The organism is Streptomyces violaceorubidus (genome assembly GCF_000717995.1).
Taxonomy (GTDB): domain Bacteria; phylum Actinomycetota; class Actinomycetes; order Streptomycetales; family Streptomycetaceae; genus Streptomyces; species Streptomyces violaceorubidus.
On the sequence record NZ_JODM01000002.1, the window covers coordinates 57672 to 170936 of the forward strand.

Consider the following 113265-nt stretch of genomic DNA (forward strand, 5'->3'; position numbering starts at 1 on the left):
TTGATCTTGGCGACCGCTCCGTCCTCGGTCTGCTCGATCCGCTTGATCCACCGGCGGCCGAACTCACCGGCGAAGAAGTCCCCGTCGTACTCCTCGGGGAACTTGACGCTGGAGTCGAGCTCGGGGTCGTAGCGGTAGACCGGGCCGCCCATCGGGGACTCGGAGCCGCTGCCGAACTCGGGCACGGAGTCGTCGTCGTACGGGATCCAGGCGGCCTGCGCGGGCGGCAGGTCGGTGAGACCGGTGTTGTGCGGCGAGGTGTTCTTCGGGGCCGCGCAGTCGAAGGTCTCGCCGGAGGTCCTGGTGGCGAAGTCGTAGTCGACGTACGGGTCGTTGTCCCCGGTGCAGAAGGGCCAGCCGAAGTTGGCGGCCTTGGTGACCTTGGCGAACTCGACCTGTCCGGCCGGACCGCGCTTCGGGTCGGCGGCGCCGGCGTCGGGACCGTAGTCGCCGACGTAGACCGTGCCGGTCTTCTTGTCGACGCTGATCCGGAACGGGTTGCGGAAGCCCATCGCGTAGATCTCGGGCCGGGTCTTGTCCGTGCCCGGCTCGAAGAGGTTGCCCTCCGGGATGGTGTAGGAGCCGTCCTCGGCGACCTTGATGCGCAGCAGCTTGCCGCGCAGGTCGTTGGTGTTGCCGGCGCTGCGCCGGGCGTCGAAGGCCGGGTTGCGGTCGGCGCGCTCGTCGATCGGCGTGTAGCCGTCGGAGGCGAAGGGGTTGGTGTCGTCGCCGGTGGAGAGGTAGAGGTTCCCCTCGGCGTCGAAGGCGATGTCGCCGCCGACGTGGCAGCAGGTGCCGCGCGAGGCCGCGACGTCCAGGACCTTCTTCTCGCTGGCCATGTCCAGCGTGCCGTTGGGGTTGAGGACGAAGCGGGAGAGGCGGTTGACGCCGTCGAACTTCTTGAAGTCCTCGGCGGTGCCGTTCTCCGGGGCGTCGCCCGCGGGGGTGTCGAGCGGCGGGGCGTAGTAGAGGTAGATCGCCCGGTTGTTCGCGAAGTCCGGGTCGATGCCTACGCCCTGCAGGCCCTCCTCGTCGTGGTTGTAGACGGGGATCTTGCCGGCGACCTTGGTGACGCCGCCCTGGTCGGTCAGGCGCAGTGTGCCGTCGCGGGCGGTGTGCAGGACGCTGCGGTCCGGGAGCACCGCGAGCGACATCGGCTCGCCCATCTCGGGCTCGCCCTTGGCGAGCGGTACCTGCTGGAACTGTCCCTCGGCCGCCGCCGTCCCGTCGTGCTCCGGGTGGCCCGGATGGGCGCCGGCGACGGTGGCCGGGGTGCCCACGGCCAGCAGCAGGCCGGTGAACAGGGCGAGGGTGGTGCGAAGCCTGGGGCGCCTCGCGGTCGTGGTGCCTTTGAGTCTGGTTCTGTGCACGAAGTCCCTCCGGGAACGGGTGGGCCGTACGGGATGGGTGCGAAGACGTGCGATGCGGGCGCCGGGGTGCGCCGTCACCCCGGAGGCGTGAGTGTCCTGGACACTTCAGGGACGGTAACCGCGTTCTTCCGGGGCGAACACCCCTTGGACCGGGGCTGGTTGAACTTTTTCCCAACTCAGGACAAAGCGGGATTCGGGCAGGCCGGACTGGGGACCGGCGGGTGGTCCGGTCCCCGTCCCGACCTGCTGCTCGGGCTCACCGATCGGCTGGGGACCGGCTGCGGTCCCCGCGGATCAGCTGTTGAACGCTGCGTCGAAGGACGCGCTGGGCGGCTCGAAGTCGAAGGCCTTGAGGCGGTTCAGGGCCTCGGGTGCGCCCTGCAGCCGGTCCATGCCGGCGTCCTCCCACTCGACGGAGACGGGTCCCCGGTAGTCGATGGAGCGCAGCATGCGGAACACGTCCTCCCAGGGGACGTCGCCGTGCCCGGCCGACACGAAGTCCCAGCCGCGCCGGGGGTCGCCCCACGGCAGGTGGGAGCCGAGCCGTCCGTTGCGGCCGTCGAGGCGCTTGCGGGCCTCCTTGCAGTCGACGTGGTAGACGCGGTCGCGGAAGTCCCACAGGAAGCCGACGGGGTCGAGGTCCTGCCACACGAAGTGCGAGGGGTCGAAGTTGAGGCCGAAGGCCGGCCGGTGGTCGACCGCTTCCAGCGCGCGCTGCGTGGTCCAGTAGTCGTAGGCGATCTCGCTGGGGTGCACCTCGTGGGCGAAGCGCACGCCCTCGGCGTCGAAGACGTCCAGGATCGGGTTCCAGCGGTCGGCGAAGTCCTGGTAGCCGCGTTCGATCATCGACTCGGGCGCGGGCGGGAACATGGCGACCAGGTGCCAGATGGCCGAGCCGGTGAAGCCGATGACGGTGTCGACGCCCAGACGTGCGGCGGCCCGTGCGGTGTCCTTGATCTCGGCGGCGGCGCGCTGCCGTACGCCCTCCGCGTCGCCGTCGCCCCAGATCCGCGCGGGCAGGATGGCCTCGTGGCGCTCGTCGATGATGGCGTCGCACACCGCCTGGCCGACCAGGTGGTTGGAGACGGCCCAGCACTTGAGGCCGTACTTGTCGAGCAGTTGGTGCCGGGAGTCCACGTAGGAGGGATCGGCGAGGGCCTTGTCCACTTCGAAGTGGTCGCCCCAGCAGGCGAGTTCCAGGCCGTCGTAGCCGAAGTCGCGGGCGAGGCGGCAGACCTCCTCCAGGGGAAGGTCCGCCCACTGACCGGTGAAGAGCGTGAAGTTGCGCGGCATGTCGCTGCCAGCCTCCTCAGGGGGTGATCGGGGTGTAGACGGAGTTCTTCTCGGCGCTCTCCTCCACGGCCGCGAGCACGCGCTGCACCTGCAGCCCTTCGGCGAAGGAGGGTTCGGGCGCGCGGCCCTCGGCGACGGCGTGCACGAGGTCGCGCACCTGGTGCACGAAGGTGTGCTCGTAGCCGAGTCCGTGGCCCGGCGGCCACCAGGCGTCCAGGTAGGGATGCTGGGGCTCGGTGACCAGGATCCGGCGGAAGCCCGCGTGCTCCGCGGATTCGGTGGCGTCGTGGTACTCCAGCTCGTTGAGCCGTTCCAGGTCGAAGGCGAGCGAGCCGCGCTCGCCGTTGAGTTCGATGCGCAGGGCGTTCTTGCGGCCGGTGGCGTACCGGGTGGCCTCGAAGGAGACCAGTGCGCCGGAGGTGAGGCGGCCGGTGAACACGGCGGCGTCGTCCACGGTGACCTGCCCCGTCACCCCGTCCGCCGAGCCCGCGGACAGGCCCCGGGAGGCGCCGGCGGGCAGCGGGCGCTCCCGTACGAAGGTCTCGGTGAGGGCGGAGACGCCCGCGATCCGCTCCCCCGACAGGTACTGGGCGAGGTCGACGATGTGGGCGCCGAGGTCGCCGAGCGCCCCCGACCCGGCCAGTTCCTTGCGCAGCCGCCAGGTGAGCGGGGCCCTCGGGTCCACCAGCCAGTCCTGGAGGTAGGTCACCCGCAGGTGCCGCAGGCGGCCGACGCGGCCCTCGGCGACCATCCGCCGGGCCAGCGCGGTGGCCGGCACCCGGCGGTAGTTGAAGCCGACCATCGCCAGCTGCCCGCGCATCCTGGCCTCGTCGGCGGCGCGGGTCATCGCCTGCGCCTCCTCGACGGTGTTGGCGAGCGGCTTCTCGCACAGGACGTGTTTCCCGGCGGCGAGCGCGGCCAGCGCGATCTCGGCGTGGCTGTCGCCGGGGGTGCAGATGTCGACGAGGTCGATGTCGTCCCGTTCGACCAGGGTCCGCCAGTCGGTCTCGGTGCTCGCCCAGCCGTGCCGGTCGGCCGCCAGGCGGACGGCGTCGGCGTCCCGTCCGCAGATCGCGGCCTGCACCGGGTTCAGCGGCAGGTCGAAGACCCGGCCGGCGGTGCGCCAGCCCTGGGAGTGGGCGGCACCCATGAAGGCGTAGCCGACCATGCCGACGCGCAGGGGCGGTCTGGTCGCGGACGCCCCCGTCGCCGCCCCGGCCCCGGCGTCGGTCCCGGTATCGGTCCCGCTGTCGGTCCCGGCGGCTGCCTCTTCGGCGCCGGCCCCCTCGGGCTGCTGCGGCTGTCCCATGCGGATGTCCTCCTCGTCGTGGTGGCGCGGTGGGGGTGGGCCCCGCCCCGGCGGACCGGCTGGTCGGGCCGCCGCCGGGGCGGCGCCCGTCACTTGAAGCCGGTGGACATGTACTGGTCGACGTTGTCCTTGTCGACGACGGCCGAGTAGCAGGTGACGGTGGAGGGGATCTCGAACTCGGCGAGGCCGCTGACGCCCTTGCCCTGGCCCAGCGCGCGGGCCAGGTCGATCGCGGAGGCCGCCATGGTGGGCGGGTAGAGCACCGTCGCCTTCAGCACGCCGCGGTCGGCCTTGATGGCCTCGAAGGCGGAGAGCGCGCCCGCGCCGCCGACCATCAGGAAGTCGTCGCGTCCGGCCTGCTCGATGGCGCGCAGGGCGCCCACGCCCTGGTCGTCGTCGTGGTTCCACAGGGCGTCGAAGTCCGACTGGGCCTGGAGCAGCTGGGCCATCTTGGCCTGGCCGGACTCGACGGTGAACTCGGCGGCCTGGCGGGCCACCTTCTTGATGTTCGGGTAGTTCTTCAGTCCGTCGTCGAAGCCCTGGGTGCGCTGCTGGGTCAGTTCCAGGTTGTCGATGCCGGCCAGTTCTATGACCCGGGCGTTCGGCTTGTCCTTGAGCTTCTCGCCGATGTAGTGGGCGGCGTTGAGGCCCATGCCGTAGTTGTCGCCGCCGACCCAGCAGCGGTAGGCCTGGGGGCTGTTGAAGATGCGGTCCAGGTTGATGACCGGGATGCCGGCCCGCATCGCCTTGAGGCCGACCTGGGTGAGCGCCTTGCCGTCGGCGGGCAGCACCACCAGGACGTCGACCTTCTTGTTGATGAGGGTCTCGATCTGCCCGATCTGCTGCGCGGTGTCGTTGGAGCCCTCGGTGACCTCCAGGGTGACTTCCGAGTACTTCTCCGCGCGCTTCTTGGCGTTGTCGTTGATGGCGTTGAGCCAGCCGTGGTCGGCCTGCGGTCCCGCGTAGCCGATGGTGATCGGCTTGCCGGGCTTGTCGTCGGCGGCCGGCTGGGTGTCCGCGGCGGCCTTGTCCTCGCCGTCGTCGGGGTCGTTGCTGGTGCACCCCGTGAGGACGGCACCGGCGGACACGGCGGCGGCTCCGAAGAGCAGCCCTCTGCGACTCGTGAGCTTCGTCATGACGGTGAACCCTTTCCTCAGTGCGTGCTTGCGGTACGGCGCTGGACCAGCACGGCGGCGACGATGATCGCGCCCTTGGCGATCTGCTGCACGTCGGTCTGCAGGTTGTTCAGGGCGAAGATGTTGGTGATCGTGGTGAAGATCAGGACGCCCAGCACGGAGCCGAGGATGTGGCCCCGGCCGCCGGTCAGCAGGGTGCCGCCGATGATCGCGGCGGCGATGGCGTCGAGTTCGTAGAGGTTGCCGTTGGTGTTCTGGCCGGAGCCGGCCAGGACGATCAGCAGGAAGGCCGCGATGCCGCAGCACAGCCCGGACAGCAGGTAGAGGTAGAGCCGCTGGCGGCGGACGTCGATGCCGGCGAGACGGGCGGCCTCCGCGTTGCCGCCGACGGCGACGGTGCGCCGTCCGAAGGTGGTCCGGTTGAGCACCAGCCAGCCGATGACGGTGACGGCCGCGAAGACCAGGACCAGCGGCGGGATGCCGAGGATGTAGGCGTCGCGCTCGCCGAGGTCCAGAACGCTGGAGACCGTGACGACCTGGGTGCGGCCGTCGGTGATCTGGAGCGCGAGGCCGCGGGCCGAGGCCAGCATGGCGAGGGTGGCGATGAAGGGGACCATCTGGCCGAAGGCGATGAGCACCCCGTTGACCAGTCCGCAGCCGACTCCCACCACGACGGCGGTGAAGAGGATGCCGAAGAACCCGTACTCCTGGGTGGCGACCGTGGTGGCCCACACCGAGGCCAGGGCGACGATGGCGCCGACCGACAGGTCGATGCCGCCGGAGACGATGACGAAGGTCATGCCTACGGTGACGACGCCGATCACGGACGCCTGGGTGAGCACCAGCTGGAGGTTGCGGGTGTCGAGGAACGAGTCGGGCTGGGTGATGCCGCCGATCAGGACCAGTACGGCGAGCACGCCGAGCAGGGTGAGGGTGCGGACGTCGGCGCGGCCCAACCGGACCCGCCAGGCGGGCGGACCGTCCACGGGTGCCGCCTTGCCGGTGCCGTCCCGCGGCGGGGACACGTGCTGCGTCATGACGCCGGACTTCCTTCCATCACGAGGTCGAGTACGCGGTGTTCGTCGAGTTCGCGGGCGGGGGCCTCGTGCACGACGCGGCCCTCGCGCAGTACCAGTACGCGGTCGGCGAGACCCAGTACCTCGGGCACCTCGCTGGAGACCAGCAGGACGGCGAGGCCCTCGTCGGCCAGGCGCCGGATGACCGCGTAGAGCTCGGCGCGGGCGCCGACGTCGACGCCGCGGGTGGGTTCGTCGAGCAGCAGGACCCGGCAGCCGCGCAGCAGCCAGCGGGCGAGTACCGCCTTCTGCTGGTTGCCGCCGGACAGGGTGCGCACGGGCACGGACGGGTTGTCGGGCCGCAGCGACAGCTCGCGGGTGGCCTTGCGGGCCGCGCCGAGTTCGGCGCCGCGGTCGATCCAGCCGCCGCGCGAGAAGCGGGACATGGCGGAGACCGACACGTTGCGGGTGACGGACTCCAGCATCAGCAGGGCCTGGGCCTTGCGTTCCTCGGGGGCGAGCCCGAGCCCGGCGCGCACCGCGGCGCGCACGCTGCCCGGCCTGAGCGGGCGCCCGTCGACGAGGACCTGGCCGGCGTTCGCCTTCCGGGCGCCGTAGACGGTCTCCAGGATCTCGGAGCGGCCGGAGCCGACCAGTCCGGCGAGGCCGACGATCTCGCCGGGGCGCACCTCCAGGTCGAGCGGGGCGAACTCGCCCTGGCGGGCCAGTCCCCGCACGCTCAGCACGGGTTCGCCCGCGGGCGGGGCGCTGGGCCGCTCGGGGAAGACGTACTCGACGTTGCGTCCGGTCATCAGCGCCACCACCTCGCGGGTGGGCGTCGACTCGGCGGGCAGGCCGCGGGCCACCGCCCGGCCGTCCTTGAGGACGGTGACCCGGTCGCCGATGCGGCGGATCTCCTCCAGGCGGTGCGAGATGTAGACGACGGCGACTCCGTCGGCGGTGAGGTCGGCGACGATGCGGAAGAGGTTGTCGACCTCGTCCGGGTCGAGCGCGGCGGACGGTTCGTCCATCACGATCAGCCGTACGTCGTGCGAGAGCGCCCGGGCCATGGACACGATCTGCTGCTGCGCCGCCGACAGGTCGCCGACCAGCCGCCCCGGGTCGACCTCGGGGTGCCCGAGCCGCTTGAGGAGCGCGGCCGTCGACGCCTTGGCCGCCCTGCCCCGGACGACGAAGCCGGCGGCGGTCGGCTCGTGTCCGAGGTGGACGTTCTCGGCGACCGACAGGTGCTCCACCAGGTCGAGTTCCTGGTAGATGGTGGCGATGCCCAGGCGCATGGCCGCGATGGGCGAGCGCAGGGTGACCTCCTCGCCGCGCCAGCGGATGGTGCCGGTTTCGGGCTGGTGGGCGCCGGCCAGCACCTTGATGAGGGTGGATTTCCCGGCGCCGTTCTGGCCGAGGAGGCAGTGCACCTCGCCGGCCTGGACGTCGAGGTCGACGCCGTCGAGGGCCCGGACTCCGGGGAACGACTTGGTGATGCCGGACATGCTGAGCAGCGGTGGTTCTGGTGCCATGTGAGGTCCCCTCGGCGGGCGTGCGGGCCGGTGTCAGGGCAGAGCAGAGCAGGGCGTGGCGGAACGGGGCGTGGCGGTACGGAGCAGAGCAGGGCGTGGCGGTACGGGGCGTGACGGTACGGAGCAGAGCAGGGCGTGACGGTACGGAGCAGGGCAGGGCCGGGTGGAGCGCTGTGCTGGATGGAGCTCGGGAACCGAACGGTGCTACGCGGGTGAGAACAGGTGGTCGCTGATCAGCCGGGCCGCGCCGATGACTCCGGCGGTGGGTCCCAGCTCCCCGAGGACGATGGGCAGGTTGCCGGTCGCCAGCGGCAGCGACTGGCGGTAGACCTGGGTGCGGATGGCGGCGAGCAGGTTGTGGCCGAGGCCGGTCACCCCGCCGCCGATCACCACCAGGCCCGGGTTGAAGAAGCTGACCAGGCCGGCGATGACCTGGCCGGTGCTGCGGCCGCCCTCCCTGATCAGGTCCAGTGCGGTGGCGTCGCCCGCGGCGGCCGCGGCGGCGACGTCGGCGGCGCTGAGGCCGCCGTTCGCCGCCAGCCGGTTCGCGAGTTCGGCCGACTGACCCTGCTGGGCGGCCTCCGTGGCGTCGCGGGCCAGGGCCGCGCCGCTGAAGTGGGCCTCCAGACAGCCGCGGTTGCCGCAGGCGCACGGGCGTCCCTCGGGCACGGCCTGGATGTGCCCGATGTCGCCCGCGCTGCCCGTGGTCCCGCGGTAGACCTCTCCGCCGACGACGATGCCGCAGCCGATGCCGGTGCCGATCTTGACGACGAGGAAGTCGTGCTGGGTGCGGGCGACGCCCGCGTGCTGCTCGCCCAGCGCCATCAGGTTCACGTCGTTGTCGACCATGACCGGGCAGCCGAGCTCCTGGCTGAGTGCCTCCCGTACGGGGAAGCCGTCCCAGCCCGGCATGATCGGCGGAGCCACCGGCACGCCCTCGGGGAAGCGGACCGGCCCCGGGACACCGATGCCGGCGCCGTCGAAGCCCTCCGCGAGCCCGGAGGCGCGCAGCTTGGCGGCCATGGACAGCACCTGCTCGAAGACCGCGACCGGGCCCTCGCGCACGTCCATGGGCTGGTTGATGTGCCCGAGGATCTCCAGTTCGGCGTTGGTGACGGCGACGTCGACCGAGGTCGCGCCGATGTCGACGCCGAGGAAGCGCAGTTCGGGGTTGAGGCGGACGTTGTGGCTGCGGCGTCCGCCGCGTGAGGCGGCGAGTCCGTCGGCCACGACGAGACCGGTCTCCAGCAGCCGGTCCACCTCGACGGCCAGCTTGGACCTGGAGAGGTCGACCTGGTCGCCCAGCTGGGCACGGGAGTTGGGCCCGCCGTCGCGCAACAGCCGGAGCAGTCGCGCCTGGTGGGCGTTAGCGGGTCGTGCGGTCATGCGTCTCACGAGCCCCTCCCCGCCTCGATCGGCCTTGGGTCCGCCGGTTTCCGGCCACGTTCCTGACGTGCTCCCGTGGCGTGCTTTCGGAGGGAACGTAGCAGCGGGCGCCGGGTGTGGGAAGAAGTCACGCATGAATTGCTGCGAACTTTCTCCTCTGAGTGGACAAAGAGGGGGGCGGCGGCCGACGGCACCGGACACGACGAGGCCGCCCGGCCAGGGTGCCGGACGGCCTGTGAACGCCTCCTGAACGTGCGCTGACCTCAGGATTCTCCGCGCGCGTGGTAGGAACGGCGGGTGTGTTCCGTGTGCTCGCGCATCAGCCGGGTCGCCGTCTGCTCGTCCCGCTCGGTGATGGCGGCGATCAGCCTGCGGTGCTCGATCCAGGACTGGCGTCCGCGCTGTCGGGCGATCGGGGTGTAGTACCAGCGGACCCGCCGGTCGACCTGCGCCGCGAGCTCGGCGAGAACGGCGTTGCCCGCCAGCTCCATCACCTTGCGGTGGAAGCCGGCGTTGAAGGCGACGGCGGCGTCCACGTCCTCGGCGGCGACGGCCCGCTCCCCCTCCTCGCACAGCTCCTCCAGCGCGGCGATGCCGGCGGTGGAGGCGTTGGCCGCGGCGAGCCGCGCCGCCTCGGCCTCCAGGAGCGTACGCACCGTCAGGAGCTGGTCCGCCTCCTCCTCGGTCGGCTCGTGCACGAAGGCGCCCTGCGCGGGGCGCAGATCGACCCAGCCCTCGGTGTTGAGCCGCTGCAGCGCCTCGCGCACCGGCTGCCTCGACACCCCGAGGTGACCGGCGAGTTCGCTCTCCACGAGGTGCTGGCCGGGCCGCAGGGCCCGGGTGGTGATGAGTTCGAGCAGCGCCTCGTAGACACGGTCCCGCAGCGGGCCCGGCCTCTCGAGCCTGGGCACCGCGCCCTGCGGCAGTCCTGCGGACAACATCAGTCCCCCCTCGACGGCCCGAACGCAATCAATAGGCAAAGTATTGATTGTCTTTCGTCTACAGTCTACGGCGCACTCGTTGGTGCGAGCGGGGTGTAGGCCACGTCACATCGAGGGGGCCGGGGTCGTCAGGGGCAGCGGACGACCTGTCCGGCGTAGGAGAGGTTGCCGCCGAAGCCGAAGAGCAGCACCGGGTCGCCGGTGGTGATCTCGCCCCGCTCCACCAGCTTGGACAGCGCGAGCGGGATGCTGGCCGCCGAGGTGTTGCCGGACTCGACGACGTCGCGGGCGACCACGGCGTTGACGGCACCGATCTTCGCGGCGAGGGGTTCGATGATGCGCAGGTTGGCCTGGTGCAGGACGACCGCGGCGAGGTCGGGCGGGGTGAGGCCGGAGCGCTCGCAGGCCTGGCGGGCGAGGGCGGGCAGCCGGGTGGTCGCCCAGCGGTAGACGCTCTGCCCCTCCTGGGCGAACCGCGGCGGCGTCCCCTCGATGCGGACGGCGTTGCCCATCTCGGGCACCGACCCCCACAGCACCGGGCCGATCCCCGCCTCCTCGCCCGGCGCGCAGCCCTCGACCACGGCGGCCCCCGCCCCGTCGCCGACCAGCACGCAGGTGGTGCGGTCGGTCCAGTCGGCCACCTCGGACATCTTGTCCGCGCCGACGACCAGCGCCCGGCTCGCGGAACCGGCGCGGACGGCGTGGTCGGCGGTGGCCAGGGCGTGGGTGAAGCCGGCGCACACCACGTTGAGGTCCAGCGCGGCGGGGCCGGGGATGCCGAGGCGGGCCGCGACGCGGGCGGCCATGTTCGGGGAGCGGTCGATGGCGGTGGAGGTGGCGACCACCACCAGGTCCACGTCGGCGGGGGTCAGCCCGGCCGCCGCGAGCGCCTTCGCGGCGGCGTGGCCGGCCAGCTCGTCGACCGGCTCGTCGGGTCCGGCGATCCGGCGCGAACGGATGCCCACGCGGCTCGTGATCCACTCGTCGCTGGTGTCGACCATGCCCGCCAGGTCCTCGTTGGTGAGGATCCGGGCGGGCTGGTAGTGGCCGACGGCGGTGATCCGGGAGCCGTGGTGCATGGGTGGAGTCCTCGCTGCCTCGGGGTACGGGATCCACCAGTGTGATCAGTGACCGACGGGTACGACGGCAGGTGATACGACAGGAAACCGGCGCACGGCTTGTCGGCTTCGGTCAGCACCTTCCGCCGCCCCCTGCGGTCCGCCCGCCGGCCCGCCCTCACCCGGTGAAGAGCTGGGTCGCCTTCCGCACGAGCTCGTACAGCCCGTAGGCGAGCGGCGCGCCCACCCAGAGCCAGGTGAAGGCGACCAGCGGCCGCCGGCCGGGCCCTTGGGCCGGCTCAGGCGGACTCTGGCTGCTGTCGGATGACATCGTTGCCCTCCTTCGGCGCGGGGACGGTGGTCGCGGGCTCGTGGTGCCGGGCGTGGACGGGACGGACGAGTTCGTTGGCGGCGAAGCCGACGACCAGCAGCCCGATCATGATGTGGAAGGAGGTGTCGTACAGGGCCGAGCCGTGCCGCCCGGCCTCCTCCTGGTGGTCGGCGATCCAGTTCACGATCAGCGGCCCGAGGACGCCGGCCAGCGACCAGGCGGTGAGCAGCCGCCCGTGGATCGCGCCGACCTGGTAGGTGCCGAAGAGGTCCTTGAGGTAGGCGGGAGCCGTGGCGAAGCCGCCGCCGTAGAAGGAGAGCACGACCAGGGCGCACAGGACGAACAGCGGCTTGGAGGAGTCGCCGAACAGGGCGATCAGGGTGTACATGAGCGCACCGACGCCGAGGTAGACGCGGTAGATGTTCTTGCGTCCGATCAGGTCGGAGGTCGAGGACCAGCCGATCCGGCCGGCCATGTTGGCCGCCGACAGCAGGGCCACGAACCCGGCCGCCGCGGTCGCCGACACCGGGGTGGAGGTGTCGGCGAAGAAGTCCGTGATCATCGGCGCGGCCTTCTCCAGGATGCCGATGCCGGCCGTGACGTTCATGCAGAGCACGATCCACAGCAGCCAGAACTGCGGGGTGCGCAGGGCGGAACGGGCCGAGACCTGGACCCCTTCGAGCGGTGCGGACCGGCCGTCCGCCCGCTGCCGGGGCCGGGGCACCCGCACCAGCAGCACGCCGAGCAGCATGAAGACGGCGTACGTCAGTCCGTGCACGAGGAAGGCGAGAGCGATCCCGGAGTTGTCGCTGCCGAAGGACTTCAGCATCTGCGCCGACCAGGGCGAGGCGATGAGGGCGCCGCCGCCGAAGCCCATGATGGCGATGCCGGTCGCCATGCCCGGCCGGTCCGGGAACCACTTGATCAGCGTGGACACGGGCGAGATGTACCCGATGCCGAGGCCGATCCCGCCGACGAAGCCGTAGCCGAGGACGATCAGCCAGTACTGCTCCACCGCGGCGCCGAGCGCGGAGAGCAGGAAACCGGAGGAGAAGCAGACCAGGGCGACGGTCATCGCCCAGCGCGGCCCGTGCCGTTCCACGAGCGTGCCGCCGAAGGCGGCCGACAGGCCGAGCATGACGATGCCGAGCTGGAAGGGCAGCGCGCTCTGCGTGCCGCTGAGGCCGAGCGCGGACTCCAGGGGCGGTTTGAACACGGACCAGGCGTAGGCCTGCCCGATGGAGAGGTGGACCGAGAGTGCGGCCGGGGGGACGAGCCAGCGGCTCCAGCCCGGGGGTGCGACGGGGGGACTCATGGGTCCCCAACCGTAGGCATCCGGAAAGCGCTTGAGAAGACCGTTGAGCACACCACTGCGGAAGCCGATCGCGCGACTACGGACCACCACCGCTGCTGCGCAAAGCCTTGCCGCCCCAACTTCCATACTGTAGACAATATTTCGTCGACATCATTGAGTCCTCTCGACCGATTTCCTCCCGGTTCCTCGGTATCCCTCGACCGAACGGAGCTCCCCCGCCATGAAAGTCGCAGTCCTCGGCGCCGGGGCGATCGGCGCCTACGTCGGCGCCGCGCTCCACCGTGCGGGCGCCGACGTGCATCTCATCGCCCGTGGACCGCATCTGGCGGCCATGAGGCAGTACGGAGTACGGGTGCGCAGCCCGCGCGGGGACTTCACCGCGCATCCGCGCGCCACCGACGACCCGGCCGAAGTCGGCCCGGTCGACTACGTGTTCCTGGGGCTCAAGGCCAACTCGTACGCGGCGTGCGGGCCGCTGATCGAGCCGCTGCTGCACGACACCACAGCGGTGGTGGCCGCCCAGAACGGCATTCCCTGGTGGTACTTCCACCGGCACGGCGGCCCCTGGGACGGCCGCCGTCTGGAGAGCGTGGACCCGGCCGGCGCGGTCAGTGCGGTGCTCGCGCCCGAACGGGCCGTCGGCTGCGTCGTGTACGCGGCCACCGAACTGGAACAGCCGGGCGTCGTACGGCACGTGGAAGGCACCCGGTTCTCGATCGGCGAGCCCGGCCGGGAGGTCTCGCCGCGGTGCCTGGCGCTCAGCGAGGCGATGCGGGCGGGCGGACTGAAGTGCCCGGTCGAGCCGGACCTGCGCAACGACATCTGGCTCAAGCTGCTGGGCAACATCTCCTTCAACCCGATCAGCGCCCTGGTCCGGGCCACCATGCGGCAGATGTGCCGGCACGGCGGCACCCGGGAGGTCATCGAGACCATGATGACCGAGACGCTGGCGGTCGCCCGGGCTTTGGGCTGCGAGGTCGGCGTCTCCATCGAGCGCCGGCTCGCGGGCGCCGAGAAGGTCGGCGACCACCGCACCTCCACGCTCCAGGACCTGGAGCGCGGCAAACCGCTCGAACTCGACGTCCTGCTCGCGGCCGTCGTCGAACTGGCGGAGATCACCGGGGTCCCGGTGCCCACCCTGCGCACCGTGCACGCCCTGTCGGACCTGCTCGCGCTGAGGAGCGCCGCATGACGAAACGCGACCGAACCCCCAAGACCTACACCCGCCTCACCCACCCCCTGGTCCGGGACTCGCGCGAGGAGCCCCTGCGCCGGGCCACCTGGGAGGAGGCCCTGGACCGCACGGCCCGGGGCCTGGGGGCGGCGCGCGGCGCGTTCGGGATGTTCTCCTGCGCACGGGCGACCAACGAGATGAACTACGTGGCGCAGAAGTTCGCCCGCGTGGTCATGGGCACCCACAACGTCGACTCCTGCAACCGCACCTGCCACGCGCCGAGCGTGGCGGGCCTGTCGGCCGCCTTCGGCTCGGGCGGCGGCACCTCCTCCTACGAGGAGGTCGAGCACACCGACGTCATCGTGATGTGGGGCTCCAACGCCCGCTTCGCGCACCCGATCTTCTTCCAGCACGTGCTGAAGGGCATCCGGGGCGGCGCCCGCATGTACGCGGTCGACCCGCGCCGCACCTCCACCGCCGAGTGGGCGGAGGGCTGGCTCGGGCCGAACGTCGGCACGGACATCCCGCTGGCGCACGCGGTCGGCCGCGAGATCATCCACGCGGGCCTGGCCAACGAGGCCTTCATCGAACGCGCGACGACGGGCTACGAGGACTACAAGGCCCTGGTCGAACCCTGGACCCTCTCGCTGGCCGAGAAGGTGACGGGCGTACCGGCCGCCGCCATCCGCGAACTGGCGCACGCCTACGCCCGCGCCGAACGCGCCCAGCTGTGCTGGACCCTCGGCATCACCGAGCACCACAACGGGACGGACAACGTCCGCGCCCTGATCAACCTCTCCCTGCTCACCGGCCACGTCGGCCGCTACGGCTCCGGTCTCCAGCCCCTGCGCGGCCAGAACAACGTGCAGGGCGGCGGCGACATGGGCGCCATCCCCAACCGGCTCCCCGGCTTCCAGGACGTGCTCGACCCGGAGGTCCGCCGGAAGTTCGAGACGGCGTGGGACACGGTGGTCGAGCCGCGCCACGGCCTCACCCTGACCGAGATGTTCGAGGCCATGGACGAGGGCACGCTCCGCGCCGTCTACTGCATCGGCGAGAACCCGGCCCAGTCGGAGGCGGACGCCGAACAGGCGATACGCCGCCTGCGCGCCCTGGACTTCCTGGTGGTCCAGGACATCTTCCTCACGAAGACCGCGGAACTGGCCGACGTGGTCCTCCCGGCGACGGCCGGCTGGGCGGAGACCGAGGGCACCACCACCAACAGCGAGCGACGCGTCCAACGCGTCCGCAGGGCGGTCAGCCCGCCGGGGCAGGCCCGTGAGGACATCGACATCCTCTGCGACCTCGCCGCCCGCCTCGGACACGACTGGAAGTACGCCGACGCGGAGGCGGTCTGGAACGAGCTGCGCTCCCTGTCCCCGGACCACCACGGGATGACGTACGCCCGCCTGGAGGAGCTCCAGGGCATCCAGTGGCCGTGCCCGAGCACCGAGGAGCTGGAACCGACCTATCTGCACGGCAGGCTGTGGGCGCCGGACCCGGCCGACCGCGGCCGCCGCGCCCCCTTCGGCATCGTCCGGCACGACCCGCCCGTGGACCTCACCGACGAGCAGTATCCGATCCGCCTGACCACGGGACGCCGTCTCGACTCCTACAACACCGGGGTGCAGAGCGGCGGTTACGCCTCTCCCCTGCGCCGCGGCGAGTCCGTCGAGCTCTGCCCGGAGGACGCCGAACGCTACGGGGTCGTGGTCGGCGAGGAGGTCCGGGTCACCTCCCGGCGCGGTTCGCTCCTCGCGCCCGTCTGGGTCGACACGGCCCTGCGCCCCGGGCTGGCCTTCATGAGCTTCCACTTTCCCGACGAGGTGGACACCAACCAGCTGACCATCGAGGCCAACTGCCCGATCGCCGGGACGGCGGAGTTCAAGGCCTCGGCGATCCGGATCGAGAAGGTGAGCGCCAGTGGACCTGCGCTTCGGTGACAGCAAACCCACGGACGAGGAACGCGCGGCCGTCGACGCCCTGCTCGGCCCGCCCGAGTCCTCCTGGGAGGGCGCGGACCGCTCCGACGCGGACCTCAGATGGGCTCGCGGCGGCCGGGAGGCCCGGGACCGCCGCGACCAGCTCCTGCCCGCCCTGCACGCCCTCAACGACCGCGTCGGCTGGATCAGCGAGGGCGCCCTGGACTACGTGTGCCGCCGCCTGACCGTCCCCCCGGCGGAGGCGTACGGGGTGGCCACCTTCTACGCCATGTTCTCGGTCCGTCCCCGCCCGGCGACCGTCCTGCACGTCTGCGCGGACCTGGCGTGCACGGCGGCGGGGGCCCCCGCCCTGTGCGCGGACATCGAGTCCCGCCTGGGCCCGGAGAGTGGCGTCCACGTCGAACGCAGCCCCTGTTTGGGCCTGTGCGAACGAGCCCCGGCGACACTGACCGTACGCGCCGGGGTTGCTTCAGCCCGTCTGGGGGCACCCCCTCTGGGGGAGTTCGAGGACGAGGCCGTCCAGGCCGACAGGGGGTCCGGGGGCGCGGCCCCCGGGGTCGGGAACGGAGAGGGGCGGCGGGGGCGAAACACCCTCCACACGACGGCCGTCTGCGCCCCCGCGACCCCGGCCACCGCCGTCGCCGCGGCTACCACCCCCGAATCGGCCCCCGCCGAACCCACCCCGGAGGCCGCCGTCCCCCAGGCCGGCACCCCCACGCTCACCCTCCTCCACCGCATCGGCACGGTCGACCCCGCCTCCCTCGACGACTACCGCGCCCACGGCGGCTACACCGCCCTGCGCCGCGCCTTCGCCCTCGGCCCCGCCGGTGTCATCCGCGAGGTCACCGACTCCGGCCTGCTCGGCCGCGGCGGCGCCGCCTTCCCCACCGGACGCAAGTGGCAGGCCACGGCCGCCCAGCCCGACCACCCCCACTACCTCGTCTGCAACGCCGACGAATCGGAGCCGGGCACCTTCAAGGACCGCGTCCTCATGGAGGGCGACCCGTACGCACTGGTCGAGGCGATGACGATCGCCGGGTACGCCACCGGCGCGCACAAGGGCTATCTCTACCTCCGCGGCGAGTACCCGCGCGCCCTCGCCCGTCTCACCCACGCGATCACGCAGGCCCGCACCCGCGGCCTGCTCGGCGACGACGTCCTCGGGCAGGGCTACGCCTTCGACATCGAGATCCGGCGGGGCGCGGGCGCGTACATCTGCGGCGAGGAGACGGCCCTGTTCAACTCCATCGAGGGCTACCGGGGCGAGCCGCGCTCCAAGCCGCCGTTCCCGGTGGAGAAGGGCCTGTTCGGCAAGCCCACCGTGGAGAACAACGTCGAGACCCTGGTCAACGTGCTGCCGATCCTCACCCTGGGTGCTCCGGCGTACGCGGCGATCGGCACGGGCACGTCCACCGGCCCGAAGCTGTTCTGCGTCTCGGGCAGCGTGGCCCGCCCCGGCGTCTACGAACTCCCCTTCGGCGCCACGCTCGGCGAGCTGCTCACCCTCGCCGGGGTCCGCGAGGGCCTCCGCGCGGTCCTGCTCGGCGGTGCCGCCGGCGGCTTCGTCCGCCCCGACGAACTGGACATCCCGCTCACCTTCGAAGGCACCCGCGAGGCGGGCACGACCCTGGGCTCCGGCGTCGTCATGGCCTTCGACGACACCGTCCCGCTCCCCCGCCTCCTGCTGCGGATCGCCGAGTTCTTCCGCGACGAGTCGTGCGGTCAGTGCGTGCCGTGCCGGGTCGGCACCGTGCGCCAGGAGGAGGCGCTGCACCGGATCGTCGACCGAACGGGTGCCGACGCCGCCGTGGACATCACCCTCCTGCGCGAGGTCGGCCGCGCGATGCGGGACGCCTCGATCTGCGGTCTGGGGCAGACCGCGTGGAACGCCGTGGAATCCGCCATCGACCGTCTGGGGGCGTACGAATGACCGCGATACCGCTCGGAGTGCCGCGCCGCCTGGTGGAGTTCACCCTCGACGGGCAGGAGGCCAGGGTCCCGGAGGGGTCGACGATCCTCGACGCCTGCCGGGCCGCCGGGAAGGACGTGCCGACGCTGTGCGAGGGCGACACGCTCACCCCGAAGAACGCCTGCCGGGTCTGCGTGGTGGACGTGGAGGGCGCCAGGACCCTCGCGCCGGCCTGCTCGCGCAAGGCGGAGCCCGGCATGGTGGTGCGCACGGACACCGAGCGCGCCCGGCACAGCCGCAAGGTGGTGCTCGAACTGCTCGCCTCCTCGGTCGACCTCTCCACGACCCCCTCGGTCGCGCAGTGGATCAAGGAGTACGAGGCGAAGCCCGACCGCTTCGGCCCGAACGCGGCCCGCGTCGACGAGGAACCGCGCGTCGACAACGACCTCTACGTCCGCGACTACGGCAAATGCATCCTCTGCTACAAGTGCGTGGACGCCTGCGGCGACCAGTGGCAGAACAGCTTCGCCATCTCCGTCTCCGGCCGCGGCTTCGACGCCCGGATCTCGGTCGAGCACGACGGCCCGCTGACCGACTCGGCGTGCGTGTACTGCGGCAACTGCATCGAGGTGTGCCCCACCGGAGCCCTGTCCTTCAAGTCCGAGTTCGACATGCGGGCGGCGGGCACCTGGGACGAGGAGCGGCAGACCGAGACGACGACCGTGTGCGCGTACTGCGGTGTGGGCTGCAATCTCACGCTGCACGTGCAGGACAATGAGATCGTGAAGGTCACCTCTCCGCACGACAACCCGGTGACCCACGGCAACCTGTGCATCAAGGGCCGCTTCGGCTACCAGCACGTACAGAACCGGGACTGACCGGCACACCGACCGGCGCAAGGGGCACGAACATGGGACGCGTCACGGAACGACGCAAGGTCATCCGCATCAGGGACGGGGCGGTCTCCACCCGCCCGGACACGCTCGTCGCCGAGGAACCCCTGGAGATCCGGCTCAACGGCAAGCCCCTCGCCATCACCATGCGCACCCCGGGCGACGACTTCGCGCTGGCGGCGGGTTTCCTGGTCAGCGAGGGGGTGCTCGCCGAACGGTCCGACCTCCAGAACATCGTGTACTGCGCGGGCGCCACCGGTGGGGGAGGCTCCAACACCTACAACGTCGTCGACGTACGGACGGCCCCCGGCGTGCGCGTCCCGGACATCACCCTGGAGCGGAACGTCTACACCACCTCGTCCTGCGGGCTGTGCGGCAAGGCGAGCCTGGACGCGGTGCGTACGACGGCCCGCTGGCCCATCGCCGACACTCCCCCGGTCCGCGTCACCCCGGAACTGCTGGCGGACCTGCCCGACCGGCTGCGCGCGTCCCAGCGGGTCTTCGACCGGACCGGCGGGCTGCACGCGGCGGCGCTGTTCACCGAGGACGGCGAACTGGTGGACGTACGGGAGGACGTGGGCCGGCACAACGCGGTCGACAAGCTGGTCGGGCGTGCCGTGCAGAACGGGGACCTGCCGCTGTCGCGGTCCGTGCTGCTGGTGTCGGGCCGGGCCTCGTTCGAGCTGGCGCAGAAGGCCGTGATGGCGGGCATCCCGGTGCTGGCCGCGGTGTCGGCGCCGTCCTCGCTGGCCGTGGACCTGGCCGCCGAGACCGGACTGACCCTGGTGGGCTTCCTGCGCGGCAGCTCCATGAACGTGTACGCGGGAGAGGACCGGGTCGCCCTGCGGGCCGCGGCCGCCCAGGGCTGACCTCCCTTCCCCGCGTCACGGCGGCGGGGCCCCTGCCGGCGAGGAGCGCCCCCTGCGCCCCGGGGGCCCCGCCTCAACCGCGCCGGCCGTCCGCGCCGGCGTCCGGGGCTCACGTCCGGGGCGCACGTCCGCGTCAGACCTCGGCCTCCGTACCGGCGATCCGCCGGACCAGGTCCGTCAGCCGCGCCCGCTCGTCCTCGGTGAGCGGGGCGAGCAGTTCGTCGTCGGCCGCGCACGCCGCCGCCTCGCAGCGCGCCGGGACCCGGCCGCCCTCCTCCCGCTCGCGGCGGCCGCGACCCCTGACAGAGCCCGACCCGCTCCCGCCCCGACACGCGGGAACCGGCGCGGTCCCCGCGGACACGGGACGCCTCTTGTACTCATGTCCGGACGAAGGACCCCCTCCCACCAGCCGCCCGAAGGGCAGACCGCGCCATGCCGCCACGACCTCCCCGCCCCCTCCGGCTCGCCCTGGCCGCCTCGTGCGCGCTGGCCCTGTCCCCTCCCCCGGCGCACGCGCGACCCGTCGACCGCGCACCCGCGTTCGAGGAGCAGGTGCTCTTCGACGCGGCCCGCGACCCCGGCGGATACGCCTGCTTCCGCATCCCGGCGATCGTGCGCACCACGAACGGCACCCTGCTCGCCTTCGCCGAGGGCCGCGTCCTCGACTGCGGGGACGCCGGCGACATCGACGTCGTCCTCAAGCGCTCCACCGACGGCGGACGGACCTGGGGCCCGCTCCAGGTCGTCAACGACGGCGGCGGCGACACCCACGGCAACCCGGCCCCGGTCGTCGACCGTGCCACCGGCCGCGTCCTCCTGCTGGAGACGTACAACGCGGGGCGCACCGACGCCGCCAACTGCGCGGTGCCCTGTGCCCGCACCCCGCACCTCCAGCACAGCGACGACGACGGCCGCACCTGGTCGGTGCCCCGCGACCTGAGTGCCGAGATCCTGCCGCCCGACTGGAACTCCTGGTACGCCACCGGCCCCGTGCACGGCGTCCAGCTCACCGGCGGCGCCCACCCCGGCCGGCTCGTCGTCGGCGTCAACGCCGAGACCTGGGACGGCGAACAAGTCACCGCCCACCACGCCGCCCTCGTGGTCAGCGACGACGGCGGCGAGCACTGGCGGACCGGCGCCACCGACACCTGGCCCGTCGCCGCCGACGGCACCTTCCGCCAGAAGCCCTCCGAACTGACCCTCACGGAGCGCGCCGACGGCGCGCTCCTGGTCAGTGGCCGTGAGGAGAACGGCACCGACCTCGGCCACCGCACCCAGGCCCTCAGCCGCGACGGCGGCGACACCTTCGCCGCGCCCTTCCAGGCCCTGCCCGACCTCTACGCCCCGCAGGTGCAGGGCGCGGTACTGCGCCTGGGCGAGCGCACCCTGCTGTCCGTACCGGCCGACCCCGACCGCCGCCGGAGCATGACGGTCCGCTCGTCCTGGGACGGCGGCGCGACCTGGGACGGCGTGGACCGCGGCACGCTCGTCACCCGGGACTGGTCGGGCTACTCGGACCTGGTGGCCGCCGACGACGACACCGTCGGCCTGCTGTACGAGGGCGGGACGTCCGACGCCCGCGACGAGATCCGCTTCGCCCGCTTCACCGAGGACTGGCTCGGGCCGCGCCGGCCCGCCGGCCCGACCACTTCCGACCTGGCGTCCGGTGCGCTGCCCGGGGTCGTGCTCGGCGGCGCCGGGACGACGGACGGCGCGGTGGGCGGCGCGCTCGCGTTCGACGGCGCCGACGACGCCGTACGACTGCCCTTCGACGGGCGGCAGGCGCTCGGGGAGGGGGACTTCACGGCGTCGCTGAGGTTCCGGTACTCGGCGGCCGACGGGGAGCAGCCGCTGCTGTGGATGGGCGGCATCGGCACGACGCAGCCCCAGGTGTGGCTGCGCGCCGAGCCGGGCAACGGGCGGGTGCAGGGCCTGATCACCGCGCGGGACGGCGCGGCGGCCCCGCGAGCGGCGTGGGTGCGCACCGACGGGGCCCTCAACGACGGGCGGTGGCACCGTCTGTCGCTGCGCCGCGGCGGGGGCCGGCTCACGCTGTTCGTGGACGGCACGGCGAGGGCGGACGCGGCGGACGTGCCGGGTTCGGTCAGCCGGAACTCGCCCTTCGGGGTGCACGTCGGCGAGCGGATGGACGGCCGGGCCCGCTTCACCGGCGCCGTCGACGACGTACACGTGTGGAACCGGGCCCTGACGGACGCGGAGATCGCCGCGGACGATCCGCCCGCCGCCACCGGCGACACCGTCCTGCACCTGCCCCTGGACCGGGTGGACTCGGCGGGCACGGGCGGCTGACCGTCGCCGCGCGGGTGCCCCGGGGCCTCAGCCCAAGCGGCCGCCGGCGCCGATCGCGGTGCGTGCCGGGGCGGCCTCCTCCTCGTGCGCGAGCGCCTCCGGGTCGCGCGAGCGCCGCTTGGCGATCACCGCGCACACCATCAGCTGCATCTGGTGGAAGAGCATCAGCGGCAGGACCGCCAGGGACGCCTGGGCGCCGAACAGGACGCTCGCCATGGGCAGTCCGGCGGCGAGCGACTTCTTGGACCCGGCGAACTGGATCGCGATCCGGTCCGCCCGCCCGAAGCCGAGGCCCTTCGCCCCGTACCAGGTCAGGAACAGCATCACGGCCAGCAGTACCGCCTGGACGGCCAGCAGCCCGGCCAGCCGCACCGGGCTCACCTGGTGCCAGATGCCCCGGACCATGCCCTCGCTGAACGCCGTGTAGACGACCAGGAGGATCGAGCCGCGGTCGACGAGCCCGAGCACCTTCTTGTGCCGGGCGACGAAGCCCCCGATCCACCGGCGCAGCAGTTGCCCGGCCACGAAGGGCACCAGCAGTTGCAGCACGATCTCCACCACCGAGTCGGCGGAGAACCCGCCGCCGCTGCCGCCCAGCAGGGCGGCGGCCAGCAGCGGTGTGACGACGATGCCGACCAGAGAGGAGAAGGACCCGGCGCAGATGGCGGCGGGCACGTTGCCGCGGGCGATGGAGGTGAAGGCGATCGAGGACTGGACGGTCGACGGGACCAGGGTGAGGAAGAGCAGGCCCTGGTAGAGGGGGTCGGTCAGGAAGACCGGGACCAGTCCGCGCGACGCGAGTCCGAGCAGCGGGAAGACCACGAAGGTGCAGGCCAGCACGGTGACGTGGAGGCGCCAGTGCCGTACGCCGTCCATCGCCTCACGGGTGGACAGGCGGGCGCCGTAGAGGAAGAAGAGGAACGCGATCGCGCCGGTCGAGGCGCCGGAGGCGACGTCCGCGCCGGTGCCGCGGGCCGGCAGCAGCGCCGCGAGGCCCACCGTGCCGAGCAGCAGCAGGATGTACGGGTCGATCGGCATCCAACGCGGCCAACGCAGGCGTTTCACGGTGCTCCACTTGCTCGCTGCTCACTCGTTCTGCTCGTTCGGCGGGGTCACGGGTCCCCGCTCCATCCTGCTCCCCCACCCGGCGATCGGGAATCCGGTATACCGCTCTGACTGTCATCACGATCACCGATGACCGCGCTAGTCTGGCGGACATGTACGACCCCTCCCACCTGCGTACCTTCCTGTCGGTGGCCCAGACGCTGAGCTTCACGCAGGCCGCCCGGCGGCTCGGGCTGCGTCAGTCGACGGTGAGCCAGCACGTGCGGCGCCTGGAGGACGCCACCGGACGGCAGCTGTTCAGCCGGGACACGCACTCCGTGGAGCTGACGGAGGACGGGGAGGCGATGCTCGGGTTCGCGCGCCGGATCCTGGAGGTGCACGAGCAGGCGACGGCCTTCTTCACGGGCACCCGGCTGCGCGGACGCCTGCGGTTCGGCGCGTCCGAGGACTTCGTGCTCACCCGGCTGCCGGAGATCTTGGAGGGCTTCCGGCACGACCACCCCGAGGTGGACCTGGAGCTGACCGTGGAGCTGTCGGGGACGCTGCACGAGCAGCTGGCGGCCGGGAAGCTGGATCTGGTGCTGGCCAAGCGGCGGCCCGAGGACCCGCGGGGCGAGCCGGTGTGGAGCGACCGGCTGGTGTGGATCGGCGCGCCGCGGCTGCGCCTGGAACCGGACCGGCCGGTGCCGCTCATCGTCTACCCGCCGCCGGGCATCACCCGCGCACTGGCTCTGGACGCCCTGCAACGCCAGGGCCGGGCCTGGCACGTCGCGTGCACCAGCGGGAGCCTGAACGGCCTGATCGCCGCCGCCCGGGCGGGCCTGGGGGTGATGGCGCACTCCCGCGGCCTCGTCCCGCCCGGGCTGGTGCGGGTGCCGGACCGGGCCGGACTGCCCGAGCTGGGCCGAGTCGACTTCGTGCTGGTGCACGGTCGTCGCCGCCCCTCGGCCCAGGGCGCCGCGGACGCGCTGGCGGCGGCGGTCCTGGCGGGCGGCGACCGGCTGCACCGCCTCAGCGCACGGGACTCGGATAGGTGAGCTGCTTGACCCGGCGCAGGAAGGGCGAGGCCTCCACGTGCTGGACGCCCTCCAGGCGGCCGAGCGGGCCGCTGAGGTAGGCGTAGAGCTCGGCGGTGTCGCGCACGACCGCGGTGGCGACGATGTTGGACGGGCCCGCGGTGGCGGCGGCGTGGGCGATCTCCTCGTGAGCGGCGAGGGCCTCGCCGACCCGGTGCAGCGCGGCCGGGCTGGTGGTGAGCCACAGCACGGCGGCGGTCGGATAGCCGAGGATCTCCGAGTGGTACTCCACGTCGATGTACACGGCGCCGGAGCCGAGCAGCGCGGCCAGCCGGCGCTTGACCGCGGACTCGGAGCGGCCGGTGGCGCGCTGGAGTTCGGGGTGTCCGGCGCGCCCGTCGCGCTCCAGGACGTCGAGCAGCGGCTCGTCCTCGGGTTCGATGCGGGCCGGACCCGCGGGGCGCGGCGAGGTCTCCGGCCGCAGCGCCGCGACCTGGTCGTCGTCGAGGACGCGGAACTTGCGGAGCCAGCCCCTGGGTCCGCCGTAGAAGCGGTGCAGGATCTGGTGGGCGTGGATCTCCAGGACGCGCGGGGTGCGCGGCAGCTTGCCGAGGAGCAGGTCGTCCCGGTCGCCGGGACTGCGCGGCCGGGTGCCGAAGATGATCTCCGTGCCGCCCGCGGCCAGCCCGATCCAGCTGGTGTCGGGCCGCTTGGCGAGGGCGTCGGCGATGGCCGGTGCGCTGTCGGGGACGCAGCGCAGCCGCAGCGTCCAGTGGTCCTGGCCGAGCCGCTCGGCGTCCCGGACGGCGACCACCCGCAGCCCGCCCTCGGCGCACAGCCTGCGGTAGCGGCGGGCGACGGTCTGGTCGGAGACGCCGAGTACCGCCCCGATGCGGCTGAAGGAGGCGCGGCCGTTCACCTCCAGCGCGTCCAGCACGCGCAGGTCGAGTTCGTCGAAGCTGTCGGATTCCATCCGCAACGCAGGCTCTCCCATCGGATTCCGTCACGCGAGCGCCGTTGACGGGGCCAATCTGCCGGTGTCGAGTCATCGTACGGAGACACACGCACTCGTAGCACACAGGAAGAAGAGGGAACATGCGTACATGGGGGCCGCTCACGGCGGTGTGCCTGGGGACGTTCATGCTGCTGCTGGACGTGACCATCGCGGTCGTCGCGCTGCCGGACATGGCCAGGGGACTGCACGCGTCGCTGAGCGATCTGCAATGGGTGATGGACGGCTACGCGCTGGCGCTGGCCGCGCTGCTGCTGGGGCTGGGTGCCGCGGCCGACGTCCTGGGACGGCGCCGGGTGCACGTGGCGGGCGTGGTGCTGTTCGCGGTGGCGTCGCTGCTGTGCGGGCTGGCCACCGGGCCGGGGATGCTGGTCGCCGCGCGCGGGTTGCAGGGGCTGGGCGCGGCGGCGATGTTCGCCACCACGCTGCCGCTGCTCGGCTCGGTCTACCAGGGGCGCCGGCGCTCGATGGCGCTCGGGGTGTGGGGCGCGGTCAGCGGGGCGGCGGCGGCCGTGGGACCCGTGCTGGGCGGACTGCTCACCGACGGTCCGGGCTGGCGCTGGATCTTCTGGGTGAACCTGCCGGTGAGCGTGGCGGCGGTCTGGCTGACGCTGCGCGTGGTGCCGGAGTCCCGCGGGGCGGCCGGACGCCGCGTGGACTGGGCGGGTACGGCCCTGTTCGCGGCCTTCGCCGGGGCGCTGACGTACGGGGCGGTGCGGGCCGGGTCGCACGGCTGGACGGAGGGCGGCACGCTCGTCTCCTTCGTGCTCGCGGCGGCGGCACTCGGCGCGTTCGTCGCCGTGGAGCGCCGGGTCGCCGATCCGCTGCTCGACCCGCGGCTGTTCCTGCGGCCCGCGTTCTCGGGCGTGATGCTGGGCGGGCTGGCCTTCAACGCGGCGGCGTTCGGTGTGATGGCCTACACCTCCATCTGGCTGCAGACGCTGCTGGGGATGAGCCCGGTGCGGGGCGGGCTGGTGTTCGTCTGGCTGTCGCTGGCCTCGTTCCTGGTGGCCGCGGCGGGCGGGCGGCTGCTGCACGGCGTGCCGGCGCGGCTGACCATCGGGGGCGGGCTGCTGCTGATCGCGGCGGGCCAGTTCTGCATGGCCTTCCTGGACGCGGGCTCCACCGCGTCCGCCCTGGTGCCGGGGCTCCTGCTGGTGGGGGTCGGGACGGGTCTGGTGTCGCCCGGCATCGCGGGCGCGGCACTCGCCGCGGTCCCGGCGGAGCGGTCCGGCATGGCCGGGGGCGCGGTCAACACCTTCCGGCAGCTCGGGTACGCGCTCGGCATCGCCGTGTTCGGCACGGTGCTGACCTCGCGGATGCAGGAGACGCTGCCCCACGACGCGGCGCACGGTCTGGCGGGCGGTGCGGCATCGGCCCTGCGCGGAGTGTTCGGCGAGCACGCGCTGCGGACCGCGTTCGCCTCCGGACTGAACGCGGCGGCGGTGGCCGCGGGCGCGGTCGCGGCGGTCGCCGGGGTGCTGGTGCTCATCCTGGTGCGGGCCGATCGGGGCGGCCGGGACGCCGGTGTGACGCGATCCGCGCCGCCCGCGCTGGAAGAGGAGGAGACCGCTCCGGCCACCCCGTACCGGCGGTAAGCGGGTCGTACAGATTCGGTGGAGATAAGGGCACCGAACCTTGCTCATCCCTCGCTCATCCCTCGGGAAACTGTCCGACCCTTCCCCATGTGAGCGCATTTCCTCTCGCTGACCAGCGCGAATCTGAGCCCTGTTCGATTTTGGCGCCCCTCCCGTCCCCGCGCCGGGTGGGGTAGCTTTCACCGCGCTGTGCGGGGGCGTCATCGGAAAGCGGGGATCGGGGTTTGCGCGAGTTCAGCAGTCCTCCGTTGACGTCGGCACCACCGGTGGGCGGTCTGGCCGACGTCGTCTTCGACCATGCCCAGAAGGATCCGCGGCACATCGCACTCGGCCGCAAGGACGAGGCCGGGCAGTGGCGGGACGTCACCGCCGGCGCCTTCCGCGACGAGGTGCTGGCCCTGGCCAAGGGGCTGCTGGCCCAGGGCATCCGCTTCGGCGACCGGGTCGCCATCATGTCCCGCACCCGCTACGAGTGGACCCTCTTCGACTTCGCCCTGTGGACGATCGGCGCCCAGGTGGTGCCCGTCTACCCGACCTCCTCGGCCGAGCAGTGCATGTGGATGCTCCACGACGCCGAGGTGACGGCCGCGGTCGTGGAGCACGAGGACCACGCGATGACGATCGCCACCGTCATCGACCGGCTGCCGCGCCTGCGCGGCCTGTGGCAGCTGGACTCCGGCGCCGTGCAGGAGCTGTACGACGCGGGCGCGCACCTCGACGACGAGGTGGTCCACCGGCACCGCAAGGCGGTCACCCCGGAGTCGGTGGCCACCGTGATCTACACCTCCGGCACCACCGGGCGCCCCAAGGGCTGCGTCCTGACCCACGGCAACTTCATGTACGAGGCGGACACCGTCATCGCCCGCTGGGAGCCGGTGTTCCACTCCAAGCGGGGCGACGAGGCGGCGACCCTGCTGTTCCTGCCGCTGGCGCACGTCTTCGGACGGATGGTGGAGGTCGCGGCGATCCGCGGCCGGGTCCGCTTCGGCCACCAGCCGCAGCTCAACGCCGCGGCCCTCCTGCCCGACCTGGCCGCCTTCCGGCCGACCTTCGTCCTGGCGGTGCCGTACATCTTCGAGAAGGTGTTCAACGCGGCCCGGCGCAAGGCCGAGAAGGAGGGGAAGGCAGGTCCTTTCGAGAAGGCCGTCGAGGTGGCCGTGAGGTACGCGGAGGCGGTGGAGGCGAAGGCCTGGGGCACCGGGCCCGGCCCGTCGGCGGGGCTGCGGATGCAGCACCAGCTCTTCGACAAGCTCGTCTACACCAAGGTGCGCGCCGCGATGGGCGGACGCATCCGCAACGCCATGTCCGGCGGCTCGGCGATGGACCGGCGCCTCGGGCTGTTCTTCGCGGGCGCGGGGGTGCAGATCTACGAGGGCTACGGCCTGACCGAGTCCACCGCGGCCGCCACCGCCAACCCGCCCGAGCGCACCCGCTACGGCACCGTCGGGCAGCCCGTGCCGGGCGTCACCGTGCACCTCGCGGACGACGGCGAGATCTGGCTCAAGGGGGACAACGTCTTCGGCGGCTACCTGAACAACCCCAAGGCCACCGACGAGACCCTGCACGACGGCTGGCTGGCCACCGGCGACCTGGGCGCCCTGGACGAGGACGGCTACCTCACCATCACCGGGCGCAAGAAGGAGATCCTGGTGACCTCCGGCGGCAAGAGCGTCTCCCCGGGCCTCCTGGAGGAGCGGGTGCGCGACCATCCGCTGGTCAACCAGTGCATCGTCGTCGGCAACGACCGCCCCTACGTGGCCGCCCTCATCACCCTCGACCAGGAGGCGGTCGAGCACTGGCTGACGATGCGCAACAAACCGCGGATGTCCCCGGCCGACCTGGTGCACGACGCCGACCTGGAGACGGAGGTGCGGCGCGCGGTCGTCGCCGCCAACACGCTGGTGTCGCAGGCGGAGTCGATCCGCACCTTCCGCATCCTCGCCCAGCCGTTCACCGAGGAGCACGGGCTGCTGACCCCCTCGCTGAAGCTGAAGCGCAAGGCCATCGAGAACGCCTACGGCACCGAGGTCGAGGCGCTTTACACGGTGTGAGTTCCACGGTCAGGAATGCGTCGGGGCTCGTGATCGTTGATCATATGAGTACCACGTGACCACAACCGAAGGATCAAGAGCTCGTGAGCAGCAAGGTCCCCCCGATCATCCTGAACAACGGCGTCGAGATGCCCCAGCTGGGTTTCGGCGTCTGGCAGGTGCCGGACGACGAGGCGCAGACCGCCGTCGCCCAGGCTCTGGAGGCCGGGTACCGCAGCATCGACACAGCGGCGGCCTACGGCAACGAAGAGGGCACCGGCAGGGCGATCGCCGCCTCCGGCCTGGCCCGCGAGGATCTCTTCGTCACCACCAAGCTTCGGAACAGCGAGCACGGATACGACTCCACCCTCCGCGCCTTCGACGCCTCGATGGCGAAGCTCGGCCTGGAGTACCTCGACCTCTACCTGATCCACTGGCCGCTGCCGGCCAAGAAGACGTACGTCGACACCTACAAGGCGTTCGAGAAGCTGTACGCCGACGGCCGGGTGCGCGCCATCGGCGTCTCCAACTTCCTGCCGGAGCACCTGGAGCGGCTGATCGCCGAGACGTCGGTGGTCCCGGCCGTCAACCAGATCGAGCTGCACCCCCACCTCCAGCAGCACGCCGCCCGCGAGGCGCACGCCGAGCAGGGCATCGCCACCGAGGCCTGGTCCCCCCTCGGCTCCGGCAAGGGCATCCTGGACATCCCGGCGATCGTCGCGATCGCCCAGAAGCACGGGCGCACCCCGGCCCAGGTGGTGCTGCGCTGGCACCTCCAGCTGGGCAACGTGGTGATCCCCAAGTCCGTGACGCCGTCCCGGATCAAGGAGAACATCGACGTGTTCGGCTTCACCCTGGACACCGAGGACCTCGCGGCGATCAGCGCGCTGAACGAGGACCGGCGTATCGGCCCGGACCCGGCGGCCGTCAACTCCTGAGCAGTGACACCCGGGAGGGCCCGCACCGCGCCCGCGGTGCGGGCCCTCCTCTGTCCCGCCGACTCCGGCCCCGCCCTCAGGCCGGCCGGACCGCCGTGTACACGGTGTGCGCCACCAGCACGAACACGTCCCGGCGCCGGTGCACGCCCGCCTCGTCGGCGGGGTCGAGCAGCCGGTCCAGGGTGGCGAGGTCGTCGGCGTCGAGGCCGTCCCCGATCCGCTCGCGCAGCCGGGACAGCGACGTGACGACGTAGGCGCGGGCGGCGTCGGACAGGGGCGCGGGCAGGTCGAGGAGGAAGCTGCGGGTGCCGGTGTGCTTCAGTCCGGCGGCGGTCAGCATCGCGGGCCAGTCCTCGGTCTCGGCCACGGAGTCCGGCAGGTCCGCGCGCATCTCGGCGAACGCGTCCTCCTCCGCGGCGCGGATCCTGGCCTGGAGCCCGGGGCGACCGATCCCGATGTCGCGGGGCAGGAACCGGGCGGGCAGTCCGCCCTCCAGGATCGCCAGGGTGCCCCCGGGTGCGAGGTGCCCGCCGAGTGCGGCGAGGGCCCCGCGCTGGTCGGGCAGGTGGTGCAGGCTCTGGCTGGCCCACATCAGGTCGGCGGGGTAGTCCAGCTCGGACAGTGCGCCGGGCAGGTCCCCGGCGAGGGTGCCGAAGCGGTCGGCGAACCCCAGGCGCCCGGCACGCGCGCGGGCCCGCTCCAGCAGCGGTCCGGCCCCGTCGGCGGCGACGACGCGGGCGCCGGGGAAGGTCTCGGCGAACAGGCAGGAGACGACGCCGGGTCCGCTGCCCACGTCGACGACCAGTCCGGGCTCGGTCACCTCCCGGGCCAGCCAGGCCAGGGCCTGCCGGTACAGCGGCGTGTACAGCTCGGCCTGCGCCTCCAGGTGGGGGGCCATCTCGGCCCAGTCGATGTCGGCGTGGTCGTGCGTGTGCCCGTGGCCGTGCTCGTGGGCGGGGCCGTGCTCGTGGGCGGGGCCGTGGGTGTCGTGGTGATGGTGGTCGTGCGCCATGCTGGTCAGCCTCCCGTTCGCGGTGCCGCCAGAGTGCGACGACTCACCGGACGGGCGCAACAGGAGTTGCCGCTCCCGCAAAAAAGAGGAGGCCACCGGGGCCCGGCCCGCAAGGACCGGGCCCCGACGGCTCACCCGCGCGGTGTGCGCGGCCACCCGCTCACGACAGGGGCGGGTAGGCGTTCTTCATGAGCTCCTGGAACTGCGCGGAGAACCACTTCCCGGAGATGGGGGCGTCCGGGAGGGCACCGGACATGTTGTTGCCGTTGCGCGCGTTGCCGGTGTACGTCGGGTCGCACATCCGGTCGAATCCCTTGCCCTCGTCGTTCGGGATCTCCTTGCTCGCGCCGTCCGACTCGCCCGGCGGCTTCATCCACACGTAGGCGTCGATGCCGGGCTCGGGGTTGGCCTTCGGCCGTTCGCCGAGGCCCGCCCCGGACTGGTTGCACCAGTTGCCGAGGTGGATGCGGCGGTCGTACTTGCCGCCGTTGACGTACGTGTCGACGTTCGTCGTGGCGCCGGGACCGGTGGGCCGCTGGGTGCCGCCCCAGCCGTTGCGGGAGGTGTCGATCAGCATGCCGATCTTCGAGTCGAAGCCGATCGAGACCAGCTTGTCGCGCATGGCCTGGGCGTAGGACAGCTCGTCGGTGTAGCGGTTCCAGTCGACCCACTTGGACTGGCGCACGGACGTGCCGTTCACACTGTCCGTGATCTTGAAGTTGTCCTCCTTCAGCGCGCTGTAGTTGGCGGTGTTGACGATGAAGCCGTGGACGTCGCCCACGGTCGCGCCCTCGGTGGTGGCCGCCGCCTTGAACATGTCGGCCGAGGGGCCGAAGTTGTCGTCCCAGCCCAGCCAGCCGTGGTGGCCGGCGTCGATGTAGTTGTAGACGTTGCCGATGTCACCGAACTTGTTCAGGGCGTAGCCGACGCCCTTCTGGTAGTTGCCGTTGGCCTTCATCACGTCGCAGTTGGGCACGGCGGTCGGCCGGCCCGAGACGTTGGTGACGAGGTTGGGCAGCGAGTCGATCTCGACCGTGGTGACGATCCGGAGGTCCGCGTACTTCGGGTCCGAGAGGATCTCGGCGATCGGGTCGATGTACTCGGTCTTGTACCGGTCGATCTCGGTCGGGCCCAGTTCGCCGTTGGAGGCGAGGGCGGAGCAGTCGCGTCCGGGCAGGTTGTAGATGACGAGCTGGATGTACAGCTCGTCGGAGCCCTTCTGCTTCAGCGCCTCGTCGAGGTGGTCGCGCAGGCCCATGCCGCCGTTGGCCCCCTCGATCGCGGCGATCCGGTCCAGCCAGACGCCGGTGGGCTGGTTGGCGATCCGGCTGCCGCCGGCCTCGGCCGCCGCCTTCTCGGACCACTCCGGGTTCACGTATCCCTTGGCGCCGGCGTAGGGGTTGTCCACCCGGTCGGACGGACCGGTGGGATCGGTCGGGTCCGTGGGATCGGTCGGGTCCGTGGGATCGGTCGGGTCCGTGGGATCGGTCGGGTCCGTGGGGTCGGTGCCGCCGTCGACGTTGCAGGTCACACCGTTGAGGGTGAAGGTGGCCGGGACGGCGTTGCTGCCGCTGTAGGTGGCCTGGAAGCCGAAGCTCGCCGAACCGCCGGTGGACAGGGTGCCGTTGTACGACTCGTTCGCCGCGGTGACGGCGGCACCGCTCTGACTGACCTTCGCGTTCCAGCTGTTGGTGACCTTCTGACTGCCGGCGTAGGTCCATCCCAGCGACCAGTTGGACGTGGCGGCACCGTTGTTGGTGACGGTCACGGCAGCGGTGAATCCGCTTCCCCAGTCGTTCTGCACCTTGTAGTCGACGGTGCAGGCGGCGGCCGCGGCTCCGGCGCTCGCGGAGTGGGCGGCCAGTGCCGTGCCGGAGGCGCCGGCGACCAGCGTCAGGGCGGCGAGCATCGCGGTTCTGGTACGGGTCATGAGTGCGGGTTCCTTCTTTCGTGGGGGTGCTGCTGTCGTCCGGGGCCGCGCTCGCGTCGGCGCGGCCCGCTGCCGATCGGCATGGGTGTTGTCGTGATCGGAGGTCAGGAACGACCCGCGGGCGCGGTGGAACCGCCCGAGGGCTGAGCGATCCGGCACATGGGCCGGCGAGGCGTCGGACACGTAGCGGCCACGGCTGCGGCAACGGCTAAAAGTCCTGAACGCGGGGGGTGGAGCGGGGGGTGGCGCATGAGCGACTCCTTGCAGTTCGGGCGCGCCGTGACCGACGCGTCGACTGGTGGAACCGCTCCCACTGGTGCAGCGAAGGTAGCGCCAAGTGACGGTAAAGAACAGAGGAGTTACCGACTTTCTCCGCGTCGGCGCTGTCGAATCTTTTCGACTCGCCACACATCTTGACCGCACTAGGCACCCTCCCCACTATGGGAGCGCTCCCACTGGTTCAAGGCTTGTTGCTCCTCCCCCACTCCCTCCCCGAGCCGCAAGGAGGAACCAGCACCATGCACCCCGGACACAGACACAGACGCCGCACCGCGCGGCGCTGGTGGACCGCCGCGCTCGCGGCGCTCGCACTGCCCCTCACGATGCTGGGCACGGGTTCGACCCCGGCCCAGGCGGCCGCACTCCAGTGCAGCGTGGACTACAGGACCAACGACTGGGGCGCCGGCTTCACCGCGGAGCTGACGCTGACCAACCACGGCTCCGCCGCGATCGACGGCTGGACGCTGACCTACTCCTACGCGGGCAACCAGAAGCTCACGAACGGCTGGAACGGCACCTGGTCCCAGTCCGGCCGCAACGTCACCGTGAAGAACGCGTCGTACAACGCGCGGATCGCCGCCGGGGCCGCGGGACGCCGCACTGCGCGCCGCGTACCGGCGGGGCGTGCCGGTGGAGGTGCTCGCCTCCCGGACACGGCTGACGCAGCGGTGGGTCAGGACGGTGGTCACCGGCGGGAAGCCCCCGCCGGTGGACGAGGCCGCGTGAGAATCAGGGCGTGTAGACCGACGACCTCGGGGCCGTGGGCCTGCCCCACCGCCCCGGCCTGGCAGAACACCGCCTACAACCAGCCCCCGCAAGCGGGTGTGGGGGTGCCTCACGGGACGAACCTCCTGGAGGACGGACGGATTCCGCCTCTCAGTCGCCGCCCGGGTCAGGCGCGTTGCCGCCCTTCGCCCACGATTTCCTGAACGCCGCGAGGGTGAAGACCGGGTCGGGGCGGGGGGTGTCCTGGTCGGGCAGGGCGGCCAGCCGCAGCGCGAACTCCTCGGCGAGCGGCTCGCCCGGCGGCAGGGTGACGAACCAGCCGCGCCGCAGGTCGGCGACCGTCCGGCGGGGGCTGCGGCCCTGGCCGTGGCCGGTGAAGCGGGCCCGGCCGACGGGAACCAGGCCGTGCTCGCGGGCGTACGCCTCGACCAGGTGGGCGGCGTCGTGCGCGGTGCTCGGCGGGCGGGCGGCGAGCACCGCGTCGATGTCGCTGCCCACGTTGTGCGAGGCGCCCTTGTCGACCGTGGTCACGTACGTCCCGCCGGGCCGCAGGACGCGGGCGCACTCGGCGACGATCGCCCGCACGTTCTCGGCACCGCCGGCGAGGTGCAGCAGCCACACGCTGGTGACGGCGTCGAACTCCGCCCCGGCGAAGGGCAGTCGGCGGCTGTCGGCGAGCACGACGGCGCCGGGCAGGCGGGCGGCGGCGCGGTGGGCCATGGCGGGGGCGAGGTCGACGCCGGTCACCCGCAGGCCGTCGCGCGCGGCCACGATCCGCCGGGTGACGATGCCGGTGCCGCAGGCCACGTCGAGCAGCCGGCGGGCCTGCCCGGGCACCAGGCTCAGTACGGCCTGTGCCGCCGCCGCGGCCCGGGGTTCGCCGCCGCGGGAGTCGTCGTACCGTTCCGCTTCCTTGTCGTAGTCGAGCACACCGTCAGTGTGCCCCGTGACCGGCGGCCAGGTCCTCCACCCTGCGGGCGAGCTCGACGTCCTTCGCGGTGACGGCGCCGCCCGCGCTGTGGGTGTGCACGGCGAGGGCGACCGTGTCGTAGCCGAGGGTCAGGTCGGAGTGGTGGTCGAGCTCCTCCTGCACCTGGGCGATGTGGACGACCATCGCGGTCGCCGCGAAGTGGGAGCCGAGCCGGTAGGAGCGGGTGAGCCGCCCGGCGTCGAGGGACCAGCCGGGCAGGGCGGCCAGGTGCTCCTCGATCTCCTGCGGCGACAGCGGTTCGACGGGCATGGGCTGCGCTCCTTCCCCGGGCGGTTTCGCCCCAGCCTGCCACAGCACGGCCGCTCCGGCGCGCCCCGGCGTCGACTACCGTTTTCCGTATGACCGCACTCGTGTCCGGCACCTCCCCCACCACCGACCCGGGCGTGGGGCCGATGCTGCGTGCCTGGCGGGAGCGGCGGCGGGTCAGCCAGCTGGAGCTGGCACTGCGCGCCGATTCCTCCGCCCGGCACATCAGCTTCGTCGAGACGGGCCGCTCCCGGCCGAGCGAGGAGATGGTGCTGCGCCTCGCCGAGCACCTGGACGTCCCGGTGCGTGAGCGCAACGCGCTGCTGCTCGCGGCCGGTTACGCCCCGCGCTACCCGGAGACCCCCCTGGACGACCCCGCCCTCGGCGCCCTGCGCGAGGGCATGGAGCGGCTGATCCGGGGCTACGAGCCGTATCCGGCGCTGGTCGTCGACGCGACGTACCGGGTGCTGGCGGCCAACCGGGGGATCACGATACTGACGGCCGGCGTCGCGGAGCACCTGCTCGCGCCGCCGCTGAACGCGATCCGGCTGACGCTGCACCCGCAGGGCCTGGCGCCGCGCATCCGCAATCTGCGCGAGTGGCGCGGGCACCTGCTGGAGCAGATGGAGCGGCAGATCGCCCTGCACCGCTCGCAGCCGCTGCGGGAGCTGTACGACGAGGTGGCGGCCTATCCGGTGCCGGACACCGGGCCGGTCGGCGAGCCGGAGGAACCGGTGCCGTACTTCGCCCTGCCGATGCAGATCGAGCACGAGGGCCACGTCCTGTCGTTCATCTCGTCCATCTCCACCTTCAACACCCCGATGGACGTGACGGTCGCCGAGCTGGCCATCGAGACGCTGCTCCCGGCCGACCCGGCGACGGTCAAGTACCTTCACTCGCTGCTGCCCTGACCCTGCCTGAGCGCCCCGTACTGGAGCAGCGCGAAGCCGGTCACGACGACGGCCTGGAGCACCGTCCACAACGCTCCGGCCGTGGTGGGCGTGAGCCAGAGGGCGAGCGCGACGAAGCTGACGGCCGCCCAGGCCAGGTTGGCCTCGACGACGGCCCGGACGGCCGGCGCCGGGGGCCGGGTGCGGGTGGCCAGCAGGCCCACGCACCCGGCGTAGACCGCGAGGAAGGCGCCGAGGGCGAGGAGCAGGCCGGAGCCGGTGCCGAGGTAGCGGCCGAGGGGGCCGGAGAGTGCGAGGTAGGCGAGCGCGTTGGTGCCGGTCACCGCCGCGTCGAGGGCGAGGAAGCGGCGGAGCATCAGCCGCGGCTCGGCCGTACGGGCGAGTGCGGCAAGCTGGTGCGTGGACATGACGAGTCACCCTCCGTCGGGTCGGACATGCTGTGGTGTGGCCGGGTCCCGGGCCGGAGTGCGCCGGACCGGAACCCGGTGGCACCACGATCCCGCCCGGCACGGGCGCGGTCGATTACCCGCCGGGTAATGCGTCCGGCCCGGGAATGATCCACGAACACCCCTGTGAGACTGACAGAGGAACATGACAGACTGCGGTGAGACTTGGGCGCGTTGGGGAGGCGTGGCGTGAGCGAGCGGCGGGCCGCACCCACCGTGGGCCAGGTGGTCCTCGGCAGACGGCTGCAGGAACTGCGGGAGGCGGCGGGCCTCAAGCGCGAGGAGGCCGCCAAGGTGCTCCGCGTGGCCCCGGCGACCGTGCGGCGCATGGAGATGGCCGAGGTCGCGCTGAAAATACCGTATGTCCAGATACTGCTGACGGCGTACGGGGTCGCCGCCGAGGAGGTCGCGGCGTTCGTCGCGCTCGCCGAGGAGGCGAACCAGCCGGGCTGGTGGCAGCGGTACCACGACGTGCTGCCGGACTGGTTCAGCCTCTACGTGAGCCTGGAGGGCGCCGCACGGATCGTCCGTTCCTACGAGCCGCACTTCGTCCCGGGGCTGTTGCAGACCGAGGACTACGCGCGCTCGGTCATGGAGGCCGGGACGATCGGCAACGCGGGCGCCGACGCGGTGGAGCGGCACGTGTCCCTGCGCATGGAGCGGCAGCGGCTGCTGGACCGCCCCGACCCGCCCCACCTGTGGGTGGTGATGGACGAGACGGTGCTGAGGCGGCCGGTGAGCATCCACGGCCGGGTGATGCGCGAGCAGCTGGACAAGCTGCTGGACTTCGCCGCCCGGGACCGGGTGACACTCCAGGTCGCCGAGTTCGAGGACGGGCCGCACCCGGGGACGTACGCGCCGTTCACCCTGTTCCGGTTCGCCGAGCCGGAGCTGCCCGACATGGTCTTCACCGAGTACCTGACGGGCGCCCTGTACCTGGACTCCCGCACCGAGGTCTCGGCGCACCTGGAGGTTCTGGACCACATGACCGCGCGCGCCGCCTCGACCCAGCGCACCGAGAAGATCCTGCGCGCCTACCGTGAGACCTTCTGACCGCGACGGGACGCCACGCAGCCCCGAGGAGACGCCACCGCAGGACCGGACCCGAAGCCGCGCCCCTCGACACGAGCAGGCCGCACCCGGCCCGGGACTTGGACTGGTGTGCTGGGCGGCAGGGACAACTACCCGGCGGACGAGGAGCCGGCCCGCAGGATCCTCGCGGCGGACAGCACGGCGGACCGCCCGGTGCGCGAACCGGCGGTTCACGCACCGGGCGGTCCGCACCCTCGCCGAGGCCGGGATCCGCCAGTTCCTGGACGTGGGACCGGCATCCCCATCGAGCCGAACCCGCGCCAGGTGGCCCAGGCGGTGGCCCCGGCTCGCGGATCGTCCACGCCGACAACGACCCGATCGTCCTCCGGCACGCCCAGGCGCTGCCGCACGGCTCGGCGCAGGACGCCACCGACCACGTCCACGCGGACGTCCGGGACCCGGACCTGATCGTGTCCTGACCCGTACGGGCGCCGCGAACGGGTGCACTCCCGCGCCCGGCCCTAGGTTCGGGAACCAGGGCGAGCAAGGGAGCGCACGTGAGCGACACGCGGACACCGCCCACCGAGCCGGGCGCGGCGCTGCTGCGCGCGGGGCGGTTCTTCCGGCCGGGCACCGCCGCACCCGACCTGCACAGCATCGGGCTGGTCGGCGGGCGGGAGTCGGACGCCTTCTACCGGGACCGCTGGAGCCACGACAAGGTCGTCACGTCGACGCACGGCGTGAACTGCACCGGGTCGTGCCGGTGGAACGTGTTCGTCAAGGACGGCATCATCACCTGGGAGACCCAGGCCACGGACTATCCGTCGGTCGGCCCGGACCGCCCCGAGTACGAGCCGCGCGGCTGCCCCCGGGGCGCGGCGTTCTCCTGGTACACCTACTCGCCGACCCGGGTGCGCTACCCGTACGTGCGCGGGGTGCTCCTGGAGATGTACCGGGAGGCGAAGGCCCGGCTGACGGACCCGGTACTGGCCTGGGCCGACATCCAGGGCGACGCCGAGCGCCGCCGGCGCTACCAGCGGGCGCGCGGCAAGGGCGGTCTGGTCCGGGCGGGCTGGGACGAGGCGGTCGAGATGATCGCCGCCGCGCACGTGCACACGATCCGCACCCACGGCCCCGACCGCATCGCGGGATTCTCGCCCATCCCCGCGATGTCGATGGTGTCGCACGCGGCGGGCGCCCGCTTCCACTCGCTGATCGGCGCCCCGATGCTGTCGTTCTACGACTGGTACGCCGACCTGCCGGTGGCCTCCCCGCAGGTCTTCGGCGACCAGACGGACGTGCCGGAGTCGGGCGACTGGTGGGACGCCGCGTACCTGATCATGTGGGGCACCAACGTGCCGGTGACCCGCACGCCCGACGCGCACTGGATGGCGGAGGCCCGCTACCGGGGCCAGAAGGTCGTGGTGGTCTCGCCCGACTACGCCGACAACACCAAGTTCGCCGACCAGTGGCTGCACCCGCACCCCGGCACGGACGCCGCGCTGGCGATGGCGATGGGGCACGTGGTGCTCAAGGAGTTCTTCGTCGAGGGGACCACCCCGTTCTTCGACGACTACGTGCGGCGCTTCACCGACCTGCCGTTCCTGGTGACGCTGACCGAGCGGGACGGGGCGTACGTGCCGGGCAAGTTCCTGCGCGCCGCCGACCTCGGGCAGGGCGGTGCGGACGCCCACTGGAAGACGGTCGTCCTGGACGAGGCGACGGGCCGCGCGGTGGTCCCGAACGGCTCGCTGGGCTTCCGCTGGAACGAGACCGACCGGGGGAAGTGGAACCTGGACCTGGGGGAGGTACGGCCCGGGCTGAGCCTGCACGGCCACGAGATGGCGTCCGGCGTTCAGGTGCTGCTCCCCCGCTTCGACACCGAGGGCGGCCCGCACGGGCAGGGACGCGGCGACGTGCTGCGCCGGGGGGTGCCGGCGACGCGCCTCGGCGGGGCGACCGGTCCGCTGGTGACGACGGTCTTCGACCTGCTCCTCGCCCAGTACGGCGTGGGGCGCGAGGGCCTGCCGGGCGACTGGCCGGCGTCGTACGAGGACGCCGACGCGCCCGCCACCCCCGCCTGGCAGGAGACGCACACCTCGGTCCCGGCGGCGGCCTGTGTGCGCATCGCCCGCGAGTTCGCGCGGACGGCGCAGCGGTCCAAGGGCCGCTGCATGATCCTGATGGGGGCCGGCACCAACCACTGGTTCCACTCCGAGACGATCTACCGGGCCTTCCTCGCCCTGCTCCAGCTCACCGGCTGCCAGGGCCGCAACGGCGGCGGCTGGGCGCACTACGTCGGCCAGGAGAAGTGCCGTCCGGTGACCGGCTGGGCGTCCCTGGCCGCCGCGTCGGACTGGTCCCGGCCGCCGCGCCAGGCGATCGGCACCGGGTACTGGTACCTGCACACCGACCAGTGGCGCTACGACCGGTTCCACGCCGACGTCCTCGCCTCACCGCTGGGCGAGGGGCGGCTCGCGGGGATGGCGGGCGCGGACTGCCTCGCCCTGTCGGCACGCACCGGCTGGATGCCCTCGTACCCGACCTTCGACCGCAACCCCCTCGAGCTGGGCGAGACCTCCGGCGACCCGGTGGCGAACGCGGTGGCCGAACTGCGGTCGGGCACCCTCAAGTTCGCGGGCGAGGACCCGGACGCGCCGGAGAACTGGCCGCGGATCGTCACCCTGTGGCGGGCCAACCTGCTCGGTTCCTCCGGAAAGGGCGCCGAGTACTTCACCAAGCACCTGCTGGGCACCCAGTCCTCGCTGCGGGCCCAGGAGGCGGCGCCCGGCGAACGGCCCCGGGACGTCGTCTGGCACGAGGAGGCACCGGAGGGAAAGCTCGACCTGCTGCTGTCGCTGGACTTCCGGCACACCTCGTCCACCCTCCTCTCCGACGTGGTGCTGCCCGCCGCGACCTGGTACGAGAAGCACGACCTGTCCAGCACGGACATGCACCCCTACGTGCACGCCTTCTCCCCGGCGGTGGACCCGCCGTGGCAGGCGCGCACCGACTTCGACACCTTCAAGCTCCTCGCGGAGAAACTGAGCGAACTGGCCGAGGACCACCTCGGGGTCCGCAAGGACCTGGTGGCGGCCCCGCTCCAGCACGACACCCCCGGCGAGATCGCCCAGCCGGGCGGTGTCGTACGGGACTGGCGGCGCGGGGAGTGCGAGCCGGAGCCCGGCAGGACCCTGCCGAACCTCGTCGTCGTGGAGCGCGACTACACGGCGGTCGGGGCGAAGTTCGCGGCGCTCGGCCCGCTGGTGGAGGCCAAGGGGCTGCCCGCCAAGGGCATCACCCTGAAGCCGGACGAGGAGGTGGCGCGGCTGCGGGACCTGAACGGCACGGTGCGCGGCGGCCCGGCCGACGGGCGTCCGGCGCTGGACACGGCGGTGAAGGCGGCCAACACCGTCCTGGCCCTGTCCGGCACCACCAACGGGCGCCTGGCCACCCAGGGTTTCCGCACCCTGGAGGCGAAGACCGGGCAGCAGATGGCCCACCTGGCCGCCGAGCACGAGGGCAGGCGGATCACCTACGCCGACACCCAGGCGGCGCCCGTGCCCGTGATCACCTCGCCGGAGTGGTCCGGCAGCGAGGCGGGCGGGCGGCGCTACACGGCGTTCACGCTCAACACCGAGCACCTCAAGCCCTGGCACACCCTCACCGGGCGCCAGCACTTCTTCGTGGACCACGACTGGATGCACGAGCTGGGCGAGGCGCTGCCGGTGTACCGGCCGCCGCTCGACATGCACCGGCTGTTCGGCGAACCGCGACTCGGCCCCGACGGGCACCGCGAGGTGACGGTGCGGTACCTCACCCCGCACAACAAGTGGTCCATCCACTCCGAGTACCAGGACAACCTGTTCATGCTGGCGCTGTCCCGGGGCGGGCAGAGCATCTGGATGTCCGCCGAGGACGCGGCGGCGATCGGGGTCGCGGACGACGACTGGATCGAGGCGGTCAACCGCAACGGCGTGGTCGTGGCCCGCGCGATCGTCTCGCACCGCATGCCGCCGGGCACGGTCTACATGCACCACGCCCAGGAACGCACGGTCAACGTCCCGCTCGCCGAGACGACCGGCAGGCGCGGCGGCGTCCACAACTCGCTCACCCGCCTGCTCCTCAAGCCGACCCATCTCATCGGCGGCTACGCCCAGTTGTCCTGGGCGTTCAACTACCTGGGCCCGACGGGCAACCAGCGTGACGAGGTGACGGTGATCCGGCGCCGCTCCCAGGAGGTCGAGTACTGATGCGCCCGATGGCCCAGGTCGCGATGGTCATGAACCTCGACAAGTGCATCGGCTGCCACACCTGTTCGGTCACCTGCAAGCAGGCGTGGACCAACCGGCGGGGCATGGAGTACGTCTGGTTCAACAACGTCGAGACCCGCCCCGGACAGGGCTACCCGCGCCGCTACGAGGACCAGGAGAAGTGGCGGGGCGGCTGGGAGCTGAACCGGCGCGGCGCGCTGAAGCTGAAGGCGGGCGGCCGGTTCAGGAAGCTCGCCGGGATCTTCTCCAACCCCCGGCTCCCGGAGATCAAGGACTACTACGAGCCCTGGACGTACGACTACAAGAACCTCACCGACGCGCCGCTCGGCACCGACTACCCGGTCGCGCGCCCGGTCTCGCAGCTCGACGGCAAGCCGATGAAGATCGGCTGGTCCTCCAACTGGGACGACAGCCTGGGCGGAGCGCCCGCCTACGGCGACCTGGACCCGATGGTGGAGCGCACCCGGCAGCAGGCTTCGGAGAAGGTGCGGTTCGCCTACGAAGAGACGTTCATGTTCTACCTGCCGCGCATCTGCGAGCACTGCCTGAACCCGTCGTGCGTGGCCTCGTGCCCGTCCGGGGCGATGTACAAGCGCGCGGAGGACGGCATCGTCCTGGTCGACCAGGACCGCTGCCGGGGCTGGCGGATGTGCGTGACCGGCTGCCCGTACAAGAAGGTGTACTTCAACCACCGCACCGGCAAGGCCGAGAAGTGCACCTTCTGCTACCCGCGCATCGAGGTGGGCCAGCCCACCGTCTGCTCGGAGACCTGCGTGGGACGGCTCAGGTACCTCGGGGTCGTCCTGTACGACGCCGACAAGGTGACCGGGGCCGCCGAGACGCCGGACGAACGCGGCCTGTACGAGGCGCAGTTGGGCGTCTTCCTCGATCCGGAGGACCCCGGGGTGCGGCGGGCCGCGGAGGAGGCGGGGATCCCGTTCGACTGGATCGAGGCGGCCCGGCGCTCCCCCGTGCACGCGCTGGTCAGCAAGTACAAGGTCGCGCTGCCCCTGCATCCGGAGTACCGCACGATGCCGATGGTCTGGTACATCCCGCCGCTGTCGCCGGTCGTGGACGCGCTGACGGAGACCGGGCACGACGGCGAGGACGCGGACAACCTGTTCGGCGCGATCGACACGCTGCGCATCCCGCTGGAGTACCTGGCCGAGCTGTTCACGGCCGGGGACACCGGTCCGGTGCGGGCGTCGCTGGAGAAGCTGGCGGCGATGCGCGCCCACATGCGGTCGGTGAACCTCGGCGAGGAGCCGGACCCGGCCGTGTGCGCGGGCGTCGGCATGCGCCCCGAGGAGGTCGAGGAGATGTACCGGCTGCTGGCGATCGCCAAGTACGAGGAGCGGTACGTGATCCCGACGGCGGCCGTCGGGGACGCGCACCGGCTGGAGGCGTCGGCCCTGCCGGACACGTGCAGCCTGGACACCGACGGCGGGCCGGGCATGGGCGGCGACGGGCCGTTCGGCCAGGACTCGGGACGCCGGCGGCTGCCGCTGGTGCCGGTGGAGAACTTCCACATCCTGCGCAGGCGGCAGACCGCGGACGACGAGAGGGAGGTCTGATCCGATGCCCGGCTTCGAGGTGCTCCACCAGGCGGCGGCGCTCTGTCTGACGTATCCGGACGACGACTTCCGCGCCCGGCTGCCCCTGCTGCGCGAGGCGGCGCCCCAGCTGCGCGGCTTCACCGACCACGCGGCGGTGACCGGGCAGGGCGAACTCCAGGCGCACTACGTGGAGGTCTTCGACTTCAGGAACCGGCACAGCCTGTACCTGAGCTGGTGGACCGACGGCGACACCCGCAACCGCGGGATGTCCCTGGTCCGCTTCAAGGAGCTGTACCGCGCGCACGGCCTGGAGTTCACCGGCGAGGAGCTGCCGGACTTCCTGCCGGCGGTCCTGGAGTTCGTCTCCCGCACCGGGGACATGACCATGCTCACCGAGCACCGCGACGCCCTCGGCCAGTTGCGCTCCCGGCTCACCGCCTTCGGCACGCCCTACGCGTGCGTCCTGGACGCCGTGTGCGCCACCCTGCCGCCCGCCCCCGCCGGAGAGCGCCGATGAACGTCTTCCTGTGGGGCGTGCTGCCCTACGCCGCCTTCGCCCTGCTGATCGCGGGCCTCGTCTGGCGGCACCGCTACGACCGCTTCGGCTGGACGACCCGCTCCTCGCAGGTCTACGAGTCCAGGCTGCTCAACATCGCCTCACCGGTCTTCCACTACGGCATCCTCTTCGTGCTCGCCGGCCATCTGATCGGCCTGTTCGTTCCGGCGTCGTGGACACGGTCGATCGGCGTCAGCGAACACGCGTACCACCTGTTCTCCCTGTACGGCGGCACCTTCGCCGGGGTCCTCGCGGTCGCCGGGATCGGCGTCCTGATCTACCGGCGCCGCACCAACGCTCCGGTCTTCCGGGCCACCACGGCCAACGACAAGCTCATGTACGTCTTCCTGCTCGGCGCCCTGCTCCTGGGCATGATCGCCAAGCTGTCCGACACCTCGGGCAACGGGTACGACTACCGGAGCACCATCGCCCCGTGGGCGCGCAGCCTGTTCACGCTGAACCCGAAGACGGAGCTGATGGAGGGCGTCCCGGTGCTGTACCACGTGCACGCGGTGGTCGGCATGGTGCTGATCGCCCTGGTGCCCTACACGCGTCTGGTGCACATGTTCAGCGCGCCCCTGCAGTACCTGACCCGGCCGTACGTGGTCTACCGGTCGCGCGACCCCCGGCAGCTGGGGCCGCGCCCGGACCGGCGGGGCTGGGAGCGCACGGGCTCCTGAGCCGTGCCGCCTACCCCTCCGCCACCGGTTCCGGTCGCAGCATCAGGGCGCGGAGCTGCTCACGGGTCAGCGGCGGGGTCCGCAGCAGGGGGCCGAGCTGTCCGTGGCCGCGGTAACCGGCGCTGTCGCGGACGAACAGGGTCCGGCCGTCGGGGAGCGCGAGCCGACCGGTGAGTTCCTCGCCCCACCGCGGACCGTCCTCGTTCCGCTCCCGCGGCTGCCGCCAGATGGTCAGCACCCGGCCGCCGGCCAGTTCCTCGCGCACGCAGTCGGCACGGGGCGGCTCGGTCCCGGTCCGCGCGCAGAGGTCCGCGGCGGGGCCCTGCCGGTCGGGGAACTTCGCGTCCAGGTACTTCTGGTCGTGCAGGGCGATCCCGAGGTAGCCGACGCCGTCCGGCCGGCGGACGGCGTACCAGCCGTCCAGGGCGCCCTCGGTCGTGCCGCCGGTGGCGGTCTCCAGGTCCGCGTCCTTCAGCAGCACGGCCAGCGAGACCTCCTCGACCTCCCCGGCGTCGGCGGGCAGCAGCCCCGCGAGCCGCTGCTCCCGCCCGGAGCCCCCGGTCAACTCGGTGTGCGCCCCGGGGGTGTCGGTGGGGGCGGCCGCGGCCGATGTCCGGTCCGCCCCGCCCGAGGGCACGGCGGACACGGTGAACAGCGCGCCGGCCACGACGGCCAGGGCCCCACCGGCCACCACGGCGCGGCGTCTGCGGCGCACTGCGGACGCCCGGGCGAACACCGCCGCCGGGTCGAACGAGGGACCGCCGGCCCCCTCGGCGGCCCGGGCGAGCAGGCCGCGCACCTCGTCGTCCATGGTGTCGCTCATACGAACTCCTTCCCCACCTCGGCGCGGAGCGCCGCCAGCCCGCGGGCCGTGTGGCTCTTCACCGTGTTCTCCCGCATGCCGAGCACCGCGGCGGTCGCCTCGACGCTCTGGTCCTCCCAGTAGCGCAGCACCAGCACGGCCCGCTGCCGCGGGGTGAGGCGGGCCAGCGCGGACCGCACCACCATCCCGGTCTCCGAGTCGGTCTCGGGGGCGGCCCGTTCCGGCAGCTCCCCGTACGCGTGCTCACGGCGCCAGAACCGGCGCCTGCCCTCGATGAATGTGTTGAACAGCGTCTTGCGGGCGTACGCCTCGACGTTGTCCAGCTGCTGCAGGCGCCGCCAGCCGAGCACCACCTTGACCAGGGTCGTCTGCACCAGGTCCTCCGCCTCCTCGCGGTTGCCGCACATCAGGAAGGCGCTCCTGAAGAGCGCCAGGCGTCTGTCGCGCACGAAGTCGTGCAGCGCGTCCTCACCGCGATCCACCCCGCCCCCCTTTCTCCGCCCGCCCGCGCGGACCGGTCTCACCGTGCAAGTGCGGTGGCCCGCCCCTTTGGTTGCGGTCCGGGCCGTCGGATCAAAGGCGGCGAGAAAGGCGGCGGACACCGCAACGTCCTGATGGCGCCACCGCATTGAGAAGGAGTGCACGACGGGGTCAACGGCGAACTCGTGGACCTGGAGGCCCGCGGGCCGAACGACGTCTGGGCGGCGGGCCGGAAGCTGAACGACGACGAGGACCCGGGGCACGCGCTGCTCGCGCACTGGGACGGCCGCTCCTGGAAGCAGGTGCCGACGCCCGCCGGCACCGGTCGCGTGAACGACCTGACCCTCGCACCGGCCGGAGTGGCGGTCGCCGGGGAACAGCCGGACGGCACACCGTACGTGACGCGGCTGCGCCGTGGCCGGTGGTCGCAGCCGACCGTCCCGCCCGGCGGAGCGGACAGCACCCGGTACCTGACCGGAGTGGCCTGGACCCCGCGGGGCGTCACCACCGTCGGGTACGACGAGGAGCGGGCGACGGGCCTTCCGAGCCCGCTGCTGCTGACCGGCGGGCGCTGACCTCGCGGGGACGGCGCGCGCCCTCCGGCACGGGACGTGAGGGTGCCGGAGGGCGCGCGCCCGGGTCAGGCCAGCTTGGCCGACAGGGTGATCGTCGTGCCGGTCAGGGCCTGGCTGACCGGGCAGTTCTTCTTGGCGTCCTCGGCGGCGGCGACGAAGGCGTCGTCGTCGAGGCCGGGGACGGTGCCCTCCACGGTGAGGTGGATGCCCGTGATGCCCTCGCCCGGCTGGAAGGTGACGTCGGCGGAGGTGACGAGCTTGGTGGGCGGGGTGCCGGCGCCGGCCAGGCCGTGCGACAGCGCCATGGAGAAGCAGCTGGAGTGGGCGGCGGCGATCAGCTCTTCGGGGCTGGTCTTGCCGTTCGCCTGCTCGGCGCGCGACGGCCACGACACCGGCTGCTCGCCGATGCCGGACGAGTCGAAGGTGACGACACCGTTGCCCTGGAGCAGGTTGCCTTCCCAGACGGTGTGTGCGGAGCGCGTGGTTGCCACGGCGGGTCCTCTCGAATTCGCTTGCTGTACCGGGGTGGTGGTAGCCCGTGCCCGGGTTCCCGCCCCCATCCGATCACACTCCGGCCGGGCTCACCCGCAAGACCGGCTCTCGCGGGCGACGCACTCCGGCAGGCAGCCGGGTCACGGTGCGGTGGGCTCCTGCGCGCGCCGCCTGCGGGCCGCCATCACCGCGTACACGAGGACGCCCGCGAACAGGAACAGCACGCCCTGGTAGACCGCGGCGTAGCCGGCGCCCGCGACCAGCCACAGGGAGAAGGCCGCCGCGACCGCCGCGACCACGCCGTCCCGCACCAGGCGCGCCCGGTCGACCTTCCCGCCCTGCCCGGAGACCAGGTGGAAGAGCTGGGCGGCCGTGGCCAGCAGGTACGGCACGGTGGCGGTGAAGGTGGTGACGAGGACCAGGACCTCGAAGACCTTCGCCGAGCCGGAGGTGTAGTTGTAGACGGTGAGCAGCGAGGCGAGGACGACGGTGACGCCGACGCCCACGGTGGGCACTCCGCGCCGCTTGCGGGCGAAGGCGGCCGGGAAGAGGCCGTCCCTGGCCGCCGCGTAGGGGGTCTGGGCGCTGAGCAGGGTCCAGCCGTTGAGGCAGCCGGTCATCGAGACGAGGGCGGCCAGTGCGACGGCCCAGCCGCCCCAGGCGCCGCCGAACATGGCGTTCACGGCGTCCGAGAAGGGGGCGTCGGAGGTGACCAGGCGGTCGTGGGCGACGGTGCCGAAGACCGAGAGGGTGCCCAGGAGGTAGACGAGGGCGGCGCCCGCGGCGCCGATGACGGTGGCCCGGCCGACCGTGCGGCGGGGGTCCTTGACCTCGCCGGCGCTGACGGCCGCGGACTCCACGCCGAGGTAGGAGAAGAGCAGGATCGCGGCGGCGGCGGAGACCGCGCCGATGCCGCTGGAGCCGCTCGCGTTGAACGGGCCTAGGTTGTCCAGGTCGAAGAAGAACAGCCCGCCGACCGCGACGAGCAGCAGCGGAGCGAACTTCAGCACGGTGGAGACCATTTGGACGGCGCCCACCCAGCGGGTGCCGGCGAAGTTGGCGAGCGCGGGCAGCCACTGGATGACGAGGGCGGCCAGGCACGCCGTCCAGCGGTGGTCGTTCACCGGGATCAGGACGTCGAGGTAGCCGACCGCGGCGACGGCGAGGGCCGCGTTGGACACCCAGGTGGTGATCCAGTACGCCCAGGCGGCGAGGAAACCGGCGAAGTCGCCGAAGGCCTCGCGGGCGTAGACGTAGGGGCCGCCGGTGCGTGGGTCGCGGGCGGCGAGGCGGCCGAAGACCAGGGCGAGGGCGACGGCGCCGACGGTCAGGACGCCGAAGGCGAGCAGGCTGATGGTGCCGAAGGGGGCGACGGAGGCCGGGAGCAGGAAGATGCCGCCGCCGATGATGTTGCCCATGACCAGGGCGGTGGCGACGGGGAGCCCGAAGCGGCGGGCGTGCCGGCCGTTGCCGGGGGCGGCTGCGGCGCGGGCGGTGTGGTCGGGGGCCGCGGGGGTCGCCTGCGGTTCCGGAGCCGATGGGGGGACGGTCCCGGTGACGTGCATGGGGTGGTGCGCCTCTCATGGAACGGGTGCCCGGGATCGCCGGACGCGCCCATGGTCCGGCACCGTCCCACGCCGTTCCACATCAGGCGCTTTTGTCCTGTACGAACCCCTCTGTGGCGGGAAAAGGTGCGCTGTCCACGACGTCCGGCCGCGAATCCTCCGCGGGGCCCACGGGCACCTGCGGGCCGTTCGACTCGCGCAGCCAGCGGCGCAGCACCCGGTGGACGTGTTCGGCGCCGACGATCTCCGCGTCCTCGGCGACCGGCGCGGACAGGACGACGGGCGACAGCAGGAAGGCGTGCGACTGGGCGCCGCCGAGTCCGCCGTGCGAGCCGATCTGCTCCTCGAAGGCGAGGACCTCTCCGTCCGCCGGGTCGTGGAAGGAGTTGACCATGATGTCGGCGGTGTGCGGGAAGGAGTGCGTGCGGCGCACGGCGTCGGCGGCGCCGGGGCCGAAGGGGGCGAGCGGCCCCGGCTCCTCGTCGAGGCGGTCCAGGGGCACCTCGGCGCCGCGCGCGCCGAGCACGATTCCGCCGTGTTCCTCGCTGCGCACCAGCAGGAAGCCGATGCCGGGGTGGTTGGCCAGGGTCGGCAGCAGGGCGGGGTGGCGGGCGTCGATCTCCTCGCGGGACATCCGGTGCGGCACGTCCGGGAAGGAGACCAGGCCCAGATTGCCGGAGGCCAGGACGATCGGCTCGGAGCGGCGCCCGGTGGGGGTGTCGGCGGGCCGCTGCTGCTCGGCGCCCTCCTCGACGGGACGGTGCAGTGCGGCCCGTACGGTGTTGCGCGCCTCGGCGCCGCTGCGGGTGCGCCGGGCGCTGCGCGGCACGAGCAGTCCGCAGCCGGCCCGCACCAGGTCGGCGAGGGTCAGGCCGTAGCGGGCGCGGAAGGTCTCGCCGGGGCTCTGACCGTGGTCGGAGAGGACCACGATCCGGTACGTGCGGGGGGCGTGCTCGGCGACCTTCTCGATCAGGGCGAGGGACCGGTCCAGCCGCTTGAGGACCTGGGCGGCGTCCCGGCCGCCCGGACCGGAGTGGTGGGCGACCTCGTCGTAGGCCACCAGGTCGGCGTAGACGGCGGTGCGGCCGGCCAGCATGTCGCCCATGACCGCGGCGACGACGACGTCGCGTTCGACGACGGTCGCGAAGGCGCGCACGAACGGGTAGAGACCGCCGCGGGAGACGCGCGGGCGGACCTTGTGCACGCGGGCGCAGGTGGACTGGCCGATCTCCCGGCACACCTCGGCGAGGAACGACATCGCGGTGCGCACGGCGTTGGCGGGGTCGGAGAAGTAGGCGAAGTAGCCGGATCTGGAGCGGGTCTCGCGGCTGCGGCGGCGGGTGGCTATGGACAGCACGAGGGCCTGCTCGTCGGCGCCACCGCCGAACAGGTTGCCGCGGCTGGCGCCGTCGAGGCTGAGCAGTCCGCCGTCGCCGGTGCGCCGCACGGCCCGGTACTGGAGTTCGGCGGCGCTGGTCGGGTGGTTGCAGACCATGACCTCGCCGCTGTCCTTCTCGTACCAGCGGAAGGCGGGGACGTCGTGGTTGCTGCCGTGCAGGATGCCGAGCTGGCTGGCGCCGGTCTGGCTGGACCAGTCGGTGCGCCAGGAGGCGAGCCGGTGGGTCGCCGAGGCGCCGTCGCGTCCGAGCCAGCGGGCGACGGTGGGCATCGCGCCGCGGTCGACCGCGTCGAGCAGGACATCGTGACCGAGGCCGTCCAGTTGCAGGAAGACCGTGCCGGGATCGGTCGGGCAGGGCGGTCCCGATCTGCGGCGGCGGTCGGCCAGGCGGTACAGGCGCCGCCGGTAGGCGTCGTCGTCGCGCACGGCCAGCGCACCGCCGGTGGCGGAGGCGACGGCGGACATGACGGCGGCCACCACGACCGCCGTCTCGGGGGCGACGCCGCCCCGGCCGGCCGGGTTGACGTCGAGCGCGAGGAGCAGCAGCCCGCCGTTGAGGAAGAAGACCAGCAGACCGAGGACGAGGGCCGGCACCAGGAGCAGCAGACGGACCAGGAGCGGCCAGACCAGGGCCGAGAGCAGACCGAAGGCTCCGGCGCCGACCGCGGCGGTCACGGCGATGTCGGTCGCGCTGTCCCCGTCGGGCGACTGGAGCCGGAAATCGGGCAGGATTCCGGCGAGTGCGAGCATGGTGACGGTGGAGACGGCCCACACCGCGACACTCCGCCCGATCTGACTGGCGACCCGGCGCCAACGGCCTCCACCCACGCTCCGCACACCTCACGTCCCGGCCCGACGTCCGTGCGGGCCTTCCCCACCTTGCCACAACGCCCCGGAGTGCCCGTTTGTCCCCCCCTGGTCCGGTTCACACCCCGCGGTGGCGGTCAGCGGCCGTCGTACCCGGCCGTCGGCATCGACAGCCTGCGGTGCACGCACGCCTTCATCCGGGCGTCGTAGGACGGTTCCGCGTGGCCGACGGTCTCGACGCGGACGCCGCGCCGCGCGCACTCGGCGGCGAAGTCGTCGACGGAGGACAGCGCGCTCTCCAGCACCCGGCGGCTGGGCGCGACGAACAGGTCCTGTCCGGGGCGCACTCCGTCCCACAGGGCGTCGTGGTCGTGCCGCAGACCGCTCACCAGCAGCTGTCTGGCGACGACGTAGCCGTGCTCCGCGGCCCAGCGGGCGCACATGGCGTGCTGGCTGCGGGAGTCGACCAGGAAGGGGTCGTCGTCCAGCTGCTCCAGTGGCGTCAGACTCGCGATCGCCGTCACCCGCACCGGCCCCATGGTGTCCCCCCTCACCTCCCGTCACCTCCCGTTTTCGCCGCCGACCCTACTCCTGGACGTAGGCTTCGGGGAGTCGCGCGAAGGAGGCATAGGGGTGCCGGTGGAGCTCACGTGGTGGGGTCACGCCACCTGTACGGTCGAGGATTCGGGCATGCGGGTGCTCACCGACCCTCTGTTCGTCCGCAGGCTCGCCCATCTGCGCCGCAGGCGGGGCGCGGTGCCGCCGCCCGAGGCCTGGCGCGCGGACGTGGCGCTGGTCTCCCATCTGCACGCCGACCATCTGCACGTGCCGTCGCTCGCGCGGCTCGCGCCGGGCACGCGCCTCCTTGTGCCCCGGGGCGCACGACGGGCGGTGCCGGGGCTGCGCCGGCTCGGACACCTGGAGCTGACCGAGGTGGCGCCGGGCGACGAGACGATCGTCGGTGACCTGCGTGTACGGGCGGTCTCCGCGCGGCACGACGGGCGGCGGCTGCCGGTCGGACGGCACCGCGCCCCCGCGCTCGGCTATGTCGTCGAGGGCGAGGCGCGGACGTACTTCGCCGGGGACACGGGTCTGTTCGACGGCATGGAGAAGGAAGTCGGGCCGGTCGACGTGGCGTTGCTGCCGGTGGGCGGCTGGGGCCCCTACCTCGGTGCGGAGCACCTGGACGCGGGGCGGGCGGCCGAGGCTCTGGCCCGGCTGGCGCCGCGCACGGCGGTGCCGGTGCACTACGGCACGTACTGGCCGATCGGGATGGACGCCGTGCGCCCCCATGAGTTCCACACGCCCGGTGAGGAGTTCGTGCGCCTGTCGGCGCTGCGCGCGCCGGGCGTGGCGGTGCACCGGCTGGGGCACGGCGAGAGTGTGCGGGTGGAGGTCGCGCGGTGAGCTGGCTGGCGGCCGTGACGCTGGACATACCGACGGAACCGACGCAGCAGGCGCTCGGCTACCCGTCGCTGTTCCTGCTGGTGCTGATCGGGGCGCTGGTGCCGGTGGTGCCGACGGGGGCGCTGGTGAGTTCGGCGGCGGTGGTGGCGCTGCATCAGACGCTGCCGTTCGCCATGCTGATGGTGTTCGCGACGGCGTCGCTGGCCGCGTTCTGCGGGGACATGGCTCTGTACTGGCTGGGCCGGCGCGGGGTCGGCTCGAAGAACGGCTCGCGCTGGCTGGAGGCGATCCGGTCCCGGGCGCCCGAGGACCGGCTGGAGCAGGCGCAGCAGAAGCTCGCCGAGCACGACGTCGCGGTGCTGGTGCTCTCCCGGCTGGTGCCGGCCGGCCGGATACCGGTGATGCTGGCCTGCCTGCTGGCGAAGTGGCCGCTGCGCCGCTTCGCCCGGGGCAACCTGCCGGCCTGTCTGGCCTGGACGGTGACGTACCAGCTGATCGGGGTCCTCAGCGGCGCCCTGTTCAGCGAGCCGTGGGAGGGCGTGGCCGCGGCGATCGCCCTGACCGTGCTGGTCAGCCTGGCACCGGGGGTGTGGCGCCGGTTCCGACGCCCGGCGAAGGCGTAGGCCTCCGGCGGTCGTGCGGGGGACACGCGGGGGCGGGGCCACGACGCCCCGGCGGGCAGGTGGGCCCGACGCGGGCCCCCGACGCGGGCCGCCCGAGGCGGGCTACCCACGGCGCGAGGACGACCGGCACGAGGACGACCGGCGCGGGGACGACCGGCGCGGTGTTGGGTTCCCCGGTGGGAGGGGTGGCTCGGGCGAGCCGGTCGGGTGGGAAGGTGCGACCGGGGGGCGGCACACGACCCGTGTGCTAAGCGCTACCCCTCTACCTGCTTCTTCGCAGGTCAGCGCGTGATTTGTGTTCCGCTGGTGTCCGTGGATGTGCGGGGAAATCCGTGGGTGTTGCCGTCGCTACTGCCGTCAGGAGTCGGGCGGCGGTGCTGGTGCCATTCTCGCTCCGCCGGTCACCGCGAATTTTGTCGGGCCACCGTGTATGCGGTGGGGCCAGTAAGCCCTGTCCCTGTGCCGTCGAGCATGTCCAGGACCTCGAAGCCGGCGGCCTCCGCGTAGCGTTCGAGCTCCTGGGGGAACAGGACACGTCTGCGGATCTCGTCTCGGGCCTCGTCGCCCGAGGGGAGCATCCAGTGCCGGTGCATGGTGTTGATCTGGGTCCGCAAGTCCCACGTGTGGCGGATGGTGACGGTCGCGGATCCCGTCGGGGTGTCGACCATAGCGGTGGTCGGCTCGGCCTGGGTGATCGGGGCGACGGGGGAACACAGCACGAGCAGCGCTCCTGGCCGGGCGTGGGCGGCGAAGGTGGCGAAGACCTGGCTGATCGCCTCGTTGTCGTGCACGTAGGCCAGGCTGTTGCCCATGCACGTCACCACGTCCATGCGGCTGCCGAGTCGTGCGGTGCGCATGTCGCCGGTGCGGATGTCCAGCCCGGGCCGGGCCTGGTGGGCGTACTCGACCATGCCGGGCTGGAGGTCCACGCCGATGCACTCGAAGCGCTTGGCGAGGATCTCCAGGTCGCGGCCGGTACCGCATCCGAAGTCGATCAGGGTCCGGGCGTCCGGGCGGTGCAGTTCGATCAGGGTCTGGCACATTCCGGCGCTCGTGCTGTCGGACTGGACCACGTCGTAGAGTGCAGGATCGCGGTACAGGAGGTTGGTGGCTTCCACGTCCTCGGCTTCCGTGTCGGGGCTGGTCACATGAGGCTTCGCAGTCCGATCTCCAGGGCGAGCACGTCGCACAGCAGGTTGGGGACGACCGGCGCAGCGTCGGCGTCCTTCCGCGCCTTGGCGAGAGCCTTCCCATCAACGTAGCCGAGGTCCACCAGGATGGACTCTTTCAGCATGTCATCCAGTACGGGCAAACCGTAGGAACGCAGGCCCCTTTCCAGAACGGCCAGGAAGTTCTCCGGTTCGGCCGGCGCGGCCACCCACTCGGGTACCCCGGCCCGTCTGATCCGGTCGCGGAACAGCGCCTTGCCGCGCTTGTGCTCGCGCGGCAGCTGCTCCATGAACCGCACGATCCGCGGGTGCACGAGCGGGCTCACTGGCCAGATTCCGGCCCGGAGGAATCCGGGGTTGTGCATCCCGAACGCCATCAGGGTCGGTACGGGCAGTACCGGGATGGGCGCCAGATGCTCGTTCACCTCGGCGAGTGCTCGGACTGCCTTGACTCCGAGCCACGGTACGGGTTCGGGTGTCGGCAGTTCGGCCTGTGTCCTGGAGTGGTGGGCGTTGATCTCGTCGCCGCCGCTGCCCGTGAACATCACCTCGCACCGCCGGGCGGCTGCCTGCTCGCGCACGACATCGAACGCCTCCTGATAGAAGGCTCCCGCCGGATCGTGCGGCTTGCACAGATCGCGCACGCCTCCAGCGCAGAAGGGTGGGTGCTGCATGGCGGGGGTGGCCGTGTCCCGGAAGCCGCAGTGCTCCACAAGGGCCCGACGCCGCTCGCTCTGTTGCCTGCCGGTGCTTCCTCCCACCAGCAAGCCGAAGCTGTACACCTCGGGGAAGCGGGCCGCCTTGATGGCCAGGGCGACGTTCCCGGAGTCCGCGCCGCCCGACAGTTCGACGCCCACGCATCCGGTTGCCGTCGGCGCCTGGCGGATCACGTCGGTCAGCAACTCCTCCAGAGCGGCGAGTGGATCAACGCCGGGACGCAGCGTACGTGGCTCAAGTACGTGTTCGGCGGGGTCGGGGTAGTGGATGCTGAGTCCCGAAGGGGTGAACGTGACCGCTGCCCGTTCGGTGAGGCGGTAGACGCCTTGGAAGAGCGTCTCGGACGTGTAGCGGTGCTGCCTCGTCAGCGTGCGGGCGACGACACGCGCCACCAGACGGTCGGCCCGCAGATGCGGTCGCAGCAGTGTCAGGTCCCACGAAGCGTGCAGTTCGCCGGCCTTCTCTGTCAGATAGAGCGGGGCTGTGCCGAAGACGCCCGCCGCCAGGCGGGCTTGTCCGGGCTCCATGGTGAGTTCGACGAAGTCGGCCTCGTCCCGCTTGCACTCCTTCACCCGGACCCGTACGCGCGGCGCTTGGTCGTCGTTGACCTCCATGACGAGGGTGGACACGTTCGCGGGCTCGATCCAGCTCTCGCCGTTGATCCAACGGCCGCCCTGCGATCTCCACTTGGGCTCCTGGAGATCGGCCAGGCGCAGACGCATCGACAGCATGTCGTCCCTTTCCGATGTCGTGCGGCGGGGCGGGGCCGCGTACGGCCCCGCCCCGCCTGGCGTCAGCCCTGGATCACTTGCTGCAGTGGTCGCCGTTGTTGTCGCCGCCGCCCGGCATCTTGTCGAGCAGCGCGGCTTCGACGGCCGGGACGCCGGTGATCAGGTCGCCGGTGAACAGCTCGTCCACGTTCATCGTTATCTCCCTTACGGTTTTCAGTGGACTCCGCGGCGGATGCTGCGGAGTTGGACCCGTCCGGCTGCCGGACCCTTGCGAAGAAGGCAGCCGGACGGGGTGCCCACCGCTTCCGACGGCGGGCCCTCCCTCATCACAGGTGGGGAGCCTGGATGCATGACGGGGAGGAGTCAGGTGGGGGTGGATGCGGCGGCGACGCCCAGGACGAAGCCGGCCGATCCCGAGATAGTGATGATCAGGAGTGGTCCGGCGTAGCGGCCGACGGCTGCGGCTAACCGGTTCACAGCCGCTCTCCGCGGCTGCGCTGGTTGGCCTCGCGTACTGCGACGCTCAGCTTCTCCGCGCCGTACTCGGGCGTGGCCCTGCCGTGCTGCGGGCAGAGACACGGCGAGAACCGGTTCGAACCCGGCGGCAGGTCCGCGCCCTCGTAGGAGTCGATCCTCAACACCCCGTCCATGCCCCGCTCCTCGGTCATCCGAGCCAGACGGGCCCGTGCTTCGCTTCTCATCCCTCAGCCCTTCAGACGACGGCTGCGGCGAGGACTCGCCGTTGCCTGCTGTCTCTACGCAACCGCACGACCACGCTCAGCGGTACCGTTGCCGCAGCACCAGGACTTGAAAGCCTTGAAAGTTCGCAAGGTCACGGGGAGTTGAGGGCATGGCCAAGCGCGAACCGAACGCGGCGCTCGGGCGCCTGCTCACCGAGAGCCGCTGGACTCACCGCCAGTTCGCACGGGCGGTGAACCGCGTCGGTACGGAGACCGGGATCCTCCTGCGTTACGACGAGTCGGCGGTGAGCCACTGGCTGGGCGGCACCGTCCCTCGGGGTGCGGTGCGCGGATGCATCCTCGAAGCTCTCTCCCGCCGCCTCGGCCGCCCCGTCACCCATGCCGAGGCCGGGCTGCCCGTTCCACGCAATCGCTCCTCCACGGCTGCGGATACCGTGGAAGGGGTGATCGACCTGGGGAGGCTGGATATGGACCCGTCCCGCCGGAGTGTCCTGGGTGCTGGCCTGTTCTCCGTGGCCGTCACCATTCCCGGCTGGCCTGATGTAGTCGGGCGTGCCGATGCCATTCAGTCTGGCCGCACGAGTCGCATCGGTATGAACGAAGTGGACATGGTCATCGCCATGACCGAGCGTGTTTCGGAACTGGACGACGAGTTCGGCGGTCGTCACGCACGCCCCATGGCGGCCTCGTTCATGGTCAACACCGTGGCCTCCTACCTGCGCGCCGACGCACCCGAGGACGTACGCAAGGCGATGCTGTCCGCCGCCTCGGACCTGCTCTACCTGACCGGCTACATGGCCGTGGACGAAGGTCTGCACGGTCTCGCGCAGCGCTACTACGTCAAGGCCCTGGAGCTGGCGGGCGCGGCGGAGGACCACCTGACGTACTGCACCACCCTGCGGGGCATGAGCGTCCAGGCGGTCGACCTCCGCCACGGAGCGAAGGCCATGGAGCTGGCCGACGCCGCTGCCGCCGCCTCCCCGAAGGCCGGCCCTCGGATGCTGGCCTTCCTCGTCGGCCAGCAGGCACACGCCGCCGCGCAGACCGGCGACCGTACGGGTGCGCTGCGCTGCATCCGGGAGGCCGAGGCGGCCATGGACCGTGCCGAGTCACGCGGCAAGGCGTTCGGCTCGTATGACCCCTCTTCGCTCAACTACCACGTCAGCCAGGTCCGTTACGAACTCGGTGACAAGGCCGGAGCCGTCGACGCCATGCAGCAGGCGGACCGGCTCCGCCCAAGCGTGTACCAGCGCACACGAGTACACCGTCGTGGCCTGTTGGCAGAGCGGCAGTTGGAACTCGGCCACCTTGAAGCGGCCTGCGCCACCTGGCACCAGGCCCTCGACGACTACCCCAAGGTGCAGTCCGGCCGCGCCGACGACCGCGTGAAGGTGATGTTCGGTCTCCTGCGCCCTCATCTGAAGAACGCGACGGCGCTCGACCTGTACGACCGAGCACGGACGCTCGCACCACCGTCGCTGGTCACCTGATCCCCGTCGCTCCTTCACGCTCAGCCACAGAAAGTCAGCCACGACGGCGGGTGCGCCAACAGATCACCCGCCACGTGTGCTTCCAGCAACCCCGCACCGGCCTCAACCACGCCTCTTCCTTCCGTCACAGCATCCGCCCCGCTCCGGCCTGGCCGCTCGGCAGCGGGACGGGCTGCTCGATCTGTGGCTTCGTCTGTGCCCCACGCCGACGACGATCGATCGTGGTCGGCCTTCGGTTGTCGCAGCCTGACGTGGTGCTGTGCGGCGTTCGGCGGAGTCGGCCTGGCGGCGCCGCTGCGGTTGCTTCCGAGATCGGAGTCGGCTCGCTTGCCTACCCCTCCCACCTGACCGCCGACCCCGCCCTGTGCCTGGACGCCCTCCTCGACACCGCCGACCACACGGGCCCCGGCGACGACGGGCCGGGCGGCCCGGCCGTCTCCCTGGGCAAGCCCTGAACGCCCCGATCCCCACGCCCCGAGAGGAGGCCCCGCGCATGGCGGAGGAACGGTTCACCCGGTACACCGTGACCGTGGTCATGGCGATCATCGCGGCCCTGGCCTTCGTCTTCTCCTTCGGCAACGTCTGGGCGCTCGCCCTGCGGCTGGGCGTCCCCCGCCCAATCGCGCCGCTGCTCGCGCCCATGGTGGACCTGTCCGTCGTCGGACTCCTGGTCGCCCTGCGGTTCCTGGCCCTGCGTGGCGTCCCCGAGCACGACCTGAAGGCCGGCACCCGACTGCTGCACCTGTGCGGGCTGCTCACCCTCGCGCTGAACACGGCCGAACCCCTGCTGACCGGACGCTACGGACGGGCCTGCTTGGATACCGTCGCCCCGCTCCTGCTCCTCGGCTGGGGCCACGTCGGCCCTACCTTCCTCGCCCACTTCCACACGGCCGCACACGTGGAGGACGCCACCACCTCTGCCCCAGCCCCCGCACCCATCGCTGAGCCGGTGCCCACCTCGGCGCCCGCTCCCGAGACTGCGGCCCCGGCCCCTGAGCCGGTCCCCGCCGCGACACCTGCGCCGCCTCCGGCCGAAGTGCCTACCGTGATCGAGGTGCCCGACTCCGCCCCCGCCCCGGCCGTCGCCAAGGCGCCTGCCACCGGCTCGCGCCCAGCCCTGCCCGCCGCACTGCTGAGTGCGGCCCGGCGCATCGCGGACACCCACCACGCCGAGCACGGAACACCGGTCACCGCCGCCCAGCTCGCAACCCGCATGGGCGTCGCCCTGCCGGTGGCAACCGCCGCCCTCGCTCAACTCTGAGCCACCCCGGCAACCGGCCGGATCGCCTCTCCCTGAAATCCACGCCCACTCAATGGGCCTGGTTCGTCATGCCCCGAGCAGCACCAACACGCCCACAGATCCGGCTGGTTGCTGCTCGGGACCACCCACCCGACAGAAGGGACACGCCCCGAATGGTCACCCTGGACCTGCGCCACGTGGCAAGCCCCGCCGTGCGGGACCTCCTCCACCTCGTCAACCACCCCGACTTCGACCGCGCACAGCAGCAGATCGAGCACCTCGGCGGCTGCACCGAACCCGTCCGCCTGACCGGCCGCACCGCCACCGTCGACACGACGACCGGCGAGGTCCTACGTTCCTACTCCACGACGGAAGAACCGACGGGGAGCCTGCTCACCGCGTGCGGCAACCGTCGCTCCTCGCGCTGCCCGGCCTGCTCTCGCCTCTACGCCGCCGACACCTACCACCTCATCCGCGCCGGCCTCTCCGGCGGCAAGACTGTCCCCGACACAGTCCGCACCCACCCTCGCGTCTTCGTCACTCTCACCCCGCCGCCCTTCAGCCCCGTCCACAACCGCCCCACCACACCAGGCGGCGATGTCCGGCCCTGCCGCTGCCGTAAGCTCCACGAACCGACGGACGCCCTGCTGGGCACGCCGCTGAACCCGGCGACGTACGACTACGCGGGCGCGGTCCTGTTCAACGCCCACGCCTCCGCCTTGTGGGCACGCTTCACCACCTACCTGCGCCGCGAGCTCGCCGCCCGGCTCGGCATGACCCAGAAAGCCGCCCGCGCGGTCCTGCGCCTCTCCTTCGCCAAGGTCGCCGAGTACCAGCAGCGCGGCCTGGTCCACTTCCACGCCGTCATCCGCCTCGACGGCTCGGACGGCACCAGCCAGCCCCCGCCGCCGTACGCCACCATCGCCGTGCTCACCGACGCCGTCCGCGCCGCCGCCGCGCGGGTCCGCGTCAGGGCCGAGTCGGACGCGGTCGGGGAACGCGAACTTGGCTGGGGCGAACAGCTCGACGTACGTGAGATCTCCGCCTTCGGCACCAACGCCGAATTCACCGATCAGGCCGTGGCCGCCTACGTGGCGAAGTACGCCACCAAGTCCGCCGACGCCTCCGGCACCCTCGACCGCGCACTGTTCTGCCGCCCCTGCCAGGGACGCGGCGCCACCCTCCTACCCCACGGAACCCCGCTCCCCTGCACCGCCTGCGACGGCACCGGACAGGCACGGCCGCTGCCTCGGCTCGCCGTCGCCCGGCACATGCGGCAGATGATCCGCACGTGCTGGGAGCTGGGCCGCCTGCCGGAGTTCAACCACCTGAAGCTCTGGAAGTGGGCGCACATGCTCGGCTTCCGGGGCCACTTCTCCACCAAGTCCCGCAGCTACTCGACCACCCTGGGCGCGCTGCGCGACGCTCGCCGCGCCTGGCGCACCGAACAGGTCCGCGCCCACGCCGGCCTGCCCGAACCGGGTCCGACGACCACGCTCGTCGTCGGCCACTGGGACTACCTCGGCTCGGGCTACAGCCCCGGCGCGAGCCTCCTCGCCGCCGACGTCTGGCACCGCAAGGAACAGGAACGGCAGTTCATCGCGGAAGGCGGCTGCTCGTGACCTCGCCCCCGCCCGCCGCCCTCCACCCAGAAGCGGTCCCGGTGCTGGATCTGCTCACAGTGCCCCAGGTAATGGCCCGTCTCCAGCTCGGCCGCTCCGCTGTCTACGACCTGCTGCGCTCCGGGCAACTCGCCTCGATCACTCTCGGGCGCGCCCGCCGCATCCCCACCCACGCCCTCACCGACTTCATCCACACCCGACTCGAACAGGACGCCGCTTGATGACCACCCCCCGCGACACCCCCGCCTCCCGCCGCGTCCGCGCCAACGGCGACGGGACCGTCTACCAGCGCAAGGACAGCCGCTGGGAAGCCGCTGGATACGTCCTCGCGCCCGGCAACACCCGCAAGCGCATCCGCGTCTACGGCACCACCAGGAAGGAGGCCCTGGCGAAGCTCACGGAGAAGATCGCCGCCAGCAACCGCGGCCTCCCCGTCCCGTCCGCTCAGGGCAGCCTGGCCGCGTACCTGGCGTACTGGCTTGACGCTGTCGCCGTCCACCAGCTCCGCGAAAACACCCACACCCGCTACACCGCCGTCACCCGCCTCTACCTCATCCCCGGCCTCGGACGGAAGAAGCTCGCCAAGCTCACCGCCAAGGACGTCCGCACCTGGCTCAACCAGCTCCGCACCACCTGTCAGTGCTGCACCCGCGGCCTCGACGCGGCCCGTGAACAGCCCCTTTGCTGCGCTGCCGGGAAGTGCTGCGCAAGGCGGCTCTCGCCCCTGACCCTGGCCTACGTGCACTCCGTGCTCAAGTCGGCCCTGGAGCACGCGGTACGCGAGGAGGAGATCCCGCGCAACGTCGCCCGGAACGTCCGCATCGGCACGCCTCGGCCCCGCCGCTTCGAACCCCTCACCGCCGACGAAGCGCGCCAGTTCCTTGCCGCCGCGCGCGGACACCGGCTGCACGCCCTGTTCGAACTCGCTCTCCACACCGGCCTCCGCAAGGGCGAACTCCTCGGCCTGCGCTGGGAAGACCTCGACCTGGCCGGCGGAACCGCCAGCATCCGACGCACCCTCCAGCGCACCAACTCCAGCGGCCTGACCGCCCTCCCGACGAAGACCCAGAACTCGGAGCGACGGATCGCACTGCCCACCGCGTGCCTGCGCTCCCTCGAACAGCACCGCGACCGGCAGCGTCACGAACGCGAAGCGGCGGGGACGGGCTGGAAGGCAAGCGGCTACGTCTTCACCCGGCCCGACGGCTCCCCAATCGAAGGAGCCACCCTCACCCGCCACTTCAACAACCTGCTCCACCGGGCCAGGCTCCGCCGCATTCGTTTCCATGATCTGCGGCACTCGGCCGCGACCCTCCTCCTGGAACAGGGCGTCGAACTCGTCGTGATCAAGGAGCTGCTGGGGCACGCCCACATCGGCGTCACCGCCGCCGTGTACGCCCACGTCCGGCTCCGCCTCCAGCGCGACGCCATCGACCTCCTCGGCCACGCCCTCCGCAGCCCCACAGAGAACACCAGCAAGCCCGACGACGGCGACGAACCACCCCTCGCCAGGTCCACCGTCCGCTGACGTTGCCGTCAACTACTGCCGTCAAGCCCACCAGAGTGCCCCACCAGGAACAGTCGCTGGTGGGGCACTCTGGCAATTCCTGGTCACCCATAGGCAACCGTACTTGTTTTCTAGAGCGACGCAGAAAATCGGTCTAGCTCTCTCCGGATGGGACCAGAGCGCGGAATACGAACCCACCACCATCCACGCGCTTTAGGCTCATCACTAGCCAGCCGAAGGAGGGCGCCCAGTTCGTCGACTTCCGTATACGAGAGAAATCTCGAATCTACCTCACCGAGAGCGGCAATAAAATTGCTCGACTCTTTCTCGGAAACCAACTCCAAACCCCTGGCGATGAAATCTCGAAGGGAGTCGGCTGCGATCAAGTCATGCGCACCCCAGACAGACCTGTCAGAATCGGGAAGCTCAAGCTCTCTCTCCATCCGCGCCACGTGCTCATACCAACCAAGCAGCAACGTGACCAGGCCCAACGAGCGTGTAGGGGCCACGCTGACCACAGTCCGCTCAAGTTGGTCCGCCTCGACGACTCCCAGGTGGCGACCAAGCCACTCTCGGGCTTGAATTTCTGACATGACATCACCGTCCCGGATAGTAGGCTGTCGATTTCCACGGCATATCCCAGTTAACGATGACGCGAACCCCGTCATAGTCAAATCGGGATGAATTCTGCCCTTCAAGCTGACGCGGCCCAGCTTGCCTCAACGTTGTCTCAACCTCCGCCGCCGAAGGCCTACCCATTGCCGGATTTCCATCACCCGTATGCCCATTCACGAACTCGGTGATCTCATCCAAGGAATACTCGCTACCGTGGAAGTCTTCTCCGCCAAGGTGGTCGCCATTCTTACCTCCAAGCGGAACCCCGCAGTTCGGTCCTGAATTGTGAACGAGGACCGGCGTCTGACCAGCAAGTACATAGTACGTGTCGTGCGGGGTGCGGCCGAGTGGCCTTTCCCCAAGCGTGCGGCTCGCGCGGGTGTGCGCCCCGCGGGTCGGCGGCGGGGCGGAGTCCCGGGCGGGGCGGGCGACCGACGCGTGGCGCTGGTCGGGGCAGCCGCTGGGCCCGGTCGGGGCGTGCTCGGCGGGCGCCGCGTCACTCCAGTACCCGGGAGCCGCCGACCGGCAGGTCCCACAGGCGTTCGCGGGGCAGGCCCGCCCGCTGCCAGGCGGCGCGTACGCGGGTGAGGGGTTCCAGTACGGGTTCCGCGGACAGGACGAACGTGCCCCAGTGCATCGGCGCCATGTGGCGCGCGCCGACGTCCTGGGCGGCCCGTACCGCCTCCTCCGGGTCGCAGTGCACGTCGCTGAGCCACCAGCGGGGGTCGTAGGCGCCGATGGGGAGCAGGGCGAGGTCGATGCCGGGGTAGCGGCGGCCGATGCGGGTGAACCAGTGGCCGTATCCCGTGTCGCCGGCGAAGTAGACGCGCCGGCCGTCGGGGTCGGTGAGGACCCAGCCGCCCCACAGGGTGCGGCAGGTGTCGGTGAGGGTGCGCTTGGACCAGTGGTGGGCCGGGACGAAGTCGAACCGGACCCCGCCCAGCTCGGTCGCCTCCCACCAGTCCAGCTCGGTGACCCGGGTGAAGCGGCGGCGGTGGAACCAGCGGCCGAGACCGGCGGGCACGAGGACGGGGGTGTCGCGCGGGAGCCTGCGCAGGGTGGGCGCGTCCAGGTGGTCGTAGTGGTTGTGGCTGATGACGACGGCGTCGACGCGGGGCAGGGCGCTCCAGGCGACGCCGACGGGGGTGACCCGGGGCGGGGTGCCGAGGATCCGGCGGGACCAGACCGGGTCGGTGAGCACGGTCAGGCCACCGATCCGCACCACCCAGCTGGCGTGTCCGGCCCAGGTGACGGCGACGGTGCGCGCGTCCACGCGGGGCAGCGGACCAGGGGCGCAGGGCAGCCGGGGGATGTCGACGAGTCCGGCTGGGCCGGGTCTGACCGCGCCCTCGCGGGCGAAGCGGGCGAAGGCCTTCAGACCGGGCAGCGGCGCGGTCAGCCGGTCGTGGAAGGTACGCGGCCACACCCTGCGTTCGGCCGGCGGCCGGGGTGCGGCGAGCGGCGGGTGCGCGGCGGCGGTGTCCTCGGCGGCGGCGGAGCTGCTCGTGGTCGACCGGGGCTGCTGCGTCATCGAGGTGACTCCCATCGCTGAGCGTCGCGGAGACCGCCGAAGACCGACTTCAGATGGGTCAACGCGCGTTGCACGTGTGGCAGTTCCAACGGGTCCGAGGAGGTGAGGCAGTGCGCCCGCCGCTCGTCGGTGCCCGCGTCGAGCAGGGGCCCGGTGGCGAGCCGGACGCGCAGGGCGGGCAGTTCGTCCCCGAAGCGGTGGCCGCCGGGGGCCGGCATGCCGAGCCGGGCGCTGAGGAAGTCCTCCAGCTCCTGGGCGTCGCCGACGCCCTCGGCACCGAGCGCGTCGCGCAGCGGGCCGAGGTCGGCGTACAGGTGGCGGCCGGCCTGCGGGGGCCGGGCGGTGGCCCCGGCGGCGACGACGGTGGCGTGCACGGCGGCGGCCACGCGCGCGTGCAGACGCACAGCGGCGGCCCGGCGGGCGGTGACCGGCTCGGGTTCGCCGAGCGCGTACCCGGCCGCGGCGGCGACGGGGGCCGCGACGCGGGCGCCGAGCGCGGTGAGGACGTCGAGCACGCGCGCGTGCAGGCCGTTCCCGGCGGCGGAGGCGGGGAAGCGGGCGACGGCGGCCGGCCAGGCGGGCGGCAGCAGCGCGCCCGCCAGGTCGGTGACGACGGTGACCCGCTCGGGCAGCATCTCGGCGGGACTGAGGAGCACGGTGGCGTGCGGATCGTGCAGGGTGTCGCGCCAGGTCTCGTCGCTGACCAGGTGCAGCCCCTCGGACGCGGCGGCCTCCACGGTCTCGTGCAGCAGCTCGGGCGGCGCGACGGTGCCGGTCGGGTCGTCGGCGACGGACAGCACGAGCAGGCGGGGGTAGCCGCCCTCGGCACGGACCCGGCGGACGGTCTCCAGCAGGGCGTACGGGTCGGGTACGCCGCCGGACTCGGCCGGCGTCGGGACGTGGAAGACGGGTCTGCCCAGCAGCCGTGCGTACGGTGCCCACCAGGCGGCGCAGGGACGGGGCACCAGCACGTCGCCGTCCAGCGCGGCGGTCAGCGCGAGCAGGAGGGCGCCCGCGCCGGGGGCGGCGGCCAGGTGGGCGGGTGCGGTGGTCAGGCCGCGCCGGTCCCAGTAACGGCTCGCGGCCTCCAGCAGGGCGGGGGCTCCGCCGGCCGGTTCCCCGAGTGAGCGGCCCGCGGCGGCGGCGAGTACGGCGGACAGCTCGGGCAGCACCGGCAGCCCGTCGTCGGGGAAGTGTGGGCCGTAGCGGACGGGACCGTGCCCCACGGGTCCGCCCCCGGCACCGGTACGGCCGCCGGGGCCGGGGCCTGCGATGCCCGTGGCCGGGCCCTCGGGGTCCGTGCGCCGCATGCGTACCTCCGCGCGGTCCGTGCCGCGTGTCCGTGCCCTGTCCGTGCCGTTCGTGTCCGCTCGCCGCTCGTTGATCCCAGTACCCACCGTGCCGCCCCGCCATGGCTCCGGGCTCCGGTTGCGCACGTCACAGCCGGACCCGGAGCCCGCGCGGGGTCAGCGCTCGCGGTCCTCCCCGCGCAGCCGCAGCCGCAGCCGGTGCGCGGCCGCACCGCACGCGCCCGCGATCAGGACGCCACCGGCGACCAGGGCGGGCACCGAGTCGCCGAAGGTCCCGCCGGTACCGGCCCGTACCCCGTGCTCCGCCGTCGCACCACCGCAGGAAGTGCCCTGCGCGGCGGATTCACCGCGCGGGGCGCCGGCGTCGGGGCAGGCGGGCTTGGTGGGCTTGGTGGTGGGGGCGCAGGGCGTGCCGTGCGCGGAGGTCCCCGCGTGCGGGGCGGCGGTTTCCCGGCACGCCGGCTGGGTGGCGCCCGGGACGGCACCGGCACCGCTCTCCTCCGGCACGCTCATGGTCGCGCTCCAGGGGTCGCCGCCCTCGCCGCCCGAGGCGTCCGGGCAGGCGCCGTCGACGGTCCAGTCCTCGCCGGTCCCGGCGGCGCCCTCCGTCTCCGCCCAGTCCTCCGTCCCCGCCGAGCCGGTGTCCCCCGAGCCGGTCTCCGCCGAGCCCTCGGTCCCCGCCGAGCCCTCGGTGTCCGCCGCACCCTCCGTGCCCGTCGGGTCCTCCGTGCTCCCCGTGCTCCCCGTGCTCCGTTCGGCCGCGAAGTCCTCGGCGGTCGCTATACGCGCGGTGCCCCGGTAGGCGGGCCCGGACGCCGTACCCCCGTCGTCCGTCACCTTGCGCAACTCGACGGTGCCCTCCTCGAAGGCCGCGGAGGTGGCGTCGAGGCTCGCGGGCGCGGTCCCGCCGGTCGGGCCGCACGAGACCGAGACGGTGACGGTGTCGCCGGGGGCGGCGTCCGCCGGGCTGACCCGTGCGGCGGGCTGCCCGGCGGACGGCGGGGACACGGCCGCCGGGTCGTCGGCGGACGGCGGGGCGGGGGGCTCCCCCGCCTCGGCGGGTGGCGGCGGGACAGCCGGGTCGGCCGCGCCGATTCCCGCGGAGAGACCGAGGGCGGCACTGGCCAGCACGGCGACGGACAGGGCGCGGGCGGTGCTGCGCATGGGACGGGCTCCTTCGAGCGACGGCTTGCGGGGCACTGCACTCGCGCCCCTCGGCCATCACAGCCCGCCCGGCCCGGGGACGCCCGTCACCGTGCTCCGTTCGCGCGATCGGAGCGTCCGGGCGGGTGAGCCCGGGGTTTCACGCTCCCGGATCCCGCAGCACCTGCTCCCGCACCCGGTCGCAGCAGCGGGTGATCAGGCGGGAGACGTGCATCTGGGAGATGCCGAGCTGTTCGGCGATGCGGCTCTGGGTCATGTCGTCGAAGAAGCGCATGTAGAGGATGGCGCGCTCGCGCGGGGGCAGGGCGGCCAGCCGGTCCCTGACGGCCTCGCGGTCGACGACCGTGTCGAGGGCCGGATCGGGGGCGCCGAGCGCGTCGCCCAGCGAGTAGCCGTCCTCGCTGCCGGGGAGTTCGGCGTCCAGGGACAGGGCCGTGAAGCTCTCCAGGGCCTCCAGGCCGGTCCGGACGTCCTCCTCGCTCAGTTCGGCACGCTCGGCGATCTCGGCGACGGTGGGCCTGCGGCCCGGGGTGGTCTGGGACAGGTCCTGGCCCGCGAAGCGCACGCGGTTGCGCAGTTCCTGGACCCGGCGCGGCACGTGCAGGGTCCACATGTGGTCGCGGAAGTGGCGCTTGATCTCGCCGGTGATGGTCGGCACGGCGTAGCTCTCGAAGGCGTTGCCGCGCTCGGGGTCGTAGCGGTCCACGGCCTTGACGAGACCGAGGGCCGCCACCTGACGCAGGTCCTCGTAGCTCTCGCCGCGGCTGCGGAACCGTCCCGCCAGGCGTTCGGCCATGGGCAGCCAGGCCTCGACGATCCGGTCGCGGAGCGCGTCGTGTTCGGGACCGTCGGGAAGGGTGGCGAGCCGGCGGAAGGCGTCGGCGGTGTCGGGGGCGTCGTCGTGCGGGTGCTTCGCACTGGCGTGGATCGGCATGGTGCGTCGCAACTCCCTCGGAGTGCGGGGTCCGTCGTCGCACCGGACGGGCGTCCGGTCGGCGCGGCCCGCTCCGGGCGGCCGGGGGCGGGGGACCTCCGGCTCGCGGGGCGGGCGGAGCCGTACGACGACACGGCCCTTGGTCGGGCGGTCACCGCGGGAGGGCGTCCGGGCCGGCACGGACGCATCCGTGGCGGCGTGGCGCCGCTCCCACGGACGTGCCTCCTGTCCGAAGCACTGACCTTGCGCCTGCCCCCGCTCCCCCGGGGCAAACACCGGGATTCTCAGCGTTCGCGCGGCTGCTTGAAGCGCACCATGTTGCCGGCCGGGTCGCGGAAGGCGCAGTCGCGGACACCGTAGGGCTGGTCGACCGGTTCCTGGAGGACCTCGGCGCCCGCGGCGCGGACGTGCTCGAAGGCTGCGTCGACGTCGTCGGTGGCGAGGACGACCCCGCGCAGGTGCCCCTTGGCCAGGAGTTCGGCCATCGCCTCCCGGTCGGCGGCCGACGCGTTGGGGTCGGCGAGCGGGGGTTCGAGCACGATGTCCACGCCGGGCTGGGCCGGGGAGCCGACGGTCACCCAGCGCATTCCCTCGAACCCGACGTCGCCGCGGACCTCCATGCCGAGCACGTCCCGGTAGAAGGCGAGCGCCGTGTCGTGGTCGTCGACGGCTATGAAGCACTGCGAGAGGCTGATGTCCATGCGCGTCACGCTACGGGCGGCGGCGCGGGCGGCGCTTCTCCGTTCCTGACCGGCTCTCCCTTCCTGACCGGCTCTCCGTTCCTGACCGGCTCTCCGTTCCTGACCGGCCGGGTGTAGACCTTGGCGACGCAGGCCGGGACGGCGGCGCCGTCGGTGTGCTCGCGGTCCCGGTAGGCGCTCGGGCTCTCGCCGACCAGTTCGGTGAACCGCGAGCTGAACGAACCCAGCGAGGTACAGCCGACCGCGAAGCACACCTCGGTGACGCTCAGGTCGCCGCGCCGCAGCAGCGCCATGGCGCGCTCGATGCGGCGGGTCATCAGGTAGCTGTACGGCGTCTCCCCGTAGGCGGCGCGGAAGCTGCGGGAGAAGTGGCCCGCCGACATGAGGGCGACGCGGGCCAGCGCCGGCACGTCGAGCGGCTCGGCGTACTCGCGGTCCATCAGGTCACGGGCCCGGCGCAGCCGGGCCAGGTCCTCCAGCGTGGTCACCCGACCACGATCCCACAGCGCCGGACACCGCCGGTAGCGTCTCCGGCGCCGGGGGCCGCGCCGGCGTCAGGCGCCGACGTAGGCGGCGAGGTGCTCACCGGTGAGGGTGGAGCGGTCGGCGACGAGCTCGGCGGGGGTGCCCTCGAAGACGATCCGGCCGCCGTCGTGACCGGCGCCGGGGCCGAGGTCGATGATCCAGTCGGCGTGCGCCATGACGGCCTGGTGGTGCTCGACCACGATGACCGACTTGCCGGCGTCGACGAGGCGGTCGAGCAGTCCGAGCAGTTGTTCGACGTCGGCGAGGTGCAGTCCCGTGGTGGGCTCGTCGAGGACGTACACGCCGCCCTTCTCGCCCAGGTGGGTGGCCAGCTTGAGCCGCTGCCGCTCGCCGCCGGACAGGGTGGTGAGCGGCTGGCCGAGGGTGAGGTAGCCGAGCCCGACGTCGGAGAGCCGCTGGAGGATCCTGTGCGCGGCGGGGGTGCGCGCCTCACCGGCGCCGAAGAACTCCTCGGCCCGGTCCACCGACATCGCGAGCACCTCGCTGATGTCCCGGCCGCCGAAGCGGTACTCCAGCACGGCGGGCTGGAACCGCTTGCCCTCGCAGTCCTCGCAGGGGGTGGCGACGCCGGCCATCATCGCCAGGTCGGTGTAGATGACACCGGCGCCGTTGCAGGTGGGGCAGGCGCCCTCGGAGTTGGCGCTGAACAGGGCCGGCTTCACCCCGTTGGCCTTGGCGAAGGCCTTGCGGATCGGGTCGAGCAGTCCGGTGTACGTGGCCGGGTTGCTGCGCCGCGAGCCCTTGATGGGGCTCTGGTCGACGGAGACGACGTCCGCCCCGGCCGGGACCGAGCCGTGGATCAGGGAGCTCTTGCCGGAGCCGGCCACGCCGGTGACCACGCAGAGCACGCCGAGCGGGACGTCGACGTCGACGCCCTGGAGGTTGTGCGTCCGCGCGTCGCGGATCTCCAGGGCTCCGGTGGGCTTGCGGACCGACTCCTTGAGGGCGGCCCGGTCGTCGAGGTGGCGGCCGGTGACGGTGTCGGCGCCCCGCAGCTGCGCCACGGTGCCCTCGAAGCAGACGGTGCCGCCCTCCGCGCCGGCGCCGGGGCCGAGGTCGACCACGTGGTCGGCGATCGCGATCGTCTCCGGCTTGTGCTCGACGACCAGGACCGTGTTGCCCTTGTCCCGCAGCCGCAGCAGCAGGTCGTTCATGCGCTGGATGTCGTGGGGGTGCAGGCCGACGGTGGGCTCGTCGAAGACGTACGTGGTGTCGGTGAGCGAGGAACCGAGGTGGCGGATCATCTTGACGCGCTGGGCCTCGCCGCCGGACAGGGTGCCCGCCGGCCGGTCGAGGGAGAGGTAGCCGAGGCCGATCTCCACGAAGGAGTCGAGGGTGTCCCGCAGCGCCGTGAGCAGCGGTGCCACCGACGGTTCGTCGAGTTCGCGGACCCATGCGGCCAGGTCCCGGATCTCCATCGCGCAGGCGTCGGCGATGCTGATCTTGCCGATCACCGACGAGCGGGCGCCCTCGCTGAGCCGGGTGCCCTCGCACTCGGGGCAGGTGGCGAAGGTGACCGCCCGCTCGACGAAGGCCCTGATGTGCGGCTGCATCGCCTCCTTGTCCTTGGACAGGAAGGACTTCTGGACCTTGGGGATGAGGCCCTCGTAGGTGAGGTTGACGCCGTTGACCTTCACCTTGACCGGCTCCCCGTACAGGAAGTCCCGCAGCTCCCGGTCGGTGTAGTCGCGGATCGGCTTGTCCGGGTCGACGAAGCCGGACTGGGCGTAGACCTGCACGGTCCACTGGCTGTCCGACTTCCAGCCGGGGATGGTGAAGGCGCCCTCGGTGAGCGACTTGGAGTCGTCGTAGAGCTGGGTGAGGTCGATGTCGGAGACGGTGCCGCGGCCCTCGCAGTGGGGGCACATGCCGCCGGTGCGCTGGAAGGTCGCCTTCACCGCCTTCTTGTTGCCGCGCTCGACGGTGATCGCGCCGCTGGCCCGGACCGAGGCGGTGTTGAAGGAGTACGCGCTGGGCGGGCCGATGTGCGGCTCGCCGAGGCGGCTGAAGAGGATGCGCAGCATCGCGTTGACGTCGGTGGCGGTGCCGACGGTGGAGCGGGGGTCGGAGCCCATCCGCTGCTGGTCCACGATGATCGCGGTCGTGAGGCCCTCCAGGACGTCCACCTCGGGGCGGGCGAGGGTGGGCATGAAGCCCTGGACGAACGCGCTGTAGGTCTCGTTGATCAGCCGCTGCGACTCGGCGGCGATCGTGTCGAACACCAGCGAGCTCTTGCCCGAGCCGGAGACGCCGGTGAACACGGTCAGCCGGCGCTTGGGGAGGTCGACGCTGACGTCCTTGAGGTTGTTCTCGCGGGCGCCGTGCACACGGATCAGGTCGTGGCTGTCGGCGACGTGCGACCCGGGTCCCCGCGTGCCCGGCCTCTTGGCACTGCTCATCGTGTCTCCATCCGTCGGGGGCTCGGTGAAGGTGACGCCCTCACTGCCTCGGTGGTCACACGCTAGAGCGGGCCCGGCGGCCCGCGCTTCTCGATTACTGATCCGCTCCCCGGGCCGCGGAAATCGGAGCGGACCCGTCCGGATGAATCCGTGTCGGCCCGCGGTGTCCGGGTACGCGGTCGGCACCCCCTTAAGGATCTGGAGGGAGACATGCAGCGAGGCAGCGACCGGATGAGCGTCCACCGCGACGACGAGATGAAGCACGAACTGCAGGGTCTGCTCAGGTCCGGGCACCCCACCCGCAGCGAGGAGTGGAACGACCCGGAACCGGCCGCCGAGGACGATCCGGACGTCATGTACGGACCGGTGACACCGGGCCGCGGACCGACGTACCTGGAGGCCCTGCGGCTGGAGCTGGCCCGGAACCTGACCCGGGGCAGCTTCCCCGCGGGACCGCGGGAACTGACCCGTGCACTGCGCCGCGGCAACGCGCCGGACGCCCTCGTCGAGGGGCTGGACCGACTGCCGCACAAGGCGCGCTACGACAACGTCCAGGAGCTGGCGGTGGCCCTCACCGAGAGCGGCCGGCCCGGCTCGCGGGGCGCGTAGGCGCCGGAAGGGAAACCGAACTTCATGCGCATCGCATTTCTGACCGCGCCCGAGGGCGTGGAGCAGGTGGAACTGACCGAGCCGTGGCGGGCGGCGAAGGAGGCGGGGCACGATCCGGTGCTCGTCTCCACGCAGTCCGGCGAGATCCAGGGCTTCAACCACCTCGACAAGGCGGACACGTTCCCCGTGGACGAGGTGGTGGGCGACACCTCCGCCGACGCGTTCGGCGGTCTGGTCCTGCCCGGCGGGGTGGCCAACCCGGACTTCCTGCGGACCGACGACAAGGCCGTGGCGTTCGTCAAGGGCTTCTTCGAGCAGGGCCGGCCGGTGGCCGCCATCTGCCACGCGCCGTGGACGCTCGTCGAGGCGGACGTCGTCCGCGGCCGCACCCTGACCTCGTGGCCCAGTCTGCGAACCGACCTGCGCAACGCGGGCGCCACCTGGGTCGACGAACAGGTCAAGGTCTGCGACGCGGGCGACAACGTCCTGATCACCAGCCGCAAGCCGGACGACCTGAAGGCGTTCTGCGCGACCTATCTGGCGGAGTTCGCGAAGGCGGCCGGCTGAGGCGGGCCACCGGCAGCGGACGGAGGGTGACGGCGGGCCACCGGCGAGGTGTCGCGGGTGGCCCGCCGTCACGCTCAGCCACCGGGGGCGGGTCGCGCTCAGCCACCGGGAGCTGCACTCTGGCCGCAGCCGCGTTCCCGGGCGCCCTCACGGGTGCGGCCCGCGGCCACCGGGCGGCGGGGATTGCGGCGCAGCCACTCGCCCTCCAGCCGGGCCATGCGGTCGTTGTGGGCCCGCAGCGCGTCGTTCGACCCGTACAGCAGGGTGTCGTGGCGCGTGCGGTGGATGGTCTCCAGTTCTTTCATCAGCTGCTGGTCGTCCAGGCGGCCCGGGTCCACTCCGGTCACGGTGTCGTCCCGCGTGTCGTGTTCGTTCATGCGTCCCGGGTACCCGCCCCCGAGCACTACCACCCCCGAGCGGCACCCGGGAGGGCAGCCACATGGATCTCGCGTTTCTGCACCCCCTCTACGAACACCAGGGACCCTGGGCCTCCGTCTACGTCGACCTCTCCCGCAACACGGAGGACACCGCGCACGAGCGGGAGCTGACGGCCGCCGCGGTGGCCCGGGAGCTGGCGGAGCAGGGCGCGGACGACGCCACCTGCCGGGCGGTGCGGGAGGCGGTGGACGAGCTGCGGCACGCCACCGATCCGCACGGGCGGGCCCTGTTCGCGCGCGCCGGGCAGGTGGTCCTCGATCCGCCGCTGGCCCGGCCCCCGTACGGCGGCACCACCGCCGACTGGGCCCCGCTGCCGCACGTCACGCCGCTGCTCGACCTGGCCGGGGAAGACCCGGTGTGCGTGGTGGCGTACGTCGACCGCAAGGGCGCCGACTTCGAGCTGCGCTCCGCGCTGGGCAGCTCGGACGCGGGCGGTGTGACCGGTCGGCAGTGGCCGGTGCACCGCACGAGCAGCGCGGACTGGTCGGAGCGCCACTTCCAGCTCCGGGTGGAGAACACCTGGGAGCACAACGCGGCGGAGATCGCGGACGCGCTCGCCGTGTGCCAGGAGGAGACGGGCGCCGACCTGCTGATCCTGGTGGGCGACGACCGGGAGCGGCGCTCGGTCCACGAGCGGCTGCCCGCGCGTCTGCAGGAGCGCGTCGCCGAGGCCTCGCGCGGCGCCGGCAGCAGGCTGCTGGACGACGAGGTGGAGGGGCTGCGCGAGGACCACGTCCGGGCGCGGGCCCGGGAGGACCTGGACCGCTTCCTGGCCGCCAGGTCGCCCGACGACAAGGGCCGCTCCGGCGCGGCGGAGGGCGTGCCCGCGCTGGTGGAGGCCGCCCGGGAGCACCGCATCGACGAGCTGCTGGTCATCCCGGACGCCCCCGACACGCACCGTGAGGTGTGGATCGGCGAGGACGCCGACCAGGTGGCGGTGCGCCGTACGGAGCTGAAGACGCTGGGCGAGCAGAACTCCTGGTCGGCCCGGGCGGACGACGCCCTGCTGCGCTCGGCGGTGATGACCGGCGCCCCGGCGATCTCGGTGACGCCGGTACTGCCCCCGGAGACCACGGAGAAGGCGCCGGTGGGCGGCCTGGGGGCGCTGCTGCGCTGGAGGTGACCCGCGGCGCCCCGGCGACCTGAACCGCCGGATGGGCCCTACCGGGCCCGCTCCACCCGGCGCTCGTCCCAGACCGGCTCCGTCGTCTCGCGCACCCGCCCGTCGCTGCCGAAGACCAGGTACCGGTCGAAGGCGCGGGCGAACCAGCGGTCGTGGGTGACCGCGAGGACCGTGCCCTCGAAGCCCTCCAGGCCTTCCTGGAGGGCTTCGGCCGATTCCAGGTCCAGGTTGTCGGTGGGCTCGTCGAGGAGCAGGGCGGTGACGCCCTGGAGTTCCAGCAGCAGGATCTGGAAGCGGGCCTGCTGGCCGCCGGAGAGCCGGTCGAAGGCCTGCTCGGCCTGCTGGGTCAGCTCGTAGCGGCGCAGCCGGGACATGGCGGCGCCCCGGTCCTGGGCGTGCTCGGTCCACAGGATGTCCAGGAGGGTGCGGCCCAGCAGCTCGGGGTGGGCGTGGGTCTGCGCGAAGTGCCCGGGCACCACGCGCGCCCCGAGCTTCCAGATCCCGGTGTGCGCGACGTCCTCGCCGGCCAGCAGCCGCAGGAAGTGCGACTTCCCGGAGCCGTTGGAGCCGAGGACGGCGACCCGCTCGCCGTAGAAGACCTCCAGGTCGAAGGGCTTCATGAGGCCGGTGAGTTCCAGCTGCTCGCAGGTGACGGCGCGGACGCCGGTACGGCCGCCCTTCAGGCGCATCCTGATGTCCTGCTCGCGCGGCGGCTCGGGCGGCGGCCCGGCCTCCTCGAACTTGCGCAGCCGGGTCTGGGCCGCGGCGTAGCGGGACGCCATCTCGTGGCTGACCGCGGCCGCCTGGCGCAGCGACAGGACCAGCTTCTTGAGCTGCGCGTGCTTCTCGTCCCAGCGGCGGCGCAGTTCCTCGAAGCGGGCGAAGCGTTCCCTGCGGGCCTCGTGGAAGCTGTCGAAGCCGTCGCCGTGCACCCAGGCGTCGGCGCCCGCGGGTCCGGGCTCGACGGAGACGATCTTCTGTGCGGCGCGGGCGAGCAGCTCCCGGTCGTGGGAGACGAACAGCACGGTCTTGCGGGTCTCGGCGAGCCGCTCCTCCAGCCAGCGCTTGCCGGGCACGTCGAGGTAGTTGTCCGGCTCGTCGAGCAGCAGCACCTCGTCGGTGCCGCGAAGGAGCGCCTCCAGCACGAGGCGTTTCTGCTCACCGCCGGAGAGCGTGCGCACCTGCCGCCACTGGGCCTGCTCGTAGGGCACCCCGAGGGCGGCGGTGGTGCAGATGTCCCACAGGGTCTCCGCCTCGTACCCGCGCGCCTCGGCCCAGTCGGCGAGGGCCTGCGCGTACGTCAGCTGGGCGGCCTCGTCGTCCACCGTCATGATCGCGTGCTCGGCGGTGTCGACGGCGCGGGCGGCCTCGTGGATCCTGGGCTGCGCCACGGACACCAGCAGGTCGCGCACGGTCGTCTCGTCCCGTACGGAGCCGACGAACTGGCGCATGACGCCGAGTCCCCCGGTGACGGTGACGGAGCCGCCGTGCGGTTTCAGCTCGCCGGCGAGGAGACGCAGCAGGGTGGTCTTGCCCGCGCCGTTGGGTCCGACGAGGGCCACGACGGCCCCCTCCCCCACGCGGAAGGAGACGTCACCGAGGAGCGCCCTCCCGTCGGGGAGGTAGTACTCCAGGTGCGCGGCTTCGAGGTGACCCATGGGACCGGATTCTGCGGCTCCGGCCGCCTTCGGGGCAAACCCTTTTCGTCCGCCGCGCCCGCGCCCCGGGCACGTGACCGGCGCCACCGGCGGGGCACCGGCAGGAAACGCCGTCCGCAGGGTAGGCGGGACCCATGAGTCCCGACGTAGACCTCACCGCCGCCACGCCCGGCCCGCACCCCTTCCGCACTTCTCTTCTGCGGCTGGATCAGCGGGCGTTCGAGGCCGTCGCCGCCCGTACCTGGCCGGGTGCCGACCCCTTGCTGCCCCGGTTGAGCCGCGGCGCCAACCACGGGGTGCTGTGGTTCGCCGCGGCCGCCGCCCTGGCCGCGTCGCGCACCCCGAGGGCACGTCGCGCGGCGGCCCGGGGGATCGCCTCGCTGGGTCTGGCCTCGCTGACGATCAACACCCTCGGCAAGCGCTCGGTGCGCCGGCCCCGCCCGGTGCTGGACCCGGTGCCGCTGGTGCGGCAGCTGAAGCGGCAGCCGATCACGACGTCCTTCCCGTCGGGACACGCGGCCTCGGCCGCCGCCTTCGCGACCGGTGTGGCGCTGGAGTCCCCGGCGTGGGGTGCGGCGGTGGCTCCGGTGGCCGCCGCGGTCGCCCTGTCCCGGGTCTACACCGGTGTCCACTTCCCGAGCGACGTGCTGGCCGGTGCCGCCCTCGGGGCGGGTGCCGCGTTCGCCGTACGGGGCCTGGTGCCGACCCGCGCCCAGCACATCCCGCCCGCCCGGCCGCGTGCCGAGGTGCCCGCGCTGCCCGGCGGCGAGGGGCTGGTCATGGTCGCCAACATCGGCTCGGGCACCTCGGACCGGGTGCGGGCGCTGTGCGACGCGCTGCCCGACGCGGAGGTGGTGGAGTGCGAACCGGCGGACGTGCGGGCGGAGCTGGAGAAGGCGGCCGGTCACGCCCGGGTGCTCGGCGTGTGCGGCGGCGACGGCACCGTGAACGCCGCGGCCGAGGTCGCGCTCCGCCACGGGCTGCCGCTCGCGGTGCTGCCGGGCGGCACCCTCAACCACTTCGCCTACGACCTGGGCGTGGAGGACGTCCGGGATCTGTGCGGGGCGCTGGAGCGGGGCGAGGGGGTGCGGGTGGACGTCGGCCGGTTCGCCTCGGGCGGGCGGCGCGGGGTCTTCCTGAACACCTTCAGCCTCGGCGTCTACCCGGAGCTGGTCAACGAGCGGGAGCGCTGGTCGCCCCGGATCGGCGGCTGGCCGGCCGGGGTGCTCGCGGCGGTGCGGGTGCTGCGCGCCGACCGGCACCCGCTGGAGGCCGAGGTGCGCGGTCGCAGGCGTCCGCTGTGGATGCTGTTCGCGGGCAACGGCACCTACCACCGCCGGGGGCTCGCCTCGGGGCGCCGGCTCGACCTGGCGGACGGGCAGTTGGACGTACGGGTGGTGCACGGGGGGCGTCGGCCTGCCCTGCGGCTGCTGTCCGCGGCCCTCGCGGGACCGCTGACCCGCTCGCCCGCCCACGCGGCGATGCAGGTGCCCCGGCTGCGCCTGTCGGGCGTCGCGCCCGGCACGCTGATGGCGTACGACGGTGAGCTCACCGAGACGGAGGGCGACCTGACGCTGGAGAAGCTGCCCGAGGCGCTCACGGTGTACCGACCGCTGCCCGGGGGCGGTCTACTGTCCTGACGGGGCAGCGGCGAGCCGCACAGCGGCAGTCCACATCATGAAACGCGGGTCTCATCATTCGGCCAGTGGGCGTACCGTGAGCGCACTGCCGGAGAGGGGATCCACCATGCCGAAGCCGCATGAGACCGCCGTCTACACGCACGGGCACCACGAGTCCGTGCTGCGCTCGCACACCTGGCGCACCGCCGAGAACTCCGCCGCCTACCTGCTCGGATCCCTGCGGCCCCACATGCGGGTCCTGGACATCGGCTGCGGACCGGGCACCATCACCGCCGACCTCGCGGAGCTGGTACCGGACGGCCACGTCACCGGCGTGGACCGGTCGCCGGAGATCGTGGAGCGGGCCCGGGCCACGGCCGCCGCGCGGGGGCTCGGCAACACCGACTTCGCGGTCGCGGACGTGCACGCGCTGGACTATCCGGACGACACCTTCTGCGTGGTCCACGCCCACCAGGTGCTCCAGCACGTGGGCGACCCGGTGCGGGCGCTGCGCGAGATGAAGCGGGTCGCCCGGCCGAACGGGTTCATCGCCGTCCGCGACTCCGACTACGGCGCCATGACCTGGTACCCCGCGTCCCCGGGCATGGACGACTGGCTGGACCTGTACCGCCGGGTGGCCCGCGCCAACGGGGGCGAGCCGGACGCCGGGCGCCGGCTGAGGGCCTGGGCGCTGGAGGCGGGGTTCACCGACATCACGTCGACCTCGGCCACATGGACCTTCGCCGCACCGGACGAGCGGGAGTGGTGGAGCGGGCTGTGGGCGGACCGGACCCTGGAGTCGGCATACGCCGACCGGGCCACCGAGGGCGGCCACGCGACTTCCGAGCAGTTGCGCGCCGTCTCGGCGGCCTGGCGGGAGTGGGGAAAGCGCCCGGAAAGCTGGTTCAGCGTCCTGCACGGAGAAATCCTGTGCCGAAAAGAAGCAGGACCGACGCCTGTCCGGTGAATTTCGGGACACCAGTACGACAGGAGGTTCAACATTATGGTTCCGCTTCTGCTCGTACTGCTTCTCGCGATCGTCCTTTTCGGTGTCGGATTCGCGGTGAAGGTGCTCTGGTGGATCGCTCTGGCGGTTCTGGTCCTGTGGCTGATCGGTTTCCTGGCCCGCGGGACGACGGCCGGCGGCGGCAGGGGCCGCTGGTACCGGTGGTGAACGACAGCAGGTGGTGAGGCTGCTGCCCCGGGAGGCTCACTCCCGGGGCAGCAGCGGTCCCAGCGGCCCGAGGTCCAGGTTCAGGTCCTCGGGCCGCAGTCCGTAGCGGTCGCGCAGTTCGGTCATGCGGTCGTCGAGGAGCATCAGGGTGAGCCCGATCCGCTCCTCCTGGTCCTCGCTCAGGTCGCCCTCGTCGACGCGGCGCAGGGCCTGCCGCTCCATGAGCTGGCGCAGCAGTTCGACGACCGTCAGCACCAGCTTGATCAGGTCGCGCTCGACGGTGTCGGGTTCGAGGTCGAGGCGGCGCCTGGGGGACTCGGCGGGCTCGGGGTGTTCACTCACGTCATCAGTCCCCGAACGGTGAGGGTACGTTGCGGTTGACCGAGCTGATCAGCGCGTTCAGGTCGATGCGGACCAGGTCGACGTCCGCGATGCGCAGCGTGACGTCGCCGGTGATGACCACTCCGCCGGCCAGCAGCCGGTCGAGCAGGTCCACCAGGGCGATCTCCCGGCGCTCCACGACGGTCACGATCCCTCCCCCTCTGTCTCTCCGGCGAAGGAATAGGCCGCCCAGGGACCGGTGAGTTCCACGCGAATTCCGGGGGCGTCGTCCTTCGTACGGTCCACCGTCTCGACGAATTCCTCGGACGCGTCGCGGGGCACCAGATAGGCGGCGTTGAGAACGTTCCGTCCGGCGGCACCGGAAAGGCGGGGATTCTGCGGCGCGTGCAGCCGCGCGTCGTCGGCCCGCTCGGACAGCCTCGTGTGCAGTCCCGTGGCGAACCCCTCGGCCCTGCTCCACAGGTCGTCGTCGGCCCGGGTCTGTTGGCGCCGCTGCCGCAGGTAGTCCCGGCCCGAGACGGGCTTGGCCGCGGGCCGTTGCGACGCCTCGGGCCGCTCGGACTTCGCCCGCTGCGCGGACTCCGCCTCGACGTAGACCTTCACGCCCCACTCCACCCGGCCCTCCAGCCGCTCCAGCGTGCGCCGGAAGGCCGCCTCGCGCTCCTCCAGCATCACGCGGACGCCGCTGTCGTCGCGGAACACGGTGGCCAGCCGGAGCGGCAGCGGGGTGGTGACGGCGGTGAGCGCGTCGACCACCTGCTGGTGGGCGCGGGCGGTGGCGGTCAGCCAGTCCAGGTCCTCCAGGTGGGCGCGCAGCGCCTCCTCGCTGAAGTCGGCCTCGGGCACATGACTGACGACGGCGACCAGGTCGCCGTGCGGCAGCAGCCGGGGCGGATCGCCCGCCACCCCCGTGAGCTGGGCCTGGAGGGCCGCGTCGAAAGGGCGGCAGACGGCGTAGACGTAGCGCAGTCCGCTCACGGGGCCTCCCTCGGTACGCGGCCCGGGTCCAGCTCACGCAGGCGTTCGCGGAGCGCCGCGTTCTCCCGGGTGAGTTCGTCGTGCCGGGCGCGCGAGGACAGCGCGGGATCGCTCTCCCACCAGTCGATGCCCATCTCCTTGGCCTTGTCGACGGAGGCGACGACGAGCCGCAGCTTGATGGTCAGCAGCTCGATGTCGAGCAGGTTGATCTTGATGTCGCCCGCGATCACGACGCCCTTGTCGAGCACCCGTTCCAGGATGTCGGCGAGGTTGGCGCCCTGTCCCTGGCCGTAGGGGTCGGGCAGCCGGCTGGGGGTGGTCATCGACGGCTCCCGCCCTCGGCGTCCTCGTACTCACCCTCCGGCTCGTCCTCGTACTCTTCTTCGGACTCGCCCTCGGGCTCTTCCTCGTACTCGCCCTCGGGTTCTTCTTCGTACTCGCCCTCGGGCTCTTCTTCGTACTCGCCTTCCGGCTCCTCCTCGGACTCCCCCTCGGGCGCCTGCTCCTGCTCCTCTTCCTGCTCCTGCCCTTCCTCGTGATCCTGCTCCTGCTCCCGCTGCTGCTCCTCTTCCTCCTCCGCGACCGCGTCCTCGTGGCTGCGGACGACCTCGCCGTCGCGGATCTCGCCGCGCCAGCCGTCGTCCGCCTCGCCCTTGAAGGTGATGTGCCGGACGTAGTTCTTGAGGTCGAGGCGGGCCCGGCGGCCCTGGGCGCGCCAGATGTTGCCGGTCTTCTCGAACAGGCCCGACGGGTAGTACTCGATGACCAGGACCACGCGGGTCAGGCTGTCGGCGAGCCGGTGGAAGCTGACGACACCCTTGGTCGAGCCCTTGGCGCCCTCCGACGTCCACGAGATCCGGTCGTCGGGCACCTGCTCGGTGGTCGTCGCCTTCCAGCTGCGGTTGGACCACAGGACCTTCAGCTGCCAGTCCGAGGTCGTGTCGTCGGCGCGGTTCGCACTCTTGACGCCCTTGGCGAAGGTGCTGAAGTCCTGGTACTGCGTCCACTGGTCGTAGGCGGTGCGCAGCGGCACGCCGACGTCGACGTACTCGATGATGACCGTCGGCTTCTGGCCCCCGCCGCCCTTCTTCTTGCCGCCCTTGCCGCCGGTGAGGTTCTTGAAGGCGCCGACCACGTTGTCCTTCACCTTGCCCGCGCCGACCTCGAAGGCGGCCCGCATCGGGCTCTTGCCCTCGGCCAGCTTGCGTCCGCCGTCGAGGGCGAGCTTGGCGAATCCCGGGCTGTTGCCCTCGGCGATGTCGTTGAGCTTGCCGGTGGTCTCGCCGAGCTTGGTGCCGACGCCGGTCAGCAGGCGGGTGGCCTGGGCGGCGAGGTAGTCCTGCACCTCGGCCTTGAGCCGGTCGGCCGCCTCGCTCCGCGCCACGTCGGCCAGCGGGTTGTTCTTGGCGGCCTTGCCCGCCGAGGAGGCCGCGGACCCCAGGGTGTCGCTCATCGTTCACCACCGCCCTTCGACTGCCGGGCACCGGCCCCGCGGGCGGCGCTCCTGGTCGCGGCCGTCTTCTTGCCGACCGCCTTCTTGGCGGGCTGGGCACGCTTCGCCGCCGCCTTCTTCGCGGGGGCCTTGGCGGCGGCCTTCTTCGCCGGCGTCCTCCCGGCCGTCTTCCGCGCCTCGGCCGGTGCCTTCTTCGCGGGCCGCTCACGCCGGGCGGCGGGCCGCTCCTCCGGCTCCTCGGCCTCCTCGGCCGCCTCGGGCTCGTCGGCCCCCTCGGGCTCCTCGGCCCCTTCGGGCTCCTCGGGCTCCTCGCTTTCCTCGGGCTCCTCGCTTTCCTCGGGCTCACCGCGCTCGTCGGGTGCCCGGGACGCCACGCCGGAGAGCTGGTCGCGCACCTCGGCGGTGCGCCCGTGCAGCCGGTCGGCGAGCGCGTCGATCTGCCGCTCGACCATGGCGCCCGAGGCCGCCTTGCCCACGCCCCTGAGGTCGGTACGCAGTTGGTCGCCGATCTCCTTGAACTGCGGGTTGTTCTGCAGTTGGCCGGAGACCAGTTCGGCGATGCCCTTGGGGGTCAGGTTCATCTTCTTGCCTGCCACCATGGTGCCCACGGCGACCGCGAGTTTCAGCTTCTTCGTGCGCCCCAGCAGGTATCCGGCCCCTATCGCGAGGCCCAGTCCCACTCGATTCATGGTGCCGTCCCGTTGCCCAATCCCGCGCTCGTGCGCGTAGCGATCTCCAGCCGGTCCAGAAGCTCGTCCTCCTGTCGGTCGAACTCCTCCTCGGTGATCTCACCGGCCTCCAACTGCTCCTCCAGGCGGGCAAGTTCGGCCCTCACCGTGGCGGGGTCGTAGTAGATCCGCTCGGCCTCCTGCAGTACCTGTCTGATGGCCCACGCGCCGCCGCGTGCTGGTGCGAGCGGCAGCAGCAGGACCTCCGATATCAGTCCCATGACGTCACCCCGCTTCGGCGTCCGCTCCGCCGGCCGCCGTGCCCGCGGGCTCGGCCGGGCCGGGCTCGACGAAGCTGTACGGCGGCAGCGGGCCGTTCACGCGGACCTCCAGGTGCGGCATGTGGCCGCGGGCCCGCTCGACGGCGGCCAGGAACTCGTCGGCCACCTCCCGCTTCACCAGGAACGAGACGTTCGCCAGCCAGCCGGTGGACTCGGGTCCCACGCTCACGGCGTCGGCGGCGGGCTCCAGGGCCCGCTCCAGCGCGGTGGCGTCCTCCGCCTCCTTGTCCTTGACCGCGGCCGCGACCATCTCGCCGAGCTGGATCTTCGTCTCGTACGTCCCGCCGCCCGCCTGCCTGTTGGACTCGGCGAGGGCGCGGATCTCGGGATTCGAGGCCATCACGTGGTGCAGCACGGCCTCTTCGACGTGGTTGGCCTTGATGTTGTACTCGACCCGGCCGTCCAGTGCCTTCAGGCGTTCCGCGTAGTGTTCGGCGCGCTCGGCGAGGACCCCGGTGACCGCCTGGTCGTCGGGGGCGACGCTGCCGAAGCGCATGGGCAGCACACACCCGTCCGCGCCGATCTCGCTCAGCACGTTCTGGTGGGCGAGCAGCTCCCTGCGCTTGGGCCGCAGCCCCTCGGGGGCGTCACTGACGACGGCCGCCAGCGCGCCCTCCTTGAGGATCCGCACCTGGCGCGGCGGGTCACCGACTCCGCTCGTGTTCTCGGGGAGCGAGGGATGTGTGGCGGCGGTGATGCCGTAGACGTAGGTGCTCACTCCTGCTCCTCCTTCCGGCGCGAGGGCGCGGCCTTGCGGGCGCGCGGACGCGATGACGTCTCCCGCTCGGAGCCGCCCTCGTCACGGGCCTGCTTGAACGCGTCGGAGATGGTCTCGGCGGCGCCGGACAGCGCCCCCTTGGACTTGCCGCGGGCGCCGGACTCGGTCATCTCGCCGACCAGGTCGGGCAGCCCCGGGTCCTTGCGCGGCCCGGCCTCCAGGTCGAGCCGGTTGCACGCCTCGGCGAAGCGCAGATAGGTGTCCACGCTGGCGACGACGACACGGACGTCGATCTTCAGGATCTCGATGCCGACCAGGGAGACGCGCACGAATGCGTCGATGACGAGCCCCCTGTCCAGAACAAGCTCCAGCACGTCGTAGAGGCCGCTGCTGCCGCCTCCGCCGCCGGTCTGCTGTGCCGGTACGACAGTCATGCCTGCTGTTCCTCCATCTTGTCGGTGGTGTGAGTGGTGTTCGCGGGTACGGGTGGGCGCCCTGCGCCGGCCTAGCGGCTGCCGCGGGAGTCGGCCCGGCCGCGCTCGTAGCGCCGTACGCGCCGGTAGCCCGTGAGCTGCCCTTCGGCGTCCAGTTCCACCTGGTAGCTCGCCATCAGGCTCATGGTGTCCGGCACCCGCTCCAGTTCCAGGACCTCGACCTCCAGTACCCATCCGTCCTCCGTCCGTTCGAAGGAGGACACGGACTCGGCAGTCATCCCGGTGAGTTCCGCGAGCTGGGCGCGCGCCTCGCGCAGAACCTCCATCGGCTTGGGACGGCGCGGCTCCTGTGATGACTGTGACGACTGCGATTTCTGAGACGTATGTGGCTTTCGTGAACTCTGTGGTGAATCTTGTGAGTCTGATGTGCTTTTCGTGTTCGACATGGCCACCTCCCCCTCCGTGTGGCCGCATGTGTGTTCGTCAAACCTCGCCGAGTTGCGCAGTCCGCTCAGCCGTGCAAGGCGTTCAGTCGCCGCCTGGCGGGGCCCAGGGCCCGGGCACGGTCGGTGAGCCCGGCCCAGGGCCGGGTGCGGGCCTGTTCCACGGCGTCCGCGACACTCCAGCGGCGGGCGTGCAGGGCGGGGTCGTCCAGCTGGTCCCAGGAGATGGGCGTGGCCACGGGGGCGCCTGGGCGGGCGCGCACGGTGAAGGGGGCGACCGCGGTCTGGGCGTAGGCGTTGCGCTGGATGTCGAGGTAGAGCCGGTCGCCGCGGTCCTTCTTGCGGGCGGCGGTGGTGAGCCGGTCGGGGTGGGCCGCGGCCAGGACGCCGGCGACGGCCCGCGCGAACTCCCTCACGTCGTCGAAGCCCCGGCGGCCGTCCAGGGGGACGACGATGTGCAGTCCCCGTGATCCGGTGGTCATCGGTGCCGAGGGCAGCTTCAGCTCGTCGAGCAGCTCGTGCAGCAGCCGGGCGGCCGTCCGCACCGCCTCGAAGTCGTCCTCGGCCGGGTCGAGGTCGAAGACCATGCGGTCCGGCCGGTCGACCCGTCCGGCCCGGGACAGCCAGCGGTGCAGGGTGAGCGCGGCCTGGTCGGCGAGGTAGACGAGGGTGGCGGAGTCGTCGCAGACGGTGTGGCGGACGGTGCCGCCCTCCTTGCCCACCTCGAGCCGGTCGATCCACTCGGGGTAGTGCTCCGGGGTGTTCTTCTGCATGAACCGCGGTCCGTCGATCCCGTCCGGGTGCCGTTCCAGCATCAGCGGGCGGCCCCGCAGGTGCGGCAGCATGAACGGGGCGACGGCCCGGTGGTAGTCGACGAGATCGCCCTTGGTGTACTCCTCGGCCCCGCCGTTACCGGCCGGGAACAGCACCTTGTCCGGCCGGTGCACCTCCACCGCGCGCCGTCCGGCCCGCACGGTCCGGGCACCGCCACCACCACCGCCACCCCTGCCCCTGCCCCTGCCACTGCCACTGCCACTGCCACTGCCACTGCCACTCACGGAACGATCGCCTGCTCCACGAGCATCCGTGCGGTCGCCTCGATGGACGCGGCGTCGATCCCCGCCGCGTGCAGTTCCTCGGCCGGGGTCGCGGAGCCCGGCATCGTCGTCACCGCGAGCCGCACCAGCCGGGGCACGGGCCGTCCGTCCGTGAACGCGTCCAGCACGGCGTCGCCGATGCCGCCCTCCGGGCGGTGGTCCTCCACGGTCACCAGGCAGCCGGTCTCCTCGGCCGCCGCGCGCAGGGTGGCCCGGTCGACGGGCTTGACCGAGTACAGGTCGATCACCCGGACCGGGATGCCGTCCGCCGCGAGGGCGTCGGCCGCGGCGAGTGCCTCGTGCACGGTGACTCCGGCGGCGACGACGGTGAGCCGGTCGGCGTCGGAGGAACGCAGCACCTTGCTGCCGCCGACGGGGAACTCCTCGTCGGGTCCGTAGATCATCTCGCTCTCGCCGCGCGAGGTGCGCAGGTAGCGGATGCCCTCCAGGCCCGCCATCCCGGCGACCAGGCGTGCGGCCTGGTTGGCGTCGCACGGGTACAGCACGGTCGAGCCGTGGACGGCCCGCATCATCGCGAGGTCCTCCAGGCCCATCTGGCTGGGCCCGTCCTGGCCGATGGCGACGCCCGCGTGGGAGCCGACGAGGTTGATGCCCGAGCCGCTGACCGAGGCCATGCGCACGAAATCGTGGGCGCGGGTCAGGAAGGCGGCGAAGGTGGTGGCGAACGGCACCCAGCCGCGCGCCGCCATGCCCACCGCGGCGGCGACCATCTGCTGCTCGGCGATGTAGCACTCGAAGTAGCGCTCGGGGTGCTCCTTGGCGAAGAACTCGGCCCGGGTGGAGTCGCCGACCTCGCCGTCGAGCGCGACGACGTCGCCGCGTGCGGTGCCGACCGCGGCGAGCGCCTCGCCGAACGCGTTGCGGGTGGCGACCTCGTCGCCCTTGTCGTAGCGGGGCAGCTCGGTCTGTCCGGTGCCGGTCGAGTGCAGGGCCCGGGCGTCCTCGGGCGCGTGCACGCGCACCCGGATGTCACGGGGCCCACCGAGTTCGGCGACGGCCTCCTCGGCCTCCGGCAGCGGCTTGCCGTGCTGTCCCTCGCGGTCCTCCACCGCCCGCACGCCCTTGCCCTTGAGGGTGCGGGCGATGATCGCGGTGGGCTGGCCCCTGGTGGACAGGGCCTCGCCGTAGGCACGGTCGATGGCGTCGACGTCGTGGCCGTCGATTTCGATGGTGTGCCAATCGAAGGCCCGGAAACGGCGCGCGTACGCGTCGAGGTCGTGGCCGTGCCGGGTGGGGCCGCGCTGGCCGAGCCGGTTGACGTCGACGATCACGGTGAGGTTGTCGAGGTGTTCGTGTCCTGCGTGCTCGGCGGCCTCCCAGATCGATCCCTCGGCCAGCTCGCTGTCGCCGCACAGCACCCACACCCGGTAGTCGGTGTGGTCGAGGCGCTTGCCGGACAGCGCGATGCCGACGCCCACGGGCAGCCCCTGCCCGAGCGATCCGGTGGCCGTCTCGACCCACGGCAGCCGCTGCGGAGTGGGGTGCCCCTCCAGGCGGCTGCCCAGCTTGCGGAAGGTGAGCAGTTCCTCGTCGTCGAGGGCGCCGGCCGCCTTGAAGGCGGAGTAGAGCAGGGGTGAGGCGTGTCCCTTGGAGAGCACGAAGCGGTCGTTGCCGGGGTGGGCGGGGCGCTCGAAGTCGTAGCGGAGGTGGTTGGCCAGGAGTACGGCCATCAGGTCCGCGGCGGACATCGACGACGTCGGGTGCCCGGAGCCGGCGGCGGCGGACGCCCGTACGCTGTCGACGCGCAACTGCTGTCCGAGGTCGACGAGTTCACCGGTGTTCATGAGTCTCCTTCCGCGGCACGGCCGTCGGTGCGCCTGACGGGGCCGGGGGCGATGTCGGGTCCGGGGGGCGGCTGGTTCGCCGGGGGTTGGGGACCGGGGTCGGTGGGCGGGCCCGCGGACCGGCTCGGTCCGGACGGGGCGGTGGACCGCTTCCCGACGGAACCTGCCCCCGAGGCGCGGGGGGCCTTGCCCGGCTTGCCCGAGCCTCCCCGGACGGGGCGCGGTCCGGCGGCCTCGACGGCGCGGCGCGGCTTGCCCGACGCACGGGGTGAGCCGGACCGGCCCCGCTTCGCCCGCTCACCGTGCGCCTGGTTCCCGGCGTCAGCGGTCCCGGCACCGGATCCGCCCTTGGCCGGTTCACCACCCGGCTGCCCCTTGGCCGGTTCACCACCGGGCTGGCTCCTCGCGGGCTCGCCACCGGGCTGGCTCCTCGCGGGTTCACCGCCCGCCTGCTCCTTCGCGGGTTCGCCGCTGTGCTGGTTGTGCGGGTTCTGCTGGTTCTGCGGGTGCTTCGTCTGGTCGCCGGCGGGGCGCTCCCCGGCGGGTCCGTCGTCCTTCCCGGTCCGCTCCGGGGCGCCCGGTACCCGCGCGACCTCCGGCGACGACGACTCCAACGGCACGGACCAGGACCGTACGAGGCCCAGCTGCACGGCCTGACGGGGCAGCACCGCGTCCAGCAGCCAGTCGGCGGCGACCCGCACGCGGTTGCCCGGCATCGCCGCGAGGTGGTAGCCGCGGGTGACCGCACCCGCCGCCGGGCCGGACATCGGCACGCCCAGCGGATTGGCCGCGGCCTTGGCGCCGCCGAGGTCCACGACGAACCCCAGGTCACGGTGGCGGTAGGCCCGCCGCTCCCCGATGCCGAGCGAGGCGGCGACGTTCCGGGCGCAGACCTTGCCGTGCCGCCAGGCGTGCTGTGCGGTCATCGGCGTGTACTGGCCGGGCTGGGCCAGGTCGGGCACGGCGGCCACGTCACCGCAGGCGAACAGCTCGGGCCGCCCCGGCACCTGGAGGTGGGGGTCGACGAGGAGCCGGCCGCGTTCCATGGGCAGGCCCAGGGACTCCACCAGCGGGTCGGGGCGCACGCCCACGCACCACACCAGCGTGCGGGTGTCGACGGTCGTGCCGTCGGTCAGCAGGACGCCGTCGTGCGTGGCCTCCTTGACGGAGATCCCCATCCGCACGTCGACGCCCCGCTGCCGCAGGACCCGCTCCGCGGTGCGGGAGAGCCGTTCGTCCATCTCGGGCATGACCCGGGGCGCCACGTCGAGCAGCATCCAGCGGGGCCGCATGCCGGTGCGCATCGGGTGCTTGCGGACCTGCGCGTCGGTGTACATCGCGCCGTGCGCGGCGACCTCGGTGCCGGTGTATCCCGCGCCGACCACGACGAACGTGCACCGCGCGGCGCACTCCGCCCGGTCGTCCGAGGCCGCGGCCAGCTCCATCTGCCGGGTCACGTGGTCGCGCAGGTAGAGCGCCTCCGGCAGCCCGCGGAAGCCGTGGGCGTGCTCGGCGACGCCGGGGATGGGCAGCAGCTTGTTGACGCTGCCCGCGGCGAGCACCAGGCGGTCGAAGGGCAGGGTGCCCTCCTCGCCCTCCGGGCCGGTGTAGCGCACGGTGTGCCCGTCGAGGTCGATGCCGTCGGCCTCGCCGAGCACCAGCCGCACGTGCGGCAGCGTGCCCGACAGGGAGACGCTGACCCGGCGCGGTTCCAGGATTCCGGCGGCGACCTGGGGCAGCAGGGGCAGGTAGAGGAAGTAGTCGGTCGGGTTGAGCAGGGTGATGTCGGCCTGGTGCCGGGTGAGCCGGGACAGGGTGCGGGCCGTCCGGTACCCGGCGAAGCCGGCACCGACGATCACGATGCGGGGTCGGCTCACGGTTCGCCTCCGGGCTGTCGCGTACCTCGTGAGCCTTCCGCGTCCCCTTGGCCGGGGCGCCCAAACGTCCGCACGCAGGCCTCGCGGGCGGCCCGGAAGCCGCCGCGCCGCCGGTTTCCGGCCCCGCGCCCGGGTACCCGGCCCCGGAACCATCCGCTCCCTGTCCGGAGGCAACCCCCCATGCCCGAATACGGCTATTTCCTCTCGTGCGAGCAGTACGGTCCCGCGGAGCTGATCGAGCAGGCGCGGATGGCCGAACAGGCCGGTTTCCAGGCGCTGTGGATCTCGGACCACTACCACCCCTGGAACGGCGAACAGGGCCAGAGCCCGTTCGTGTGGTCGGTGATCGGCGCGCTGTCGGACGCGGTGTCCCTGCCGGTGGAGACGGCGGTGACCTGCCCGACGGTGCGCATCCACCCGGCGGTGGTGGCGCAGGCCGCGGCGACCAGCGCGGTGATGACGCAGGGCCGCTTCCGGCTGGGCGTCGGCACCGGCGAGGCGCTGAACGAGCACATCTTCGGCGACGCCTGGCCGGCCGCGCACGTACGCCTGGAGATGCTGGAGGAGGCCATCCTGATCATCCGGCGGCTGCTCACCGGCGAGGAGGTCAACCACCACGGCACCCACTACACGGTGGAGAACGCCCGCCTGTACACGGTGCCCGACGAGCCGGTGCCGATCGACATCTCGGGCTTCGGCCCGGCGGCGACGAAGCTGGCGGCCCGGGTCGGTGACGGCTACATCACGATGATGCCGGACGCCCCGATGGTGGAGCAGTACCGGAAGGGCGGGGGCGGCGGGAAGCTGGTCAGCGGAGGCACCAAGGTCTGCTACGACACCGACAAGGACGCCGCCGTCCGCACCGTGCACCGGCTGTGGGCCAACGAGCAGCTGCCCGGCGAGCTGAGCCAGGTGCTGCCCTCGCCGAAGCACTTCGAGCAGGCGCAGACTCTGGTCACCGAGGGCATGGTCCGCGACAGCCGGGTGTGCGGCGACGACGTGGACGAGCACGTGGCGGAGCTGAAGCGGTTCGCCGACGCCGGTTTCGACCGGGTCTACGTCAACCAGATCGGCCCGGACCTGCGCGGCTTCTTCGACCTCTACCGCACCAAGGTGCTGCCGCAGCTCCAGCAGAGCGCCTGACCCGCAGAGCGCAGGGGTACGCCCGCACGGCCTCCGTGCGGGCGTACCCCTGCGGGCGGCCGGTCAGGCGCGGTCGTGCGTGCCGCCGGGGTCGGCGTCGTGCCGGCCCGGTGCGGCGGGCGTGCCGCCTCCGGGGACGCGGTCGTGCCCCGAGGAGTGGGCCGGGCCCGGCCCCGACGGGTGCGGGCGGGCCGCGCCGCGCAGCAGGTACGCCGCGACGCCCAGGAGGGCGGCCGTGATCAACGCGGCGGCCCAGCCCGGGAGCACGAGGGCGAGCGCCAGTCCCACGGCGAGCGCGACCGCGGCGCCCGCGTACAGGGCGGCGGTGCCGGAGGCGGCGTACAGCGTGGCCCTGCGGCGCTGCCTGCGGGTCTGTTCCCGCAGTTCGTCGCGCACGGTCTCGCGTGCCACCTGCGCCAGTTCGTCGACCAGTTGCCTGTCCAGGTGTTCCAAGTGATCCATGCGGTTCATGTGTTGCGGGTACCCGCGGGCCCGGCTTCCATGGCCGGACGGCCGGACGGGAGTGGATGGCCGGCCCTTCCAACTAGGCTCGTCCGTATGGACATTCTGGGAGCCACACTGCGCGTCTACGTCGACGACCTGGACAAGGCGATCCCCTTCTACGAGGGTCTGGCGGGCGGCGAGGCCCTCCGCTTCGAGCGCGGCGGCGTCCAGGCCGCCGCCATCGGCTGCTTCCTGCTGATGAGCGGGCCCGAGTCCCAGCTCGAGGTGTTGCGCAAGGTGGCCGCGACCATCGCCGTGTCGGACGTGGAGGAGACCGGTCGCGTACTCGGCTCCCTGGGGGCCGACATCATCGCCGGCCCGGTCGCCACGCCCGGGGGCCGCAACCTGATCGCCCGCCATCCGGACGGGGCGATCTACGAGTACGTGGACCGGCGGCAGTAGCGTCCGTGCCGGGCGGGGCTCACTCCTCGTCCGGCCACATCCGGAAGTCGTAGCGGGCCGGGAGCGGTGCGTCGTCCAGCCTCGCCCACAGCAGGCCGATGCTGTCGGCGCCCTCCCTCAGGTCGGCGACCTCGAAGCCCTCGTCGAACACGGCCCGCGCGTCCCCGGTCCGGCCCTCGGCGGCCAGCAACTCGGCCTCGGTCAGCCGGAACCGGCCGCGGGCCCGCGTCCCGGGGTCCAGCCGCTCCCACACGGTCCGGGCGTCCGCGGTGCGCCCGACCGCGAGCAGCGCCCCGATCGACTCCCGGCCCACCGCGGCGGTGACGGCCGCCCACGTCGAGTCCCCGTCCGCCGCCGCGTCGGCCCGGCGTGCGCACAGGTCGTCGAAGGCCTCCAGGTACCGGTCGGCGGCGCGCTCCGGGTGGCCGTCCTGCTGGTCGGCGACGGCGAGGCAGCGCAGCAGCGGCCAGCGGTCCGCGGCGGACTTGAGCCCGCGCTCCCAACTGCGCACCGCCTGCGCCCGGTCGTCGCCGTGCCACTGGGCGACGCCGAGGTGGTACTCGGCGAGGGGGGTGGCGGCCGTGGTCTCCAGCATGTCCCGCCAGGGCCGGGCGACCAGCGTCCCGCCGGGCGGCTCGTGGTGTTCCGGTTCGGGCAGTGACCCGGCGCGCAGCAGGTGCAGCCAGGGCTTCTGCTCCTCGCCCAGGGTGTCCTCGTCGAAGGGGGTGCCGGACAGCTTCCAGCCGGCCCGCAGCACCTCGAGCGCGCCCCAGCCCGACCCGGTGGCCAGGCGTTCGCCGGGCTCGGTGTCGGCGTGCGGGCGCCAGGCCTCGTACGCGGCGTCGACGTCGGCCCGGGGCAGGGCGGCCTCCAGCCGGTCCTCGGCCCGGCGCAGCACGGTGTGCCAGTCGCCGTCCGGCGCGGTGTCGAGCGGCCCGTACGCCTCCAGCCAGGACACCTCGCTCTCCGCGTCCAGCCTGACGTGTTCGAGCTGGGTGCGCACGAGCCCGGCCTGGATCTCGCAGTAGCCGCCGGTGCCGGGCTCGGTGAGCCACTCCTGCCAGCGGCGTCCGCCGGGTTTGGTGCCCCACACGAACAGCTTGCGGCCGCGCAGCAGGTCGGTCGAGGTCTGCACCAGCCCGTGGCCGTCCGCGTCGAGGGCGGCGATCCAGCGGCGCCGGTCGTCCGGCACCTCGTAGAAGTAGTCGGCGGCGTAGGTGCTGTTGAGCGGGTACGTGCGGTCGACACCGTCGTACGTCGGGACGGGCACCCTGCGCAGCCGTCGTTCGTACCCGAAGTGCCAGGCCTCGTCGGCGGGGGCTAGGACGCGGCGGTCCTCGGGGACGGCGATGTTGGACCACCAGTAGGTGGGCACCGGACGCTCGTGCGGGTTGCGGACGCGGACACCGACGTAGAGGAAGTCCGAGCCGTCCGGCAGCCACAGGTCCACCTGGAAGGGCAGGTCGCGCAGCCGCTCCCACTCCCACAGGCGCAGTATCTCTCCCCCACCGCCCGAGGGGCGGTGCCCCCGGCCGTCGGGGGCGGGGACGCGGGCGGCGTGCACGGGCGAGCAGGACAGGGTGGTGTGGCCGGTGGCGCCGATGTTCCACTCGATGCCGCCGGAGAACCAGGCGCCGTTGAGGGCGAAGTTGGCGGGCTGGAGCACGGGGTTGACGTAGAGGAGTTCGCGGTCGGTGGGCTTGTGGTGGAGGGAGGCGATGCGTCCGCCCAGGCCGGGCAGGACGGTGGCCCGCAGCCGGTCGTTCTCGATGACGACTGCGTCCACCTCGCGCGGTGCGCGCTCCCGGTCGTAGCCGTCGCGGACCTGGACGGGCAGCAGGCTGCGCAGTGGCGCGTAGTCGACCTGGCGGGCCATGTCGCGGGGCAGGCCCGCCCGGTCCCGGTCGTCGATGCGGTGGGCCTCGTCCAGGGGGCGCAGCGGCGGCAGGGGGTTGTCCGGCCCCAGCGGCGCGGCGGGCAGGGTCAGTACCTCGCGTCGGATCGTCGTCACGGTTCCCCATGGAAGCCGGTCCCCGGCGCGGTGAACAGGGGGTCCGTCGGCCGGGCCGGGGCGATGTGGCTCACGTTTAATCCGCTGGGGCGCGGTTGGGGCGCGGACGTAGGCTCGGGCGGTCGAAGCGGCTACGAAGACTGAGGAGAGACGCACGTGAGTGAGCGGCCCGTGAGTGAGCAGCACACCTACCGGGTGATCGTCCGGGGCACCTGGGAGGGGCTGAGCGAGGAGGCCCGCGCCCGGTTGCTCGCCGAGGCGGGCGAGCACGGGATGGCGAGCATGCGCTTCACCGAGGAGGGCTCGCTGTCGTACGAGCCCGCGCCGCTGAAGCACTTCTCGATGCGCTACGTGGTGCTGTCGGACGCGGCGGACGGCGAGGAGATGGCGGGCGCGCTCGCTCAGGACCGGGCCGAGACCACGCTCCGCGGGCTCGGCTACGGCTTCGGCGAGCTCAGGTCCACGGTGACGGACCTGGACACGATGAAGATCAACCGGAAGGCACGGTCTCGGCGGTGATCGCCCAGCGCTGGTGGTCGCGCCAGGCGCCGTCGATGTAGAGCATCCGCGGCGAGAAGCCCTCCAGGTGGAAACCGCAGGCACGGGCCAGGGCGATCGAGGCGGCGTTGCCCGGTTGGACGTTGATCTCCAGCCGGTGCAGGCGCATCGGTCCGAACGCGTGGCGCACCACGAGGCCGAGCCCCTCGCGCATCAGCCCGCGGCCCGCGGCGTGCGCGAAGACGCCGTAGCCGAGCGCTCCGCTGCGAAAGCCGCCCTCGACGATGTTGTTGATGTTCACGAACCCGGCGATGGAGTCGCCGGGTACGCCCCCGGAGATCGTGTCCGTGTCCTTCTCGCACACCAGGAAACCGGCCTTGGTGGGGTCCTCGATCAGCCGGCCCGCGTAGGCCTCGTACGCCTGGGCGCTGTCCGGCGGCAAGAGCCAGGGGTGGTGCAGGTCCTTGCTCTGCCGGGCCCGGGCGGTGAACTCGGCCCCGTCCGCGAGGGTGAAGTGCCGGATGCCCACGCGCGGGCCCTCGGCGAGGTGGCGGGACGGGGTGTGCGGCATGGGGCCAGCCTACGACGGTCAGCGCAGCGCGGGCCCCTCCAGGGTCAGGGTGCCCGCGTCCGCGTCCAGTTCCGCCGGTACGCCGAACGGGACGGTCAGCGCCCCCTCGCAGTGTCCGAACCCGAAGTCCTCGGCGACCGGGACGCCGAGCCCGCCGAGCCGGTCGGCCAGCAGGGGACGCAGCCGCTCGTAGGGCTCGCACTGGGCCCACGAGCCGAGCAGCACGCCGCCGACCCCGTCGAGCCAGCCGGCGCGGAGCAACTGCGTGAGGTAGCGGTCGATGCGGTACGTCTCCTCCCCCACGTCCTCCAGGCACAGCAGCCCGCCGCGCGCGGAGGGCCGGGCGTGCGGGGTGCCCAGGTCGGCGGCGAGCAGGGCGAGGCAGCCGCCCAGGGTGACGCCCCGGGCCCGGCCCGGCACCAGCGGTGTGCCGCCGGAGGTGATCACGCGGACCGTCTCCGGGTCGAACAGGGTGGCGCGCAGGTGCTCCTGCGCCCGGGCGTTCTTGATGAAGTCGATCCCGGCCGCCATCGGCCCGTGCAGGGTGACCAGGCCGAGGCGGGTGGCGAACGCCTCGTGCAGTGCGGTGACGTCGCTGAAGCCGACGAACACCTTGGGGCCGGCCGCGCGCATCGCCTCCCAGTCGAGCAGGTCGGCCATGCGCTGGACGCCGTACCCTCCGCGGGCGCACAGCACCGCGTCCACGGCCGGGTCGCACCAGGCGGCCTGGAGGTCGGCGGCCCGGTCGGCGTCGCTGCCCGCGAGGTAGTCGAAGGTGCCGTGCCGGTCCAGGACGTGCGGGGCCACGACCGGGTCGAGGTCCCAGCCGCGCAGTACGTCCAGGCCCGCCTGGAGGCGCTCCTCGGGCACAGGTCCGCTGGGCGCGACGACGGCCACCCGGGCGCCGGGGGCGAGCCGGGCCGGCCGGACCAGCTCGCCCACCCGGCTCATCGGGTCAGCTCCAGGGTGGGGACGCCGGGCGGGGTCAGCCCGAAGACCTGGGCGTAGAGGGACAGTTCGGCCTCCAGGGCGCGCACCATGGTCTCCGCTCGGCGGAATCCGTGGCCCTCGCCCTCGAAGGTGAGGTAGGCGTGCGGCACACCGCGGCCCGCCATGCGGTCGAGGAACCGCTCGCACTGCGCGGGCGGGCAGATCACGTCGTCCAGCCCCTGGAGCAGCAGGAACGGGGCGGTGACGCGCTCGGCGTGCTCGGCCGGCGACCGCTCGGCGTAGCGTTCGGGGACCTCGGCGTACGGGCCGATCAGGCCCTCCAGGTACCGCGACTCGAAGTCGTGGGTCTCCCCGGTCCCCCAGCCGGTCAGGTCCAGGATCGGGTAGCTGATCGTGCCGCAGGCGTAGACGTCGGTGGTGGCCAGCGACGCGGCGGACGTCCAGCCGCCCGCGCTGCCCCCGCGCACGGCGAGCCGCTGCCGGTCGGCGGTGCCCTCCTCGGCGAGGGCGAGGGCGACGGCCGCGCAGTCCTCGACGTCGACGACGCCCCACTGTTCGCGCAGCCGGTTGCGGTACTCCCGGCCGTGGCCGCTGCTGCCCCCGTAGTTGACCTCGGCGACGCCGATGCCGCGGGAGGTGAAGTAGGCGATCTCCAGGTCGAGGACGAGCGGGGACCGGCTGGTGGGTCCGCCGTGCGCCCAGATGACGTACGGCGGCAGTTCACCGTCCGGGGCGCGGCAGCCCGGGTGGTGCGGCGGGTAGAGGTGGGCGTGGATCTCGCGTCCGCCCGGGCCCGTGAAGGTGCGGATCCGCGGCTGCGGGTAGTACGCCGGGTCGACGGTGTCCTCGTGCGGGGCGCCGATCACCCGGGCGCGGCCGGTGCGGGCGTCCAGCTCCACGACCTCGTAGCCGCTGTGCGGGCCGGCGCCGACGCCGACGACCCGCTCGCCGTGCGCGGCGAGGGCGGGCGCGAACTCGGTCCAGGGGCCCGCGGCGTCGACGACGTCACCGGTATCGGGGTCGAGTATGCCGAGGACGGCGGCCCCGCGGCCGTGCAGGACCGCGACGAGGCCGCTGTCCAGAGGCGCGAACCAGCGCTGCCCGAGCTTCCACAGCGGTCCGCCGAACTCCTCCTCGCGGGCGCACAGCGGCCGTCCGTCGCGGTAGAGGTTCCACCAGCCGGTGCGGTCGGAGGCGTACAGCAGGGCGCCGTCCGGGGCCCAGTCCGCCTGGGCGATCGACTCCTCGGGCCCGCCGGCGAGAGTCCGGACGTCCTGGAGGGTGCCCTCGTCGCCGACGTCGGCGACGATCAGCTCGGTGCCGTCCCAGGGCATGCGGGGGTGGTCCCAGGCGAGCCAGGCGGCTCGGCGTCCGTCGGGCGAGAGGCGCGGCCCGGTGACGAAGCGGTGCCGCTCGGGGGTGAGTTCGCGGACCGCCCCCCGGTCGTCGGCCGCGGAGCCGTCCAGCGGCACCGCCACCGGAACACGGCGCAGGTCGGTGGGGCCCTCGCCGGTGAACTCCTCCAGGACGCACCACACCTCGCCGCGCTCGGGGCGCGGGTCCGGCTCGACCCAGCGCAGCCCGCCGCCCACCGGGGAGAGCGGGGTCAGCGGGCGCGGCTCGTCGCCGCCCGGGGTGAAGGCGTACAGCCGCTGGTCGGCGAAGTTCACGAAGACCAGCAGCGGACCGGCGTCGGTGGTGGCCGCTCCCCACGGACGGCCGCCGTACTCGATGACGCGGCTGCGCACGTTCCACGGGGCGGGCAGCACCGGTTCCTCGGTGCCGTCGGCGTGCCGCCGCACCAGGGTGCGCCGCCCGCCCTCGGTGGGCCGGGGCGCGGTCCACCACACCTCGTCACCGACGAAGCCGACGTCGTCGGGCCGCCCGTCGTGCGCGGCGGCGAGGGCCGCGTCGACGGGCGAGGGCCACGATCCGTACGACAGAGTCCGCACTGACTCCCCCACTTCTCCTCCAGCTGCTTGCTCGTCCGGGCGGTGCCCGGGTCTTTACGCCGTGCGCAGGAAACGGTCCAGGACACGGACACCGAAGTGCAGCGCCTCGACCGGGACCCGCTCGTCCACACCGTGGAAGAGGGCCTGGTAGTCGAAGCCCTCGGGCAGCTTCAGCGGCGCGAAGCCGTACCCGGTGATGCCGAGCCGCGAGAACTGCTTGGCGTCCGTGCCCCCGGACATGCAGTACGGCACGACGTGCCCCTCGGGCGCGAACTCCTCCACCGCCGCGCGCATCCGGACGTACGTCGGCGAGTCGACCGGCGCCTGGAGCGCCACCTCGCGGTGGGCGAACTCCCAGTCCACGTCGGGCCCGGTGAGCCGGTCGAGGGTGCTGCGGAACTCTTCCTCGCCGCCGGGCAGGAACCGCCCGTCGACGTGGGCGACGGCCTCTCCCGGGATGACGTTGACCTTGTACCCGGCGTCCAGCATGGTCGGGTTGCTGCTGTTGCGGACGGTGGCCTCGACCAGTTTCCCGGCCGTGCCGAGCTTGTCCAGCAGGGCGTCGACGTCGCTCAGGTCGGTCTCGATGCCGTAGACGGCGGCGATCTCCGTCAGGGCCGCGCGCACGGTCGGGGTCAGGCGCAGCGGCCACTCGTGGTCGCCGATGCGGGTGATCGCGGCGGCGAGCCGGGTGACCGCGTTCTCCCGGTTCACCTTCGAGCCGTGCCCGGCCCGGCCGCGTGCGGTGAGCTTGAGCCAGCCCGTACCGCGCTCACCGGCGGCGATGGGGTAGAACTGCCGCCCGGCGCCGTCGTGGAAGGTGAACGCCCCGGACTCGCTGACGCCCTCGGTGCAGCCCTCGAACAGGGCGGCGTGCCGGTCGGCGAGGAAGCCGGAGCCGTCCTCGGCGCTGGCCTCCTCGTCCGCGGTGAACGCGATCACCACGTCGCGCCGGGGCCGGACACCGCGCCGGGCCCAGTCCCGGACGACCGCGAGGATCATCGCGTCCATGTTCTTCATGTCGACCGCGCCGCGCCCCCACACGACGCCGTCGCGGAGCTCCCCGGAGAACGGGTGCACGCTCCAGTCGGCGGCCTCGGCGGGCACGACGTCCAGGTGACCGTGGACCAGCAGTGCGTCGGCCGCCGGGTCGGTGCCCTCGATGCGGGCCACGACGTTGGTGCGGCCCGGGGTCCGCTCCAGCAGGGTGGGCTCGATCCCGGCCTCGGCGAGCCGCGCGGCGGCGTACTCGGCGGCGGGCCGCTCCCGGCAGTCGCCGCCGCCCCGGTTGGTGGTGTCGATCCGGATCAGCTCGGAGGTGAACCGGACGACCTCGTCCAGCGCCTGCTCGCCCGTGTCCGGTCCGGTCCCCGTGTGCTCAGCCATACTGCTCCTCCACCGCCGCCGAGACGATCGTCGTGACCGCCTTGAACGTCCGGATCGCCTCGAACATGGTGTCGTGGGTGTACGCCACCTTCCGCTCCCCGACCTGCGCCACACCGGGCACCACGGTCGCGGCCGCCGCCAGGTGCTCGGCGTCGAACTCCAGGGCGAGGGTGAACGGCCCGCCGCTCACCGGCTCGTGCCGCACCGCGAGCGCGGCGGCCTCCTTGGCGGCGGCTCTGATGTCGGCGGCGGTCCTGGCCGGCGTGCGGCACACGGCCGCGTACCGCGACACGTGGTCCTTGACCGCGACCTTGCGCGCCTCGGGCGCGTACCCGAGCGCGTCCTCGCAGGCCACGTCGTCCCCGGTGACCAGCACCACGGGCACTCCGTACTCGGCGACCACGTGCGCGTTGAGCAGACCCTCGCTGGCCCGTACGTCGTTCAGCCAGACGCCGGTGAGCTGGTTGGCGAGGTAGGTGTGGGCGAGGACGCCCTCCATGCCGGCGCCCGCGTGGTACCCGATGAACGCGATGCCGTCCACGTCCCCGTGCTGGACGCCCTCGACCATGGACAGTGCCTTGTGCCGCCCGGTGAGCATCTCGGTGCGCTCGTCCAGCCGCTCCAGCAGGAGGTTGCGCATGCTCCAGTGCGCCTCGTTGACCAGCACCTCGTCGGCTCCGCCGTCGAAGAAGCCCAGCACGGCCGCGTTCACGTCCGAGGTGAACATCGACCGGCACCGCTCCCACTGCGGCGTGCCCGGCAGCACGTCGGCCGGCCAGGTGACACCGGTGGCGCCCTCCATGTCGGCACTGATGAGGATCTTCATGGCTCGAACCGTACGCGGTGTCCGGCCACCTCTGCCAGGGCTGTGGACAACCACCGGTGGTCTGGACCACTGAAGGGCCCCGTACGGCCTACGATCTGCGCTTTCTCGGGCCGGTCAACTCCACGGACCGCCCGGCACGAGGGCGCGGAGGACCGCCGGCAACCGCGGCGGCTCGACCGGGTCCGCCAGCCAGCCCAGGTCCGCCCACGCCGTCCACGCGTACCCGGCCAGGCTGGACCGCTCCTCGGGGAGCAGTCCGGTCCGTACCAGCGGCGGTCGCTCCTCGGCGAACTCGGCGACGAAGAAGTGCTCCGTTCCCACGTACCGCTTGCCGTTCCAGCGCACATCACGCTCGACCGGTACCCACCTGTCGAGCACCGCGGCCGGATCGAGCCCGGTCTCCTCGGCCAGTTCGCGCCTGGCCGCCGCCAAGGGCCTCTCGCCCGGCTCGACACCGCCGCCGGGCGGCTCCCAGACGTACGTTCCGTCGAACGGGTCCCGCCAGCGCAGGAGCAGCAGGCGGCGGGCGGCGTCCAGACAGAGGACCCGGGAGGCGGGCCGGTGCGTCGATTCCACCGCCCCGATGCTAGGCGACGCCCGCCACCACCCAGGTCGACGGCAGCTCGATGCGGGTGCCGTCCGGCGTGTACTCCGTGGTGACCAGGGGGAGTTCGCCGCTCGCCAGGACGGTCAGTCCGGCCGCGCGGAGGTACGCGGGGACCGCGTCGTCGGGGACGGCACCGGGGGTCAGGCCGTGGCGCAGGACGGGGGCGAGTTTGGCGGGCGGTCCGGCGGAGCCCTGGGCGAGGCCCATCAGAACGGTCTTGGCCGCCTGGGAAGGTTCGACCAGGAAGGCGCGGCCCCGTTCTCCGAGGAGCACGGCGAGGGCGTCGGCCAGGGGCTGCCGGTCGTCGGGTTCGCACTGGTGCAGGACGCCCCGGACGTAGACGTTGGCGTCGCCCAGTTCCGCGTGCAGCGCCTCCGCCTCGGCCTTGTCGGCGGCGTCCAGTTGCCGGTACGCGGCGAGTCGGGCCGGGTCGGCGTGGCGGGCATGGTCGAGGGCGGCGGCGGAGAGGTCGGCGCCGACCACGTGCGGGAAGCGTTCGGCGAAGTACCGGGTCTGTGTGCCGTTGCCGCAGCCCAGGTCGATCAACGGCAGGGTGGGGTCGGTCAGGTGCGGCTCGAAGTGGGCCAGGTGGCGCCCGGCGGTCAGCGTCGGCTCCGCGTCCCAGAACACCGCCCCCCGGTCCCCGGAGGCCTCGTTCCAGAAGCCCTCCCAGGCGTCCCGGTACCGACTCGTCACGCTCATGCCCGTCTCCCCAGGTGCGACGACGTACGGCCCGTCGACGACGACGGGTTCGTACGGTGTATCGCGCCTGGCGCACGGCCACAAGCGCCCGGCGCATTCCTTCACCACCCGTTCGCGCCGGGCGGATTCGGGCCGCGGACCGATCCGGGGAACCCGGCGGGTCCGACCCGGACGGCGCGGTCGGCACGGTCGGCACACGGATGCCCGGAGAACACGTGGGTGTCGGAAGGCCGGTGCGCGCGGGCCACGCGGCGCGACAGGTACCGGCGCCGTCGGCCGCCGCTCCGAACCCGGCGCGATTCCTGCGACGCGCGGCGGCACGGCGCCGCCGGAACCGCGCAGCACCCGCCGCGCGGCAGCGCCCCCCTCAGCGGTGGCGGGCGGGCAGCGTCAGCTCGAACCACACGGTCTTGCCCGCGTTGGTGCGGCTGGCGCCCCATGCGCGGGCGAGGGTGCTGACCACGCGCAGGCCGCGCCCGGCCTCGTCCTCGGGACCCACGCTGCGCAGCGCCGGCAGGTCGTGGTCGTCGTCGTCCACCTCGCACAGCAGCGTGTCGGCGCGCACCAGGCGCAGCGTGACGGGGTGGGCGTGGGAGTGCCGCACGGCGTTGGTGACGAGCTCGCTGACCATCAGCTCCGCCGGACCCACCAGCTTCGGCAGCCCCCAGTCGTGGAGCTGCTCGCGGACCGCCGCGCGGGCGCGGCCCACCTCGGCCGGGTCGCGGGCGAGGCTCCATTCGGCGACGGCGTCGGGCTCGATGCCGGTCAGCCGGGCCATCAGCAGGGCGACGTCGTCCTTGCGGCCACCGCGGGTGCCCAGGGCGCGGATGATGGTGTCGCAGGCGTCGTCCATGGAGGCGGCCGGGTGCGCGGCGGATTCGCAGAGGGTGGCGAGGCCGACGCCGATGTCCTCGCCGCGCACCTCCACCAGGCCGTCGGTGCACATCACCAGCCGGTCGCCGGGTGCCACCGGCACGCGCACCGACTCGAAGGGCACCCCGCCGACGCCGATCGGCGCCCCCGTCGGGAGGTCGATCAGCTCGCTGGCGCCGTCCTCGGCACGGACCAGGACGGGCGGGATGTGGCCGGCGTTGGCGAGGCGCAGTTCACCGGCGACCGGGTCGTACACGGCGTACAGGCAGGTCGCGAGGTGGGTGTCGCCGAGCCGCTGGGCGAGGTCGTCGAGGTTGCGCAGGAGCTGCGCGGGCGGCAGGTCGAGGCCGGCCATGGTCTGGACCGCGGTGCGCAACTGACCCATCATCGCGGCCGAGCCCAGGCCGTGTCCCATGACGTCGCCGACGACGAGGGCGGTGCGGGCGCCCGGCAGCTTGACCGCGTCGAACCAGTCGCCGCCGACCCGGCCGAGCAGGGTGCCCGGCAGATAGCGGGTGGCGATGTCGCAGCCGGCCATCCGCGCGGGGATGCGCGGGAGCATGCTGTCCTGGAGGGTCTCGGCGACGTTCTCCTGGTGGGTGTACATGCGCGCGTTGTCGAGCACGAGGCCCGCGCGGGCGGCGAGTTCGGCACCGGTGACGCGGTCCATGTCGTTGAAGACGGGCCGCTCCGGGTGCCGGAGCAGGATCATGAACCCGAGGACGACCTGGCGTGCCTTGAGCGGCACCAGCAGCATCGAGCGCCCCGTGATGAGCGGCCGGATGTCCCGCTTCTCGAACTGCGAGGCGATGGCGTGGCCCATCTCCTCGGTGATACGGGGCACCAGGACCGGCTCGCCGCTGGTCATGCACTGGAAGAAGGGGGTGTGCGCCGGGAAGGGCATGGCCTCGCCGACGGGTACGACGTCGTCCCAGCGGCCGGGTTCGTCGGTGTGCTCCAGGGCGACCCGGTGCCACATGGTGGTGGTGTCCGGCACGCCGTCGGGGAAGCCCTCGCCCGCGACGACCTGTTCGCGCAGATAGGTGCCGGCGACGTCGGTGAAGCGGGGGACGACCGCCCGGCTGACCTCGACGACGGTCCGGGCGAGGTCGAGCGAGGTGCCGATCGCGCCGCTGACCTCGTTGAGGAACTCCAGGCGTTCGCGGACCGCCGCGTACTCCAGATCCTCGGCCTCGTCCCGCAGTTCGTCCGGCACTGGTTCACCCGCCGCCAGTGCCCGCGCGGCCCGCTCGCGGCGCGCCCGGCGCTCGGCCCGCCGGGGCACGCCCCAGTCGGGGGTGACGGGCACCCGGTCGCTCTGGCTGAACTCCAGCACGGGATAGCCCAGTTCGAGGATCTGGGCGACGATGCGGGCGCTCTCGCCGACGCTCATGCTGGGCAGGATCTCGGGCAGGCGGCGGGCGAGTTCGTCGGCGCCGGGGAAGTCGGTGTGCAGGGCGAATCCGGGCGCGATCCGCTCGACGACACTCGCTCCGGTGCTCCCGTCGGCGTGGTCCCGCCGCAGCCCGTCCGCGTCGGCGGCCAGCACGAGCAGCCGCTCCGGTCCGGGACCCACCAGGGGGTAGGCCCACCACAGCACGTCGACGCGGGCGCCGGCCGGCACGGTCAGCCGGGCGCGGCCCGCCGAGGGATAGGAGAGCCGCCCGTCCAGGGAGGACTCCAGGCCGGGCCCGAGGCCGCCGTGGTCCGGGTACGCGCCGTAGGCCGAGTCGTCGTCCCCCCTCCCGTCGCCGGGGAGCGCGCCCGAGACGGGGAGCAGGTCGGGGGCGGGCCGCCCGATCGCCTCTTCCTTGGGCAGGGCGAACAACCGCCCCGCGCCGCGGCTCCAGTGGGAGACCAGCCCGTCGCGGTCCACCACGACGACGGCCAGCGGGACGCGGCCCGTGACGGGGTCGGCCGGCCCGGTGTCGGGTCCGGCACGGTGGCCGGGAGGTGCGTCCCGCTCGGTGCCACGGTCCATGGCGTCAGGCCCTCTCTGCCCACGGCTCCGCAAGATCTGTGTCGCCGTCACCACCGTACGGTGGCGGCCGGTGACCATGTGCGGCAACCGGGGAATTGGTGGCGCGCGAACACACCGGCGCACGCCCGCGCGCCGGTGTGCCGGTCTCAGTCCTCGTGCCCGAGTTGCAGGTCGCGCTCCGTCCGGCCGCCGCCGGCCACCTGGAGCACGGTCGCGACCGGCGGGTATCCGGCCGCGATGACGGTGTACTCGCCGGACGACAGGTCGACGAACCGGAACGTGCCGTCGGGTCCCGTGGTCAGGGTGTCCACCACGTTGCCCGCCGCGTCGAGGAGCGTCACGCGCGCGTCCTCCACGGCCCGTCCGCCACTGGCCCGCACCGTGCCGCGCAGCACGGCGCCGCCGGCCAGCTCGACGTCCTGCCGGGTCTCCCGGGCCGCCTGGACGCTGACCGGCAGCGCGGCCGGACGGAAGGCGGGGGCGCTGGCGGCGAGGGTGTACTCGCCCGCCACCAGCTCGGTGATGACATAGCCGCCCTCGCGGCCGCTGCGGGTGGTGGCGACGACCTCGCCGTGGACGTTGGTGAGGGTGACGATCGCGTCGCGCACGGGGCTGCCGTCGGCGGTCATGACGCTGCCGGCCAGGCGCCCGGCGCCGCCGAGGACCACGTCCAGTTCCACCGGGCGTTCGCCGACCGTCACCGAGACCGCCTGCGGCTGGTGACCGCCGGCCGCGGCGATCAGGACGTAGGCACCCGGCCCGGGGGTGGCCAGCGCGTAGCGTCCGTCGTCGCCGCTGGCACCGCGGCCGATCTGCTGTCCGCCGACGTCGATGAGGGTGAGTGCCGCGCGGGGCACGACGGTGCCGTCGGGGTGCTGCACCGTGCCGCACACGGGGATGCCGCCTGCGTAGGACGACCGGGCCGGCGGCACCTGGGCCGGCGGCTGTGCCTGCGGGGCCTGCCGGGGGTGCTGGGCGGTCTCCGGGTCGGTGACGGGGGCGTTGTGGGACACCAGGGGTTTCTCCTTGAGGAAGAGGGCGATGAGGAGCCCGAGGACGAGCACCGGCACCAGGTAGAGGAAGATCCGCGGCATGGCGTCGGCGTACGCCCCGATGTAGGCGTCGCGCAGCACCGGCGGCAGGGAGTGGACGAGCTGGGGGGTGATGGCCTCCGCGTCGGGGAGGCCGGTCCCCGTCCCGGCGGGGATCCGGTCGGCCAGGGCGTCGGTGAGGCGGCCCGCGAAGAGGGTGCCGAAGACGGCCGCGCCGACGCTGCCGCCGATCTGCCGGAAGTAGTTGTTGGCGCTGGTCGCGGTGCCCAGGTCGGCGGGGCGCACCGAGTTCTGCACGGCGAGGACCAGGACCGGCATCACCATGCCGATGCCGGCGCCGAGGACGGCCATCCAGATGCTGTAGTGCAGCCGGGGCGTGTCGGTGTCCAGGCGGGAGAGCAGCCACATGCCGACGACGGACAGCGCGCTGCCGAGGATCGGGTGGCTGCGGTAGTGACCGGTGCGGCTGATGAGCTGTCCGGAGATGATCGAGGCGCCGACCACGCCGCCCATCATGGGCAGCATCAGCAGGCCGGACTCGGTGGCGCTGGCGCCGTCGACCATCTGGAGGTAGGTCGGCAGGTAGCTGGCGGCGCCGAAGAGGGCGACGCCGACGACGAGGCCGACCAGGGCGGTGACGTTGAAGATCGAGTCCCGGAACAGGCGCAGCGGGATCAGCGGTTCGGGCGCGAGGTGCTCGGCGACCAGGAAGAGCAGGGTGGCCCCGGCGGCTCCGGCGCCGAGACCGAGGATGACCTTGGAGTCCCACGCGTACTCGGTGCCGCCCCAGCTGGTGAGCAGCACCAGGCAGGTGGAGGCGGCGGCGAGGAGCAGGGCGCCGAGGATGTCGAGGCGGGGCTTGACCCGCGGCCGGGGCAGCTTGAGGACGACGGCTACGACGGCCATGGTGACCAGGCCGAAGGGGACGTTGATGTAGAAGCACCAGCGCCAGGAGAGGTGGTCGGTGAAGTAGCCGCCGAGCAGCGGGCCGGCGACGGAGGCGAGTCCGAAGGCGGCGCCGATCAGGCCCATGTACCGGCCGCGTTCCCGGGGCGGCACGATGTCCGCGATGATCGCCTGGACGCCGATCATCAGGCCGCCCGCGCCGACGCCCTGCACCGCGCGGAAGGCGATCAGCTGGTCCATGGTCTGCGCGCGTCCGGCGAGCGCGGAGCCGACGACGAAGACCAGGATGGCGAACTGGAAGACGCCCTTGCGGCCGAAGAGGTCGCCGAGCTTGCCGTAGATCGGCAGGCCGACGGTGGAGGTGAGCAGGTAGGCGGTGATCGCCCAGGACATCTTGTCCAGACCGTGCAGCTCACCGACGATCTTCGGCAGCGCCGTGGCGACGATCATCTGCTCCAGGGCGGCGAGCAGCAGCGCCAGCATCAGCCCGACGAAGACCAGCCGGACCCGGCGCGGGCTCAGCCCGGCGTCCCGCTCCCCGTCCGGCAGGGGAACGGGAGGTTCCGGGGGCGCCTGGGCCGCGGCGACCGGTTCGTCCCGCGCGGGACCGCCCACCGGGTCCTGCACCAGAGTGATCCCGCCCACGTACCGCTCCCCTCGTCACACCTGCTCACATTTGCCGCCTGAGGCGACAACTGCGAACAAGTGCGACGAGTTACGGACGCACGACGGGTTCGCGCGCAGATCACTCGAACCGGTGAGGCGGCCAACGGCCGCCCCGTGCCTGCCCTTTGGCTACTTCTCGACCTCGGCGGCGAGCTTGGCGAGCAGGGCGTCGTAGATCCGGCCGAGCCCCTTGGGCGCGAAGGTCTTCTCGAAGAAGCCGCCGACGCCGCCGGCCCCCTGCCAGGTGGTGACCACGACGACCCGGGACCTGCCCTCGCCCGCCGGGGTGACGCGCCAGGTGGTGACCATGGAGGAGTTGCGGTCCTTCTCGACCAGCTCGCCGTCGGTCGGCTCGCTGACCTCCAGCAGGCAGTCGCGGACACGCTTGCTGGTGGCCTGGAGCTTCCAGTGCACGAGGGTGCCCTCGCCGTCGCCGCCCTCCCGGACCTCGTACTCGCTGAAGTGCTCGGGCAGCAGCTTCTCGCGGGTGCCGCTGTAGTCGGCGAGGGTGTCGAACACCGTCTCCGCGTCCGCCGCGACGATCCGCTCCGTCGTCGCCTCGACCTGCGCCATCGGGTCCCTCCAGGGCCTGGTTCTCGGGGTCGGGGCAAGCCAACCACCCCGCCGCCCGGCCTCCAAATCGGGGGGCGCGAAGCGGCCCCGCACCACTCGCCGCACGATCAAGGGAACAAGTGTTCTATTGTGTCGAACAGTGCTACCGAGGAGGCCTCAATGCGCTGGGAGAACCTCACGGACTCCGACCACGCCCGGGCGGCGGACACCGCGCTGTTCGGCGCGGACGCCGTCGTCACCCGCACCTTCGACACGCCCGAGTTCCGCGGCATCACCTTCCACGAGGTGCGGGCCCGCTCGATCCTGAACCGGGTCCCGGGGGCCTCGCGCATGCCCTTCGAGTGGACGGTGAACCCCTACCGGGGCTGCACGCACGCGTGCGTGTACTGCTTCGCGCGCAAGACGCACAGCTATCTGGACCTCGACACGGGGCTCGGCTTCGACTCCCAGATCGTCGTCAAGGTGAACGCCCCCGACGTGCTGCGGCGCCAGTTGGCCTCGCGCCGCTGGCAGGGCGAGCACGTCGCGATGGGCACCAACGTCGACTGCTATCAGCGCGCGGAGGGCCGCTACCGGCTGATGCCGGGCATCGTCGAGGCCCTCACCGAGCGGGCGAACCCCTTCTCGATCCTCACCAAGGGCACCCTGATCCTGCGCGACCTGGACCTGCTGACGCGGGCGGCCCGGGTGACGGACGTGGGGATATCGGTCTCGGTCGGGTTCACCGACGCGGAGCTGTGGCGCACCGTGGAGCCGGGCACCCCGGCACCGGAGCGCCGGCTGGAGGTCGTCAGGGCCCTCAGCGAGCGCGGCATCGGCTGCGGGGTCCTGATGGCTCCGGTCATCCCCTTCCTCGGTGACGAACCGGCCCAGTTGAGGGCCACCGTGCGGGCCATCGCCGCCGCGGGCGCCACCTCGGTGACGCCCCTGGTGCTGCATTTGCGCCCGGGAGCCCGCGAGTGGTTCATGGCCTGGCTCGGCCGGCACCACCCGCACCTGGTCCGCCGCTACGAACGGCTCTACGCGGACGGCGCCTACGCCCCGAAGTGGTACCAGCGCCGGATCACCCGCCAGGTGCACGACCTGGCCCGCGAGTACGGCATCGGTCCCGCGCGCGCGGGAATGCCCCGCCGGATCGCGGAGCCGGAGCGGCCCATGCCGGCCGAGCCGGCCGAGCCGGTCCAGCTTTCGCTCATGTAGGAGACGCCGCGACGGCGGCCCGGGCCGACTTCCGGACATGGGCAGGAGCGAGAGCATTGGAGGGCATCTTCCGGCCCAATCGGGTCAAGTATGGACAGCTCTCGTTCCTCCGGGGGCGCTCCCCGGGACCATCCGGCGAGGACCGCGACCCGCGCGGACCGCAGCCCCTCCGTTCCGGGAGTCCTGGGAGAACGCCATGAGACAACGCGCAGCCGTGCTGTGCGGCGCCGCCGTCATCGCCGCCGGGACCGTCACCGCCGCCCCCCCCGAGGCGACCGCGACCCGGCTCCCGCAGCCCGCGCCCACCGCCCCCGCGGCCGGCCCGCACTGGGAGAAGTGCGCCACGGAGGACTACCCGACGCTCCAGTGCGCCTCCCTGGAGGTGCCCCTGGATCACGCGCGCCCGCGCGGGGAGCGGATCACGCTGGCACTGTCCCGGGTCCCGCACACCGCCAGGACGTACCAGGGGCCCCTGCTGGTGAACCCCGGCGGCCCCGGCGGCAGCGGGCTGACCCTGGCGGGGTTCGTGGCGTCGTCGCTGCCCGCGAAGGTGGCCGCCCAGTACGACGTCATCGGCTTCGACCCGCGCGGCGTGGGCAGGAGCAGCCCCGCGCTGGACTGCCGGCCGGGTCACTTCGCCCCCGTGCGACCGGACTCGGTGCCCGACACGCCGGACGTCGAGCGCGCCAACCTGGCGCGCGCGGAGTCCTTCGCCGACGCCTGCGGCGACAAGTACGCGGACGTCCTTCCGTACATCGACACGGTCAGCGCAGCGCGGGACGTGGACGCGATCCGCGCGGCGCTCGGCGCCGAGAAGCTCAGCTACTTCGGCTACTCGTACGGCACCTACCTGGGCGCCGTCTACGCCAAGCTCCACCCGCAACGGGTGCGGCGGCTGGTGCTGGACTCCGTCGTCGGACCCGAGGACGTCTGGTACGACGCCAATCTCCACCAGGACCTCGCCTTCAACGACCGCCACCGGGCGTTCATGGCCTGGATCGCCGAGCACGACGCGGCCTACGGGCTGGGCACCGACCCCGAGCGGGTCGAGAGCGCCTGGTACGCCATGCGGGCGGCGCTGGCGAAACGCCCGGCCGGGGGCAGGGTCGGCGCCTCCGAGCTGGAGGACACCTACCTGCCCGGCGGGTACTACAACGGCTACTGGCCCTACCTCGCCGAGGCGTTCGCCGCGTACGTGAACGACGGGGACACCGGCCCGCTGGTCGAGGCGTACGAGAACTTCGGGGCCCCGGACGCCTCCGGGGACAACGGCTACAGCGTCTACACCGCGGTGCAGTGCCGTGACGCCGGCTGGCCGCGGGACTGGGACGACTGGCGCGACGACAACTGGGGCCTGTACGAGAAGGCGCCCTTCCTGGTGTGGAACAACGCCTGGTACAACGCGCCGTGCGCGTTCTGGCCGACCCCGTCCCGGCAGCCGGTGGACGTCGCCAACGCCGAACTGCCCCCGGTCCTGCTCTTCCAGGCGACCGGCGACGCGGCCACGCCGTACGAGGGCGGTGTCGCCGCGCACCGGCTGCTGGGCGGTTCCAGCCTCGTCGTCGAGGAGGGCGGCGGGAACCACGGGATCACGCTGAGCGGGAACGACTGCCTGGACGAGCACCTGGCCGCCTACCTCACCGACGGCACCGTGCCGCACGGCGCCGGTGGCGAGGCGGACGCGGTGTGCCCGGCGCTGCCGGACCCGAAGCCGCTGGAGTCCAAGGCGGCGTCGACCTCCTCGCGGGGTTCCACCCTGCACGGACTGCTCGGCTTCCACGGCTAGCCGTCCCCCTCGCCGCACCCCGGTCGGGGGCGTTGTCGGTGCCGTGGTCCACGATGGACGCATGAGTGAGCTGACCAGGATCCCCGCCCCCGAGGGCGTCGCGCCCGCCGCGCAGTACACCCATGTCGTCCTCGGCACCGGGCGGTTCGTGGCCGTCTCGGGGCAGCTCGCGCTGGACCGGGACGGCAGGGTGGTCGGCGAGGGCGACCCCGCGGCCCAGGCCCGCCAGGTCTTCGAGAATCTGCGCCGGTGCCTGGCCTCGGCCGGCGCGACCTTCGACGACGTGGTGAAGCTGACCTTCTTCGTCACGGACATGGCGCACATGGGCGCGATCCGCGCGGCCCGCGCCGAGCACATACCCGAGGACCGGCTGCCGGCCGCCTCGGCGGTGCAGGTGGCCGCGCTGGTCCGGCCGGAGTTCCTGATGGAGATCGAGGCGTTCGCGGTCGTGGCGCCGTGAGCGGTCCGCAGGCGCGGGTGCGGGTGCGGGAGATGGTCCTCGGGGACTGCGACCGCGTGTCCCTGATCCGCGTCCGGGGCTGGCAGAGCGCCTACCGGGGCCTGATGCCGCAGCAGCACCTCGACGCGATGGACCCCGCCGCCGACGCGGAGCGGCGTCGCGCCCTGTTCGCCCGGGCCTCGGAGGGCGTGCTGAACCTGGTCGCCGAGGACGAGGGCGGCGAGGTCGTCGGCTGGGCCTGCCACGGCCCCTACCGGGACGGCGAGATGCGCACCGCGGACGCCGAGTTGTACGCCCTCTACGTCGACCCCGGCCGGCTCGGCGCGGGCGTCGGGCGGGCCCTGCTCGGGGAGTCGGTGCGCCGGTGCGCGAGCGCCGGGCACGCGCGCATGCTCCTGTGGGTGCTCAAGGGCAACACCCGCGCCCGGCGCTTCTACGAGCGGGCGGGCTTCGGCCCCGACGGCGCCGAGGAGCCCTTCGAGGTGGACGGGGTCCCGGTGCCCGAGGTGCGCTACGCCCGGCCGCTGGGCGACTGACGGCCCGTCACCGCTGCCGGACCGGCGGGTCGCTCACCGCTGTCCCGGGATGCGTGCCAGCGCCCGCACCGCCGCCTCGGCCAGCGCCGGGTGGGCGAGCGCGTCGTTCAGCACCGGGGCGGCCCGGTCGTCGCCGAGGGTGCCGAGGCCCTCGACGCAGGCGAGCGCGACGCGCCGGTAGGGGTCGTGCGGGCGCAGCCGCCGCTCCAGCGTGGTGATCAGCGCGGGCACCGACTCGGCGGCCCGCAGCTCGACCAGCAGCCGCACCGGGTGCAGCGCGTAGGCGACCCGCAGTTCGTTGGTGGCCAGGGCCGCCGCCGCGCGGGCGGTGCGCGGGTCGCCGAGGCGGGCCAGGGCGTGGGCGGCCGAGGCGCAGCGCGGCGGGTCCCGGTGGTTCAGCAGGAGCACGAGTGACTCGAAGGCCCGCCGGTCCCCCGCCACGCCCAGCCGGAAGGCGGCCAGTTCCCGGGCCCACAGCGGGTGTCCGGGTTCGGTGAGCACGGCGGCCAGCTCGTCGTGGTCCCCGCTCGCCACGAGCCGGTCGTACACCGCCCCTGCCTCCGGGGCACCCGAGGCCGCCGCCTCGGTCCGTAAGCGCTCCGTGAGCGATCGCAACTCTTCGTCCATGACACCGAGGTTAGGGGCGTCACACCGGGCGTGGGACCTACATCACGAACACCGGGGGCTGGCGCGCTCGTTACCCGCGGGTTAACCTCAGACGAGCGGGTCACCCACCCGCAGCAACTCCTCGCGGTGGTCTGGTGACGCGTCCACCGGGAGGGCAGTCGGTCCGGTACCTCGGGTACCGCATCAGGACTCGGCCTCGGGACAGGGCCGGTCACAGGCCGCCGGGCGGGCGTGTACGCCCCCGCGACGGCACCGGGCGTGTGCGCCGTTCGAGCCCGGCAACACCCGCACTCCCTTCCTTCCTCATCCCACGCACCCGGTGCGCCGCGACGGCGCACCCGGGCGTGCTCCCGTCGTCACCCCTCATTCCTGGAGTCCCGCGATGGCCACTCCCCTGTCCGACACCCCTCTGTCCCCGCTCCGGAAGATCGCCGTCGTCGGCCTCGGCACGATGGGCACCGGCATCGCCGAGGTCCTGGCCGGGGCCGGCCGCGAGGTCGTCGGCATCGACGTCAGCGAGGCGCAGGCCGTCAAGGCGGTCGCCGCGCTGGAGTCCTCCACCGCCCGCGCCGTCGAGCGCGGCCGCCTGACGGAGCAGGAGCGCGCCGACGCCCTGGGCCGCGTCCGCACCTCCACCGACCTGCGGGCGGCGGCCGACGCCGACCTGGTGATCGAGGTGGTCCCGGAGTCGTACGAGATCAAGCAGCGGGTCTTCCGGGAGCTGGACGGGATCGTGCGTCCCGAGGCGGTCCTGGCGACCGGTACCAACGCGCTGTCCGTCACGCGACTGGCCGCCGACTCCGCCCGCCCGGAACGGGTGCTCGGCCTGCACTTCTTCAACCCGGCGCCGGCCATGAAGCTGGTCGAGGTCGTCTCCTCGGTGCTGACCGCGCCGGCCGCCGTCACGGCCGTCACCGACCTGGCCCTGGACCTCGGCAAGGAGCCGGTCGCGGTCGGGGACCGGCCCGGTTTCGTCGCCGACGGCCTGCTGTTCGGCTACCTCAACCAGGCCGCCGCGATGTACGAGGCGAACTACGCCTCCCGCGAGGACATCGACGCCGCGATGCGCCTCGGCTGCGGGCTGCCGATGGGGCCGCTGGCCCTGCTCGACCTGGTGGGCGTGGACACCGCGCGCACGGTCCTGGAGGCCATGTACAGCGCCTCCCGGGACCGCCTGCACGCCCCCGCGCCGATCCTCCGGCAGCTCAGCGAGGCGGGCCTGACGGGGCGCAAGGCGGGCCGGGGCTTCTACACCTACGAGTCGCCCGGCAGCGCGGTCGTGGTGCCGGACGCGCTGACCCCGGGGACGGGCGGCGCGACGGTCGCCGGGCGGCCGGTGCGCGCGGTAGGCGTGGCCGGTTCGGGCACCATGGCGTCCGGCATCGCGGAGGTGTTCGCCAAGGCCGGGTACGCGGTGGTGCTGGCCGCCCGCAGCGCGGAGAAGGCGGCGGCGGCCAAGGCGCGGATCGGCAAGTCCCTGGCCCGGTCGGTCGACAGGGGGCGGACGACCGCCGAGGCGGCAGCCCGGACGCTGGAACTGATCACGCCCACGGGCTCGTACGACGACTTCGCCGACGTCGACCTGGCCGTCGAGGCCGTCGCCGAGGACCTGGAGGTCAAGCGGCAGTTGTTCGCCGCGCTGGACAAGGTCTGCAAGCCCGGCGCCGTGCTGGCCACCACCACCTCCTCGCTGCCGGTCGTGGCCTGCGCCCGCGCCACCTCGCGCCCGCAGGACGTGATCGGCATGCACTTCTTCAACCCGGCCCCGGCGATGAAGCTGGTCGAGGTGGTCCGCACCGTGCTGACCGCCGACGACGTGCACGCCACCGTCCACGAGGTCTGCGCCCAGGTGCGCAAGCACGCGGTGGACTGCGGCGACCGGGCCGGGTTCATCGTGAACGCGCTGCTGTTCCCGTACCTCAACAACGCGGTCAAGATGGTGCAGGAGCACTACGCGACGCTCGACGACATCGACGCGGCGATGAAGCTCGGCGGCGGCTACCCGATGGGCCCCTTCGAACTGCTCGACGTGGTCGGGCTGGATGTGTCGCTGGCCATCGAGAAGGTCCTGCACCGCGAGTTCCGCGACCCGGGACTGGCCCCCGCCCCGCTCCTCGAGCACCTGGTGGCCGCGGGCTGCCTCGGCCGCAAGACGGGCCGCGGTTTCCGCGAGCATGCCCGCCGCTGAGCTGCCGGGCGGCCGACCACGGTCCGAGGAGGACTGGGGCGGACTGCTCGATCCGGCCGGGTCTCCCCCGCCCTCCGCGGGTGGGGGGGAGACCCGGTCACGCGCATGATTGCGCCCGCATGCAGTACGTTCGGGTCATGTCCCAGCCCGCCAAGTCCTCACGTACCTCAGCCTCGTCCGACGCGCCGGAGAGCGCGGCCGGCAGCCGCGCCGCGGCCCAGCGGCTCAAAATGCGCCGGGAACTGGCGGCGGCGGCGATGGAGCTGTTCGCGGCCAAGGGGTACGAGGCGACCACCGTCGACGAGATCGCGGCCCGGGCCGGGGTCGCCCGCCGCACCTTCTTCCGCCACTTCCGCTCCAAGGAAGAGGCGATCTTCCCGGACCACGACGACACCCTGGTGCGCGCCGAGGCGGTGCTCACCGCGGCGCCCGCGCACGAGCATCCGCTCGACACGGTCTGCCGCGGCATCAAAGAGGTCATGAGGATGTACGCGGCCCAGCCGGAGATCTCGGTCGCCCGTTACAAGCTGACGCGCGAGGTGCCCACCCTGCGCGAGGCGGAGATCGCGTCGGTGGCCCGTTACGAGCGGCTGTTCACCCGCTATCTGCTCGGCCACTTCGACGAGCACGCGCACGACGACGACGCGGGCGACGACCCGCTGCTCGCGGAGGTCGCGGCGTCCGCCGTGGTCACCGCGCACAACCACGTGCTGCGGCGCTGGCTGCGGGCCGACGGGCAGGGCGACGTGGAGGCCGAGCTGGACCACGCCTTCGCCATCGTGCGCAGGACCTTCGGCACGGGCATCGGGGCGGGGCGCGGCACGGCCTCCGCCGGGCGGCCGGCCGCCTCCTCAGCCTCCGCGCGGGGCGAGGTGCTGGTGACGGT

Annotated in this window: 103 protein-coding genes and 2 pseudogenes (2 of these 105 running past the window's edge); 42 read left to right on the forward strand and 63 right to left on the reverse strand. The window is 72.8% G+C overall.

The window, feature by feature from the left end; genetic code table 11:
• The 11 genes from IE94_RS0104210 to IE94_RS0104260 form a co-directional block, all read right to left on the reverse strand.
• Nucleotides 1–1370, reverse strand: the 5' end (the start) of a protein-coding gene (locus tag IE94_RS0104210) for a ThuA domain-containing protein (protein WP_030178262.1). 2344 nt of this gene lie to the left of the window's left edge; 1370 of the gene's 3714 nt are visible here — the first part of the coding sequence; the start codon lies at nt 1368–1370; its stop codon lies beyond the left edge, outside the window.
• Nucleotides 1371–1664: 294 nt separating this feature from the next.
• A complete protein-coding gene (locus tag IE94_RS0104215) occupies nt 1665–2663 on the reverse strand; it encodes a sugar phosphate isomerase/epimerase family protein (RefSeq protein ID WP_030178265.1) in 999 nt (332 codons plus the stop codon).
• 16 nt (nt 2664–2679) lie between these two features.
• Nucleotides 2680–3972 carry a Gfo/Idh/MocA family protein gene (locus IE94_RS0104220; protein ID WP_030178267.1) on the reverse strand — a complete coding sequence of 431 codons (1293 nt, stop codon included), beginning with the start codon at nt 3970–3972 and terminating at the stop codon, nt 2680–2682.
• Between the two features lie 89 nt (nt 3973–4061).
• On the reverse strand, nt 4062–5108 hold the full coding sequence (locus IE94_RS0104225; RefSeq protein WP_030178269.1) for a substrate-binding domain-containing protein: 1047 nt from the start codon (nt 5106–5108) through the stop codon (nt 4062–4064).
• 17 nt (nt 5109–5125) lie between these two features.
• Entirely contained in the window at nt 5126–6145 is a 1020-nt protein-coding gene (locus IE94_RS0104230) for an ABC transporter permease (protein ID WP_030178272.1), read from the reverse strand.
• Nucleotides 6142–7659 carry a sugar ABC transporter ATP-binding protein gene (locus tag IE94_RS0104235; RefSeq protein WP_030178274.1) on the reverse strand — a complete coding sequence of 506 codons (1518 nt, stop codon included), beginning with the start codon at nt 7657–7659 and terminating at the stop codon, nt 6142–6144. The genes IE94_RS0104230 and IE94_RS0104235 overlap by 4 nt, the downstream gene beginning before the upstream one ends.
• A gap of 204 nt (nt 7660–7863) precedes the next feature.
• Nucleotides 7864–9045 (reverse strand): ROK family transcriptional regulator, encoded by a 1182-nt coding sequence (locus IE94_RS0104240; RefSeq protein ID WP_030178281.1) that lies wholly within the window; start codon nt 9043–9045, stop codon nt 7864–7866.
• Nucleotides 9046–9308: 263 nt separating this feature from the next.
• Entirely contained in the window at nt 9309–9986 is a 678-nt protein-coding gene (locus IE94_RS0104245) for a GntR family transcriptional regulator (RefSeq protein WP_030178283.1), read from the reverse strand.
• A gap of 128 nt (nt 9987–10114) precedes the next feature.
• Nucleotides 10115–11065, reverse strand: coding sequence for a beta-ketoacyl-ACP synthase III (locus IE94_RS0104250; RefSeq protein WP_030178284.1), 951 nt, complete (start codon nt 11063–11065; stop codon nt 10115–10117).
• Between the two features lie 157 nt (nt 11066–11222).
• Nucleotides 11223–11375, reverse strand: coding sequence for an MFS transporter small subunit (locus IE94_RS40280; protein ID WP_167343939.1), 153 nt, complete (start codon nt 11373–11375; stop codon nt 11223–11225).
• A complete protein-coding gene (locus IE94_RS0104260; RefSeq protein ID WP_030178288.1) occupies nt 11344–12690 on the reverse strand; it encodes an OFA family MFS transporter in 1347 nt (448 codons plus the stop codon). Before IE94_RS0104260 ends, IE94_RS40280 begins: the two co-directional genes overlap by 32 nt.
• A 220-nt stretch (nt 12691–12910) precedes the next feature.
• Between IE94_RS0104260 and IE94_RS0104265 the strand changes: the two genes are divergently transcribed.
• Genes IE94_RS0104265 through fdhD form a run of 5 tightly spaced genes read left to right on the forward strand, consistent with a single transcriptional unit; the run spans nt 12911 to nt 19478 of the window.
• Complete coding sequence (locus IE94_RS0104265; RefSeq protein WP_030178290.1) at nt 12911–13882, forward strand: 2-dehydropantoate 2-reductase; 972 nt, start codon at nt 12911–12913, stop codon at nt 13880–13882.
• Nucleotides 13879–15807, forward strand: coding sequence for a molybdopterin oxidoreductase family protein (locus IE94_RS0104270; RefSeq protein ID WP_030178293.1), 1929 nt, complete (start codon nt 13879–13881; stop codon nt 15805–15807). Before IE94_RS0104265 ends, IE94_RS0104270 begins: the two co-directional genes overlap by 4 nt.
• On the forward strand, nt 15788–17737 hold the full coding sequence (locus IE94_RS0104275; protein ID WP_030178296.1) for an NAD(P)H-dependent oxidoreductase subunit E: 1950 nt from the start codon (nt 15788–15790) through the stop codon (nt 17735–17737). The genes IE94_RS0104270 and IE94_RS0104275 overlap by 20 nt, the downstream gene beginning before the upstream one ends.
• Nucleotides 17734–18594, forward strand: a complete 861-nt coding sequence (locus IE94_RS0104280) for a 2Fe-2S iron-sulfur cluster-binding protein (RefSeq protein ID WP_030178300.1) — start codon at nt 17734–17736, stop codon at nt 18592–18594. The genes IE94_RS0104275 and IE94_RS0104280 overlap by 4 nt, the downstream gene beginning before the upstream one ends.
• Nucleotides 18595–18626: 32 nt before the next feature.
• A complete protein-coding gene (gene fdhD / locus IE94_RS0104285; protein WP_030178303.1) occupies nt 18627–19478 on the forward strand; it encodes a formate dehydrogenase accessory sulfurtransferase FdhD in 852 nt (283 codons plus the stop codon).
• 133 nt (nt 19479–19611) lie between these two features.
• Here the strand turns inward: fdhD and IE94_RS35205 are convergent, their stop codons facing one another.
• Nucleotides 19612–19839: a hypothetical protein gene (locus IE94_RS35205; RefSeq protein ID WP_051777256.1), complete on the reverse strand. Its 228-nt coding sequence runs from the start codon at nt 19837–19839 to the stop codon at nt 19612–19614.
• Nucleotides 19840–19910: 71 nt separating this feature from the next.
• On the opposite strand from IE94_RS35205, the gene IE94_RS0104295 reads away from it, so the two are divergent.
• On the forward strand, nt 19911–21788 hold the full coding sequence (locus tag IE94_RS0104295; RefSeq protein WP_030178306.1) for an exo-alpha-sialidase: 1878 nt from the start codon (nt 19911–19913) through the stop codon (nt 21786–21788).
• A 27-nt stretch (nt 21789–21815) separates the two neighbouring features.
• Here the strand turns inward: IE94_RS0104295 and IE94_RS0104300 are convergent, their stop codons facing one another.
• On the reverse strand, nt 21816–22853 hold the full coding sequence (locus IE94_RS0104300) for a bile acid:sodium symporter family protein (RefSeq protein WP_063829702.1): 1038 nt from the start codon (nt 22851–22853) through the stop codon (nt 21816–21818).
• A gap of 152 nt (nt 22854–23005) precedes the next feature.
• On the opposite strand from IE94_RS0104300, the gene IE94_RS0104305 reads away from it, so the two are divergent.
• Nucleotides 23006–23890: a LysR substrate-binding domain-containing protein gene (locus IE94_RS0104305; RefSeq protein ID WP_030178311.1), complete on the forward strand. Its 885-nt coding sequence runs from the start codon at nt 23006–23008 to the stop codon at nt 23888–23890.
• On the opposite strand, the gene IE94_RS0104310 is transcribed toward IE94_RS0104305, so the two are convergent.
• Entirely contained in the window at nt 23865–24842 is a 978-nt protein-coding gene (locus IE94_RS0104310) for an Lrp/AsnC family transcriptional regulator (RefSeq protein WP_245235172.1), read from the reverse strand. The two genes, IE94_RS0104305 and IE94_RS0104310, sit on opposite strands and share 26 nt — an antisense overlap.
• A 122-nt stretch (nt 24843–24964) precedes the next feature.
• On the opposite strand from IE94_RS0104310, the gene IE94_RS0104315 reads away from it, so the two are divergent.
• The 3 genes from IE94_RS0104315 (at nt 24965) to IE94_RS0104325 (ending at nt 29447) form a co-directional block, all read left to right on the forward strand.
• Nucleotides 24965–26479 carry an MFS transporter gene (locus IE94_RS0104315; RefSeq protein WP_030178318.1) on the forward strand — a complete coding sequence of 505 codons (1515 nt, stop codon included), beginning with the start codon at nt 24965–24967 and terminating at the stop codon, nt 26477–26479.
• Nucleotides 26480–26703: 224 nt separating this feature from the next.
• Entirely contained in the window at nt 26704–28530 is a 1827-nt protein-coding gene (locus tag IE94_RS0104320; protein ID WP_030178321.1) for an AMP-dependent synthetase/ligase, read from the forward strand.
• 83 nt (nt 28531–28613) lie between these two features.
• Nucleotides 28614–29447 (forward strand): aldo/keto reductase, encoded by an 834-nt coding sequence (locus IE94_RS0104325; protein ID WP_030178323.1) that lies wholly within the window; start codon nt 28614–28616, stop codon nt 29445–29447.
• A gap of 76 nt (nt 29448–29523) precedes the next feature.
• Here the strand turns inward: IE94_RS0104325 and IE94_RS0104330 are convergent, their stop codons facing one another.
• The gene (locus IE94_RS0104330) at nt 29524–30459 is read right to left on the reverse strand and encodes a class I SAM-dependent methyltransferase (RefSeq protein WP_030178326.1); all 936 of its coding nucleotides are present in this window, start codon (nt 30457–30459) and stop codon (nt 29524–29526) included.
• 160 nt (nt 30460–30619) lie between these two features.
• Nucleotides 30620–32389, reverse strand: coding sequence for a glycoside hydrolase family 6 protein (locus tag IE94_RS0104335; RefSeq protein WP_030178329.1), 1770 nt, complete (start codon nt 32387–32389; stop codon nt 30620–30622).
• A gap of 518 nt (nt 32390–32907) precedes the next feature.
• On the opposite strand from IE94_RS0104335, the pseudogene IE94_RS37655 reads away from it, so the two are divergent.
• Nucleotides 32908–33258 (forward strand): annotated as a pseudogene (locus tag IE94_RS37655) (cellulose binding domain-containing protein); the annotation flags it as partial.
• Nucleotides 33259–33544: 286 nt separating this feature from the next.
• Here IE94_RS37655 and IE94_RS0104350 read toward each other — a convergent pair.
• Nucleotides 33545–34324: a class I SAM-dependent methyltransferase gene (locus tag IE94_RS0104350; RefSeq protein WP_030178332.1), complete on the reverse strand. Its 780-nt coding sequence runs from the start codon at nt 34322–34324 to the stop codon at nt 33545–33547.
• Between the two features lie 4 nt (nt 34325–34328).
• Nucleotides 34329–34634: a 4a-hydroxytetrahydrobiopterin dehydratase gene (locus IE94_RS0104355; RefSeq protein WP_030178335.1), complete on the reverse strand. Its 306-nt coding sequence runs from the start codon at nt 34632–34634 to the stop codon at nt 34329–34331.
• An 89-nt stretch (nt 34635–34723) separates the two neighbouring features.
• Here IE94_RS0104355 and IE94_RS0104360 point away from each other — a divergent pair, with 89 nt between their 5' ends.
• Entirely contained in the window at nt 34724–35542 is an 819-nt protein-coding gene (locus IE94_RS0104360) for a helix-turn-helix domain-containing protein (protein WP_030178338.1), read from the forward strand.
• On the opposite strand, the gene IE94_RS0104365 is transcribed toward IE94_RS0104360, so the two are convergent.
• Complete coding sequence (locus IE94_RS0104365) at nt 35524–35949, reverse strand: hypothetical protein (protein ID WP_030178340.1); 426 nt, start codon at nt 35947–35949, stop codon at nt 35524–35526. The two genes, IE94_RS0104360 and IE94_RS0104365, sit on opposite strands and share 19 nt — an antisense overlap.
• 228 nt (nt 35950–36177) lie before the next feature.
• On the opposite strand from IE94_RS0104365, the gene IE94_RS0104370 reads away from it, so the two are divergent.
• The 6 genes and pseudogenes from IE94_RS0104370 (at nt 36178) to narI (ending at nt 44086) form a co-directional block, all read left to right on the forward strand.
• Nucleotides 36178–37041 (forward strand): helix-turn-helix domain-containing protein, encoded by an 864-nt coding sequence (locus tag IE94_RS0104370; protein WP_030178343.1) that lies wholly within the window; start codon nt 36178–36180, stop codon nt 37039–37041.
• Nucleotides 37038–37493: pseudogene (locus tag IE94_RS35215) on the forward strand (SAM-dependent methyltransferase); the annotation flags it as partial. The gene IE94_RS0104370 and the pseudogene IE94_RS35215, both read left to right, overlap by 4 nt.
• An 84-nt stretch (nt 37494–37577) precedes the next feature.
• Entirely contained in the window at nt 37578–41273 is a 3696-nt protein-coding gene (locus tag IE94_RS0104375) for a nitrate reductase subunit alpha (RefSeq protein ID WP_030178346.1), read from the forward strand.
• Nucleotides 41273–42868, forward strand: a complete 1596-nt coding sequence (gene narH / locus IE94_RS0104380) for a nitrate reductase subunit beta (RefSeq protein ID WP_030178348.1) — start codon at nt 41273–41275, stop codon at nt 42866–42868. Before IE94_RS0104375 ends, narH begins: the two co-directional genes overlap by 1 nt.
• 4 nt (nt 42869–42872) lie before the next feature.
• Nucleotides 42873–43367 (forward strand): nitrate reductase molybdenum cofactor assembly chaperone, encoded by a 495-nt coding sequence (gene narJ, locus IE94_RS0104385; RefSeq protein WP_030178351.1) that lies wholly within the window; start codon nt 42873–42875, stop codon nt 43365–43367.
• On the forward strand, nt 43364–44086 hold the full coding sequence (gene narI, locus IE94_RS0104390; protein WP_030178353.1) for a respiratory nitrate reductase subunit gamma: 723 nt from the start codon (nt 43364–43366) through the stop codon (nt 44084–44086). The genes narJ and narI overlap by 4 nt, the downstream gene beginning before the upstream one ends.
• A gap of 10 nt (nt 44087–44096) precedes the next feature.
• Here the strand turns inward: narI and IE94_RS0104395 are convergent, their stop codons facing one another.
• Nucleotides 44097–44909 carry a hypothetical protein gene (locus tag IE94_RS0104395; protein ID WP_245235173.1) on the reverse strand — a complete coding sequence of 271 codons (813 nt, stop codon included), beginning with the start codon at nt 44907–44909 and terminating at the stop codon, nt 44097–44099.
• Nucleotides 44906–45391 (reverse strand): SigE family RNA polymerase sigma factor, encoded by a 486-nt coding sequence (locus IE94_RS0104400; RefSeq protein WP_030178359.1) that lies wholly within the window; start codon nt 45389–45391, stop codon nt 44906–44908. The genes IE94_RS0104395 and IE94_RS0104400 overlap by 4 nt, the downstream gene beginning before the upstream one ends.
• A gap of 156 nt (nt 45392–45547) precedes the next feature.
• Here IE94_RS0104400 and IE94_RS0104405 point away from each other — a divergent pair, with 156 nt between their 5' ends.
• Nucleotides 45548–45964 (forward strand): hypothetical protein, encoded by a 417-nt coding sequence (locus tag IE94_RS0104405; protein ID WP_030178362.1) that lies wholly within the window; start codon nt 45548–45550, stop codon nt 45962–45964.
• A gap of 65 nt (nt 45965–46029) precedes the next feature.
• Here IE94_RS0104405 and IE94_RS0104410 read toward each other — a convergent pair whose 3' ends face one another.
• The 4 genes from IE94_RS0104410 to IE94_RS0104425 form a co-directional block, all read right to left on the reverse strand.
• Complete coding sequence (locus IE94_RS0104410; RefSeq protein WP_030178364.1) at nt 46030–46455, reverse strand: OsmC family protein; 426 nt, start codon at nt 46453–46455, stop codon at nt 46030–46032.
• A 141-nt stretch (nt 46456–46596) separates the two neighbouring features.
• On the reverse strand, nt 46597–48021 hold the full coding sequence (locus tag IE94_RS0104415; protein WP_030178367.1) for an amino acid permease: 1425 nt from the start codon (nt 48019–48021) through the stop codon (nt 46597–46599).
• An 82-nt stretch (nt 48022–48103) separates the two neighbouring features.
• A complete protein-coding gene (locus IE94_RS0104420; protein WP_030178369.1) occupies nt 48104–50257 on the reverse strand; it encodes a phage holin family protein in 2154 nt (717 codons plus the stop codon).
• Between the two features lie 107 nt (nt 50258–50364).
• The gene (locus IE94_RS0104425; protein ID WP_030178371.1) at nt 50365–50766 is read right to left on the reverse strand and encodes a hypothetical protein; all 402 of its coding nucleotides are present in this window, start codon (nt 50764–50766) and stop codon (nt 50365–50367) included.
• A 94-nt stretch (nt 50767–50860) separates the two neighbouring features.
• Here IE94_RS0104425 and IE94_RS0104430 point away from each other — a divergent pair, with 94 nt between their 5' ends.
• Both IE94_RS0104430 and IE94_RS0104435 read left to right on the forward strand, forming a co-directional pair.
• Nucleotides 50861–51634 (forward strand): MBL fold metallo-hydrolase, encoded by a 774-nt coding sequence (locus IE94_RS0104430; protein ID WP_030178373.1) that lies wholly within the window; start codon nt 50861–50863, stop codon nt 51632–51634.
• Nucleotides 51631–52257: a DedA family protein gene (locus tag IE94_RS0104435; RefSeq protein ID WP_030178375.1), complete on the forward strand. Its 627-nt coding sequence runs from the start codon at nt 51631–51633 to the stop codon at nt 52255–52257. Before IE94_RS0104430 ends, IE94_RS0104435 begins: the two co-directional genes overlap by 4 nt.
• A gap of 401 nt (nt 52258–52658) precedes the next feature.
• Here the strand turns inward: IE94_RS0104435 and IE94_RS0104440 are convergent, their stop codons facing one another.
• The 3 genes from IE94_RS0104440 to IE94_RS0104460 all read right to left on the reverse strand — a co-directional run bounded on the left by IE94_RS0104440 (nt 52659) and on the right by IE94_RS0104460 (nt 55524).
• Nucleotides 52659–53405 carry a class I SAM-dependent methyltransferase gene (locus IE94_RS0104440; protein ID WP_030178377.1) on the reverse strand — a complete coding sequence of 249 codons (747 nt, stop codon included), beginning with the start codon at nt 53403–53405 and terminating at the stop codon, nt 52659–52661.
• Entirely contained in the window at nt 53402–54772 is a 1371-nt protein-coding gene (locus IE94_RS0104445; RefSeq protein WP_245235174.1) for an asparagine synthase-related protein, read from the reverse strand. Before IE94_RS0104445 ends, IE94_RS0104440 begins: the two co-directional genes overlap by 4 nt.
• A 575-nt stretch (nt 54773–55347) precedes the next feature.
• Entirely contained in the window at nt 55348–55524 is a 177-nt protein-coding gene (locus IE94_RS0104460) for a hypothetical protein (RefSeq protein ID WP_245235175.1), read from the reverse strand.
• Nucleotides 55525–55724: 200 nt separating this feature from the next.
• Between IE94_RS0104460 and IE94_RS0104465 the strand changes: the two genes are divergently transcribed.
• The 6 genes from IE94_RS0104465 to IE94_RS0104490 all read left to right on the forward strand — a co-directional run bounded on the left by IE94_RS0104465 (nt 55725) and on the right by IE94_RS0104490 (nt 61455).
• The gene (locus IE94_RS0104465; RefSeq protein ID WP_245235176.1) at nt 55725–57065 is read left to right on the forward strand and encodes a tetratricopeptide repeat protein; all 1341 of its coding nucleotides are present in this window, start codon (nt 55725–55727) and stop codon (nt 57063–57065) included.
• Between the two features lie 236 nt (nt 57066–57301).
• Nucleotides 57302–57520, forward strand: a complete 219-nt coding sequence (locus tag IE94_RS0104470) for a hypothetical protein (RefSeq protein ID WP_157849322.1) — start codon at nt 57302–57304, stop codon at nt 57518–57520.
• Between the two features lie 38 nt (nt 57521–57558).
• The gene (locus tag IE94_RS0104475) at nt 57559–58326 is read left to right on the forward strand and encodes a DUF2637 domain-containing protein (RefSeq protein WP_030178394.1); all 768 of its coding nucleotides are present in this window, start codon (nt 57559–57561) and stop codon (nt 58324–58326) included.
• Nucleotides 58327–58478: 152 nt separating this feature from the next.
• On the forward strand, nt 58479–59927 hold the full coding sequence (locus tag IE94_RS0104480) for a replication initiator (RefSeq protein ID WP_030178397.1): 1449 nt from the start codon (nt 58479–58481) through the stop codon (nt 59925–59927).
• Complete coding sequence (locus IE94_RS0104485) at nt 59924–60148, forward strand: helix-turn-helix domain-containing protein (RefSeq protein WP_030178399.1); 225 nt, start codon at nt 59924–59926, stop codon at nt 60146–60148. Before IE94_RS0104480 ends, IE94_RS0104485 begins: the two co-directional genes overlap by 4 nt.
• Nucleotides 60148–61455, forward strand: coding sequence for a tyrosine-type recombinase/integrase (locus IE94_RS0104490; protein WP_030178401.1), 1308 nt, complete (start codon nt 60148–60150; stop codon nt 61453–61455). The genes IE94_RS0104485 and IE94_RS0104490 overlap by 1 nt, the downstream gene beginning before the upstream one ends.
• Before the next feature lie 1090 nt (nt 61456–62545).
• Here IE94_RS0104490 and IE94_RS0104495 read toward each other — a convergent pair.
• From IE94_RS0104495 to IE94_RS0104525, 7 genes are all read right to left on the reverse strand, one after another.
• Nucleotides 62546–63580: an MBL fold metallo-hydrolase gene (locus tag IE94_RS0104495; protein WP_030178402.1), complete on the reverse strand. Its 1035-nt coding sequence runs from the start codon at nt 63578–63580 to the stop codon at nt 62546–62548.
• Nucleotides 63577–64890: an aminotransferase class I/II-fold pyridoxal phosphate-dependent enzyme gene (locus IE94_RS0104500; protein WP_245235177.1), complete on the reverse strand. Its 1314-nt coding sequence runs from the start codon at nt 64888–64890 to the stop codon at nt 63577–63579. The genes IE94_RS0104495 and IE94_RS0104500 overlap by 4 nt, the downstream gene beginning before the upstream one ends.
• 156 nt (nt 64891–65046) lie before the next feature.
• Nucleotides 65047–66054: a prolipoprotein diacylglyceryl transferase gene (locus IE94_RS0104505; RefSeq protein WP_037921755.1), complete on the reverse strand. Its 1008-nt coding sequence runs from the start codon at nt 66052–66054 to the stop codon at nt 65047–65049.
• A gap of 139 nt (nt 66055–66193) precedes the next feature.
• Complete coding sequence (locus IE94_RS0104510; RefSeq protein ID WP_030178408.1) at nt 66194–66988, reverse strand: RNA polymerase sigma factor SigF; 795 nt, start codon at nt 66986–66988, stop codon at nt 66194–66196.
• Nucleotides 66989–67272: 284 nt separating this feature from the next.
• Complete coding sequence (locus IE94_RS0104515) at nt 67273–67689, reverse strand: VOC family protein (protein WP_030178410.1); 417 nt, start codon at nt 67687–67689, stop codon at nt 67273–67275.
• Between the two features lie 5 nt (nt 67690–67694).
• The gene (locus IE94_RS0104520) at nt 67695–68177 is read right to left on the reverse strand and encodes a helix-turn-helix transcriptional regulator (protein WP_030178413.1); all 483 of its coding nucleotides are present in this window, start codon (nt 68175–68177) and stop codon (nt 67695–67697) included.
• Between the two features lie 66 nt (nt 68178–68243).
• Nucleotides 68244–70634: an ATP-binding cassette domain-containing protein gene (locus IE94_RS0104525; RefSeq protein WP_030178416.1), complete on the reverse strand. Its 2391-nt coding sequence runs from the start codon at nt 70632–70634 to the stop codon at nt 68244–68246.
• Between the two features lie 210 nt (nt 70635–70844).
• On the opposite strand from IE94_RS0104525, the gene IE94_RS0104530 reads away from it, so the two are divergent.
• Together IE94_RS0104530 and IE94_RS0104535 are read left to right on the forward strand one after the other, a co-directional pair.
• Nucleotides 70845–71243 carry a DUF2795 domain-containing protein gene (locus tag IE94_RS0104530; protein ID WP_030178419.1) on the forward strand — a complete coding sequence of 133 codons (399 nt, stop codon included), beginning with the start codon at nt 70845–70847 and terminating at the stop codon, nt 71241–71243.
• 24 nt (nt 71244–71267) lie between these two features.
• Entirely contained in the window at nt 71268–71810 is a 543-nt protein-coding gene (locus IE94_RS0104535) for a type 1 glutamine amidotransferase domain-containing protein (protein ID WP_030178422.1), read from the forward strand.
• Nucleotides 71811–71908: 98 nt separating this feature from the next.
• On the opposite strand, the gene IE94_RS0104540 is transcribed toward IE94_RS0104535, so the two are convergent.
• Complete coding sequence (locus tag IE94_RS0104540; protein ID WP_030178425.1) at nt 71909–72187, reverse strand: DUF6158 family protein; 279 nt, start codon at nt 72185–72187, stop codon at nt 71909–71911.
• A 62-nt stretch (nt 72188–72249) separates the two neighbouring features.
• Here IE94_RS0104540 and IE94_RS0104545 point away from each other — a divergent pair, with 62 nt between their 5' ends.
• Nucleotides 72250–73371: a baeRF2 domain-containing protein gene (locus tag IE94_RS0104545; RefSeq protein ID WP_030178428.1), complete on the forward strand. Its 1122-nt coding sequence runs from the start codon at nt 72250–72252 to the stop codon at nt 73369–73371.
• Between the two features lie 38 nt (nt 73372–73409).
• On the opposite strand, the gene IE94_RS0104550 is transcribed toward IE94_RS0104545, so the two are convergent.
• On the reverse strand, nt 73410–75029 hold the full coding sequence (locus tag IE94_RS0104550) for an ABC-F family ATP-binding cassette domain-containing protein (protein WP_030178430.1): 1620 nt from the start codon (nt 75027–75029) through the stop codon (nt 73410–73412).
• A 134-nt stretch (nt 75030–75163) separates the two neighbouring features.
• Here IE94_RS0104550 and IE94_RS0104555 point away from each other — a divergent pair, with 134 nt between their 5' ends.
• The 3 genes from IE94_RS0104555 to IE94_RS0104565 all read left to right on the forward strand — a co-directional run bounded on the left by IE94_RS0104555 (nt 75164) and on the right by IE94_RS0104565 (nt 77822).
• Nucleotides 75164–76669: a bifunctional phosphatase PAP2/diacylglycerol kinase family protein gene (locus IE94_RS0104555; RefSeq protein ID WP_030178433.1), complete on the forward strand. Its 1506-nt coding sequence runs from the start codon at nt 75164–75166 to the stop codon at nt 76667–76669.
• A gap of 106 nt (nt 76670–76775) precedes the next feature.
• The gene (locus tag IE94_RS0104560) at nt 76776–77615 is read left to right on the forward strand and encodes a methyltransferase domain-containing protein (RefSeq protein WP_030178437.1); all 840 of its coding nucleotides are present in this window, start codon (nt 76776–76778) and stop codon (nt 77613–77615) included.
• A 36-nt stretch (nt 77616–77651) separates the two neighbouring features.
• Nucleotides 77652–77822 carry a hydrophobic protein gene (locus IE94_RS0104565; protein WP_030178442.1) on the forward strand — a complete coding sequence of 57 codons (171 nt, stop codon included), beginning with the start codon at nt 77652–77654 and terminating at the stop codon, nt 77820–77822.
• 36 nt (nt 77823–77858) lie between these two features.
• On the opposite strand, the gene IE94_RS0104570 is transcribed toward IE94_RS0104565, so the two are convergent.
• The 13 genes from IE94_RS0104570 to IE94_RS0104630 all read right to left on the reverse strand — a co-directional run bounded on the left by IE94_RS0104570 (nt 77859) and on the right by IE94_RS0104630 (nt 87978).
• Nucleotides 77859–78164 (reverse strand): gas vesicle protein K, encoded by a 306-nt coding sequence (locus tag IE94_RS0104570; protein ID WP_030178444.1) that lies wholly within the window; start codon nt 78162–78164, stop codon nt 77859–77861.
• A 4-nt stretch (nt 78165–78168) separates the two neighbouring features.
• Nucleotides 78169–78351: a gas vesicle protein gene (locus tag IE94_RS0104575; RefSeq protein ID WP_003972471.1), complete on the reverse strand. Its 183-nt coding sequence runs from the start codon at nt 78349–78351 to the stop codon at nt 78169–78171.
• On the reverse strand, nt 78348–79142 hold the full coding sequence (locus IE94_RS0104580; RefSeq protein WP_030178451.1) for a GvpL/GvpF family gas vesicle protein: 795 nt from the start codon (nt 79140–79142) through the stop codon (nt 78348–78350). The genes IE94_RS0104575 and IE94_RS0104580 overlap by 4 nt, the downstream gene beginning before the upstream one ends.
• Nucleotides 79139–79465, reverse strand: coding sequence for a gas vesicle protein (locus IE94_RS0104585; RefSeq protein WP_030178454.1), 327 nt, complete (start codon nt 79463–79465; stop codon nt 79139–79141). Before IE94_RS0104585 ends, IE94_RS0104580 begins: the two co-directional genes overlap by 4 nt.
• Complete coding sequence (locus IE94_RS0104590) at nt 79462–80595, reverse strand: SRPBCC family protein (RefSeq protein ID WP_030178457.1); 1134 nt, start codon at nt 80593–80595, stop codon at nt 79462–79464. The genes IE94_RS0104585 and IE94_RS0104590 overlap by 4 nt, the downstream gene beginning before the upstream one ends.
• Nucleotides 80592–81284, reverse strand: coding sequence for a hypothetical protein (locus IE94_RS0104595; RefSeq protein WP_030178460.1), 693 nt, complete (start codon nt 81282–81284; stop codon nt 80592–80594). The genes IE94_RS0104590 and IE94_RS0104595 overlap by 4 nt, the downstream gene beginning before the upstream one ends.
• Nucleotides 81281–81544 carry a gas vesicle protein GvpG gene (locus tag IE94_RS0104600; RefSeq protein ID WP_030178462.1) on the reverse strand — a complete coding sequence of 88 codons (264 nt, stop codon included), beginning with the start codon at nt 81542–81544 and terminating at the stop codon, nt 81281–81283. Before IE94_RS0104600 ends, IE94_RS0104595 begins: the two co-directional genes overlap by 4 nt.
• Before the next feature lie 4 nt (nt 81545–81548).
• Complete coding sequence (locus tag IE94_RS0104605; RefSeq protein WP_030178465.1) at nt 81549–82322, reverse strand: GvpL/GvpF family gas vesicle protein; 774 nt, start codon at nt 82320–82322, stop codon at nt 81549–81551.
• On the reverse strand, nt 82319–82756 hold the full coding sequence (locus tag IE94_RS0104610) for a gas vesicle structural protein GvpA (protein ID WP_030178468.1): 438 nt from the start codon (nt 82754–82756) through the stop codon (nt 82319–82321). The genes IE94_RS0104605 and IE94_RS0104610 overlap by 4 nt, the downstream gene beginning before the upstream one ends.
• 71 nt (nt 82757–82827) lie before the next feature.
• Entirely contained in the window at nt 82828–83202 is a 375-nt protein-coding gene (gvpO, locus tag IE94_RS0104615; RefSeq protein WP_078606409.1) for a gas vesicle protein GvpO, read from the reverse strand.
• A gap of 65 nt (nt 83203–83267) precedes the next feature.
• Nucleotides 83268–84173 carry a non-homologous end-joining DNA ligase gene (gene ligD / locus IE94_RS0104620; RefSeq protein ID WP_030178473.1) on the reverse strand — a complete coding sequence of 302 codons (906 nt, stop codon included), beginning with the start codon at nt 84171–84173 and terminating at the stop codon, nt 83268–83270.
• 80 nt (nt 84174–84253) lie between these two features.
• Nucleotides 84254–86101 carry a transketolase gene (locus IE94_RS0104625; RefSeq protein ID WP_030178476.1) on the reverse strand — a complete coding sequence of 616 codons (1848 nt, stop codon included), beginning with the start codon at nt 86099–86101 and terminating at the stop codon, nt 84254–84256.
• On the reverse strand, nt 86098–87978 hold the full coding sequence (locus IE94_RS0104630; RefSeq protein WP_030178479.1) for an NAD(P)/FAD-dependent oxidoreductase: 1881 nt from the start codon (nt 87976–87978) through the stop codon (nt 86098–86100). The genes IE94_RS0104625 and IE94_RS0104630 overlap by 4 nt, the downstream gene beginning before the upstream one ends.
• 180 nt (nt 87979–88158) lie before the next feature.
• On the opposite strand from IE94_RS0104630, the gene IE94_RS0104635 reads away from it, so the two are divergent.
• Nucleotides 88159–89121 carry an LLM class F420-dependent oxidoreductase gene (locus tag IE94_RS0104635; protein WP_030178482.1) on the forward strand — a complete coding sequence of 321 codons (963 nt, stop codon included), beginning with the start codon at nt 88159–88161 and terminating at the stop codon, nt 89119–89121.
• A gap of 63 nt (nt 89122–89184) precedes the next feature.
• Here the strand turns inward: IE94_RS0104635 and IE94_RS0104640 are convergent, their stop codons facing one another.
• Nucleotides 89185–89592 carry a phage holin family protein gene (locus IE94_RS0104640; protein WP_037921760.1) on the reverse strand — a complete coding sequence of 136 codons (408 nt, stop codon included), beginning with the start codon at nt 89590–89592 and terminating at the stop codon, nt 89185–89187.
• 87 nt (nt 89593–89679) lie between these two features.
• Between IE94_RS0104640 and IE94_RS0104645 the strand changes: the two genes are divergently transcribed.
• On the forward strand, nt 89680–90027 hold the full coding sequence (locus IE94_RS0104645; protein ID WP_030178489.1) for a VOC family protein: 348 nt from the start codon (nt 89680–89682) through the stop codon (nt 90025–90027).
• A gap of 19 nt (nt 90028–90046) precedes the next feature.
• Here the strand turns inward: IE94_RS0104645 and IE94_RS0104650 are convergent, their stop codons facing one another.
• Nucleotides 90047–92038, reverse strand: coding sequence for a DUF5107 domain-containing protein (locus tag IE94_RS0104650; RefSeq protein WP_030178491.1), 1992 nt, complete (start codon nt 92036–92038; stop codon nt 90047–90049).
• Between the two features lie 171 nt (nt 92039–92209).
• Here IE94_RS0104650 and IE94_RS0104655 point away from each other — a divergent pair, with 171 nt between their 5' ends.
• Nucleotides 92210–92557 carry a DUF6204 family protein gene (locus IE94_RS0104655; protein ID WP_030178494.1) on the forward strand — a complete coding sequence of 116 codons (348 nt, stop codon included), beginning with the start codon at nt 92210–92212 and terminating at the stop codon, nt 92555–92557.
• Here the strand turns inward: IE94_RS0104655 and IE94_RS0104660 are convergent.
• The 10 genes from IE94_RS0104660 to IE94_RS0104705 all read right to left on the reverse strand — a co-directional run bounded on the left by IE94_RS0104660 (nt 92529) and on the right by IE94_RS0104705 (nt 105582).
• Entirely contained in the window at nt 92529–93107 is a 579-nt protein-coding gene (locus IE94_RS0104660) for a GNAT family N-acetyltransferase (protein WP_030178496.1), read from the reverse strand. The two genes, IE94_RS0104655 and IE94_RS0104660, sit on opposite strands and share 29 nt — an antisense overlap.
• An 18-nt stretch (nt 93108–93125) precedes the next feature.
• On the reverse strand, nt 93126–94058 hold the full coding sequence (locus IE94_RS0104665; RefSeq protein WP_030178498.1) for a S66 peptidase family protein: 933 nt from the start codon (nt 94056–94058) through the stop codon (nt 93126–93128).
• Nucleotides 94055–96010, reverse strand: a complete 1956-nt coding sequence (locus IE94_RS0104670) for a dipeptidyl-peptidase 5 (RefSeq protein ID WP_245235178.1) — start codon at nt 96008–96010, stop codon at nt 94055–94057. Before IE94_RS0104670 ends, IE94_RS0104665 begins: the two co-directional genes overlap by 4 nt.
• Before the next feature lie 54 nt (nt 96011–96064).
• Nucleotides 96065–97396 (reverse strand): M20/M25/M40 family metallo-hydrolase, encoded by a 1332-nt coding sequence (locus IE94_RS0104675; protein ID WP_030178503.1) that lies wholly within the window; start codon nt 97394–97396, stop codon nt 96065–96067.
• Nucleotides 97389–98222 carry a M55 family metallopeptidase gene (locus IE94_RS0104680; RefSeq protein WP_030178507.1) on the reverse strand — a complete coding sequence of 278 codons (834 nt, stop codon included), beginning with the start codon at nt 98220–98222 and terminating at the stop codon, nt 97389–97391. The genes IE94_RS0104675 and IE94_RS0104680 overlap by 8 nt, the downstream gene beginning before the upstream one ends.
• Before the next feature lie 114 nt (nt 98223–98336).
• Nucleotides 98337–98798, reverse strand: a complete 462-nt coding sequence (locus IE94_RS0104685; protein WP_030178512.1) for an NUDIX domain-containing protein — start codon at nt 98796–98798, stop codon at nt 98337–98339.
• 10 nt (nt 98799–98808) lie between these two features.
• Complete coding sequence (locus tag IE94_RS0104690) at nt 98809–99531, reverse strand: class I SAM-dependent methyltransferase (RefSeq protein WP_030178514.1); 723 nt, start codon at nt 99529–99531, stop codon at nt 98809–98811.
• 367 nt (nt 99532–99898) lie between these two features.
• Nucleotides 99899–102385, reverse strand: a complete 2487-nt coding sequence (locus IE94_RS0104695) for an ATP-binding SpoIIE family protein phosphatase (protein WP_030178519.1) — start codon at nt 102383–102385, stop codon at nt 99899–99901.
• 146 nt (nt 102386–102531) lie between these two features.
• Nucleotides 102532–104988 (reverse strand): MFS transporter, encoded by a 2457-nt coding sequence (locus tag IE94_RS0104700; protein WP_030178521.1) that lies wholly within the window; start codon nt 104986–104988, stop codon nt 102532–102534.
• Between the two features lie 150 nt (nt 104989–105138).
• Nucleotides 105139–105582 carry an SRPBCC family protein gene (locus IE94_RS0104705; protein WP_030178523.1) on the reverse strand — a complete coding sequence of 148 codons (444 nt, stop codon included), beginning with the start codon at nt 105580–105582 and terminating at the stop codon, nt 105139–105141.
• A 159-nt stretch (nt 105583–105741) separates the two neighbouring features.
• On the opposite strand from IE94_RS0104705, the gene IE94_RS0104710 reads away from it, so the two are divergent.
• The 4 genes from IE94_RS0104710 (at nt 105742) to IE94_RS0104725 (ending at nt 109564) form a co-directional block, all read left to right on the forward strand.
• Entirely contained in the window at nt 105742–106782 is a 1041-nt protein-coding gene (locus IE94_RS0104710) for an Rv2578c family radical SAM protein (RefSeq protein ID WP_030178526.1), read from the forward strand.
• Nucleotides 106783–106978: 196 nt separating this feature from the next.
• The gene (locus IE94_RS0104715) at nt 106979–108568 is read left to right on the forward strand and encodes an alpha/beta hydrolase (protein WP_030178527.1); all 1590 of its coding nucleotides are present in this window, start codon (nt 106979–106981) and stop codon (nt 108566–108568) included.
• Nucleotides 108569–108629: 61 nt separating this feature from the next.
• A complete protein-coding gene (locus IE94_RS0104720) occupies nt 108630–109028 on the forward strand; it encodes a RidA family protein (protein WP_030178529.1) in 399 nt (132 codons plus the stop codon).
• Nucleotides 109025–109564, forward strand: a complete 540-nt coding sequence (locus tag IE94_RS0104725) for a GNAT family N-acetyltransferase (protein WP_030178531.1) — start codon at nt 109025–109027, stop codon at nt 109562–109564. Before IE94_RS0104720 ends, IE94_RS0104725 begins: the two co-directional genes overlap by 4 nt.
• A gap of 33 nt (nt 109565–109597) precedes the next feature.
• Here IE94_RS0104725 and IE94_RS0104730 read toward each other — a convergent pair whose 3' ends face one another.
• On the reverse strand, nt 109598–110191 hold the full coding sequence (locus IE94_RS0104730; protein WP_030178534.1) for an adenylosuccinate lyase: 594 nt from the start codon (nt 110189–110191) through the stop codon (nt 109598–109600).
• Nucleotides 110192–110573: 382 nt separating this feature from the next.
• Between IE94_RS0104730 and IE94_RS0104735 the strand changes: the two genes are divergently transcribed.
• Nucleotides 110574–112379, forward strand: coding sequence for a 3-hydroxyacyl-CoA dehydrogenase family protein (locus IE94_RS0104735; RefSeq protein WP_030178535.1), 1806 nt, complete (start codon nt 110574–110576; stop codon nt 112377–112379).
• A 137-nt stretch (nt 112380–112516) separates the two neighbouring features.
• On the forward strand, nt 112517–113265 hold the 5' portion of the coding sequence (locus IE94_RS0104740; RefSeq protein WP_037921897.1) for a TetR family transcriptional regulator. The gene runs 67 nt beyond the window's last position; only the first 749 of its 816 coding nucleotides appear in the window; its start codon is at nt 112517–112519; the stop codon falls past the right edge of the window.

What these genes read in the sequence shown, in the direction of transcription:
- IE94_RS0104215 (WP_030178265.1), bottom strand. Translation starts at nt 2,663, where the DNA reads ATGCCGCGCAACTTCACGCTCTTCACCGGTCAGTGGGCGGACCTTCCC.
- IE94_RS0104220 (WP_030178267.1), bottom strand. Translation starts at nt 3,972, where the DNA reads ATGGGACAGCCGCAGCAGCCCGAGGGGGCCGGCGCCGAAGAGGCAGCC.
- IE94_RS0104225 (WP_030178269.1), bottom strand. Translation starts at nt 5,108, where the DNA reads ATGACGAAGCTCACGAGTCGCAGAGGGCTGCTCTTCGGAGCCGCCGCC.
- IE94_RS0104230 (WP_030178272.1), bottom strand. Translation starts at nt 6,145, where the DNA reads ATGACGCAGCACGTGTCCCCGCCGCGGGACGGCACCGGCAAGGCGGCA.
- IE94_RS0104235 (WP_030178274.1), bottom strand. Translation starts at nt 7,659, where the DNA reads ATGGCACCAGAACCACCGCTGCTCAGCATGTCCGGCATCACCAAGTCG.
- IE94_RS0104240 (WP_030178281.1), bottom strand. Translation starts at nt 9,045, where the DNA reads ATGACCGCACGACCCGCTAACGCCCACCAGGCGCGACTGCTCCGGCTG.
- IE94_RS0104245 (WP_030178283.1), bottom strand. Translation starts at nt 9,986, where the DNA reads ATGTTGTCCGCAGGACTGCCGCAGGGCGCGGTGCCCAGGCTCGAGAGG.
- IE94_RS0104250 (WP_030178284.1), bottom strand. Translation starts at nt 11,065, where the DNA reads ATGCACCACGGCTCCCGGATCACCGCCGTCGGCCACTACCAGCCCGCC.
- IE94_RS40280 (WP_167343939.1), bottom strand. Translation starts at nt 11,375, where the DNA reads ATGTCATCCGACAGCAGCCAGAGTCCGCCTGAGCCGGCCCAAGGGCCC.
- IE94_RS0104260 (WP_030178288.1), bottom strand. Translation starts at nt 12,690, where the DNA reads ATGAGTCCCCCCGTCGCACCCCCGGGCTGGAGCCGCTGGCTCGTCCCC.
- IE94_RS0104265 (WP_030178290.1), top strand. Translation starts at nt 12,911, where the DNA reads ATGAAAGTCGCAGTCCTCGGCGCCGGGGCGATCGGCGCCTACGTCGGC.
- IE94_RS0104270 (WP_030178293.1), top strand. Translation starts at nt 13,879, where the DNA reads ATGACGAAACGCGACCGAACCCCCAAGACCTACACCCGCCTCACCCAC.
- IE94_RS0104280 (WP_030178300.1), top strand. Translation starts at nt 17,734, where the DNA reads ATGACCGCGATACCGCTCGGAGTGCCGCGCCGCCTGGTGGAGTTCACC.
- fdhD (WP_030178303.1), top strand. Translation starts at nt 18,627, where the DNA reads ATGGGACGCGTCACGGAACGACGCAAGGTCATCCGCATCAGGGACGGG.
- IE94_RS0104295 (WP_030178306.1), top strand. Translation starts at nt 19,911, where the DNA reads ATGCCGCCACGACCTCCCCGCCCCCTCCGGCTCGCCCTGGCCGCCTCG.
- IE94_RS0104305 (WP_030178311.1), top strand. Translation starts at nt 23,006, where the DNA reads ATGTACGACCCCTCCCACCTGCGTACCTTCCTGTCGGTGGCCCAGACG.
- IE94_RS0104310 (WP_245235172.1), bottom strand. Translation starts at nt 24,842, where the DNA reads ATGGAATCCGACAGCTTCGACGAACTCGACCTGCGCGTGCTGGACGCG.
- IE94_RS0104315 (WP_030178318.1), top strand. Translation starts at nt 24,965, where the DNA reads ATGCGTACATGGGGGCCGCTCACGGCGGTGTGCCTGGGGACGTTCATG.
- IE94_RS0104330 (WP_030178326.1), bottom strand. Translation starts at nt 30,459, where the DNA reads ATGGCGCACGACCACCATCACCACGACACCCACGGCCCCGCCCACGAG.
- IE94_RS0104335 (WP_030178329.1), bottom strand. Translation starts at nt 32,389, where the DNA reads ATGACCCGTACCAGAACCGCGATGCTCGCCGCCCTGACGCTGGTCGCC.
- IE94_RS0104355 (WP_030178335.1), bottom strand. Translation starts at nt 34,634, where the DNA reads ATGCCCGTCGAACCGCTGTCGCCGCAGGAGATCGAGGAGCACCTGGCC.
- IE94_RS0104360 (WP_030178338.1), top strand. Translation starts at nt 34,724, where the DNA reads ATGACCGCACTCGTGTCCGGCACCTCCCCCACCACCGACCCGGGCGTG.
- IE94_RS0104365 (WP_030178340.1), bottom strand. Translation starts at nt 35,949, where the DNA reads ATGTCCACGCACCAGCTTGCCGCACTCGCCCGTACGGCCGAGCCGCGG.
- narH (WP_030178348.1), top strand. Translation starts at nt 41,273, where the DNA reads ATGCGCCCGATGGCCCAGGTCGCGATGGTCATGAACCTCGACAAGTGC.
- narJ (WP_030178351.1), top strand. Translation starts at nt 42,873, where the DNA reads ATGCCCGGCTTCGAGGTGCTCCACCAGGCGGCGGCGCTCTGTCTGACG.
- narI (WP_030178353.1), top strand. Translation starts at nt 43,364, where the DNA reads ATGAACGTCTTCCTGTGGGGCGTGCTGCCCTACGCCGCCTTCGCCCTG.
- IE94_RS0104395 (WP_245235173.1), bottom strand. Translation starts at nt 44,909, where the DNA reads ATGAGCGACACCATGGACGACGAGGTGCGCGGCCTGCTCGCCCGGGCC.
- IE94_RS0104415 (WP_030178367.1), bottom strand. Translation starts at nt 48,021, where the DNA reads ATGCACGTCACCGGGACCGTCCCCCCATCGGCTCCGGAACCGCAGGCG.
- IE94_RS0104425 (WP_030178371.1), bottom strand. Translation starts at nt 50,766, where the DNA reads ATGGGGCCGGTGCGGGTGACGGCGATCGCGAGTCTGACGCCACTGGAG.
- IE94_RS0104460 (WP_245235175.1), bottom strand. Translation starts at nt 55,524, where the DNA reads ATGGACGGGGTGTTGAGGATCGACTCCTACGAGGGCGCGGACCTGCCG.
- IE94_RS0104465 (WP_245235176.1), top strand. Translation starts at nt 55,725, where the DNA reads ATGGCCAAGCGCGAACCGAACGCGGCGCTCGGGCGCCTGCTCACCGAG.
- IE94_RS0104475 (WP_030178394.1), top strand. Translation starts at nt 57,559, where the DNA reads ATGGCGGAGGAACGGTTCACCCGGTACACCGTGACCGTGGTCATGGCG.
- IE94_RS0104480 (WP_030178397.1), top strand. Translation starts at nt 58,479, where the DNA reads ATGGTCACCCTGGACCTGCGCCACGTGGCAAGCCCCGCCGTGCGGGAC.
- IE94_RS0104490 (WP_030178401.1), top strand. Translation starts at nt 60,148, where the DNA reads ATGACCACCCCCCGCGACACCCCCGCCTCCCGCCGCGTCCGCGCCAAC.
- IE94_RS0104495 (WP_030178402.1), bottom strand. Translation starts at nt 63,580, where the DNA reads ATGACGCAGCAGCCCCGGTCGACCACGAGCAGCTCCGCCGCCGCCGAG.
- IE94_RS0104500 (WP_245235177.1), bottom strand. Translation starts at nt 64,890, where the DNA reads ATGCGGCGCACGGACCCCGAGGGCCCGGCCACGGGCATCGCAGGCCCC.
- IE94_RS0104505 (WP_037921755.1), bottom strand. Translation starts at nt 66,054, where the DNA reads ATGCGCAGCACCGCCCGCGCCCTGTCCGTCGCCGTGCTGGCCAGTGCC.
- IE94_RS0104510 (WP_030178408.1), bottom strand. Translation starts at nt 66,988, where the DNA reads ATGCCGATCCACGCCAGTGCGAAGCACCCGCACGACGACGCCCCCGAC.
- IE94_RS0104515 (WP_030178410.1), bottom strand. Translation starts at nt 67,689, where the DNA reads ATGGACATCAGCCTCTCGCAGTGCTTCATAGCCGTCGACGACCACGAC.
- IE94_RS0104525 (WP_030178416.1), bottom strand. Translation starts at nt 70,634, where the DNA reads ATGAGCAGTGCCAAGAGGCCGGGCACGCGGGGACCCGGGTCGCACGTC.
- IE94_RS0104530 (WP_030178419.1), top strand. Translation starts at nt 70,845, where the DNA reads ATGCAGCGAGGCAGCGACCGGATGAGCGTCCACCGCGACGACGAGATG.
- IE94_RS0104535 (WP_030178422.1), top strand. Translation starts at nt 71,268, where the DNA reads ATGCGCATCGCATTTCTGACCGCGCCCGAGGGCGTGGAGCAGGTGGAA.
- IE94_RS0104540 (WP_030178425.1), bottom strand. Translation starts at nt 72,187, where the DNA reads ATGAACGAACACGACACGCGGGACGACACCGTGACCGGAGTGGACCCG.
- IE94_RS0104545 (WP_030178428.1), top strand. Translation starts at nt 72,250, where the DNA reads ATGGATCTCGCGTTTCTGCACCCCCTCTACGAACACCAGGGACCCTGG.
- IE94_RS0104550 (WP_030178430.1), bottom strand. Translation starts at nt 75,029, where the DNA reads ATGGGTCACCTCGAAGCCGCGCACCTGGAGTACTACCTCCCCGACGGG.
- IE94_RS0104555 (WP_030178433.1), top strand. Translation starts at nt 75,164, where the DNA reads ATGAGTCCCGACGTAGACCTCACCGCCGCCACGCCCGGCCCGCACCCC.
- IE94_RS0104560 (WP_030178437.1), top strand. Translation starts at nt 76,776, where the DNA reads ATGCCGAAGCCGCATGAGACCGCCGTCTACACGCACGGGCACCACGAG.
- IE94_RS0104565 (WP_030178442.1), top strand. Translation starts at nt 77,652, where the DNA reads ATGGTTCCGCTTCTGCTCGTACTGCTTCTCGCGATCGTCCTTTTCGGT.
- IE94_RS0104585 (WP_030178454.1), bottom strand. Translation starts at nt 79,465, where the DNA reads ATGACCACCCCCAGCCGGCTGCCCGACCCCTACGGCCAGGGACAGGGC.
- IE94_RS0104590 (WP_030178457.1), bottom strand. Translation starts at nt 80,595, where the DNA reads ATGAGCGACACCCTGGGGTCCGCGGCCTCCTCGGCGGGCAAGGCCGCC.
- IE94_RS0104595 (WP_030178460.1), bottom strand. Translation starts at nt 81,284, where the DNA reads ATGAATCGAGTGGGACTGGGCCTCGCGATAGGGGCCGGATACCTGCTG.
- IE94_RS0104600 (WP_030178462.1), bottom strand. Translation starts at nt 81,544, where the DNA reads ATGGGACTGATATCGGAGGTCCTGCTGCTGCCGCTCGCACCAGCACGC.
- IE94_RS0104610 (WP_030178468.1), bottom strand. Translation starts at nt 82,756, where the DNA reads ATGACTGTCGTACCGGCACAGCAGACCGGCGGCGGAGGCGGCAGCAGC.
- gvpO (WP_078606409.1), bottom strand. Translation starts at nt 83,202, where the DNA reads ATGTCGAACACGAAAAGCACATCAGACTCACAAGATTCACCACAGAGT.
- IE94_RS0104625 (WP_030178476.1), bottom strand. Translation starts at nt 86,101, where the DNA reads ATGAACACCGGTGAACTCGTCGACCTCGGACAGCAGTTGCGCGTCGAC.
- IE94_RS0104635 (WP_030178482.1), top strand. Translation starts at nt 88,159, where the DNA reads ATGCCCGAATACGGCTATTTCCTCTCGTGCGAGCAGTACGGTCCCGCG.
- IE94_RS0104640 (WP_037921760.1), bottom strand. Translation starts at nt 89,592, where the DNA reads ATGAACCGCATGGATCACTTGGAACACCTGGACAGGCAACTGGTCGAC.
- IE94_RS0104645 (WP_030178489.1), top strand. Translation starts at nt 89,680, where the DNA reads ATGGACATTCTGGGAGCCACACTGCGCGTCTACGTCGACGACCTGGAC.
- IE94_RS0104660 (WP_030178496.1), bottom strand. Translation starts at nt 93,107, where the DNA reads ATGCCGCACACCCCGTCCCGCCACCTCGCCGAGGGCCCGCGCGTGGGC.
- IE94_RS0104665 (WP_030178498.1), bottom strand. Translation starts at nt 94,058, where the DNA reads ATGAGCCGGGTGGGCGAGCTGGTCCGGCCGGCCCGGCTCGCCCCCGGC.
- IE94_RS0104675 (WP_030178503.1), bottom strand. Translation starts at nt 97,396, where the DNA reads ATGGCTGAGCACACGGGGACCGGACCGGACACGGGCGAGCAGGCGCTG.
- IE94_RS0104680 (WP_030178507.1), bottom strand. Translation starts at nt 98,222, where the DNA reads ATGAAGATCCTCATCAGTGCCGACATGGAGGGCGCCACCGGTGTCACC.
- IE94_RS0104690 (WP_030178514.1), bottom strand. Translation starts at nt 99,531, where the DNA reads ATGAGCGTGACGAGTCGGTACCGGGACGCCTGGGAGGGCTTCTGGAAC.
- IE94_RS0104695 (WP_030178519.1), bottom strand. Translation starts at nt 102,385, where the DNA reads ATGGACCGTGGCACCGAGCGGGACGCACCTCCCGGCCACCGTGCCGGA.
- IE94_RS0104705 (WP_030178523.1), bottom strand. Translation starts at nt 105,582, where the DNA reads ATGGCGCAGGTCGAGGCGACGACGGAGCGGATCGTCGCGGCGGACGCG.
- IE94_RS0104710 (WP_030178526.1), top strand. Translation starts at nt 105,742, where the DNA reads ATGCGCTGGGAGAACCTCACGGACTCCGACCACGCCCGGGCGGCGGAC.
- IE94_RS0104715 (WP_030178527.1), top strand. Translation starts at nt 106,979, where the DNA reads ATGAGACAACGCGCAGCCGTGCTGTGCGGCGCCGCCGTCATCGCCGCC.
- IE94_RS0104720 (WP_030178529.1), top strand. Translation starts at nt 108,630, where the DNA reads ATGAGTGAGCTGACCAGGATCCCCGCCCCCGAGGGCGTCGCGCCCGCC.
- IE94_RS0104730 (WP_030178534.1), bottom strand. Translation starts at nt 110,191, where the DNA reads ATGGACGAAGAGTTGCGATCGCTCACGGAGCGCTTACGGACCGAGGCG.
- IE94_RS0104735 (WP_030178535.1), top strand. Translation starts at nt 110,574, where the DNA reads ATGGCCACTCCCCTGTCCGACACCCCTCTGTCCCCGCTCCGGAAGATC.